Annotated in this window: 74 protein-coding genes, 10 tRNA genes and 4 pseudogenes; 63 read left to right on the forward strand and 25 right to left on the reverse strand. The window is 46.0% G+C overall.

What is annotated here, in order from left to right; translation table 11 throughout:
• The first annotated feature begins 89 nt into the window (after window positions 1-89).
• The 5 genes from QUA57_RS03360 (at window position 90) to QUA57_RS03380 (ending at window position 861) form a co-directional block, all read left to right on the forward strand.
• Window positions 90-164: transfer RNA gene (locus QUA57_RS03360), tRNA-Val, on the forward strand.
• A 6-nt stretch (window positions 165-170) separates the two neighbouring features.
• Window positions 171-243 (forward strand) — tRNA-Arg (locus tag QUA57_RS03365).
• 333 nt (window positions 244-576) lie between these two features.
• A tRNA-Arg gene (locus QUA57_RS03370) sits at window positions 577-650 on the forward strand.
• Window positions 651-657: 7 nt separating this feature from the next.
• Window positions 658-734 (forward strand) — tRNA-Ala (locus tag QUA57_RS03375).
• A gap of 54 nt (window positions 735-788) precedes the next feature.
• Window positions 789-861: transfer RNA gene (locus QUA57_RS03380), tRNA-Ala, on the forward strand.
• Window positions 862-914: 53 nt separating this feature from the next.
• Here QUA57_RS03380 and QUA57_RS03385 read toward each other — a convergent pair.
• Window positions 915-1613 (reverse strand): homing endonuclease associated repeat-containing protein, encoded by a 699-nt coding sequence (locus QUA57_RS03385; RefSeq protein WP_333059558.1) that lies wholly within the window; start codon window positions 1611-1613, stop codon window positions 915-917.
• 92 nt (window positions 1614-1705) lie between these two features.
• Between QUA57_RS03385 and QUA57_RS03390 the strand changes: the two genes are divergently transcribed.
• From QUA57_RS03390 to QUA57_RS03450, 13 genes are all read left to right on the forward strand, one after another.
• Window positions 1706-1791, forward strand: a tRNA-Ser gene (locus QUA57_RS03390).
• Window positions 1792-1802: 11 nt separating this feature from the next.
• A tRNA-Ser gene (locus QUA57_RS03395) sits at window positions 1803-1885 on the forward strand.
• Between the two features lie 461 nt (window positions 1886-2346).
• The gene (locus tag QUA57_RS03400; RefSeq protein WP_333059557.1) at window positions 2347-2919 is read left to right on the forward strand and encodes a dihydrofolate reductase family protein; all 573 of its coding nucleotides are present in this window, start codon (window positions 2347-2349) and stop codon (window positions 2917-2919) included.
• Window positions 2920-3020: 101 nt separating this feature from the next.
• Window positions 3021-3092 (forward strand) — tRNA-Lys (locus QUA57_RS03405).
• Between the two features lie 55 nt (window positions 3093-3147).
• Window positions 3148-3232: transfer RNA gene (locus QUA57_RS03410), tRNA-Ser, on the forward strand.
• A 102-nt stretch (window positions 3233-3334) separates the two neighbouring features.
• A complete protein-coding gene (gene tuf / locus QUA57_RS03415; protein WP_333059556.1) occupies window positions 3335-4564 on the forward strand; it encodes an elongation factor Tu in 1230 nt (409 codons plus the stop codon).
• A gap of 333 nt (window positions 4565-4897) precedes the next feature.
• A tRNA-Lys gene (locus QUA57_RS03420) sits at window positions 4898-4971 on the forward strand.
• 189 nt (window positions 4972-5160) lie between these two features.
• Window positions 5161-6123, forward strand: a complete 963-nt coding sequence (locus QUA57_RS03425; protein ID WP_333059555.1) for a GNAT family N-acetyltransferase — start codon at window positions 5161-5163, stop codon at window positions 6121-6123.
• Between the two features lie 304 nt (window positions 6124-6427).
• A complete protein-coding gene (locus QUA57_RS03430; RefSeq protein WP_333059554.1) occupies window positions 6428-6628 on the forward strand; it encodes a radical SAM protein in 201 nt (66 codons plus the stop codon).
• 123 nt (window positions 6629-6751) lie between these two features.
• Window positions 6752-6952: a hypothetical protein gene (locus QUA57_RS03435; RefSeq protein WP_333039015.1), complete on the forward strand. Its 201-nt coding sequence runs from the start codon at window positions 6752-6754 to the stop codon at window positions 6950-6952.
• Window positions 6953-7549: 597 nt separating this feature from the next.
• On the forward strand, window positions 7550-8011 hold the full coding sequence (locus QUA57_RS03440; protein WP_333059552.1) for a hypothetical protein: 462 nt from the start codon (window positions 7550-7552) through the stop codon (window positions 8009-8011).
• A 205-nt stretch (window positions 8012-8216) separates the two neighbouring features.
• Window positions 8217-9656: a hypothetical protein gene (locus QUA57_RS03445; protein ID WP_333059551.1), complete on the forward strand. Its 1440-nt coding sequence runs from the start codon at window positions 8217-8219 to the stop codon at window positions 9654-9656.
• Between the two features lie 73 nt (window positions 9657-9729).
• The gene (locus tag QUA57_RS03450; protein WP_333059549.1) at window positions 9730-10188 is read left to right on the forward strand and encodes a DIP1984 family protein; all 459 of its coding nucleotides are present in this window, start codon (window positions 9730-9732) and stop codon (window positions 10186-10188) included.
• Between the two features lie 304 nt (window positions 10189-10492).
• Here the strand turns inward: QUA57_RS03450 and QUA57_RS03455 are convergent, their stop codons facing one another.
• The gene (locus tag QUA57_RS03455; protein WP_333059548.1) at window positions 10493-10747 is read right to left on the reverse strand and encodes a DUF433 domain-containing protein; all 255 of its coding nucleotides are present in this window, start codon (window positions 10745-10747) and stop codon (window positions 10493-10495) included.
• 419 nt (window positions 10748-11166) lie between these two features.
• On the opposite strand from QUA57_RS03455, the gene QUA57_RS03460 reads away from it, so the two are divergent.
• Window positions 11167-11508 carry a hypothetical protein gene (locus QUA57_RS03460; protein ID WP_333059547.1) on the forward strand — a complete coding sequence of 114 codons (342 nt, stop codon included), beginning with the start codon at window positions 11167-11169 and terminating at the stop codon, window positions 11506-11508.
• 143 nt (window positions 11509-11651) lie between these two features.
• Here the strand turns inward: QUA57_RS03460 and QUA57_RS03465 are convergent, their stop codons facing one another.
• Window positions 11652-12044 carry a DUF4189 domain-containing protein gene (locus tag QUA57_RS03465; RefSeq protein ID WP_333059546.1) on the reverse strand — a complete coding sequence of 131 codons (393 nt, stop codon included), beginning with the start codon at window positions 12042-12044 and terminating at the stop codon, window positions 11652-11654.
• Between the two features lie 135 nt (window positions 12045-12179).
• On the opposite strand from QUA57_RS03465, the gene QUA57_RS03470 reads away from it, so the two are divergent.
• The 4 genes from QUA57_RS03470 (at window position 12180) to QUA57_RS03485 (ending at window position 14872) form a co-directional block, all read left to right on the forward strand.
• On the forward strand, window positions 12180-13025 hold the full coding sequence (locus tag QUA57_RS03470; protein WP_333059545.1) for a hypothetical protein: 846 nt from the start codon (window positions 12180-12182) through the stop codon (window positions 13023-13025).
• A 12-nt stretch (window positions 13026-13037) separates the two neighbouring features.
• Window positions 13038-13676 (forward strand): ThiF family adenylyltransferase, encoded by a 639-nt coding sequence (locus QUA57_RS03475; RefSeq protein WP_333059543.1) that lies wholly within the window; start codon window positions 13038-13040, stop codon window positions 13674-13676.
• A 129-nt stretch (window positions 13677-13805) separates the two neighbouring features.
• Window positions 13806-14162 carry a peptidoglycan-binding domain-containing protein gene (locus QUA57_RS03480; protein WP_333059542.1) on the forward strand — a complete coding sequence of 119 codons (357 nt, stop codon included), beginning with the start codon at window positions 13806-13808 and terminating at the stop codon, window positions 14160-14162.
• A gap of 143 nt (window positions 14163-14305) precedes the next feature.
• The gene (locus tag QUA57_RS03485) at window positions 14306-14872 is read left to right on the forward strand and encodes a DUF924 family protein (protein ID WP_333059541.1); all 567 of its coding nucleotides are present in this window, start codon (window positions 14306-14308) and stop codon (window positions 14870-14872) included.
• A 210-nt stretch (window positions 14873-15082) separates the two neighbouring features.
• Here QUA57_RS03485 and QUA57_RS03490 read toward each other — a convergent pair whose 3' ends face one another.
• Together QUA57_RS03490 and QUA57_RS03495 are read right to left on the reverse strand one after the other, a co-directional pair.
• Window positions 15083-16429, reverse strand: coding sequence for a sorbosone dehydrogenase family protein (locus tag QUA57_RS03490; RefSeq protein WP_333059540.1), 1347 nt, complete (start codon window positions 16427-16429; stop codon window positions 15083-15085).
• A gap of 356 nt (window positions 16430-16785) precedes the next feature.
• Entirely contained in the window at window positions 16786-17286 is a 501-nt protein-coding gene (locus QUA57_RS03495) for an autotransporter (RefSeq protein ID WP_333039046.1), read from the reverse strand.
• A gap of 673 nt (window positions 17287-17959) precedes the next feature.
• Here QUA57_RS03495 and QUA57_RS03500 point away from each other — a divergent pair.
• Window positions 17960-18595: a L,D-transpeptidase gene (locus QUA57_RS03500; protein ID WP_333059539.1), complete on the forward strand. Its 636-nt coding sequence runs from the start codon at window positions 17960-17962 to the stop codon at window positions 18593-18595.
• A gap of 197 nt (window positions 18596-18792) precedes the next feature.
• On the opposite strand, the gene QUA57_RS03505 is transcribed toward QUA57_RS03500, so the two are convergent.
• Window positions 18793-20661: a tetratricopeptide repeat protein gene (locus tag QUA57_RS03505; protein WP_333059538.1), complete on the reverse strand. Its 1869-nt coding sequence runs from the start codon at window positions 20659-20661 to the stop codon at window positions 18793-18795.
• A 1360-nt stretch (window positions 20662-22021) separates the two neighbouring features.
• Here QUA57_RS03505 and QUA57_RS03510 point away from each other — a divergent pair.
• On the forward strand, window positions 22022-22945 hold the full coding sequence (locus tag QUA57_RS03510) for a hypothetical protein (protein ID WP_333059537.1): 924 nt from the start codon (window positions 22022-22024) through the stop codon (window positions 22943-22945).
• A gap of 232 nt (window positions 22946-23177) precedes the next feature.
• On the opposite strand, the gene QUA57_RS03515 is transcribed toward QUA57_RS03510, so the two are convergent.
• From QUA57_RS03515 to QUA57_RS03535, 5 genes are all read right to left on the reverse strand, one after another.
• Window positions 23178-23369 (reverse strand): PAN domain-containing protein, encoded by a 192-nt coding sequence (locus QUA57_RS03515; RefSeq protein WP_333059596.1) that lies wholly within the window; start codon window positions 23367-23369, stop codon window positions 23178-23180.
• Between the two features lie 160 nt (window positions 23370-23529).
• A complete protein-coding gene (locus tag QUA57_RS03520; RefSeq protein WP_333059536.1) occupies window positions 23530-24396 on the reverse strand; it encodes a HEAT repeat domain-containing protein in 867 nt (288 codons plus the stop codon).
• Window positions 24397-24587: 191 nt separating this feature from the next.
• Window positions 24588-24836 (reverse strand): type II toxin-antitoxin system MqsA family antitoxin, encoded by a 249-nt coding sequence (locus QUA57_RS03525; RefSeq protein ID WP_333059535.1) that lies wholly within the window; start codon window positions 24834-24836, stop codon window positions 24588-24590.
• 13 nt (window positions 24837-24849) lie between these two features.
• Window positions 24850-25200, reverse strand: coding sequence for a DUF5615 family PIN-like protein (locus tag QUA57_RS03530; protein WP_333059534.1), 351 nt, complete (start codon window positions 25198-25200; stop codon window positions 24850-24852).
• Window positions 25197-25460: a DUF433 domain-containing protein gene (locus tag QUA57_RS03535; RefSeq protein WP_333039059.1), complete on the reverse strand. Its 264-nt coding sequence runs from the start codon at window positions 25458-25460 to the stop codon at window positions 25197-25199. The genes QUA57_RS03530 and QUA57_RS03535 overlap by 4 nt, the downstream gene beginning before the upstream one ends.
• A 30-nt stretch (window positions 25461-25490) precedes the next feature.
• On the opposite strand from QUA57_RS03535, the gene QUA57_RS03540 reads away from it, so the two are divergent.
• From QUA57_RS03540 to QUA57_RS03610, 15 genes are all read left to right on the forward strand, one after another.
• A complete protein-coding gene (locus QUA57_RS03540) occupies window positions 25491-26303 on the forward strand; it encodes an ABC transporter ATP-binding protein (RefSeq protein WP_333059533.1) in 813 nt (270 codons plus the stop codon).
• Window positions 26304-26584: 281 nt separating this feature from the next.
• Window positions 26585-27322 (forward strand): ABC transporter ATP-binding protein, encoded by a 738-nt coding sequence (locus tag QUA57_RS03545; protein WP_333059532.1) that lies wholly within the window; start codon window positions 26585-26587, stop codon window positions 27320-27322.
• Entirely contained in the window at window positions 27319-28179 is an 861-nt protein-coding gene (locus tag QUA57_RS03550; protein WP_333059531.1) for an EamA family transporter, read from the forward strand. Before QUA57_RS03545 ends, QUA57_RS03550 begins: the two co-directional genes overlap by 4 nt.
• A gap of 191 nt (window positions 28180-28370) precedes the next feature.
• Window positions 28371-32192: a cobaltochelatase subunit CobN gene (gene cobN, locus QUA57_RS03555; RefSeq protein ID WP_333059530.1), complete on the forward strand. Its 3822-nt coding sequence runs from the start codon at window positions 28371-28373 to the stop codon at window positions 32190-32192.
• 45 nt (window positions 32193-32237) lie between these two features.
• Window positions 32238-33344: an AAA family ATPase gene (locus QUA57_RS03560; RefSeq protein ID WP_333059529.1), complete on the forward strand. Its 1107-nt coding sequence runs from the start codon at window positions 32238-32240 to the stop codon at window positions 33342-33344.
• Window positions 33344-34027 (forward strand): DUF3226 domain-containing protein, encoded by a 684-nt coding sequence (locus QUA57_RS03565; RefSeq protein WP_333059528.1) that lies wholly within the window; start codon window positions 33344-33346, stop codon window positions 34025-34027. The genes QUA57_RS03560 and QUA57_RS03565 overlap by 1 nt, the downstream gene beginning before the upstream one ends.
• 41 nt (window positions 34028-34068) lie before the next feature.
• The gene (locus QUA57_RS03570) at window positions 34069-35670 is read left to right on the forward strand and encodes a hypothetical protein (RefSeq protein ID WP_333059527.1); all 1602 of its coding nucleotides are present in this window, start codon (window positions 34069-34071) and stop codon (window positions 35668-35670) included.
• Window positions 35671-36093: 423 nt separating this feature from the next.
• Complete coding sequence (locus QUA57_RS03575; RefSeq protein WP_333059526.1) at window positions 36094-37014, forward strand: NAD(+) kinase; 921 nt, start codon at window positions 36094-36096, stop codon at window positions 37012-37014.
• Between the two features lie 161 nt (window positions 37015-37175).
• A complete protein-coding gene (locus tag QUA57_RS03580) occupies window positions 37176-37661 on the forward strand; it encodes a hypothetical protein (RefSeq protein ID WP_333059525.1) in 486 nt (161 codons plus the stop codon).
• Between the two features lie 169 nt (window positions 37662-37830).
• Window positions 37831-39807 (forward strand): carbamoyltransferase, encoded by a 1977-nt coding sequence (locus QUA57_RS03585; protein ID WP_333059524.1) that lies wholly within the window; start codon window positions 37831-37833, stop codon window positions 39805-39807.
• Between the two features lie 79 nt (window positions 39808-39886).
• Window positions 39887-40294 carry an SxtJ family membrane protein gene (locus tag QUA57_RS03590; protein ID WP_333059523.1) on the forward strand — a complete coding sequence of 136 codons (408 nt, stop codon included), beginning with the start codon at window positions 39887-39889 and terminating at the stop codon, window positions 40292-40294.
• Complete coding sequence (locus QUA57_RS03595) at window positions 40295-40459, forward strand: DUF5989 family protein (protein ID WP_006634651.1); 165 nt, start codon at window positions 40295-40297, stop codon at window positions 40457-40459. It begins immediately after the preceding gene.
• Window positions 40460-40463: 4 nt separating this feature from the next.
• Complete coding sequence (locus QUA57_RS03600) at window positions 40464-41696, forward strand: SGNH/GDSL hydrolase family protein (RefSeq protein ID WP_333059522.1); 1233 nt, start codon at window positions 40464-40466, stop codon at window positions 41694-41696.
• Between the two features lie 13 nt (window positions 41697-41709).
• Window positions 41710-43035 carry a hypothetical protein gene (locus tag QUA57_RS03605; RefSeq protein ID WP_333059521.1) on the forward strand — a complete coding sequence of 442 codons (1326 nt, stop codon included), beginning with the start codon at window positions 41710-41712 and terminating at the stop codon, window positions 43033-43035.
• A gap of 6 nt (window positions 43036-43041) precedes the next feature.
• Window positions 43042-44376, forward strand: a complete 1335-nt coding sequence (locus tag QUA57_RS03610) for a hypothetical protein (RefSeq protein ID WP_333059519.1) — start codon at window positions 43042-43044, stop codon at window positions 44374-44376.
• Between the two features lie 67 nt (window positions 44377-44443).
• Here the strand turns inward: QUA57_RS03610 and QUA57_RS03615 are convergent, their stop codons facing one another.
• Window positions 44444-45775, reverse strand: coding sequence for a hemolysin family protein (locus QUA57_RS03615; RefSeq protein ID WP_333059518.1), 1332 nt, complete (start codon window positions 45773-45775; stop codon window positions 44444-44446).
• Window positions 45776-46064: 289 nt separating this feature from the next.
• Here QUA57_RS03615 and mfd point away from each other — a divergent pair, with 289 nt between their 5' ends.
• The 3 genes from mfd (at window position 46065) to QUA57_RS03630 (ending at window position 50593) form a co-directional block, all read left to right on the forward strand.
• Window positions 46065-49637 carry a transcription-repair coupling factor gene (gene mfd, locus QUA57_RS03620; protein ID WP_333059517.1) on the forward strand — a complete coding sequence of 1191 codons (3573 nt, stop codon included), beginning with the start codon at window positions 46065-46067 and terminating at the stop codon, window positions 49635-49637.
• Window positions 49638-49757: 120 nt separating this feature from the next.
• On the forward strand, window positions 49758-50423 hold the full coding sequence (locus QUA57_RS03625; protein WP_333059516.1) for an S-layer homology domain-containing protein: 666 nt from the start codon (window positions 49758-49760) through the stop codon (window positions 50421-50423).
• A 5-nt stretch (window positions 50424-50428) separates the two neighbouring features.
• Window positions 50429-50593: a hypothetical protein gene (locus tag QUA57_RS03630; RefSeq protein WP_333059515.1), complete on the forward strand. Its 165-nt coding sequence runs from the start codon at window positions 50429-50431 to the stop codon at window positions 50591-50593.
• Here the strand turns inward: QUA57_RS03630 and QUA57_RS03635 are convergent.
• Complete coding sequence (locus QUA57_RS03635) at window positions 50580-51296, reverse strand: heme oxygenase (biliverdin-producing) (protein ID WP_333059514.1); 717 nt, start codon at window positions 51294-51296, stop codon at window positions 50580-50582. The two genes, QUA57_RS03630 and QUA57_RS03635, sit on opposite strands and share 14 nt — an antisense overlap.
• 234 nt (window positions 51297-51530) lie before the next feature.
• Complete coding sequence (gene gyrB / locus QUA57_RS03640; RefSeq protein ID WP_333059513.1) at window positions 51531-53471, reverse strand: DNA topoisomerase (ATP-hydrolyzing) subunit B; 1941 nt, start codon at window positions 53469-53471, stop codon at window positions 51531-51533.
• Between the two features lie 258 nt (window positions 53472-53729).
• Here gyrB and miaA point away from each other — a divergent pair, with 258 nt between their 5' ends.
• The gene (miaA, locus tag QUA57_RS03645; RefSeq protein ID WP_333059511.1) at window positions 53730-54650 is read left to right on the forward strand and encodes a tRNA (adenosine(37)-N6)-dimethylallyltransferase MiaA; all 921 of its coding nucleotides are present in this window, start codon (window positions 53730-53732) and stop codon (window positions 54648-54650) included.
• Between the two features lie 131 nt (window positions 54651-54781).
• Here miaA and msrP read toward each other — a convergent pair whose 3' ends face one another.
• Window positions 54782-55765 (reverse strand): protein-methionine-sulfoxide reductase catalytic subunit MsrP, encoded by a 984-nt coding sequence (msrP, locus tag QUA57_RS03650; protein ID WP_333059510.1) that lies wholly within the window; start codon window positions 55763-55765, stop codon window positions 54782-54784.
• Window positions 55766-56209: 444 nt separating this feature from the next.
• On the opposite strand from msrP, the gene QUA57_RS03655 reads away from it, so the two are divergent.
• Window positions 56210-58264, forward strand: coding sequence for a serine/threonine-protein kinase (locus QUA57_RS03655; protein ID WP_333059509.1), 2055 nt, complete (start codon window positions 56210-56212; stop codon window positions 58262-58264).
• A 138-nt stretch (window positions 58265-58402) separates the two neighbouring features.
• Here QUA57_RS03655 and QUA57_RS03660 read toward each other — a convergent pair.
• Window positions 58403-59017, reverse strand: a pseudogene (locus tag QUA57_RS03660) (SDR family oxidoreductase); the annotation flags it as partial.
• 22 nt (window positions 59018-59039) lie between these two features.
• On the opposite strand from QUA57_RS03660, the gene QUA57_RS03665 reads away from it, so the two are divergent.
• The 4 genes from QUA57_RS03665 (at window position 59040) to QUA57_RS03680 (ending at window position 61228) form a co-directional block, all read left to right on the forward strand.
• Window positions 59040-59228, forward strand: a complete 189-nt coding sequence (locus QUA57_RS03665; protein ID WP_333059508.1) for a hypothetical protein — start codon at window positions 59040-59042, stop codon at window positions 59226-59228.
• 87 nt (window positions 59229-59315) lie between these two features.
• Window positions 59316-59885 (forward strand): tetratricopeptide repeat protein, encoded by a 570-nt coding sequence (locus tag QUA57_RS03670; RefSeq protein WP_333059507.1) that lies wholly within the window; start codon window positions 59316-59318, stop codon window positions 59883-59885.
• Between the two features lie 55 nt (window positions 59886-59940).
• Window positions 59941-60849, forward strand: a complete 909-nt coding sequence (locus tag QUA57_RS03675; RefSeq protein ID WP_333059506.1) for a hypothetical protein — start codon at window positions 59941-59943, stop codon at window positions 60847-60849.
• An 85-nt stretch (window positions 60850-60934) separates the two neighbouring features.
• Window positions 60935-61228 (forward strand): DUF3288 family protein, encoded by a 294-nt coding sequence (locus QUA57_RS03680; RefSeq protein ID WP_333059504.1) that lies wholly within the window; start codon window positions 60935-60937, stop codon window positions 61226-61228.
• A gap of 66 nt (window positions 61229-61294) precedes the next feature.
• Here the strand turns inward: QUA57_RS03680 and secA are convergent, their stop codons facing one another.
• Together secA and QUA57_RS03690 are read right to left on the reverse strand one after the other, a co-directional pair.
• Complete coding sequence (gene secA, locus QUA57_RS03685; protein WP_333059503.1) at window positions 61295-64111, reverse strand: preprotein translocase subunit SecA; 2817 nt, start codon at window positions 64109-64111, stop codon at window positions 61295-61297.
• A gap of 404 nt (window positions 64112-64515) precedes the next feature.
• Window positions 64516-65448 carry a ribonuclease Z gene (locus tag QUA57_RS03690; protein WP_333039106.1) on the reverse strand — a complete coding sequence of 311 codons (933 nt, stop codon included), beginning with the start codon at window positions 65446-65448 and terminating at the stop codon, window positions 64516-64518.
• Window positions 65449-65712: 264 nt separating this feature from the next.
• Between QUA57_RS03690 and QUA57_RS03695 the strand changes: the two genes are divergently transcribed.
• Window positions 65713-66888 carry a SpoIID/LytB domain-containing protein gene (locus tag QUA57_RS03695; protein WP_333059502.1) on the forward strand — a complete coding sequence of 392 codons (1176 nt, stop codon included), beginning with the start codon at window positions 65713-65715 and terminating at the stop codon, window positions 66886-66888.
• 309 nt (window positions 66889-67197) lie between these two features.
• Window positions 67198-67422, forward strand: a complete 225-nt coding sequence (locus tag QUA57_RS03700) for a hypothetical protein (protein WP_015174403.1) — start codon at window positions 67198-67200, stop codon at window positions 67420-67422.
• A 194-nt stretch (window positions 67423-67616) separates the two neighbouring features.
• On the opposite strand, the gene QUA57_RS03705 is transcribed toward QUA57_RS03700, so the two are convergent.
• On the reverse strand, window positions 67617-68930 hold the full coding sequence (locus tag QUA57_RS03705) for a hypothetical protein (RefSeq protein WP_333059501.1): 1314 nt from the start codon (window positions 68928-68930) through the stop codon (window positions 67617-67619).
• Window positions 68931-69561: 631 nt separating this feature from the next.
• Here QUA57_RS03705 and QUA57_RS03710 point away from each other — a divergent pair.
• From QUA57_RS03710 to QUA57_RS03720, 3 genes are all read left to right on the forward strand, one after another.
• Entirely contained in the window at window positions 69562-70083 is a 522-nt protein-coding gene (locus tag QUA57_RS03710; protein WP_333039118.1) for a photosystem I assembly protein Ycf3, read from the forward strand.
• Between the two features lie 148 nt (window positions 70084-70231).
• Entirely contained in the window at window positions 70232-70513 is a 282-nt protein-coding gene (gene gatC, locus QUA57_RS03715) for an Asp-tRNA(Asn)/Glu-tRNA(Gln) amidotransferase subunit GatC (RefSeq protein ID WP_006635952.1), read from the forward strand.
• A gap of 208 nt (window positions 70514-70721) precedes the next feature.
• Window positions 70722-71438, forward strand: coding sequence for a TrkA family potassium uptake protein (locus tag QUA57_RS03720; protein WP_333059500.1), 717 nt, complete (start codon window positions 70722-70724; stop codon window positions 71436-71438).
• Here QUA57_RS03720 and QUA57_RS03725 read toward each other — a convergent pair.
• The 3 genes from QUA57_RS03725 to QUA57_RS03735 all read right to left on the reverse strand — a co-directional run bounded on the left by QUA57_RS03725 (window position 71395) and on the right by QUA57_RS03735 (window position 76802).
• Entirely contained in the window at window positions 71395-73026 is a 1632-nt protein-coding gene (locus QUA57_RS03725; protein WP_333059499.1) for a sodium:proton antiporter, read from the reverse strand. The two genes, QUA57_RS03720 and QUA57_RS03725, sit on opposite strands and share 44 nt — an antisense overlap.
• 452 nt (window positions 73027-73478) lie before the next feature.
• Window positions 73479-74006 carry a hypothetical protein gene (locus QUA57_RS03730; RefSeq protein ID WP_333059498.1) on the reverse strand — a complete coding sequence of 176 codons (528 nt, stop codon included), beginning with the start codon at window positions 74004-74006 and terminating at the stop codon, window positions 73479-73481.
• A gap of 81 nt (window positions 74007-74087) precedes the next feature.
• A complete protein-coding gene (locus QUA57_RS03735; RefSeq protein ID WP_333059497.1) occupies window positions 74088-76802 on the reverse strand; it encodes a cation-transporting P-type ATPase in 2715 nt (904 codons plus the stop codon).
• Window positions 76803-76963: 161 nt separating this feature from the next.
• On the opposite strand from QUA57_RS03735, the pseudogene QUA57_RS28600 reads away from it, so the two are divergent.
• Window positions 76964-77152: pseudogene (locus tag QUA57_RS28600) on the forward strand (IS1 family transposase); the annotation flags it as partial.
• 54 nt (window positions 77153-77206) lie between these two features.
• Window positions 77207-78100 (forward strand): DUF4214 domain-containing protein, encoded by an 894-nt coding sequence (locus tag QUA57_RS03740; RefSeq protein WP_333059496.1) that lies wholly within the window; start codon window positions 77207-77209, stop codon window positions 78098-78100.
• 9 nt (window positions 78101-78109) lie between these two features.
• On the opposite strand, the pseudogene QUA57_RS03745 reads toward QUA57_RS03740, so the two are convergent.
• A pseudogene (locus QUA57_RS03745) lies at window positions 78110-78873 on the reverse strand (IS5 family transposase).
• 245 nt (window positions 78874-79118) lie between these two features.
• Here QUA57_RS03745 and QUA57_RS03750 point away from each other — a divergent pair.
• Complete coding sequence (locus tag QUA57_RS03750; protein ID WP_333059494.1) at window positions 79119-79523, forward strand: BON domain-containing protein; 405 nt, start codon at window positions 79119-79121, stop codon at window positions 79521-79523.
• Between the two features lie 132 nt (window positions 79524-79655).
• Here QUA57_RS03750 and QUA57_RS03755 read toward each other — a convergent pair whose 3' ends face one another.
• Both QUA57_RS03755 and QUA57_RS03760 read right to left on the reverse strand, forming a co-directional pair.
• Complete coding sequence (locus tag QUA57_RS03755; protein WP_333059493.1) at window positions 79656-80042, reverse strand: hypothetical protein; 387 nt, start codon at window positions 80040-80042, stop codon at window positions 79656-79658.
• Window positions 80043-80165: 123 nt separating this feature from the next.
• Window positions 80166-80489: a YnfA family protein gene (locus QUA57_RS03760; protein ID WP_333059492.1), complete on the reverse strand. Its 324-nt coding sequence runs from the start codon at window positions 80487-80489 to the stop codon at window positions 80166-80168.
• Between the two features lie 185 nt (window positions 80490-80674).
• Here QUA57_RS03760 and QUA57_RS03765 point away from each other — a divergent pair, with 185 nt between their 5' ends.
• The 6 genes and pseudogenes from QUA57_RS03765 to QUA57_RS03785 form a co-directional block, all read left to right on the forward strand.
• Window positions 80675-81115: a nuclear transport factor 2 family protein gene (locus QUA57_RS03765; protein WP_333059491.1), complete on the forward strand. Its 441-nt coding sequence runs from the start codon at window positions 80675-80677 to the stop codon at window positions 81113-81115.
• Window positions 81116-81171: 56 nt separating this feature from the next.
• Window positions 81172-81849, forward strand: coding sequence for a two-component system response regulator RppA (rppA, locus tag QUA57_RS03770; RefSeq protein WP_333059490.1), 678 nt, complete (start codon window positions 81172-81174; stop codon window positions 81847-81849).
• Between the two features lie 18 nt (window positions 81850-81867).
• A complete protein-coding gene (locus QUA57_RS03775) occupies window positions 81868-83148 on the forward strand; it encodes a HAMP domain-containing sensor histidine kinase (protein ID WP_333059489.1) in 1281 nt (426 codons plus the stop codon).
• 342 nt (window positions 83149-83490) lie between these two features.
• Window positions 83491-84042, forward strand: coding sequence for a DUF3124 domain-containing protein (locus tag QUA57_RS03780; protein WP_333059488.1), 552 nt, complete (start codon window positions 83491-83493; stop codon window positions 84040-84042).
• 253 nt (window positions 84043-84295) lie between these two features.
• Window positions 84296-84436 carry an IS1/IS1595 family N-terminal zinc-binding domain-containing protein gene (locus tag QUA57_RS28605; RefSeq protein WP_445304452.1) on the forward strand — a complete coding sequence of 47 codons (141 nt, stop codon included), beginning with the start codon at window positions 84296-84298 and terminating at the stop codon, window positions 84434-84436.
• A gap of 174 nt (window positions 84437-84610) precedes the next feature.
• Window positions 84611-84850 (forward strand): annotated as a pseudogene (locus tag QUA57_RS03785) (hypothetical protein); the annotation flags it as partial.

Genomic DNA, 84850 nt, shown 5'->3' on the forward strand with positions numbered 1-84850 from the left:
TAAAATCGGTTTGCGGGTGTGATGTAAAGGCTAGCATCTGAGTATGCCATTCTCAGCGCATGGGTTCGAGTCCCATCATCCGCTTTTGTAGTCCTGTAGCTCAACGGTAGAGCGTTTGCCTTACAAGCAAGATGTTGCAGGTTCAAATCCTGCCAGGACTACCAATTTATGGGAGTGTAGCTCAATGGATAGAGCGCCGCGCTTCGGACGCGGATGTTGTGGGTTCAAGTCCTACCACTCTCGTTGTTTTTGCTTTAATTTAAGGAGGTTGATTCCATTGAATGGATAATTTTTTATATTAAGAGCGATCGCCCTTTGCGTGTCCCAATCTTTAGAGCCTACATACTTTAGTACGAGAGGAAAGGTAACGCTGTCAAAATCAGCGGGCGTTTGAGAACGAGGAGTGCGATGAACCCGGCAGGTTGGCTTAAAGGTAGCCATCCTTTAAAGAGTGTGTAGTAACTCATCGGCGGAGTCCCTCTAGTAACTGAGAAAACGCAATGCTCTGATAACTTGCACGTCAAAGTGCGTGAAGCGCCGCTATCCCATAGGGAATCGCACATTAACAAAAAACATGGGAGCGTAACTCAACTGGATAGAGTGTCGAGCTTCTACCTCGAATGTTGTGGGTTCAAGTCCTACCGCTCCTGCTGTCTGGGGTTCGTAGCTTAATTGGTAAAGCATCTAACTGGCTGTTAGAAAGATATCGGTTCAAATCCGATCGCAATCCACCACACCAATTTTAGATTTTAGATTTTAGATTTACTCCACAGGTGAATCTTTTACGCGGGGTCATAGCTCAATTGGTAGAGCGCTTGCTTTGCACGCAAGAGGCCAGGAGTTCGATTCTCCTTGACTCCACTTCCGGTGTCTGAAGTCGAAGCGGTCGAGACGCTAGCCCGTGAAGCTAGTTATTAGCGGGTTCGAGGCCCGTCGGACACCTTTGAATTGATAATGGAGGTTATGATATTAAGGTATTTTTGAGAGGTGGATTTCTGAAACTTTTTTTGTTGAGAGCAGTTAATAAAGGCTAATTCAATTCCCTTTTCTAAACAGGCTTGAAACTTGCGACTATCATTATTTTGAATAGACGCTAGTTTTTCGATCCCATAAATTGGCTCGTAATGGAAAATGCCATTTAACTCAAAAGCTAAATTTAGAGAGGGAATGTATATATCAAGCTCTGCATTTATGGCATCTTTGCGATTGAAATAAATTTCTATCTTTGGATAAAGGTTTAAAAGCTGCTCTTCAATCCAATTTTCAAGCTTAGATCGTCTATTTCCATAATTTTTATGGCAATTTGTGTAAGTGGCTGCACATGAATTTGAACAAAAATCTGGTTTGCCCTCTTGTAGTCGGTGTCTTTGTTTATAAAAAACCTTATCACAGGTAAAACAAACTACTTCCTTCGCTAGGATTGGTTTGAAAAATAACGGTAAGCCTGCTGCTTTCAAAGCATTATTCCAACTTCCAAATTTTCTGACAACTGTATTGTGTGTTACTGGGCAAGGAATACTTTTATCTCTAACTTTATTTAAGGCAGGAACTTCACCGTGAGACTGATAGTATTCTTGGAACCATTTTATTAGTTGATCTTGAGTGACTTGCATGACAAGCTTTTAAAGGTATTGCCATCTTACTCTTAAATGGGGTGTGTATTAATAATAAAAAATTTTAAGAGTCGTTATACACCCAAAATTTGGGAAGCTGCTGCCGAGAGGACGGCAACCTGTCTCGAACACAGGAGTGCAGTTAACAACTGTAGGGGTTCGACTCCTCCAGCTTCCGTTATTCAACTTGGAAGATGCCGCCGAGGGGACGGCAACCAGTCTTGAAAACTGGGGTACAGGTAACTGTAAGGGTTCGATTCCTTCATCTTCCTTTTAACCACCGGGAGCCAGAAAGTACGGCGCTGTGCTGATAACGCAGAGATAGGAGGGGCAGTACCTCTCCGGTGGATTGCTTAGGATTTTATATATAAATAATGGAGGATGATGGTTAATTCTTTTTCACAAGATTTGCTATTATAGACTGAGAAAAATTGCGGGGAGGTCGCCTAATTGGAATGGCACCGTAAAAACTTTGGAAAAGCGGCTCCCAAAAGGACGATCGGGTTTGTTGAGTAGGGTAAAAAGTTGCTTCGCGACGTTCCCTAAAAACGCAAACTGGCAGCGGGTTGCGGAGGCACTGAAAGGAATTAACAGTCCGAGATGGGGGCAGTTCTCATCTGCTTGCGGGCAGTAAGGAAGCGCGTTTCCTGAAAGTTGCTGTCGATCGATGCGGGTTCGAGTCCCGTCCTCTCCATTTATTGTTTTTAAGATTTTAACAAAACAAAGGTTAAATATGAGAAAACTAAAATATTACGTTGCTTGCACCGTTGACGGGTTTATTGCTCGCGAAGATGGCTCATTTGATTGTTTTCCGATGGAAGGAGAGCATTTCGCTGATTTGTTCGATTCCTTTCCTGAAACTTTTCCGGCTCACTTTCAGGAAGCACAAGGCATTCCTGCAGAGAACAAGCAGTTTGATGCGGTTTTGATGGGACGGAAAACCTATGAGGTAGGGCTAAATGTTGGTGTAACTAATCCTTATCCCCGCTTGAAGCAGTATGTTTTTTCTCGCACTATGAAAGCCAGTCCCGATGAGAATATTGAACTTGTTTCGGACAATCCTGTTGCATTGGTTAAGGAATTGAAAAAAGAAACGGGTAAAGACATCTGGCTCTGCGGTGGTGGCGGTTTAGCGGCAACTCTTTTTTCTGAGATTGACGAGATGATTGTGAAGTTGAATCCGGTAGTTATCGGAGCGGGAATTCCTCTTTTTTCCGGTGCAATCAATCCGACAAATTTGGAACTTGCCGATCGCAAAATCTATAGCAACGGTTTCATGTTACTTCATTATCGAGTGAAGCATTAGCAATCGGGACTGTAGGCGTTGCAATTGCTGGGGGTAAAAAAGGACTGAAGTGTTTACTACACAATAATTTTTTAGGAATTACACAAACGCTGAATTTTTAAGGGTGGTTAGCAAAGCGGTTATGCACCCGGCTTTTAACCGGTACCAGATAGGTTCAACTCCTATACCACCCACTTTCAATCTATCTGCCTTAATCAGCGTTTATCTGCGGTTAAAAATCAAAAACTTGGAAAGTGCGGCTGTGTGGACGGCAACTGGTTTGGAATACCAGAGTGCAGCGAAAGCTGTAGAGGTTCGACTCCTCCACTTTCCTTTTTAATCATTAGTCATCAGTCATTAGTCATCAATAATAGGCTAAGGACTCAAAACTCATGATTAGAAACCCAAAACAACTCTTAGAGGAGAATTAAATGTAATGTCACGCACCAAATTTGAGCGGAACAAACCCCACGTTAATGTCGGTACGATCGGTCACGTTGACCACGGCAAAACAACCCTAACAGCGGCGATTACAATGACGCTAGCTGCACAGGGTCGTGCCAAGGCTAAAAAGTACGATGAAATCGATGCTGCACCGGAAGAAAAACAGCGGGGAATCACGATTAATACGGCTCACGTTGAGTATGAAACTGGCGATCGCCATTACGCTCACGTTGATTGTCCGGGTCACGCTGATTACGTGAAAAACATGATCGTGGGTGCCGCTCAAATGGATGGTGCAATTCTCGTCGTGTCGGCTGCAGATGGTTCGATGCCTCAAACTCGCGAACATATCTTGTTAGCGCGGCAAGTGGGAGTGCCGAAGTTGGTTGTCTTTTTGAATAAGAAAGATATGGTGGACGATGCGGAAATTTTGGAGTTGGTCGAGTTAGAAATTCGCGAACTTCTCAGTTCTTACGGTTTCCCGGGCGATGATATTCCAATTGTCGCAGGTTCGGCACTGAAAGCGCTGGAAAAGATGACTGCTAATCCGAAAATTCAGCGCGGCGAGGATGAGTGGGTCGATGGCATTTACGATTTGATGGATGCGGTAGATGACTGGATTTCTACGCCCGATCGCGATATTGACAAACCTTTTCTGATGGCTGTTGAAGATGTGTTCTCGATCAAAGGTCGGGGAACTGTCGCAACTGGCAAAATCGAGCGGGGTAAAATCAAAGTCGGCGATACTGTGGAATTGGTGGGAATCCAAAACACTCGCACGATAACTGTTATCGGTGTTGAAATGTTCCAGCAACTTCTGGATGAAGGAATGGCTGGAGATAATGTCGGTTTGTTGCTTCGCGGCATCCAAAAAAACGAAATTGAGCGGGGTATGGTGCTTGCTAAACCCGGTTCAATTAAACCTCACACTGAATTCGATTCTGAGGTTTACGTGCTGTCGGAAAAAGAAGGCGGCCGCCGAACTCCTTTCTTTGCGGGATATCGCCCTCAATTCTACGTGCGGACAACGGATGTTACAGGTACGATCGCATCTTTTACGGCTGATGACGGAAGCGCGATCAACATGGTAATTCCGGGCGATTGGGTTAATATGACTGTGAAGTTGTTGCAGCCGATCGCGATCGAACCAAATATGCGTTTTGCCATCCGCGAAGGTAATCGCACTGTGGGCGCGGGTGTCGTCTCCCACATTCTCAAGTAGACGCTTTCGGAACCAATTAGAATGAGTAAGGTGGGCAAAAGTCCAGCTTACTCATTCATTCACAGCAAATTTTTCTGTGTGGATGCAATAGAGCGCCAAGATGGAGTCAAGCGAATTGTCTAGATTGGAGATGGCCAAGTACCAGATTTGGTTGGATGGTCTGCCGCACGTTTTGCACAACTCTGGGGAGGTGCTTGAGGTCGATCGCGCTTGCATTCAAGTCAGAATCAGAGGGCTCGCTTTTTAATTAGGTATTGAATAAGGGCGATCGCCACAAATTTTTTCACAAATAGTTGAGTTTTCCGAAGGGTTGTGTTATACTAGCTTAGATGCGGGAGTATAGCTCAGTTGGTTAGAGCAGGTGACTCTTAATCTCAAGGTCGAAGGTTCAAGTCCTTCTACTCCCATCCCAAATCCTGAACCTAAATTTATCGAAACTCACGAGTGCAGTCAACTGCTGTAGCGGTTCGATGCGTCGGGGTGTTTGCGTTGTCGGATTTTGAATGCCGATCGACCGCTCAGCTCATCCGATCGATAAAAGTGCGATCGCCCAAGCTATTTTTAAACTGGATAACAACAGGGAATGGTGATTAGCTATGATGGCAAATCTCTCGGGGCGCTGCTATGCGGGCGATCGCGATTTAGATGCGATCGCCCATTTAATCAATATTTGCGAAGAAGTCGATCGGCTCGATGAAGGCACTTCCATCTCGGAACTACAACAAGAATTTAACGCACCGTCCCTAGATTTAGCACGCGATATCCGCCTTTGGGAAGATGCGGAGGGAAAATTAATCGGTTTTGCTCAGTTGTCGGTTTCTGAACCTGGGGAAGTAATTGACGGTTGGCTGTGGTTTCGCGTCCACCCCGACGCGCGCGGAGGTGATGTGGAAGCAGCCGCGATCGCCTGGGGTGAAGTGCGGATGCGCGAAGTGTCTGCGATGCGGGGCGCGCGCGTGAAACTGCGAACCTACGCGCGCGCTGAGGATGGCGATCGCATTTCTGTGCTGGCTAGTTGCGGTTTTAAGGTCGATCGCTATTTTTACCGAATGGCGCGATCGCTCTCTGAACCGATCCCAGAACCCCAATTCCCCGAAGGTTTTGCGCTGCGTCAGTTCCCCGGCGAACAGGATGCGGCAGCTTGGGTAGAAATGTTCAACCAGTCGTTTATCGATCACTGGAATCATCACGATTTAACGGTGGATAAATTTAAGCACGAGTTAGCTAAACCCGATTACAGAAATGATTTAGACTTGATTGCTGTTGCTGATGACGGCACATTTGTCAGTTTTTGTTACTGCGAGATTAGTGTGGAAGAGTGCGATCGTACCGGGCGCAATGAAGGCTGGATTGCTTGTCTCGGCACTAGGCGCGGCTTCCGCAAAATGGGATTGGGACGAGCGATGTTGCTCGCTGGTTTGCATCGACTCAAAGCTGCCGGTGTGGCTACTGCTATTCTCGGCGTCGATGCTGAAAATTCCTCAGGTGCATTGCATCTTTACGAGTCTGCTGGCTTCCACAATATTCGCGACAGCATTTCTTATGTTAAGGACGTTTGAGCGATGTTACAGTTCGCGATCGCGCTTTGACCAAAGAAACCGGGTTTTTTACTGAATCTGCGGGTTGCAACGAAGTATTTTCGTGAAAAAACCCGGTTTCTCGCCCCTCGTGTAAGTTTTATCTAAAAAACTTTTGCTACCCCCTTGACACCTGTGTAGTATGTATGTAGTATACAAGTATGGAAAGCGCAGGACAAGCAAAAACCTGTATTTTTCGTGCAACTTCTGAACCTTGACAACTAAATATAGCTCACAATTTCAAGGAACATCAATTTGAAAGTCTTGCAAGACAGACTCGATTGTCATGTTGTTACTTTATACGAGACTGTTTGGTTACAAACTGACTCGAACCGAGTCAGATGTTGTACGAAATCAGTCTAGTTTTACTGAATTTCATGCGGATTCAGAACAGACAAGTTCGGTCAGATTTCAAGCACCAAAAAATGCTGAGGAAATCCGCACAATCCAACAAGCTTATCATTTAGAACGGCGCTTCTTTCAGTAAAGGTTATCAGATTTCGTGAATCTTTACCGATACTGGCAATTTGCTAAGTCTCACAAAAAGCCAAAGTCGAGAGCAGATAAGCTACCAATCCCAAATCCAAAATTGCTCTAGGAGGTATCGGTAATGGTTCACATTCGTTTTGAAGGACGTTCCTATGACTTGGCGGAAAACCAACTGGGTATCGCGGCAGGAATGAGCGACAAGGCTATTAAGGAACGTCTGGCAAAGCATTTTGATGTCAAGGGCGAGCGCTTCGAGTCTTACGTGCTCGATCGCCGTCCCAGCGGCGATTTAATTGTTCGCCCAGAAGCTGTTTACGGCTAGAAATTAACTTAAAGCAGGTATTAGGCAGCGCACCCCAACTAAAGAAGCTTACAAACTGGAAACGTTCAACTTAAAATCCAATTGTAGGTTCAATTCCTATCGGCCCCTAGGCTGAAAAAAAGCTTCTCTGACTTGTGCGCTGCCTTTTATAGCTGAATTTTTTATATCTTTCAGGCGCTTAAAAGTTCCACTTCGCGCCCCTACAAAGGAAGCTTACATACTAGCTCATTGGTAGAGCATTTCTCTTTAAAAGAAAAGGTCGCGGGTTCAACTCCTGCGTATGTGCCAACGGCTTTCTTAACTTGCGCGAAGTGAATTTTAATGCTATAAAGAGCAAAAATAATTGAGCAATTTAGAAGAATCACAAGTCAAAACTTTCTAGTTTAGAGATTAGAAAAATTTTGTTCCGCACCCTAACGAGTGAAGCGAATACACACATTCTAATCGATTTGTCGCAGGTTCAAATCCTGCCAGCCCCGTTTAAGGGGCTGTAGCTCAGGGGTAGAGCGATCGGACAGTCAAAACGCTTTGCTAACTTGTGCGGAACATCTCATATTTATAAATATTAGATATAAAAGTGGTGAGGATAATTAAATTATGAAAAATACAACTCTAATTTACCGATCGCCCTGCGAAATAGACAATCTGATTCACGCTTTCCAAGAATGCAGCCTGCCGCGAAGTCAATGGACTCACGAAGCGCATTTAACCGTTGCCCTTTGGTATCTGTTTTATGATTCGGAACAAGAAGCGATAAATGCGGTGCGGCATGGCATTAAACGTTACAACTCGGTTCAGGGAATTGAGACTACAAAAGATAGCGGATATCACGAAACCCTAACGCTGTTTTGGGTGCGAACTATTCGCCGGTATCTCGCCGATGAAAGCCGGAATCGATCGATGGTAAATCTTGCTAACGGTTTGATTGCAAAATATGCCGATCGCACTTTACCTTTTACCTACTACACGCGCGATCGGTTGATGTCTTCGGAAGCTCGAATTAACTGGGTTGAACCCGATTTGAGATCCCTTGAACTAGAAACAGTTTCCCTCAAATAATTTTCAATAGCAGTTTTTGCCGCGCCCTCATCGCGAGAGCTTACATACAGACCCTATTAGGTTTAGCCATAGGTTTACTAAAAAAAGCTCCCCAAACTTGCGCGGTGATTTTTAAATTTTACTCGCTAGCGTGCAACAACTGCCAACCGCCGATTTGGAATACTTCTCAAGTCCAAAATCCAAAATCAATAGGAAGGTAAAAACAATGAATATGAATACAGCAGAACGCGATTTGCGTTTGGAAATGCTCAACAGTCTGCTCACCACTCCTCACCGTGTATTAGAAAAAGTAGCAGAAATTCACAAGTTAATTATCGAATTAGACCCCATTTTTTACGGTCATTTAGCAGTGTGGTATCAACGCCACGGCGACGTGCGCGATCACAAGGAAGTTTTTGCCGGAAATTTGCTGACTTCGGCGCTGACGGAACACCGAGATGCCGGGTTTATGATGCTGCAAGAGTTCCCTCCCTACGAGGTTTCGCGGATTGTGGACTTTATGAAGCGGCATCAGAATAAGGTGCCCCGCAGCGCGCGCACTGCTGTCACTCGCTATCTGAAATCGCGGGAAAAGAATGCACAGTTTTTCGATCGCGCTGCCCTCCGCAACCGCAAGGCGATGAAGCATTTGTACGCAACGCTGCACGTCAAGCCGAGCGATCGCGCTAACGCTATTCTCTTCAAAGACAATCCGCCGGAAGACTCTCTGGCATTCGTTTTGAAGCAGTTGGCCAAGGCGGCGACACCTGCGGAACAGGCGAATTTGATTGTTGAGTACAAGATTCCGTATACGATCGCAGTTGGTGCAATCAGACAGCTAACGCCAACGGTTTTAGCGGCGCTGATTAACTCGATGTCGCCGCAGGAAGTTATCAACAATTTGAAATCGATGCAGTCGCGGGGCGCGATGGATCACCCGGAAGTCAAGCAGTTGATTGACTCGAAGCTGGATGAAGCGGCAAAGTGCGATCGGGTTTCTGCTTACAAAGCGAGTGTTGCGGGTGCGGGCGCGAACTTCGACGCAGCAACGGCGGCGAAGCTGGAAGCGGTTACAAACGAACAGGTGAAGAAGCGCGGCAAGATTGCGAAAGCAACCGGTTTGTTGATTGACAAGTCTGGTTCAATGGAAAGTGCGATCGAAGTCGGCAAGCGTCTCGCTGCTTTGATTTCCGGCATTTCCGAGGCTGCACTGTTCGTTTATGCCTTTGACACGATGCCGTATCCAGTGCAAGCAAACGGCAGCGAATTGACAGACTGGGAACGCGCTTTCAAGCACATTCGCGCTGGCGGCGGCACAAGTTGCGGTTGCGCGGTGGAAGCAATGCGAATTAAAAAGCAGGTTGTCGAGCAATTCATTATCGTAACAGATGAAGGCGAAAACACTGCACCTTATTTTGCAGATGCTTATCAGAATTACTGCCGCAGTTTAGGGGTAATTCCTGATGTTGTGATTGTGCGAGTTGGTTCTTGGTGCGAATATGTCGAGAAGCAATTAAAGGGCAAACAAGTATCGGTGGAAACCTTTACGTTTGCGGGTGATTATTACTCCTTGCCGAATTTAGTGCCGATGTTGAGCCGTCCTTCCCGACTAGAATTGTTGATGGAAATTCTGGATACGTTGCTGCCTGTGAGGGATGACAAGTAAATTGTAGGGTGCGCCGTAGCGCACCCTACTTATAATATAGCTACAATTAGCACGGAGCTGAAGGACACACACTATGAAACTAGCTGAAGCTTTAATTTTAAGAGCTGACTGTCAAAAAAGAATGGAACAACTGCGCTCCCGATTGACAAAAAGTGCTAAAGTACAGGAAGGAGAAGAACCTCCAGAAAATCCCCAAGCACTGATTAGCGAAGTAGATGCAGGGGTGCAAGAACTGGAAGACTTAATTAAGAAAATTAACAAGACTAATTCGCTGACAACTCTGGAAGATGGAGTGACTTTATCGGATGCTTTAGCCAAGAGAGATGTTCTCGCCCTCAAGCGCGGCATCTACAAGTCTTTAGTTGACGAAACCGCTGTTAGGCAAGACCGCTATACTCGATCGGAAGTCAAATTTTTCAGTACGATCAACGTTGGTGAAGTGCAAACGCAAATGGATCGAATGTCTAGACAGTATCGGGAGTTAGATACTAAAATACAGGAAGCAAACTGGAATACTGAACTTATCGATTGAGCAAATTGGTAGCCAATGCCATAGAAGCGAGCACAACCCCCCAACAGGATTAAGTTGGGACCAGCCTGTTAAGCTGCTGTCATGAGGGGTCATGCTAAAACCTCACAAATTAAGCCCAGTATTGTTACAAGGGTACAGGGCATTGTTAAAGTTACTACCGCGTGCTGGTCTATTGATATTGGTGAGGGTGGGTTAGGGGTTTCTTGCTCAATTGTAAAAAATATTTGGAATTCCAGAAGGTTCTGAGGCTGTAAAAATTTCGATTTTTTTCATCCTCAACCGAAAGCGTTTTCCCTATTTTAAATTATTCTCTAGTTTCAGCGATAATTGCTTGTAATTCTGGATTAGCGATGGATGACACTAACTGGGAATCCGCACCAGCCAAAGCAGCGCGCAACTTTTCCGCAGTGAGTGCAGGATATTTCTCTAACACCTGCTGTTGAGTCCATCCCGCAGCAAAGAGCCCCAGCAAAAATTCTACAGACAATCGATTTTCTGGCGCTGCTGGTTGACTTGTTGAAGCTTTCGGGTTTGGATGAATGAGCTTTCGCCAGTCCATTGTTTTACTTAAACGATTTGGGAAGATTCCGCCGATTATACTGCATTTGGGCACAGTAGAAACACGGGTCTCGTTGACTGATTGTGTAACATGATACGGCAGGTAATACCATTTTAGATTTTAGATTGGGAATCACTGATGCCAATCAGGGTTTGGAGTTTGGCGACAGTGGCATTTTTTTTTGAGCGGGTGTCATTTCCCCATTTTGCGATTAAATTGTTATTACGATCGCAGTACAGCGCTTTCTTATAGACTAGAGTGATGGGGTAGCAACGGGGCGATCTACCTTTTTGCTTCAGTCCGTTTCTATACCAAACTGCGATTGCGCTAAATCTCAACCCACTGTGCAACGAACTGTGCAACGAACTGTGCAGCGAACTGTGCAACCCACAATACAACTACTTTAACTTCTTAAAACTATGGGAAAAAAGTCGAAAGCCAAAAAATCCCAGCTCAAAAAATCCAGTTTGCTCTGCCAGCGGCTCCAAGAAGCTGTCGATCGAGGCAGTAAAGTTTGGATTAAAACAAATAATAGTAGTTTCGGCGGCATCCCGACTAATTTGTTCGGGGAGTTTGTGGAACTTTTGGTGATAGTTCCCCCTAACGAACAGGCGGAACATATCGATGCTTACGGGCAAGTTACGTGGCTGATTCGACTCTCTGATATTATTGCACTTGCTTACCCTACTGAATATTGGTCTAAAGATAGATTAGAAAGTTTGCTGCCACCAGATGCAGTTACCTCCGAAGTAGGAGATTAACTGCGTCGAGTGTGCATTGCGTACCCTAATTTTAGCTGAGTTGTATTTGGTATGGTGTGCATTGCACACCATACATTTACTATTTTTTAAGCTGTTTTAGCAGCCAACATATACACCTCTTCCACCGATTTTTATCAGTTTAATTAGTTGTTGCAAGCTGAAAGCTGTACTTTACAACTGCCGCCCTCTAGTTCGCTGCAACCTGCGAGAGCTTGAGCTTCTGCTGCTTCTTTATCGTCGCCCCAGCCCGCACCAGCTCCTCCTTTGCCTACTGCGATCGCTCCACAATTATTGCTATTAGATGTCAGCGCTTCGCAATCGTTCGCACCTCCGCTTTGTTCATTGCAGACGGCTACTGCTGCGTTTAGTGCTTCTTTCTCCGTCGCATGATCCCAACTAATACCAGTGGCGTCAGAAGTCGGAGAATAAGCAGTAGCTCCATAGGTGTCCTGAGCTTTAGCTACCTGGACTGAGCCAAAAAGAGGAAGTGTCAAAGCTGTGACTACAACCCACTTAGAAAAAAGCTTTTGCAGCATATTTACTTAAGATATTTACAAGGTTAAGTTGCGAGGTTCGCTCAATATTAGATTAGGATATTAATTACTGTCAATAGTGTTGAGTAATCTTTATGTTTTCTTAAACAAAAAGTGTTTTCGGTAACAAAAAGTAAGATGACGGAGGTCAATTCAGTGGCAGATATCCGCAAAATCCTCAGCCAACTCGCTGCCCAAGAAGCGCACCTACTTGATACCCAATTCCTGGCTCCTTGCGTACCCGGGGGAAGCGTGCGGACACGAATTAGCTCAATGGTTTATACTTTTCAACCGCAGCCACGCAACTTTGAAGGATGGGCTATTTTTGGGCCAGTTAATGAGAAAATTGCTGCGGTGATTGAGGAGCCGAGTTGGCCACAAATAGCCGAGTATTTGCAACTGCTCGTACCCGTTCGCTTGCAGTTGGCTTGCGTGCTGCAAGGGCAAACTTGGCTGGCTTATCCTGTTAACGAATCTGATGCTAAACAGCGCACTGGTCTTGCCAAACCAGTACCAGTTCATTTAGTAACTGAAGGTTCGCAGTTTGAGCCAATCGTTGCGCGCTGGGACGGTCATTGTTTGTGGTTTGAAGAGATTGACAGACGCGCCGATCCGCTGCCCTCTGAGGAATTGAAAGCAGCTTTGAAAAAGTTGATTTTGCCTCAAGAAGTTCGCTTTAAAGGGATGACACCGGAAATGCGAACAGTTTATGAGTTGGTGTCCCGAAATATTAAAGGTTTCGATCCGAAAGTGCGGGAAGAAAAGCGCTTGCAGGGGGCTTTGAAAATGGGCGGCGGTGAATTGCGAGATTTTTTAGATCGCGAAAATTATTGGCTGGTTGAATGGACTAGCGGAACGGGAGAACACCACACTTCTGCGATCGCAAAAAATGACTTGACAGTTATGAGTGCGGGGATTTGTCTCAGCGGATTGGACAAAGACTTCGACTTGCATTCATTGGTTGGAGTGGTCGAAAATCGCTAATTCTTGATTACCATGAGCATATTTTTTCACGAACAACTTTACAGAAGTGCCGGAGTGATGTCGCAGATCAAAAATTTCCCGGTAACGGTGTGCGGGGCGGGCGCTTTGGGTGCGAATATTACAGAAAGTCTGGCGCGATCGGGCTTTTGTCAGTTAAAAGTCATCGATCGCGATCGCATTGAGGAACGCAACCTTTCCACTCAACCCTATTATCGATCGGACATCGGCGCATTCAAAGCCAAAATTCTCGCCAACAACCTCTACCGCGCTTTGGGAGTCAGCATTGACGCGCACTCAAAAGAATTGACGCCCGCAAATGCCGATCGACTGCTTGCCAACAGCGCCACAGTCATCGATACTTTTGATAACAGTGTCGAGCGGCAAGCAGTCAAGGATTACTGTGCGAGTGCCTCCCTTCCATGCGTGCACGTCGGATTAGCTACCGATTACTCCGAAATAATTTGGAACGAACACTATCGGGTTCCTTCAGCGGCGAATGATGACGTTTGCGATTACCCGCTGGCGCGAAACTTGGTAATCCTGACAGTTGCAGTTGCCTGCGAAGTTATTGTTACCTTTGCTGCTACCAAAGAGCAACAAAATTTAACTTGCACGATCGGAGATTTTGCAGTAAAGCCACTTATATTGTAGAATGTCGGTTGACTGTTGCCAGAAACCTGGTCAATCAAGATTGGATGCCCCCATCCTATAAACCCGGTTTCTCACCCTCAAACAATCGTCCAACTTGCAAAAAACGCTTGAAAAATTAACAGGGAAAGTATGGCCGGATCGCAGACTTTTTATTATTTACTAGCAATTCTCGCACTATTAGTTTTGACGGGTACAAGTAGAGCAAACTATGCAGCGGGCTCCGCAGTTTGCTACACTGATGATTGCCATCGACCAGCAGTGAGACACCATAAAAGGATTTTAAAATGCGGCTCGAAAGGGCACGATGTGAAGAAACTGCAAAAGTTGTTGAACGCGCGGGGCTTGTCCCCACACCCGATCGTAATTGATGGCGTGTTCGGTCCGACAACCGAAGCTGCAGTGAAAAGATTTCAGCGGCAAGCTCATATTCCTGTAGACGGAGTGGTGGGAGGCAAAACTTGGGACAGACTGTTTGCTAGTTCCTAACTTTAAGCACTGCACAACAAAGGTTCCTAAATCATTATTTCTAATCATTAATCGCTGTGGTTGGTAGTTGCACAGATAGCACGTTTTGTGCAACTACAGACACAGAAGCTTTAATCAACAATCAATCGCATACTAGATTGCTAATGAATGAAGTTTTAGATTTTTGGTTTGGTCGATCGCACTCTCCAGAGTTTGGCAAAGCCCAAAAGAAATGGTTTGAAAAAGATGCGGATTTTGATGCAGAAGTGCGATCGCGCTTTCTCCCAAAATACGAATTAGCCGCCTCCGGTAAACTCGACTCATGGCAAGATTCCCCCGAAAACTGCCTAGCATTAATAATACTGCTCGATCAATTTCCGCGTAATATGTTTCGGGGAACGCCCCAAGCATTCGCCACAGACAGCAAAGCTTTAGCCACCGCCGAATACGCTGTTAATCATAACTTCGATCGCGAATTGCTGACTGTACAAAAATTATTTGTTTATCTGCCTTTTCAACACAGCGAAAACTTAGAAAACCAGCAAAAATCTGTCGAACTATTTAGCCAACTCAGCGGCGAACCTGACAGTGATTCATTCATTGAATACGCGATGCAGCATTTGGAAATAATCGAGCGTTTTGGGAGATTTCCTCACCGCAATGAAATTCTCGGACGCGAAACAACCCCCGAAGAAGCCGAGTTTCTGAGACAACCCGGTTCTGGATTTTAAAGCGCGATCGCAAAATCTCGATCGTTCTGATATATTCGAGGTTGTAGAGGCGGTTTGAGCGCGCAATCAGAAGCAACAGCAGGCAATCTGTCTACAAAACCCGCCCCCACCCAGTGACTCTCAAATTAAATAGTGAAATTATAAAAGAAGATCCATTGTTGATTCAACAAAAAGTAGACGCTGGTGAAGAATTTATTAATCCCCCCATCGTCACCCGCGATACTGCACCCGATAAATCCGGTTATTCGCTTCCTCAGTAAACAGCAAACTCCCGTCAGGTAAAACCAGCAAACCAACCGGCCTCCCCCAAGTTTTCGGGCCAGACGGATCTGTCAGAAAACCAGTCAGAAAATCCTCATAATAACCTTGAGGGCGTCCGTTCGCCGCATTAAAAGGTACAAACACGATTTTATAACCAGTTCCAGCGTTCCGATTCCAACTGCCGCGAAACGCCACAAACGCCCCGTTCAGGAATCTTTTGGGAAACGTTTTGCCGTCGTAAAACTGAAGCCCCAAAGCGGCCGAGTGCGCCTGAAACAGCACGTCCGGCGTTAATGTTTTAGACACTAAATCAGGTCGATCGCTATTGCCATTTCTGGAGTGGCGCGGGTCGAGCAAATTCGGCTTAAAATAAGCGTAAGGCCAGCCGTAAAACTCGCCTTGACGAATCCTTGTCAAGTAATCCGGCACCAAATCATCTCCCAAACCGTCGCGTTCGTTGACCGTCGTGTAGAGTTGATTGGTTTTTGGGTGAAAATCCAATCCCACCGGATTTCGCAAACCGGAAGCGAAAATTTGCTGGTTCTTGCCGTCCAAATTCATCACTTGAACAGAAGCCCTTGGCAGCGGCTCGACATCGGCATTAGATTGCGATCCAACTGATACGAAGAGCTTGCTATTGTCGGGAGAAACGACAACATTTCGCGTCCAGTGTTGGTTGTAGCCGCCGCCCGGTAAATCGGCAATTTTTTGACCAGTACCTGTCAATTGTTCCTGCCCTTTTGTGTAGGGAAATCGGCGGACTTCAGCAGTATTTCCGAGGAAAAAATAGCGATCGGCAAAAGCCATGCCAAAAGGAATATTTAACCCGTTTTGGGTACTTGCAAAAGTTTTGCGAACCTCAGCAACCCCGTCGCGGTTGGCATCTCGCAACAGCGTAATCCGATTCTGCCGGGTTTCTGTTACCAAAACATCGCCTGTCGGCGTCAAAGCCAGCCATCGCGGAGCGTCTAAATTGTCAGCAAAAACGTTGACGACAAAGCCAGGAGGGACTTGCAGCACTGGCGATGCGGGAATCGGTACTACTTGAGGAGGTTTTGAGGCGCTATCGCTGGCTCCTGGCCGCGGCAAAGTAGTTGCAACAATACGGATTGGCTGCGGCGAAAGCGGTTTGGTCGGTACAATTTGATTTGTCCCAACATTTGCCAGCGGTGCACGGGAGGGAATTTGCGACAGGGGGCCGTTGTCGCCCACAGCAGGGGCGATCGCATCTGTAGCTCGATCGCACGCAATCATCGGCAACAGCAGAATTAGCAGCAAGAAACGCAGGTAATACATAGCAGCGGTTTCTCCACAATTGCTGGACAATTCTATTATTCTAACTGCTATTAAATAGCTAAGCCACCGCCGGCGCGGTGACTTAATTCCATTTACTGATACCAGTTGCAAAAAAGAATCCAACTGTAGGCCGGTGCTCCAAAGTTTGAGCTCGATCAGTCAATCGATTTTAGGTTTTAGATTTTAGATTTTAGATTGAAGAAAGCGACCCCACTGATAACTCCGAGGGCTTGCGATCCGGATTCGAGCTTTTTTCTCGCTCCGCGAATGAATCACGGGGCTTGTGACCACATTGCTTTTGGTCATTCGCAATTCTCTAATCGAAAATCGAAAATCTAAAATGGTATAACCTAGCTCTACCAAAGTCCTCTCACAGGAGCCGGACGGGGAGCAGGAGCCGGAATCGGACGGGGAGCCGGAACCGGAGCAGGAGCCGGAGCCGGACGAGGAGCCGGACGCGGTGGCGGTTCTGGAGCCGGACGCGGTGCCGGTGCTGGGGTTGCGGGACGAGCAACCGTTGTGGCTACCACTTTATAATCGGGGATCACCGCGATATTTTGTATCTGAGATCCGGCGACGGTGGCTCTGACTTTCATTCCCGGTACTAGACCAATAATTCTCAGGACGCATCTTTGAACCCTGAGAGTCCTGTACGGCGCGCTTTCTTCGCGAATAGTTACTACATCGCCGACAATACTTTTGACAAAACCGACAATGGTTCTAGCGTTTGCTGTTGTGGTGGTTTGCGTTTGGGCTATTTGAGTTGCAGGGTTAGCCATCGCAGGATGTACTGAGACCGCCGAAATTACCACCGACAGTGTTGCACCTGTCAATAATTTGATGTTCTGAAGACGCATTGAAACCTCACATTAACTGCTATTCAGGGTCGGGTTTGCTTCCGCTGCGCGAAAGTCCCAACCTCTATACCTAATCCAGTTTAATCCCCAGAGTAGGAAATTTATGACAATCTCAAAAAAAGATTATCGAACAAGTATTGAAAGACTAAATTTTACATCATAAGTTCCCGATTAACAACAAGTTCAGCGGTTTGCATCTCTAGAGTGTTGCCGTGATATATTGAGTTTATTCGATCGACCGTAGCAGTTTTTTTCCGCCAACCTAACTGTTGCTGGGGCCAACTCTACCCAAAGACAGATTGTGCTTGCCGGATACAGCAGCGCCATAGTTTGAATACTCGATCCCCAGTCGGTCATGGCTAAAAAATCAAATTAGTCGGAGGTATAATTTAATCATTTTCTGGCAATATTTACGCATAAACCGGGTTTTATCACGACATTCTCTTGCGTAAGTCCACTGAGCCGCTTATAAAAACATTGTTTTTTTCGTACTATTATTGCCTAAGCTTTGTGTTGAGTTACAAATTATCAGTGGTGGAATTTCAACTAAAAACTGTGCAGCGCAGTTGCCGTCAGAAAGGCATCTCAAAATTTTTATGATCGGGTGCGGTTGGCGGATAATTAGATAGGAACTTTGTAGGAACTGCTGGTGAGGAGTTTAGCGAACAAAACAATGGTCAAGAGCAAATTTTTGTTTGACAAGTTAATTGTACTGAGCTTGAGTGCAGCGGCGCTGTCGGTCGGGCTACAGCAGCAGGCGACTGCCGAAGTGGTGGCTAATTCAAGTAATAGTGCGATCGCGGCGCAGCGGCCCGCATCCGAGACAAAATTGCCGAATCTCGGAACCCCAGAACTGCCGCCCCTGGGAGAACCATTTCGTTATATTCCCCAGGAACCAAAGCCTGCGGTAAATCCTATTGAGGAAGTGCGTTTAGTCCTGAAATTGCGAGAACGCCGCGTCTATGTTTACCGACAAAATAAGGTGCAAGCCAGTTTCCCGGTTGCTGTGGGAAAAGGCGGGTGGGAAACTCCTACAGGCAATTTTAAAGTTATGCAAATGATCAAAGATCCTGTTTGGCAAAATCCTTGGACGGGAGAACTAATTCCTGCTGGGCCAGACAATCCATTAGGGAGTAGGTGGATGGGGTTTTGGACGGATGGCAAGAATGTGATTGGTTTTCACGGTACTCCGAATCCAGAGTCGATCGGGGGGGCGGCTTCTCACGGCTGCGTCAGAATGTTTGATAAAGACGCACAGGCTTTATTTGAGAAAGTCGCAGTTGGCACACCGGTGATAGTTGAGCATTAATTATTTCGAGGTTGGGGTGCATAAAAACACATGAACAGGCTTTCCCGCCTGTTCCACAAAGACCTTAAATTTGGTTGTGGGGTGGGCAGGAGATCCCGCCCATGAAAGACTTATTGATAATGCAGCTATTGGGTGAGTTAAAACTTACATTTTGCACCCCTCTCAGCAACAGGCTTGCCGGCCTGTTCCACAAAGAGTTAAATAGATTGCTGATATTTTTCCAGCAACTCCGGGATGTAATCGTAGCCATCAACACCGATCGCCGGAATGATATTCGCTCGACTTTTAGCCAAAGATAGTTTAAAAGATTCCGCCCCCATTTGACCCCGCAAAATAGTCAACAAACCAGCCGATTGACGCCACTCCATCGCACCAATTTGCTCCAAAGTATACATCCCCAAACTGCCCGCAAATATCGCTTTTTCTAGTGAGTTGATTCTGTAATAAGCTTGAGCCAGGTAAGCCAAATTCAGACCTTGCAAATATAAATCCCCTGAGAATTGAGCCGCTTGCCAACCTTTGAGCAAATATTCGATCGCAGCTTCAGCATTTTCCAGGGCGATTTTAGCGATACCGAGACTGCTGGAACAAAAAGCTTGACTTTGGCGATCGCCCAATTTTTCCGATAGCAACAAACCTTGTTCCAAATAACCGATCGCACTCTCGTAAACCTCCGGTTCCACCTCCTCCAACTGCCGCGCTTGAAACACTTCACTGTAACCCAAATTAGCCAGAGCATTTGCCTCGCCTTGTCGCTCTCCGGCTTGTCGTGCCATAATTAAAGCCCGCTGGCTGTAATTAATCGCTTCCTGATAATTTTTTTGAGCAACATAGTTGCGGCTGATGTGATTGAGATTGGCAACTTCGCAAGCTTTGTCTCCTTCGGTACGGGCAATTTCCAGCGCTTGCTTGTGCAGCAAGAGCGATCGCTCATAGGCCCCAGCCGCCTGCATCGAATAACCCAAAAGCGTCAGAATCCGAGCTTTTGCTTGAGTGCCTTCAACTCGCCGCAGCGGTTCGTCTAAATAATCCAAAGTATGCCGCAGGGCTTTACCATCAAACGAAGCAAAAATTCCCCCGTAAAGGGGAAAGTATTCTCGCTGAGAAAAAGCGCGCAAAATTTGCAAAGTTACTTGAAAACAAGCATTTGCCAACTGCTCGCCGCTCTTGGTAGAATTATTAAACCCACTAGCTAGCTGACTCCAAATTACCGCAAAAGTAATGTAAGTAGAAATTGAAGCTTTTGTTGACACTTTGGAATCGTAAACTTGCTTATCAAACCATGTTGCCAACGCCCGCTGCAAGCACTGCAAAATAATCGCCGCTTCCACCAAGATGCCTAAATCTAAACTCGATTGTTGGGCTGCGAATTGAACTACAGATTCACCGAGCGCAATAGTATTCAAAAGAGCCTGGGGAAAGGGACTGTTAACTTTTTTTGCCCAAAAAGCCCAAGGCCCATTTTGTTCGGGACTACCGGCAAATCCTAGCTGCTGCGGCTGATAAATCCAGCCCACGAGTTCCGGTTCCAACCGCTGCCAAGATTCTAAACCTTTAGCGATGCCGGCGGTGATTTGCTGCAAATCTTGTTCGGTTTCGGGATTGGCAGTTTGCAGCATTTGTTGGTGCAGAGATTTTGCCAATTGCTGCAATTGAGCAAGAGTCAGCGGATGTTCTTTATTCGGATCGATTACTTGCAATAATGCCAGGAGACGGGCGTTAGATTCGGCAGTAACGATTTGTTGGATTGAGGATGCAATTGCGCGATCGACGCGGTTATCTTTCTGCCAGCGTTCCCATTCTCCTTGGATGGTTTTGAGAACTCGGAGGGTGCGATTTGCCTTTGCTTGTTTGATTTCGTCTTTTTCATTTCTGACTTGATTTTCGGCGGCATCAAGGCGTTCGCCGAAACAGCGTTCAAAGATTTCGCCAGTACCCGTACTAATGTCTTGCACCAGCATTTGATAAACTTGTTCTTTGGAGCGAATTTGACCTTTGAGGGTGATTTCGACAATTTTGTCGATTAGGGCTAGGTAGCGATCGCGCAATGAGGTAGATTCAGGCATAAGTTATTTTTAGTTAATAAATTTTTATGGACAGCGCTTGCAGCTTGCACCATTTCATGCTGCTACTTAATTTTACAGCTCATCTGGATTAATGCCCATTGCTCGCAGTTGATCGGCTAATGGATTTGCCCGCTGCCTTTCCAATTGAGCTCGCTGTCTTGGAAATGCTTCTGCAGTCCGAGCTAAATTGCCATTAACATCATACTAGCGCAGCCACAACCTCTGATGTTCCAAGAAAGAACCTTACCACAAACCAAAACTCAACTTTATTTCCAGTATCCAGAATCGAACACCTGTTAACACTTGTTCGCGGTAAAGGTTGCCAACTCAGCGAAATACTCTCAATTAGTTGTTGTATTTGCTAAAAACCAAGTAATAACGAATCTTCAAAATTATCTCGTAAATCTGCCACTTAGTCTGCGGTTTGTTTGGTTCCGATTCTGTCAGCCCCAAATCTGCATCTTCCCTACCTAGTAACAGAAATTAGATGGCGATTAAAGGAGTTACGGCTTCGTCCCCAATGGCGTAACTTTGGCGCAAGTCTCTGTCTCGGCAAACTCTCAAAACATGGACAACTAAATACCAATCGGGTCTTTTGTACCAATTGGGAGGATTGGAGTCGTAGTAGAGATTTATATCGCTGACAGAGAATACGCGATCGGCTAGATAATTAGGGAGAAAGCAACTATATCAAAAATTTTGTGATTGCCAAGGTGATATTCGTCAGGCAAGCCTGGGAGATTCGAGCCTTCACTTGGTAGAGCGTACATCGTCAGCAGCACTTTTGTTTGCGTTGGGCGAATCTGTTATGTACATTGTTATACAATTATCCCTGCGAGATGTTAAGGAGATTCAGGCGGTATGGTAATTCTTACCATTATAACGCGATGTGATTTGTCGTGGCAGAACGTCGCTATCCTTTGCACCGGAAATTTTTGCTAAATAACGATGCTCGCCCACACCTTTTCTTAATAAATATTCTCATTTTGCTCTGACGGTCGGTTTGAGATTTTTTTGGAGAGCCATAACGTATTTTAGTATGTAATGCAGGTAACATTTTTAAGTGCAATCGCTCAATTTTTTGAGTTTGATGCTGCGCCGAATTCTAGCGACCAAAAAAGATGACGACTGGGAATAACAACAGGTTGACATAGATGAGGTATTTGTAGTATGGTAGGTGGGATCATTTATTGCACATCTGCCACCCAATATCTGCGACACAATTAGTTGTGGCTCTGCCGACTTTTTTGTGAGTACAGAAGCCGTTTTCGGTCAACGCTTAGACGGCTACACCAAAACTCAATTAAGACTCTGTTAGTATATTTACTGTTTACATCTACTGATTTTGAGGTAACAAACAATGAAAGACTTAATAATGGGTTATGCAACCAACTGCAAATTCGATGATTTCTACAGGTTCGTTGTATCCACTCGTCAGCATTGTGATCCAGAAAAAGTTGATATTGTTGTGTTTATTAATGCTTTAGGAGATGAGTTTGCAAAGGTAGCTCTAGAAAAAAATATCACCCTTATACCAATTGAAAATGTGTGGAAGTGGGTTACTAGCTCAAAGCTCCTAAATCTCATCTATCACGCAAAGATGGTGGGACTGCAAGCTTTAATTCGACTAAGTTCAGGGTCTAACCGTACCTACTTAGAGGAGGATTATAGGAGTACGGTTGCCAATTGGATTCATCCACTAGCAGGTCGGTGGATTACTTACCATACATTCCTTAAGGTTAACTCCAGTTATCGAATGGTTATGACTTCAGATGTGCGTGATGTTGTTTTCCAAGCTTCTCCCTTCGATGACTTAGACTCTAGTAAGCTTCACGTTTTTGAAGAAGCAGGTATTTATTTTGGGCCGCCCACTCCAGAAAATGTAGATAGTGAATGGGTGAATGCTGTTTATGGAAAAACAACTCTTGAAAAACTGTTGGGAAAACCTATACTCTGTGCAGGGACAGTATTAGGAGGAAACCATCTCATGATGCAATTAATTGAATTAATGGTGGTGGAGGCTGAACGCCATCGTCGTAAGCCTCTAGATCAAGCAATGTTTAATAAGGTGATTAACTATGAATTTCCCAGTAACCAAACGGTCAAACATAATTTGAAGAGTGGTGCCGTCCTCACACTGTGTGGAGATCATGAGAAATGTTGGGATATTCAGGATGACAAAGTGATGGTTGACGATCGCCTTGTTCCTGTTATACATATGTACGATCGCGATTCTCGGACTAAGGAATTATTTCTCAGCAAGATTCCAAGTCCGCAGAAGTAACCTGTAACCGGATTTGCTTAGGAATTATGTAACTGGCTTACCTTAATCGGACTCTGCGATTTTCTCACGTCTGGCTTTAAACCCCGTGAACGGTTACATCCGTGGTGTTCTAGTCGATGAAAGTCTGTAATCGCTTCGGAATTTGAGTTAAACTTCTCCCTAGGGGGAAGTTTAGCTTAAAAAGGGAAACGTTAAGAACATTCCGCTTCCGTTTTTCTTTAACGCCTTGGTTTTACACTAGAAATCTGCATTCTCTCCGACTTGGCGACGGCACACCATTCTTGAAATAACACCGATCGCGATCGCCCTCCACTCCCGGCATCACAAAAGTAAAAGCCTGACATTGTTCATCAAACACACGGATTTGTTTGCAAAGATCCGGGTCTGGTTGGCTAATGTACATATTCCTATAATCAGCGCCGATTCTGTCAGAATTTCACTCTAAATTCCACCTTGTCAACAGCCACTAGCTGCGGCACAACAGTTTTAGCCTTTGCACGGATTTTATTCAAAGCAGAGGCTGCACTACTACGCACATTTAGATTGGAGTCTTTCAGCAAGACAATTAGCTGCAGCAGTGCAGTTTAAGCTTTTGCACGGATTTTATTCAAAGCAGAGGCTGTACTACTACGCACATTTGGATTGGAGTCTTTCAGCAAGACAATTAGCTGCGGCAGTGCAGTTTTAGCTTCTGCACCGAAACTTCCCAAAGCATTGGCTGCACTACTACGCACAGTTACATCTGAGTCTTGAAGCAGGGAAATTAGCTGTGGCACAGCAGTTTTAGCTTCTGCACGCATCCTTGCCAAAGCATAGTCTGCACGGCTACGCACCTTTGCATCGGAGTCTTTCAGCAACAGAATTAGCTGCGGCACAGCAATTTTAGCTTCTGCACCCATCCTTCCCAAAGCATTGGCTGCACGGCTACGCACAGTTGGATCGGAGTCTTTCAGCAACAGAATTATGTGTGGCACAGCAGTTTTAGCTTCTGCACCCATCCTTCCCAAAGCATAGTCAGCACGGCTACGCACAGTTGCATCGGAGTCTTTCAGCAAGAGAATTACCTGCGGCAGTGCAGTTTTAGCTTCTGTACCAACCGACACATCTGAGTCTTTCAAGATTTTGACAAAGGCAGGAATAGCAGGAAGAGCAATTTGTCTTAGAACCTCAGCAGCACTCTGGGGGACTGACAAATTCTTATCCTGCAAAGCTTCCATCCAATCAGGGATGGCTGCTTCACCTATTTTTCGTAACAGCTTAATAGCTGGATCAAGTGCCGTTTCATCGTTACTCTTTAACTTCTCGGTGAGGGAGGCAATCTGTTTGGGATTAGCTGTGGGTTCGTCCCCAATTCCAGCCGCAGCATTGCGAGTCAACAGCAAAGGGGATGTGAAAGATAGAAACGAGAGGGCAATTACGGCAACTAATCTTTGTCGGTAGTGCTTCGTCATGGGCCAGAATCCTTGTATTTGATGAGCCGTCTCAGCCATTTGAATAATTGTGTATACATTCTCATCAAACTGTTTCAGGACTCCGGGCGATCTAAATTTGTGCTTGTCTGTGGTGAAATCGATCGCCCTAAATACTGCTTAAAAAGCGCCACTTTAAGAAGATTCTGGTTCTTTCCTTGAAAAACCCTTCTTTACGTGTAACTCTTGCTGGGAATTTGAATATACGAATCCGGCATTTCATTCTGCTGGTGAATCGCAAAGAAACGGCGCTCAATTTCTTTAAGAACTGCTGCATCATAATAAATCATGCCACAATCAACACAAATCTCTACAGGCGTGTTAGGAACTAGCAAGTATTTACCTTGATGGCTGTAAAGGTAATTGATTCTACGTTCCTCATAGCGGTTGCTACCGCAGGTATTGCATCGAATTTCTCGCATGGGTTTATCCTCATTATCCCGGATTTCGGATTCTCAATCGACCTAATTCCGCAGTGATAATAGCACCTGACTGGAGTTCTTGTCCGTGAAGTGCGATCGCCTGCAAGCAAACTTCTGCTTGCTGTCTCGCCGCTAGATTAACTAAACGGATAATCCCGCAGTGAGGTACGCCTCGGACTATTGCAAGTTCGCCAAAATCTTTGTCTAAGGTTACTAGAATACGACCCTCATTATATGCACGAGAAAGAATCTCTTCGTCGCCCGGATCTTCTGGCAAATCTCCCGTCCATATTGCATCATGTCCCGCGATTTCGAGTTGTTGGCGGGAGCCGCCCCAAACACAAGTATCCAAAAGAATTTTCATTTGCCAGCTTCGGCCAAGAGAGGTTCGATACGCTCGTGACTAACCAGTCGGTGAGCATAAACTAGACAAGCCTGAATATCTTCTCTTTCTAGCCAGGGATAGCCTTCTAGAATCGTTTCAGGAGTGTCGCCTGCAGCTAACATTCCTAGAATATGCTCAACTGCAAGACGGCGACCCCGAATAATGGGTTTTCCGTTAAATATCTTGGGATTTACTGTGATTCGTTCTAAGAGTTTTTGAGCATCCATAATTTGAGGCATAATTAGATAATCACTATTTTATCATATTTGATGATTTCCGCACCCCTTACCCTCTCAACAAGCAATCCGGTTTTAGCAGCCAAAGGATTAACTCGTCGTTTTGGTGGTTTAATTGCTGTAAACAACGTATCTTTTACAGTTGAACAACACGAAATCTTTGGATTAATCGGCCCTAACGGCGCGGGCAAAACCACTCTATTTAATCTAATGACTGGACTGATACCTGCTTCTAGCGGCAACCTGATTTATCAAAATGAAAATATTTCCCAATTGAAGCCTTATCAAATTGCTAATAAAGGTATTGCCAGAACTTTTCAAAATATCCGGTTGTTTGGGGAACTTTCTGCCCTAGAAAATGTCGCGATCGCCCGACACATCCACAGTCGATCGGGCAATCCAGTTTTATCGGTGCTGGCGGGGATTTTCGGCTTGCCAGCATCTAACGCAATGGAACGCAAAACCCAGCGTAAAGCCTTAGAATTGTTGGATTTAGTCGGATTGGGCGATCGCGCGAGCGAACAAGCCAAAAACTTGGCCTACGGCGACCAGAGGCGCTTAGAAATTGCCCGCGCTTTAGCCTTAGAACCGCAAATACTTTTGTTAGATGAACCTGCAGCAGGGATGAATCCCAGTGAAAAGCACAAATTAAGCGAATTTATCCGAGAAGTACGCCAACAATTCAATTTAACTGTAATATTGATCGAGCATCATGTACCGCTAGTTATGGGGTTGTGCGATCGAATTGCCGTCTTGCATTTCGGTCAGCTTATTGCTTTGGGAGAACCTGCTGTTGTGAGGAATGATCCGGCGGTGATTGAGGCTTATTTGGGAGATGAAACGTAGAACTTGTAAATGTTTCCCCGGCTCTGGCGGGGAAGCGACATCTACAGGCTCGGCCTCGTTTGGTAACAGGAAAAATCGAGGCCGAGCCTCTGGTTCTGCGTTACCAGACAGAGCGGGAGAACGAGTAAGATTAATAGTTATTGTTAAATGTATCTCCCAGCCCTATTAAGAGGACTTCAGCTATGAAGCCGGAGTTGAAACCTCTGGCGGACTCGCGAACTAACCGACTAGCGAACTGCGGGAAAAGAGAGAAAATTTTATCAACAATCAAGTCACACAAAATGCAACACAGCTCACCCAAAACCACCCAAAACATCCTCTTAGAACTCAAAAATGTTTCTGTAAGTTATGGGGGAATTCAAGCCATACAAAATATTAATCTCACGATTAATGCAGGCGAGGTTGTCAGTCTCATCGGTGCCAACGGTGCGGGCAAAAGTACCACACTCAGGGCTATTTCTAAAATAGTTAATATACAGCAGGGACAAATTATTTATAACGGGCGCGACATTAGCCGCCGTCAAGCTCACGAAGTTGTGAAACTGGGAATCGCCCACAGTCCAGAAGGGAGGCGCGTTTTGGCGCAGCAAACGGTGTTGAGTAACTTGGAATTGGGGGCCTATATTCGATCGGACTCGGCGGCTGTAAAAGCCGATTTAGAGCGCCAATTTGAGGTATTTCCGCGCCTAGCAGAAAGGCGCCGCCAGCTAGCAGGAACTCTCAGCGGCGGGGAACAGCAAATGCTGGCGATCGCCCGTGCTCTGATGTCGCGCCCGAAACTGCTATTATTAGACGAACCCAGTTTAGGCTTAGCACCCGCGATCGTCAAAGAAATTTTTGCAATTATTCAAAACCTCCGCTCTACAGGCGTTACAATTCTCTTAGTCGAACAAAACGCCAGTTTAGCACTGCAAATTGCCGATCGGGGTTACGTGCTAGAAGCTGGTAATATTACTCTCACAGGTATTGGAGCGGATTTGCTAAACGACGAGCGAGTCAGGAGCGCATATTTAGGTTGACTTGGTTAATTTTTGGAATTTTGAGCGCTTTCTTTGAAGCCGTCAAAGACGTTTTTGGCAAACAAAACCTCAAAAAAAGTGACGAATATGTCGTCGCTTGGTCTTTCTCATTTTTTTCAGTCATCTTTTTGATTCCCTGGGTACTTTATACAGGAATTCCGGCATTAAACTCTCAATTTTGGCTCGCCCTCTTAATCGGAGGTAGCATCAACGCTGTCACAGCCCTCCTCTACATCAAAGCCATCAAAGTATCAGATTTATCCCTGACACTACCGATGGTAGCTTTGACACCTTTATTTATGTTGGTAACTTCACCGTTAATTGTCGGTGAATATCCCAAATTATTTGATTATATTGGCATTTTACTAATCGTAGCAGGCTCTTATTTATTAAATATCAAAGAGAAATCTAAAGGATATTTAGCCCCATTCAAAGCACTGCTGGATGAACCCGGGCCAAAATTGATGTTAATCGTTGCATTACTATGGAGTATTGCCGCAAATTGTGACAAAATAGGAGTTACCAATTCCTACCCTATTTTTTGGGTATTTTCTTTGTTTGGTACAATGAGTGTTTTGCTACTGCCAGTTTTATTGCACAAAACCCCAAATCCAGGGCGACAAATTCTCAAACAATTACCAATGCTGGCTGCTATGGGGTTTATCAATGCTACTGGAATAATTTTTCAAATGCAAGCTTTGACATTAACTTTCGTAGTGCGAGTGATCGCGATTAAGCGTACTAGCGTGTTAATGGGTGTATTGTTCGGTCATTTCATTTTTAAGGAAAAAGATATTCAAGAAAGATTACTAGGGGCCGGAATCATGATTTTGGGAGTTTTATTTATCAGTTTATAGGTTGAGGTTTCCCGGACTTTGACGCTCATTCTCCCCCCGAATGTAGGGGCGGTGCCCCGTGCCCGCCCTCTCTCGGTTCAGCGGGAATGTCCGGGTTGGGAAACACGCCCTAGCCTTTATTTATGTATAAGTCATGTTATAGTAAAGGCGATCGCACTTCCTCTCACTATTTATTAACATAAAAAAAATTAATGCACAAAATAGCCGCCACACCCGGAGGTTGGAACCCTCAAGCAGAAGGAGTAATTTTTATTCAGCAAACCCCAGCACCAATAGTATTTATTAGTGCTGCTGACACCGACATTCAAACTATCGCAGCCGCCGCATCCAAAATGCCGGCAAAATTTCCCAAAGTGCGGGCAGTAAACCTGCTTCAGTTGCAGCAACAACTAACAATTGATACTTATGCCGAGGAAGTTTTAGAACGCGCAGAGGTGATAATCTTAAGACTGTTAGGAGGGCGTTCTTATTGGTCTTACGGGTTAGAAATTCTGCGGGAAACTGTGCAGAAAACTAAGGCATCACTGATTGTAATGCCGGGAGAAGATAGTCCCGATCCAGATTTAATCAGCCATTCAAATGTATCGCTATCAGCAGTCAATAAACTGTGGCGCTACTTTACAGAAGGCGGAGTCCAAAACTTTGTTAATGCACTCCTATTTGCAGCCGATACTTGCCTGAAAACTGCTTACCATCCACCGCTACCTCAAACAGTTTCCCGCGTCGGAATTTACGATTGGAAAAAGCAAATTGAATCGTCCCCAACTTGCGGACACGGGGACATTACTTCTACATCTAAAGTCGGAATTTTATTTTATCGCGCTCATTATTTATCAGGAAACTTAGCACCAGTTGATGCACTTTGTCAAGCTCTAGCAGAGCGAAACTTAGTACCGATCCCCGTCTTTGTGTCTTCTCTGCGGGAACCAGATTTGCAAATAGAATTGCTGGAATATTTCCAGCCAAAAGAATCAGAACCAATTCAATTATTGCTCAACACCACAAGTTTTGCAGTCTCCGGTTTTAGCAGTCAAGAACCGGAACAAAACAGCTTAAAATCCTTAGACGTTCCCGTATTGCAAGCAATCTTCAGCGGTGGCGGTTTGGAACAGTGGGAAACGGAACTTCAGGGACTTTCGCCCCGGGATGTGGCGATGAATGTAGCATTGCCGGAAGTAGACGGAAAAATCATTACTAGGGCTGTTTCTTTTAAAGCGGTACAGACTTGGAACAGCGAATTAGAAACAGATGTAGTAGGCTATGCAGCAGCGGGCGATCGCATTCAATTTGTAGCAGATTTAACCGCGAATTGGGTGAAAATGAAACAAACCCCAGCCGCCAACAGACGCATCGCCATAATTCTGGCAAATTACCCCACTCGCAACGCCCGCTTAGCCAACGGTGTCGGCTTAGATACGCCCGCTAGCTGTGTCGAAATCCTCAAAGCTATGCAGGAAGCTGGGTATCAAATTGAAAACCTACCCGCTAGCGGCAACGAGTTAATTGAACTCCTGACTTCTGGTGTGACAAATGACCCGGAAGGACGCGAATTACGGCCTGTTCAGCAATCTTTGGATTTGGCAGAATATGAAGAATATTTTGCTACTTTGCCGCAGGAAGTGCAAGATGGGATCTGTAAAAGATGGGGGCTTCCGGGAAGCTATGCACAAGATTTTATAAGTAACAATACGTCTTTTCCGATTCCGGGGATTCAGTTCGGTAATGTATTTGTAGGAATTCAACCATCGCGGGGATACGAACTTGACCCCGCGTTAAATTATCACGCACCGGATTTAGAACCAACTCACAATTATCTAGCTTACTATTACTGGCTGCGAGAAAAGTTTGGAATTGACGCTATAATTCATGCCGGAAAACACGGCAATTTAGAATGGCTTCCCGGTAAAAGTATAGCATTGTCTAAAAAATGTTATCCAGAAGTAGCATTAGGCGCGATGCCGAATTTTTATCCCTTCATTGTCAACGATCCGGGGGAAGGTTCCCAAGCAAAAAGACGATCGCAAGCCGTGATAATCGACCACCTGACACCGCCGATGACTCGCGCCGAACTCTACGGGCCTTTGCAGCAGTTGGAAACCTTAATCGACGAATATTGCGAAGCCCAAAGTTTAGATCCGTCTCGATTGCCCATGATTCGCGATCGCATTCTCGCCCTCACCAACAAAGAAAACTTAGATAAAGACTTAGGAATACAACTAAATAAATCGGAATTTACAGAATTTATCACCCGCACAGACGGCTATCTTTGCGAACTCAAAGAATCCCAAATTCGCGACGGATTGCACATTTTCGGTCAGTGTCCCGAAGGTAGACAGTTGAGAGATTTGATAATTGCGATCGCCCGCCATCCCACCAACGGGCGATCGGGCTTAACCCGCGCCCTAGCAGAAGACTCAGGCTACGATTTCGACCCCTTAACCTGCGATCCAACCTCGATAATTCAGCACCGCACAGCAGGCCATTTAACAGCAGAACTCGAAGAAAAAGCCGCTGACTTAGTAGATAATTTAATCGAAAACATCCGCATTAATCCGCGTTCATCTGCGGTTATAAGTTCCCAAACAGGAGAAGCAACCAAACACGAATTAGACTGGATAAATAACTATCTTTTACCTTCACTGCTCCAAACAAACCAAGAAATTACCAACCTTTTGCGCGGACTAGATGGGCGGCACATACCAAGCGGCGCATCGGGCGCGCCCACTCGCGGCAGACCCGATGTATTGCCCACCGGTCGGAATTTTTACTCAGTAGATATCCGCGCCATTCCCACAGAAACTGCCTGGAGAGTTGGCAGAGTGGCCGCCGAAACTTTAATCGAAAGATACACCCAAGAAAACGGCGAATATCCGAAAACTTTGGGTTTGTCAGTGTGGGGAACATCCACCATGCGGACGGGGGGAGACGACATAGCCGAAGCCTTGGCGCTAATAGGAGTTCAACCAGTTTGGGATGGCCCTTCGCGCCGGGTTGTAGATTTTGAGATCTTGCCAGTTTCTGTTTTGGGACGGCCGCGCGTTGATGTTACTTTGCGAATTTCTGGCTTTTTCCGCGATGCTTTTTTTAATTTAATTGATTTGTTTGACAGTGCGGTAAAAGCTGTGGCAAATTTAGACGAATCGGCAGAAAACAACCCTTTAGCCGCACAAGTTAAGGAAGAGATTCAGTATTGGGAATCTACAGGTTTGAGTCAGGAAGAGGCCCAAGGGCGATCGCAATTTCGAGTCTTTGGCTCAAAACCGGGTGCTTACGGCGCAGGACTTCAAGGCATAATAGAAGCTCAAAACTGGACAAACGACAGCGATTTAGCAAAAGCTTACATTAATTGGAGCAGTTACGCCTATACCTCCTCTAGTTCCTCAAATTTGCCGGGAGATGTAGCAGGAGTTAAACAGAGTGAATGGGGATGTTCTGCACCCGAAGCATTTGAACAACGCCTCGGCCAAATGCAAATAGTTCTGCAAAACCAAGACAACCGCGAACACGACATCCTAGACTCCGACGATTATTATCAATTCCAAGGCGGAATGACTGCCGCAATTCGCAATTTGCAAGGCAAAAATCCTGAAACCTATTTCGGAGATAATTCGATTCCTGAAAATCCGAAAGTGCGGCAACTGCGGGAGGAAATTGCGCGGGTTTATCGCAGTAGGGCTGTGAATCCCAAATGGATAGAAGGTGCAATGCGGCACGGTTATAAAGGTGCTTTTGAAATTGCAGCAACTGTTGATTTTTTGTTTGCTTACGATGCTACGGCAAATTGTGTAGAGGATTTTATGTATGAAGGAATCGCAGAGGCTTACATTTTTGATGAGAAAGTGCAGACATTTATTCAAGAAAACAATCCTTGGGCACTGCGAGATATGGCGGAAAGATTGCTAGAAGCTCGTCAGCGGGGGTTGTGGCAGAGTGCGAACCAGGATACACTGGATAAATTGAGGTCGATCGCCCTGCAAGCCGAAGCAGTCATCGAATCCCATACTGGTTTTTAGTGTGAACGGAGAAATGATAGAATATAGTTAATATGCGAGGAATCCATGTTGCGCGATCTCACCATCCAAAATTATCGCTGTTTTAAAGATTTTCCTATCGACGAGCTAGCTAGGGTTAATCTGATAGTCGGTCAGAACAATAGCGGTAAAACTACTTTTTTGGAAGCCATTTATTTATTAGTTAATGAAGGAAACATTCAGTTTCTACTTGAGGTGCTAAAAAGCAGAGGTGAACTAACAGTCGATCCTTCTAGACAAAGAAATGGCGAAGTCGTTTCTCAGCGTCATTATCAGATTTTACATATTTTTTACGGTCATCAACTTAATAACTTCGATGGGGCTATTAATATCCGCTCTACAAAAGAGCATCCGCTCTCATTAAAAATTCAGCCTAATATTGTCCAGCAACTTGCACTTCCTGGATTCGAGGATTTAGTTTTAGGTGGAGATATATTCGGGGAGCTAGTTGTTTCATACGGAAAGTATAGCCCAATAAGAATTCCTATCCGTACTGATGGAACTATAGGCGATTCGCGTTACTTGCGGTTGGGCAACACATCTCAGTTAGTTTTTCCTATAGGGAGCAGCAATCAAAATTATTTTCTGACAACCACTAATATAAGCTTTGCGCGACTGTCTGTACTGTGGGATAGAATAACACTCACACCGAAAGAACAAAGTGTAGTAGAAGCATTGCAAATTCTGGAGCCGGATGTGGAACGGATTAGTTTCACCAGTCGCCAGACTTCTAATAGTGGTATTTTGCTTAAACTTCGGGGCCAGCCTCACCCAGTTCCTCTTGGCAGTATGGGAGATGGTATGCGACGAATTCTTAGTATAGCAATGGCAGCCGTATCATCAGAAAATGGTTTTTTGCTAGTCGATGAAATTGATACAGGTCTTTACTATAAAACCCAAACTGATATGTGGCGATTGATATTTGAAACAGCACAGCGATTGAACGTTCAAGTCTTTGCAACTACCCACAGTTGGGACTGCATAGCCGCATTTCAAGAAGCCTTAGAACAGTCAGAAGATAGTTCGGTTGGCAAATTATTTCGCTTGAGCCGACGCGGCGAGGATATTCGTGCAGTTGAATACACTCCCGATGCTTTGTCGGTTGCAATGCGCCAAAGTATCGAGGTGCGCTGATGCCAAAAGCACAAAAACCTCATCCACCCAAACCTCAACAGTTATTGGTAGAAGGTAAGAATGACCAACACGTAATCTGGGCTTTGTGCAAGCAATATCAACTGCTAGAAACATTTTCCGTCGTAGTACCGCAAGAAGAAGGTACAGAAGGAGTTGAAGCGCTGCTAAATGGCTTGCCAGAAAGATTGAAAGCAGAGAATTTACGCACGTTGGGAATTGTGGTAGATGCCGATCGCAATTTAAGTGGGCGGTGGCAATCTCTTAAAGATAAACTGAGTTCGATCGGCTATCGAGATATCCCCCAATCTCCCCCTCCCGAAGGCTGGGTTTGCACACCTTCAGATCCATACTTGCCTCGCGTCGGAGTTTGGTTGATGCCAAACAATCAACTTCCTGGAATGTTAGAAGATTTTGTCGCCTATCTTATCCCCCCTGGCGACACCCTGCATCCGAAAGCCGAAGCAATTTTACAAGAGATCGAACAAGCCGGACTTCACCGCTACACTTTAATTCATCATCCCAAAGCGCTAATCCACACTTGGCTGGCATGGCAGAAAACGCCTGCAATGCCGATGGGACAAGCAATAACAGCGCAGGTGCTTAGCTGCGATTCCCCGATCGCCTTAATTTTTATTGAATGGTTAAAACATCTGTTTGAGCTAACTGCTCGATCCGCTGGATAATTAGTAAGATCTAGTAATATTTCGCGATCGCTGAAAGCTTTATGATTCGCCGCTACATTGCTAGCATCAGCACCAGCATCTTAAAACGTACCTGTGCCGCAACCGCCTTGCTAGCCTTAACTTTGGGATGTTCGTCTACCAAGCCGCCCAACACCCCAGCGCCATCGGGTTCGCTCGAATCCGCAGTCTTAGCGCAGTCCCCAACGTCTCTGTTAGCTCGAAACCCCAACAAATCCAAAAAATCCGTCAGCGTTTCTTCATGCCCTCAAAACGATGGCTTCACCGACGCAGTTAAGTTTGCCACCCAAGCTTCTAATTTGGCTCAATCAGCCAATTCAAAACAAGACTGGGACGAAGTAGCCGGCCTGTGGGTGCAGGCCGTCGCCTGGATGCAAGCCGTTCCCGCCGGCAGTTCCAGACGGGCGTTTGCTGAGAAAAAAGTAATCGAGTACATGAGAAACCTGGTTTATTCGCAGCAGCAAGCGAGCGCAACCCGATCGCAAGCCAGTACAGTCAGCTTCAGCAGCGATTTGCTCAACGAACAACTAGAACTTTACCTATCCTACGTTGCTGCGGTCGGGCCGCCAGATGTTTTGATTGTCGGTAGTTCCCGCGCATTGCAGGGCGTCGATCCCAAACAGCTAAAACAATCTTTGGCCCAAAGGGGCAGTCCGAGCTTAAAAGTATTTAACTTTTCAGTCAACGGCGCAACTGCACAAGTAGTTGACTTTCAACTGCGGCGGCTTTTGAAGCCGGAGCATTTGCCTCAAATGATTGTCTGGGCGGATGGTGTGCGGGCATTTAACAGCGGCCGGGACGATCGCACTTTTAATTCGATCGTCGATTCTGAAGGCAGCCAACTTTTAGCAGCAGGCATTCGCCCCGAACTGCCGTCCGATGAACCCAACGAGATTCCCCAGTGTTACAGATTCCCGCAGCCCTGCGCTAACAACACTTTCCGCAAAGCATTGGCATCTGTCGATCAACCTTTCAGGGGCGGGCAAGATGCCCAACCCCTACTCCCCACACTCAAATTCCTGTCCCGTGGAACGGGCAAGATGCCCGTTGCTGAGAATGCTGCAAGATATGATTTAAAACCGATCGCAGCGAATGCAGCAACCCAAAAAGCACAATTGATTCCAGTCTCGCGACGCACAACAGTAGCCATCAGACAACTCAACCAATTGGCAGATTCGATCGACTCCAACGGATTCATGGCTATGTCGGGCAGGTACAATCCCAACACTTATTATCGAGAACGCGCTTACGTTTCAGGCCAGTACGATCGCGACTACGAAAACTTCAATCTCGGAGGCAAACAAGCAACAGCCTTTAATTCAGTTGTAGCATTTACCAAAGCTCGAAAAATTCCCCTTATTTTCGTCAATTTGCCCCTCACAGACGACTACTTAGACGGGACTCGCCTGTGGGCAGAACAGCAGTTTCGGCAGCGAATGCTGCAACTCTCGCGGCAAAAAGGCTTCGCTTTCCGCGACTTGTCGCAGCGGTGGCCGGGCCGTAACGACTATTTTGTTGACCCCAGCCACCTCAACCGCTTTGGGGCGATCGCAGTTTCTCGCATACTCGCGGCCGATTCCAGCATTATCTGGCCGCGGCCCAAATCCAGCCGCAGCGAGGGATAATACCATTTTCGATTTTCGATTTGCGATTAAAGAATTGGGAATGACAGATGATATCAAATCCGCCCTTCATCGGAATTATTCATCTCTGTTCCCTTCCTCTGTATCCTCTGCGTCCTCTGCGGTTTAATCATTCCGATCTAACCAGAATTGATATGAGATAAGGGTTTGCAGCTTGCCAAAAATTGGATTACTTTTTGGAATTGCTATAAACCAGAGGCAGAATCTCCGAGGGGAGATGCCCTGCGGCATCGGAATAATATTTTTCCGAGTACAGTGCGATCGTCCCGGTCGCGGCACTTCCGTCTAAAATCTCATCATCTAAAATCTAAAATCGATGTGCAGTGCGATCGTCCCGCTCGCGGCAATTCAGTCTAAAATCTAATCATCTAAAATCCAAAATCTAAAATCTAAAATCGATAGGTTGTGCAACTAAAACAAGTAATTATCGCCCACAAAGCCAGAGATACCCTCAGCCAGCGGTGGGCAGAACAGTGTGCCCGCCAATTAGAAAGTCGCGGGTGTCACGTTTTAATGGGGCCCAGCGGCCCGAAAGATAACCCGTATCCGGTGTTTTTAGCTTCTAGTAACAGCCCAATTGATTTAGCGGTAGTGCTGGGGGGCGACGGTACGGCCCTAGCTGCCGCGCGGAATTTGGCGGCTGACGGCATCCCGATTTTGGCAGCGAATGTGGGGGGACATCTGGGCTTTTTAACCGAGTCTTTTGAGGATTTCCAAAATACTGAGGAGATTTGGGACAGACTTTCGGAAGATAGGTATGCTGTGCAGAAGCGGATGATGTTGCAGGCAACAGTTTTTGAGGGAAACAGAAGCAATCTCGAACCCCAAAGCGATCGATTTTTGGCACTAAATGAAATGTGTGTCAAACCTGCTTCAGCCGATCGAATGCCGAGCTGTATTCTAGAAATGGAAGTTGACGGCGAAGTAGTCGATCAGTATCAAGGCGACGGTTTAATTGTGGCAACTCCCACCGGTTCGACTTGCTACACCGCATCTGCCAACGGGCCGATTATGCACTCGGGAATGGAGGCGATCGCAGTTACTCCGATTTGCCCTTTGAGTTTATCCAGTCGGGCGATCGTCCTCCCGCCTGGTTCAGTCGTCAGCATTTGGCCTTTAGCAGATTACGAACTCAGTACCAAACTCTGGACAGACGGCATTTTAGGTACTGCAATTTGGCCGGGACAGCGCGTAGACGTGCGGAGGGCAGACTGCGAAGCCCAGTTTATTATTTTGCGGGAAAACTATTCTTATTACAATACTTTGAGGGAAAAACTTCACTGGGCAGGAGCCAGAATTCGCTACAGCAACAATCACCGCAATTAATCCGAATCATCCACCATGAAACTGCCTTAACCCCTAGGACACGTAAGCGTGAAAAAACCTGTTAAATCACCAACAATCTAGATACAAAAACCGCCCTCAGCCAACCCATAATCTCTGTACTTTGTTAAGATCGCTCAATATCTTGACAAACAGCCTGATCCATGCAGATTTCCCAAAAATCAACCAGACCTTTCAACCCTCAAGATACATATCCCTGTCCCGTGTGCCGCACCGGTCAAATTTCTACCATGCCGATGATGGACGCCCTAGCTTGCAACTTCTGCCAGCACATTTATACCGCAAGCATTGAAAGACAATCGCTCCAAATGGCCGATCGCCAACCGCCCGTAACTTGGCACTGGAACGGCAAACAGTGGATAGGATCCCACCTCGAGGGCGTAGAATTCGGATGGCCCTACTTTGCAGCGGCTATTGGTCTAATTTTCCTTCCCACTACCTTGCTGGGACTTTCAGCTTACTATTTTCCCCCGGTTCCCGGCAGCCGCTTGTCGTGGCTGCCCGTAGCTTGGACAGGCTTAGCTTTTTTGTCGCATTTAGGCATTGTGCTGTGGTTGGTAGGTGAATTTTATCAATTCCCGGTGGTCACTTACTTCAGAGCTTGGGGGCGCAGGATAAGCCGGCGCTAGCTTAAATGCTCTCTAACAGCCGATCGTCCGAGGGCGGCCCACCGACATCGATCCAGGTAAAATTAGAGGCGATCGCAAAATTCAATTCCCAATCAGCACTGAAACAGCTATAATCGTTAGCTATTCTAAATAGTCAAAAGCAAACGCATTGCGATTTGTGAGGAGAGCGATGAACATACTTGGAATCTCGGCGTACTATCACGACAGCGCCGCAGCCTTAATTCGCGACGGAGAAATTATAGCAGCAGCGCAAGAAGAAAGATTTTCCCGCAAAAAGCATGACGCCAGATTCCCTAAGAATGCGATCGCTTATTGCTTGAAAGAAGCGCAAATAGATTTGCGGGAAGTCGATCACATAGTCTTTTACGACAAACCTTTAGTCAAATTCGAGCGCCTTCTCGAAACCTATTTAGCCTACGCACCCCAAGGTTTTCGCTCTTTCCTAGCCGCCATGCCGATATGGCTCAAAGAAAAGCTTTACCTCAAAACCATGCTCAAAAGAGATTTGGCAGCAATAGCAAACTGCAAAACGAATAAACTGCCATCTCTGCTATTTACCGAACACCACCAATCCCACGCAGCATCGGCATTTTTCCCCAGCCCCTTTCAAAAAGCAGCCGTTTTGTGCCTCGACGGCGTGGGCGAGTGGGCAACAACCTCGGTTTGGTTGGGAGACGGGAACCAACTTACACCTCAGTGGGAAATCGATTTTCCCCACTCCTTGGGTTTGCTTTATTCAGCTTTCACCTATTACACCGGCTTCAAAGTTAACTCTGGTGAATACAAACTCATGGGTTTAGCTCCTTATGGCGAACCCAAGTATGTAGACAAAATTCTCAACTATTTAATCGACCTCAAAGATGACGGAACTTTTCGTTTGAACATGGATTATTTCAACTATACAGTTGGCTTAACCATGACAAACAAGAAGTTTGACGAACTGTTTGAAGGGCCGCCGCGTCAAGCTGAAGGAAAATTGACTCAGCGAGAAATGGACATTGCAGCTTCCATTCAAGTTGTTACCGAAGAAGTTGTTTTGCGGCTGTGCAGAACAGTTAAAAAAGAATTGGATGTCGATTATCTTTGTATGGCCGGCGGCGTTGCTCTCAACTGTGTTGCTAACGGCAGACTCTTGCGGGAAGGTATTTTCAAAGATATTTGGATTCAGCCGGCGGCGGGAGATGCTGGCGGTGCTTTGGGCGCGGCTTTGGCGATTTGGTATCAGTATTGCGAACAAACTCGCACTGTGAGCGCCAACACGACAGCAAATAGTATAGAATCCCTCAAAATTGAACTTGTCACCACAAACTCAGCGGTTGAGGAGAGGACTGAAGTTCTCACTGCCAACCCAGCGGTGGCAACTGTGGCGAAGTCGGTTGCTCATTTAACTTGTCACGATCAAATGCGCGGCTCATATTTGGGCCCAAGGTTTACTGACGCAGAAATTCTCGAATACTTGGATGCTGTCAAAGCTAGCTATCACCGATTGGACGATGCCGAATTAATGCCGCAGTTGGCGGAAATTTTGGAACAGGGAAATGTGGTGGGATGGTTCCAAGGGCGGATGGAATTTGGGCCGCGGGCTCTGGGCGGTCGATCGATCATTGGCGATCCCCGCAGTGCTAAAATGCAGTCCGTGATGAACCTGAAAATTAAATATCGGGAATCATTTCGACCTTTTGCGCCGTCAATCTTAGCCGAGCGAGTTGCGGATTATTTCGAGATTGACCATTCTAGCCCTTATATGCTATTAGTAGCACCTGTCAAGTCCAGTCTCCGTATTCCGATGACTCCCGAACAAGAGCAGTTGTTTGGCATTGAAAAGCTCAACATTCCGCGCTCGGAGATTCCGGCTGTCACCCACGTAGATTACTCGGCTCGCATTCAAACTGTTCACAAAGAAACCAATCCTCGGTACTATGACTTGATCAGCCATTTTGAAGAGCGATCGGGCTGTTCTATTGTGGTAAATACTTCTTTCAACGTCCGAGGCGAACCCATTGTTTGCACTCCAGAGGATGCTTACCGCTGTTTCATGCGAACCGAAATGGACTATCTGGTTTTGGAAAATTACTTGCTTCCAAAGTCCGAACAAATTCCTTGGAAACAAGATGATGCTTGGAAAAATGAATTTGAACTAGATTAGTCATTAGTTATTAGTTATTAGTTGGAACGAATAACTAATAACTAATTCCCAATTCCCAATTCCCAATTCCCCATTTCTAATGAGCGACGAAATTAAAAAACTCGACAAAAAAGGCTTGCGCGATTTCGGGCTGCTAATTGGTGGCTTGATTGCAGTAATCTTCGGTTTAGCAGTACCTTTACTGCGGCGGCATTCTCTACCTTGGGTTCCCTGGGCCATCGGCGCCGTGCTAATCGTGCTAGGATTGGTTGCGCCGAAATCGCTGAATCCCGTTTATCACGCATGGATGCGGTTTGGACTTCTCCTCCACAAGATCCAAACGCCGCTCATCCTAGGGATAGTTTTTTACCTGATAGTTTGGCCGATGGGAGTAATCAAAAATATTTTCGGCGAAGATGCAATGCGGCGAAAACTAAATCCGAAAATGGATAGTTACCGCGTCCCAAGTAAAGCAAGAACAAAAGTTAGTATGGAGCGTCCTTTTTAAGTGTTTGAAGCAACTTTAGATTTTCTCAAAGATTTGTGGGCGTTTATGAAAGAACGCCAAAAGTATTGGATGTTGCCGTTAATTGTGACTTTAGTCTTTTTAGGAGCTTTGATTGTATTGAGTCAGGGTTCTGTGATTGCTCCATTTATTTACACGCTGTTTTGAAATAATGAGCAAGTTGAAAAATTTGGGTGTCAATTTGGGTTTGACACTCGGCGGTTTATTGATGGGGGTGGTAATTGGTGAAGTTGGGTTGCGAGTTGCTAGAGTTGAGGGCTATCAAAAAATAGGAGATTTCGTAGACTCGGCGCCAACTCGTTTCCACACTTCCGATCCGAATTTGGGCTGGAAGCTGAAACCGGGTGCGTCGGGGGAGTGGAATGGGGAAGGTGCGAGTTTTGTGCAGGTGAATAGCGAGGGTTTGCGCGATCGTGAACATACAAAAACAAAACCTCCAAATACTTTGCGCGTGGCGGTTTTGGGCGATTCTTTCACCGAAGCAATTCACGTACCTGTCGAACAAACTTTCTGGTCGAAATTGGAACGAAAGTTAGGCAACTGCGAAGCTGTTAAGGGACGCAAAAATGTTGAGGTCATGAATTTCGGGGTGCAGGGCTACGGTACTGCTCAACAATTGATAATGCTGCGAAAAAAAGTGTGGGATTACAGTCCTGATATTGTAATTCTTGCTTTTTTTATTGGCAATGATATAATTAACAACTCGCCGAAATTGGAATACGATCGCTACCGACCATTTTTTGCTTATGATGCTAGCGGTAAGTTAGTACCGGATATGTCTTTTCGCAATCTGACGCCGATCGACCGCAACGAAAGAGCAGTTTCATTTGTAGACAGGATGCCCAGTTCTATCGTCAACAATTCGCGCATTCTGCAGGTCATTAAAAAAGTAGACTTAGAGCGGAAAAAGCGGGAGTTATCGGGACACTTTACCACTTTAAGTACCCTGAACCTCAAGGAACCTCAGGATGCAGCTTGGCAAGAGGCTTGGAGGGTGACAGAGGGTTTGATTGTGACTATGCGGAATGAAGTCGTGCAGAAAAATGCTGATTTCTTGGTTGTGACGATCGGCGATCCGATGCAAGTTATACCGGATGCCGAGAGGCGAAAAAATTTTATGAGAAAGAACAACATTCAGGATTTGTTTTATCCCGATAGGCGGCTGGAAAAGTTGGGCGCGCGCGAGGGTTTTCGGGTACTGAATTTATCCGAACAGATCCAAGGTTACACTGAAAAATATCAAGTTTGCGCCCACGGTTTTGATAATTCTGTACCCTGTGGGGGTCACTGGAATGAACTCGGACACAGGCTGGCTAGTATCCTGATTAACCGAAATTTGTGCGAAAATTTGAAGCAGTCTCAAGTCCCCAAAAAACAACCGTAAGCAGTCAAATTTCATGAAAGATTCAACGGCGCTGAAAAAAAGCCAAAATATATTAATTATAATCGCAGTTAATTTGGCGATCGCCTTTATTTGTCTGGAAGCTTTATCGCTAGCTTTTTATTTTATAAACCAAAAGCAGTTTTTTTATACTAGAACTAAAGCCAAAGAAAAAGTAGTAGAAGATATTGAAAGGATCGGCATTAGACTTGATGAATCTATCGTAGAAAGACTGCACCCACTTTTTGGCTATGTACTCAAACAAGGTGCTTTCACTAATGAAAAATTAAAGTTAAAAGTTAATAAACACGGCTTTTTTTCTCTCTACGAATATCCGTTTATTAAAACAAATAAAAATCAAGTTATTATCGGAGTTTTTGGGGGTTCAGTTGCCAATAATTTTGCAGTTGATGAATACGTAGATCGCAGATTGTCTAACAAATTGAAGGCTTATCCAGAATTTGCAAACAAGGAAATTATTGTTTTAAATTTTGGGAATGGCGGCTACAAACAGCCCCAACAATTATTGGTTTTAAATTACTTTTTGGCCTTGGGTCAACAATTAGATTTAGTCATCAATATAGACGGTTTTAACGAAGTAGCACTGTCAAATTTAAACAACAAAGCCCAAGTAGAAATAGGAATGCCCAGCGTTCAGCACATACAGCCTCTGACGGGTTTAGCCAACAACAACTTGTCACCGGAAGCGATGAGTTCGATCGTTAAAATTAACGAAAACAAAAAACAATTGAAAGCAGGTATTGACAAATTGCAAAATTGTCAACTTGCTTTGTGTCACGCTGTCACCTCACTACAGGTGAAACAATTAGTCAACAATTACCAGCAAGCAGTTGTCAAGTACGATCGACAAATCAAACAATCCAACCCAGACACGGCAAATAGCGGTATAGTATACATTCCCAAAGCTGACTTTGTTTTGCAGGATGCCGCTGCTTTTGACAAAATGGCATCGATGTGGTATGAATCGTCGATCGGCATGAATCAAGTTTTATCAAGTAGAAAGATTAAGTATTTTCACTTTATCCAGCCCAACCAGTATTATCCCACTAAGCGAGTGTTTACCGCCAAGGAAAACGAAATCGCGATCGACCAGAAGAGTCCTTACATTGAAGGTGTGAAAAAAGGTTATCCAGTATTGTTGTCCAAAGTCGATGATTTGCAAAAAGCTGGGGTTAATGTGTTTAGCGCAGTGAATATTTTAGACAATACAAAAGAGACGGTTTACAAAGATGCCTGCTGCCACTATAATTCAGTCGGAGAGGAAGTATTGGCAAACTATGTTTCTAGTTCCATTATTAAAGTAGTAAGAGAGTCGAAATAGAGGTTTATGAAAGATTTAAAATCCATCAAAAAAGGACAAGAATTTATCAAGATTGCTTTTATTAATTTAGTGATGTTACTGTTTTTTCTGGAACTTGGCTCTTTGGCATGGTATTTTGTCAAGCACAAGCAATTTTTCTATACGAGAGAAAAAATGCAAGATAAGTCGGCTTTAGGAATTAATTTAGAAGGAGTGCGGCTGAATCAGTCTATTGTTGAAAGGTTTCATCCTTTTTTGGGATTTATCCAACAACCTGGCCCCGATTTTCGCCCTGGTTTTAAGGTTAACAACTACGGATTTATCTCTCCTTACGATTACCCTTTGAAGAAAACCAAGAAAAATCAATTTATTATCGGAGTTTTTGGCGGTTCTGTGGCTTCTAATTATGGAGTATTTGAAGTTCAAAACAAAATTTTATCTCAATACCTTAAGCAGATTCCGGGTTGGAAGGATAAAGAATTTGTAATTTTGTCTTTTGCTACCGGAGGCTACAAACAACCCCAGCAATTATTAATTCTAAACTATTTTTTGGCTTTAGGGCAAGAACTAGATCTGGTCGTCAATATAGATGGTTTTAATGAAGTAGCACTTTCTAACTTAAACAATAAAAATCAAGTCGATTTGGCGATGCCAAGCATTCAGCATATTTTGCCGCTGACTAACTTGGCGAATAATAGCCTTTCTACAAAAGCGATGAAAGCAACTATCAGAATCCAAGAAAATAAAGCTAGGATTAATCAGGGTTTGGAACGTTTGCAAAACTGTTCTTTCGCTGCCTGCGATGCTTTGACTTCTGTTTACGTTCAAAATCTAGTTAATAACTATAAAACCGATGTTATTAAGTTTGAAAAAGAACGGACCAAACAAAAAAAAGATGACAGTGGAAGCGTTATTTATATCAATACTAATAAGTCGGTTTTACAGGATTCAGTAGCTTTTCAAGAAATGGCACTAAATTGGGCAAAAAGTTCAATTTTTATGCACAAAGTTCTGTCTGCTAGTAAGGTGCCTTATTTTCATGTTCTTCAGCCTAATCAATACTATCAGACGAAAAGAGTGTTTGGTGAAGCCGAAAAGCAGATTGCTTTTAACAAAGATACTCCTTATGCTAAAGCTGTGGAAATTGGATATCCGGCTCTTTTCAAAAAGTTTCCTAATTTGGAAAAAAATAATATCAATTTAGTGAATGCTGTTAATGTTTTTGACAAGACTAAAGAGGCTGTTTATGTAGATAGCTGCTGCCACTACAATCAAGCTGGAGAGGTAGTTTTTAGCAATTATGTGGGCCGTTCTATTCTGGAATCTTTGCGGAAAGATGAGGCTAGAAGCAAAAAGAAGTAGGTTTGAAATATCCGCTGAAGGGTTGATGTAGGGTGCGCCTAGCGCACCTTACCGCTGAGTTTAAATTTTAGATTTTTGGTTGGGTTTTAGATCGATCGCCCGCTGAGTCGATCGGCATTACCAATATCTTATCAACTCGGTTCCCGTCCATATCCACTACTTCCACGCGCAAACCGTTCCACTCAAAATGCTCGGCTGCTGTGGGAATTTTGCCCAAATTGGTAATTACAAAACCGCCCATTGTGTGGTAACTTCCTTTGTGTTCTGCTGACAATTCTTCGATTCCAAACAGCTCAAAAAAATCTTCGACTGCTAGCATTCCGTCTAACAGCCAAGAACCATCTTCGCGCTGCACAGCTTCCGGTTCGTCAGCATCTTCTATTGAAGGAAAATCACCAACAAGTTCGACTAAAATGTCGTTGACTGTAACCAATCCTTGAATGACGCCGTATTCGTCTACTACCAAGGCAATTTGATTGCTAGATTGTTTGAAAAGTTCTAATACTTTTAAACCCCGCGTGCTTTCCGGTACAAATAACGGTCGTCGTAAAGAAGCGCTTAAATCTAGGGGTTGACCAGTTAAAGTCCGAGACAGCATATCAGTAACGTGTACTAAACCGACAACGTTGTCGAGCCCTCCCTGACACACGGGAAACCGAGAGTGACCACTGCCGAGCATTTTTTGGCGATTTTCTTCCACGGAGTCGTCGAGGTCGAGCCAGGTAAGATCGGGACGCGGGGTCATTAAGGCGCTGACTCGCCGATCGCCCAAACGAAAGACTCTTTCTACCATGTCTTGTTCGGCTTCTTCAAAGGTTCCGGCTTCGGTTCCTTGCTCGATCAAAACTTTAATTTCCTCTTCTGTAACTTGCGGTTCTGTCGAGGGCGATATCCTCATCAGTCGCATCACTAAGTCAGTCGAATGACTTAACAAATAAACCGCAGGAGCGCCAATTTTTGAGAGCATTCGCATGGGAATTGCTACGCTTGAGGCGATCGGCTCTGGGTTGTTGAGTGCCAGCCGCTTCGGCACGAGTTCGCCGATAATTAAGGTCAGATAAGTGATGGTTAAAACTGCTACTACTGAGGCGATCGTCTGAGAATAGGGCGCGAGGGCAGGAATCAGCCGCAACAAAGGCTCTACTCTTCTAGAAATCGTCGTTTCTCCGAAAGCGCCCGACAGAATGGCCAGCATCGTAATCCCGATTTGAACTGTCGGCAAGAACTGATTGGGGGCATTAGCCAGATCCAAGGCTACGCGGGCATTGGCTGAACCTTGGTTGGCCATCTGTTGCAGTCTCACCTTCCGTACAGAGATGATGGCCATCTCTGACATCACAAACAAGCCATTGAGGAAAATTAGCAGGAGAACAATCAGAATATCGGTACTTGGGGACATTTCTAAAATTTTCGGTAGTAACGGCGAAGCGCTCTGCCCGGTTAAAGGAGAGGTCTGGAAGCTGCTAATCTCGATCGCAAAATCGAAATTTTTTCTAAACCTGTCACTAGATTAACGGAACTGGCTCAATCGCGATCGCAGGATCGACATATTAAAGCAGAAATCTATCTCCAGTTAAGTTCCCAGGCGTCAACAGCAGAGCGGCACAATCATGGATGTTTGTCGTACAATCTCCTTAACAGGCAAAGGGAAAGAGCCTTCGCCGATCAGGGATTAAAATTAAAAGCGCATGACTTTCTCTTCAATAATTCGTACCCTGGGGCGATCGCCCCTAGCCACAGAACTCCTCAACAAGCTCAAGCGCCATCGCTACGTGCAACTCAACGGCGTAGCCCGTTTGCCTAAAGGTTTAGTAGCTTCCGCCCTCGCACAGCAAGAAGGGCGGAGTTTACTGGTAGTGACGGCAACTCTAGAAGAAGCCGGTCGTTGGGTGGCAGGGCTGGAGGCTATGGGCTGGCAAACCGTACATTTTTACCCGACTTCGGAGGCTTCGCCCTACGAGCTATCTTACTCCGACGAGAATGAAATGACGTGGGGGCAAATGCAGGTGCTGGCGGATTTGGTGGATAAGGAAGAAAAAACCGCCAATCAGTCGAAGCCAATCGCGATTGTAGCTACCGAAAGAGCTCTCCAGTCTCACTTGCCGCCGCCTGATGCTTTTGAACCCTACTGTCTGACGCTGAAGCGAGGTGCGGTTCAAGACTCGAAGATACTTGACCGCCAACTGGTGTCGATGGGGTACGATCGGGTGGCTCTGGTGGAAATGGAGGGTCAATGGAGCCGTCGGGGTGATATTGTCGATGTATTTCCGGTGGCGGCTGAGTTGCCGGTGCGGCTGGAGTGGTTTGGGGATGATTTGGAGCAAATTCGGGAGTTCGATCCGTCTTCCCAGCGATCGCTCGATAAGGTCGATCGCTTAGTTTTAACTCCTACTAATTTTAACACAATTATTAAAGCAGTTTTATCGGAAAAAAAGCTTGACGCAATAAACCACATAGGCTCTTTTGATCCCGAAAATGAAGCGGAAAATGAAGCGGAAAAATTTGTCCGCAGGCTGTTGGGTTTAGCGTTCGAGCAACCTGCATCTTTGTTGGATTATTTGACTGAAAATACTTTAGTTGTTATTGACGAACCGCAAGGGTGCGAAGCTCACAGCGACCGCTGGTTTGAGAATGCCCAGGAACAGTGGAATAGTTGCAATCGGGAATCGGAAGTTGCTGGTGAGGTTACAGAAAAATTGCCAATTGCTAATTTGAAAGTTCCGAAAATTCACCGCACTTTTGCTGAATCTATGGCAGAGGTCGCAGCTTTCGAGAGGCTAGAACTTTCTGAATTGTCCGAAGATTCTACGGCTAAAAAATTTCAAAGCTCTGCAGAGGGCGACCAGCTACCATCTGCGATTAATTTGGCTTCTCGGCCTGTGCCGGTGATGCCTCACCAATTTGCGAAGCTGTCTCAAATGCTCAGGGAAGAGCGCGATCGGGGTTTTACCATTTTTCTGGTTTCTGCTCAACCGAGCCGATCGGTTTCTCTGCTGTCGGAACACGACTGTCCGGCTCAGTTTGTGGTGAATCCGCGCGATTTTTTGGCGATCGATAAGTTGCAATTGCAGCACGTTCCGGTAGCTTTGAAGTACAGCGGGCTGGCAGAATTGGAAGGTTTTATTCTGCCGACTTTTCGGATTGTTTTAATTACCGATCGGGAATTTTACGGTCAGCATTCTCTTGCTACTTTTAGCTACGTCCGCAAGCGCCGCCGTGCTGCTTCTAAGCAAGTAGACCCGAATAAATTAAGCCCTGGTGATTATGTGGTTCACCGCCAGCACGGAGTGGGTAAATTTCTCAAGTTGGAACGTTTGACGATCGATCGGGAAACTCGCGAATATTTGCTGATTCAATACGCTGACGGTACTCTGAGAGTGGCGGCAGATCAGTTGGGGGCTTTGTCGAGGTTTCGGACTGTAGGCGATAAAGTACCGGATCTCAACAAGCTGACAGGCCAAACTTGGGAAAAAACTAAAACAAAGGTTCGCAAAGCTGTTAAGAAATTAGCGGTAGATTTGCTGAATCTTTATGCTAAAAGAGCTAAACAAACAGGTTACGCTTTTCCTCCTGATATGCCTTGGCAACAAGAATTAGAGGATTCTTTTCCTTACCAGCCAACGCCGGATCAGTTGAAGGCAACTCAGGATGTGAAACGCGACATGGAGGGCGATCGACCGATGGATCGCTTGGTCTGCGGCGATGTCGGTTTTGGTAAGACAGAAGTTGCTCTGAGAGCAATTTTTAAGGCGGTCACGGCGGGCAAGCAGGTGGCTTTGCTCGCGCCGACGACGATTTTGACCCAACAGCACTATCACACGCTCTCAGAGCGTTTTTCCCCTTATCCGATCGAAGTTGGTTTGCTCAATCGCTTTCGCACTGAAACCGAGCGCCGGGAGATTCATAAGCGTTTGGCGACTGGGGAATTAGATGTGATTGTCGGTACTCAAGCTGTTTTGAGCAAGGCGATTAAATTTCGGGATTTGGGCTTGTTGGTGGTCGATGAAGAACAGCGGTTTGGAGTTAAGCAAAAGGAAGCAATTAAATCTCTCAAAACAGAGGTAGATGTTCTGACTTTGACAGCAACGCCGATTCCCCGGACTTTGTATATGTCGCTGTCGGGGATTCGCGAGATGAGTTTGATTTCGACTCCGCCTCCCAGCAGGCGCCCGATTCAGACGCATTTGGCTCCCTATAACCCGGAAGTGGTGCGATCGGCAATTCGTCAAGAATTGGACAGGGGCGGTCAGGTTTTTTACGTGGTGCCGCGGATTGATGGGATTGATGAGTTGGCCGCTCAGTTGCAGGAGATGGTTCCGCCTGCCAGAATTGCGATCGCCCACGGTCAAATGGAGGCTTCGGAACTAGAATCAATCATGCTGACTTTCAGCGCGGCGGAGTTTGATATTTTGGTGTGCACGACGATTATTGAGTCGGGTTTGGATATTCCGCGAGTCAATACCATTTTAATTGAAGACGCGCAGAAGTTTGGTTTGGGTCAGCTTTACCAGTTGCGGGGACGGGTGGGACGCGCGGGGATTCAAGCTCATGCTTGGCTGTTTTATCCGAAGCAGAACAAGCTGTCTGATGCTGCAAGGCAGAGGCTGCGGGCAATTCAAGAGTTCGCGCAGTTGGGTTCAGGCTATCAGTTGGCTGTCCGAGATATGGAAATTCGCGGTTCGGGTGATGTTTTGGGTACTGAACAATCTGGTCAAATGGAGGCGATCGGTTTTGATTTGTATGCGGAAATGTTAGAGGAGGCTATTCGGGAAATTAAGGGTCAGGAAATTCCGAAAGTTGAGGACGCGCAAATCGACCTCACTTTGACGGCGTTTATTCCTGCCGATTACATCGCAGATTTGGATCAAAAGATGAGCGCTTACCGGTCTGTGGCTTCTGCTAATACCCCTGAAGAATTACAGCAGATTCAGGCTGATTGGTGCGATCGTTACGGGCCAATTCCTCTTCCAGCCCAGCAACTTATCCGTGTGGTCGAACTCAAACAAATTGCTAAAAAAATCGGTTTTTCTCGGATTAAACCGGAGAATAAGCAGAACATTGTTTTGGAAACGGCGATGGAAGAGCCTGCTTGGAATTTGCTCAAGGGTAATTTGCCGGAACATTTGCGCTCTCGTTTTGTCTACAGCAAGGGGAAGGTTACTATTCGAGGTATGGCGGTTTTGACGGCCCAAAAGCAATTGGATAATTTGATTGATTGGCTGGGTAAAATGCAGGGCGCTTTGCCGGAAGCAAATGTTTGATTTTAATATATAATCCCCAAATCTCGCGCACCGCCGAAACCACAGAATAATACCGATGGAACCATAAAAAATATTACTGCTGTTTTCATGATGGTTTTAGCGACAGAAAGGATTAAAATCGTGAAAAAGTTAGTGAGTATTTTTTTGGCGATCTCGCTAGTGCAAGGAGTCCCAATGGCGGTTCAATCTCAACAAATAATTGACCCGATCGATCGGGTTGTGAGTGCAGGATTGATGAATAAAGATGCTAGTGGTAATTTTAATGCTGAGGGCCTTGTAAGTCGCGCCGATTTGGCGATGATTTTAGTGAAAACTTTTGGTTTGGAACGGCGGAAAACTGCTCAGAAACCGGATAGGGAAGTGCCGGACGTACCGAAGAGTTACTGGGCTTACAGTGCGGTTCAAACTGCTTTGAAAACGGGAACGATGAGTGGATATCGCGACGGAATGTTTTTCCCAAATCAAAGGGTGACTCGCGCTGAAGCTTTGGCGATTTTTGCTCAAGCTTACGGGGTTTTTCAGTTTCCCGATCCCAGCATTTCCGAGATTTTAGCTAAGTATCCAGATGCAGGCGAAATTCCTAGTTGGGCTAGAAAGTCTATAGCTACTGCACTTTATGAAGGGTTTGTTAATGTTGATATCGCAACTAATAAGATTAATCCTTTGAAACCGATGACTCGTGGGGATATCGCTTACGCTTTGAGCAAGTATTTGGAGCGGCAGGTAAGACCGAGTTCTTTGCCTGTCCCGGACGAGGAGCCTCCTAATCGCGGCGTGGGAAGGTGATAGTTTTGAGTTGTGATTTGAGTTGTGAGTTAAAAAGTCGATCGCCCGCCATGCAAAATCCCGGAGATTTGGTGACTGTAAAAGCAGCCATCAAACCCCCAGGATTTAAGTTTTTCCTCTTAAACGAGGCTCAATTTATTGCCAATGCGTGTTGGCTCAATCAGCAGTAGCCAATTCGGTACTGGCGCCACCGCGCTTCCGCGTCAGGGTATTGAAAAGCATCTGACCGACAGCTTTAATCAAATTGCCTTCTAACTCCATGAACATCTTCATGTTCATGCCAAAAGCTGCATTAGCTTCGTCAACAATTCGCTCTGCTGTGGCTTCGTCAATCGGCAGTTCATTCATTGCCTGACGGTAGTTAGCTTTGAATTCTTTTTCATCAGGAATATCCTGGAATTCATAGAAAGCAGTGCCTTCTCCCTCGGAAAGATTCATCCCGCGCTGGGCAATTCCCTTCAGGATTTGTCCGCCAGATAAATCGCCAAGGTAGCGAGTGTAAGAGTGAGCTACTAACAGTTCCGGTGCGGTCGCCGAAATTTCGTGAATGCGCTGCACATAAGCTTTAGCTGCGGCTGACGGAGCTACTTGTTCGCGCCAATTCGCACCGTAGTAGTAAAATAAATCTTGCTCTAAGCTTTGTTTGCGATTCAACTCAGAAAAGTAAATTTTTGAAACAACCGGATGCTGCTTTTGGCGTTCCATTTCCTCTTCGATTGCCGAGTAGACAAAGTAGAGGTTTCCTACTAACTTCCGGTAAGAAGTTTTTTCTACAACGCCTTTTAAAAAACACTTGACAAAACCGACGTTTTCTGCCATTGTGTGGGACTTTTTGGTTCCCTCACGCAATTTGGTCGCTAAATTGATGCTCATGCTATACTGTCCAACCTTCTATTTTTGTGGTAGCTGATGGATGCGCCAAAAATCTAAAATTTACCTAAGCATTTACCTTAGATCGATTTGATGAGAGATTGTATTAATTTTTATAACAAAATCTACCTACCTCAAACAGCAGAAACCCTTGTGCCTCGGAAGGCACAAGGGTTCAAACTGCTGAAAAAGTTTAGTCGTTAGTCGTTCCTCATCGACAGTTAGCTAATGATTAATTTAGATGTCCAAGTCGAGGAGGTTGAGTTTGGGGCCGTAGGTTTCAATGAATTCGCGGCGGGGGGCGACACGATCGCCCATTAAGATCGTAAAGATGCGATCGGCCTCAGCAGCGTCTTCAATCTCCACCCGTTTCAGCGTCCGAGTTTCTGGGTTCATCGTCGTATCCCACAACTGTGTCGGCATCATTTCACCCAAACCTTTGAACCGTTGAATGGTGTAATTAGCATTCGCCGGAAATTCATTGCGGATGAGATTGTTCATTTCGCGATCGCTGTAACAGTAGTAATGATTGCGTCCCCGTTCCACTTTATAGAGAGGAGGACAAGCAATATAGATGTAACCTTGGTCTACAAGTGCGCGCTGATAGCGGTAGAAGAAAGTCAGCAACAGCGTGCGGATGTGAGCACCATCTACGTCAGCGTCAGTCATAATTACGATGTGGTGATACCGCAATTGACCCGGATCGAATTCTTCGCCTTTGATGCCCAAACCTAGGGCTGTAATTAACGATTGAATTTCGTTATTTTTGTAGATTTTGGCGTCGTCGGTTTTCTCAATATTGAGAATTTTACCGCGCAAAGGCAGGATTGCTTGGAATTGGCGATCGCGCCCTTGTTTTGCCGAGCCGCCTGCAGAATCCCCTTCCACCAGGTATATCTCAGACAGGGCAGGGTCTCTGGAACTACAGTCCGCTAATTTTCCAGGCAAAGGAGACGATTCTAAGACAGATTTTCGGCGCACTAAATCGCGGGCACGGCGGGCGGCTTCAGCGGCCTTAAATGCCTGAATTGCTTTTTCCAAAATAGCGTCAGCTACTTGGGGGCGAAACTCCAAATATTCTGTTAATACTTCGCCTACCAAGGAATCAACAATTCCCCGAACTTCTGTATTTCCCAACTTAGTTTTAGTTTGACCTTCAAATTCCGGGTCTGGGACTTTGACCGAAATTACTGCTGTCAAACCTTCGCGCACGTTTTCGCCGGCGAGGTTGGGCTCATTTTCTTTAATTTTGTTGCGCTTGCGGGCGATCGAATTCATCGTCCGCGTCAAAACAGCCTTCAAACCTTCTAAGTGCGTGCCACCGTCGATCGTCCGAATGTTGTTAGCAAAACCTAGAACGTTGTCACTAAAAGCATCAACGCACCACTGCAAAGCCACTTCTATCTGCACGTTGTTGCGTTCTCCTTGCACGTAGATCACTTCTTCGTGCAGAGGCTGCTTTTCGCGGTTCATGTAGGCGATATATTCCTTGATTCCGCCCTCATAACAGTATGTTTCGATGCGAGGTTCGCTACTTTTAAGCAGTTCCAAACGGTGGTCGCTAAACGTAATTCTCACGCCCGCATTCAAGTAGCCCAATTCTCGCAAGCGCCCGGCGAGTATAGTGTAATCAAATTCAATGCCAGTGCTAAATATTTGAGTATCTGGCAAGAAAGAAACTGAAGTGCCGGTGCGAGTACCTTTGTTGGGCTTGGCAGTAAGTTCAGTAACTGGATTGCCTCTTTCGTAGCGCTGTAAATGTTCTTTTTGGTCGCGCCAAACTGTCACTTCTACCCACTCGGACAGCGCGTTAACAACAGAAATACCTACACCGTGCAATCCTCCAGAAACCTTGTAGCCACCACCGCCAAATTTACCCCCGGCGTGAAGTACAGTCATTACTGTTTCTATTCCTGATTTGCCAGTCTTGGCAACGATGCCGGTGGGAATGCCCCGGCCGTCGTCTGTCACGGTAACGGAACCGTCGGCGTTGATGTCAATCTCGATGTGAGTGCAGTGGCCAGCCAGCGCCTCATCTATGGAATTGTCCACAACCTCGTAAACTAGATGGTGGAGTCCTCGCGGCCCGGTGGTACCGATGTACATCCCCGGTCGTTTACGGACTGCTTCGAGACCTTCGAGAACTTGAATCTGGTCGGCGCTGTAGCTGCTGGTCATACAAAAATAGCTCCAATAATGAGGCCTAAAGCCCCGAAAGCTTCTAAAATGGGAAAACTCCTAAAATTATAGCACAAAACCGTTAAAGGCGATGCTAGGGCTTTCTGAAGGGAAATTTATTGGGGGGACGGAGGGGAATAGTTTTGAGATTGCTGGAGGAGTGCCCTGGTTGATCGCCGTGAATCAGTGTAGGGAGAGAGGGGAAAGCATGGAGAGGAGAGGATTTGAGAGTTTTTATAGGGAAATGTGCGACACCTTATGCCTAAATTAATTACGATTTGCGGGGCGACGGCGACGGGGAAGTCGGGAGTGGCTTTGGCTTTGGCTTCGCGACTGCAATCCTCGATCCTGAGTGCGGACTCGCGTCAAGTGTACCGCGAATTTGACATCGGAACCGCAAAACCGACGGCGGTCGATCGCACTTCTGTACCGCATCACTTAATTGACATCTGCGAGCCGACAGAAACTCTGACACTAGCAGATTACCAGCAACAAGCTCAAAATTTAATTGCTGATGTCGATTTTCCCCTGTCTCCCCCCCTGTTGTTGGTGGGAGGGACGGGCTTATATATTAAATCGATTGTCAGGGGTTTAAAAATTCCGAGGGTAGCACCGATGCCCGAATTACGATCGCAACTTGCAGAACTCGGACAATCTCTATGTTACGCGATGTTGCAGCAGGTCGATCGCTCTGCGGCTGAGAAAATTCACCTTAATGACTCAGTAAGAACTTTAAGGGCACTGGAAGTATTTTATGCGACCGGTCGCCCTATTTCCGATCAGCAGGGCGAAAATCCTCCCAATTATCCTATTTTACAAATTGGGTTGGATTGCGCGATCGATGTTTTGGTCGAGCGGATCAAACAGCGCACCGAACAAATGCTAGAACGCGGTTGGATTGTTGAAGTAGAATATTTGTGTAAAAAATACGGCTGCGACTTACCACTGTTGAACACGCTGGGCTATCAGGAAATCAAACAATATTTGGCTGGCGACATTAAGCTTGAAGAAGCCAAAGAATTAACAATTTTACACACGCGGCAATTTGCGAAGAGACAGCGGACTTGGTTTCGAGCGTATCCTGAAATTGAATGGTTTGATGTTAGCACGCCAGATTTGCTAGAAAGAGTTTGGCAGAGAGTTGAAGAGTTTGAGGGACGCAGATCAAGACTGATGTAATTTCAATTTTTCCTTCGCAGGCTCTGCCTGGGAATGCCTGAATCCGAGGCTCTGCCTCGCAGAAATAGGGAAGCCTAGCCTCCGGTTCTGCGTTCCTAGGCAGAGCCTATCAACGAGGGGAAATCCGTCAATTAACTGTACAAACCCGCCACATATTCGCCGTAACCGTTATAGGGCAAAGTTGGGCGAGTTTCCCACGACCAACTGTTACCGGGACCGACTATCCGTTCACTGGCCTGCGACCATCTGGGGTGCGGCTTGTCGGGTTCGACATTTGCTTCAAAAGCGTATTCGTTGGGGCCAATTGTATTCCAAAAAGTGGCGGGCTGTTGTTCGAGAAATTCAATTTTTACTATCGACTTTGCGCCCTTAAAACCGTATTTCCAAGGAATCACTTGCCGCAGCGGCGCACCATTTTGCTTAGGTAGCCTTCGGCCATACAAGCCTGTGGCAAAAAATGCTAAATCGTTCGCCATTTCTTCAATTCGCAGACCTTCGGTATAAGGCCAAGGATAAAATTGCGACATCAAACCGGGACCGGGAGTAATTTTGGGGTCGTAAAATGAGGTGAAGCGAACGAATTTAGCCTTCGATTGCGGTTCGACATCAGCCATCAGTAATTTCATGGGAAATCCGACCCAAGGAACTACCATCGCCCACGCTTCTACGCAGCGAAATCGATAAACTCGTTCTTCGATAGGAAATTTTTTGTAGAGGTCGTCGATATCATAAGTGCGGGGATTTTTTACTAAACCGCTTACTTCTACTTTCCAGTTTTCTGTTGGCAAAGCTTGAGCGGCTTGCCAAATAGATTTTGTGCCGCCGTATTCGTAAAAATTGTTGTATTTTGTAGCTAAGCCTTCGTCGGTAATTGCTCGATCGACTTTTGCAAAGGCGGGATTCCGGCTCAATTCCGAATAGGCTTGGGTTGAGCTTTGATCCAGAGCAGTTTTTGAGCTAGCATTGCTTTGGCAGCCGGTCAGCGGCAGCAGCGAAGCAGTCACGCCGGCGCCAATTAAATTTGTCATGAAGCGGCGGCGGTTGATAAAGGCTGTTTCTGAGGTAATTTGTGGGTTGAGAATTTCCCAAGATTGGGGTACGCGAATTAAGGGCATAAGTAATAGTTAAAAGTTAGTAGTTAGTTGGGAAAATTTTGCCTAATTTTTAATCGGTTAGTCGATTTGAGGTGGGAAATGGGAAATTTTAGATTCACTCCATAGAACAAAGAATCGCCGATATTTGGCAAGGCCTCGCGATTGCTTAGGTGCGATCGCACTGAAAGTATTCGCAATGACAGTATAACGTAATTCGGTAACAGCAAATCCCGCCGATCGCTCGAATGAGCTCGGTACGATCAACCTATTAAACCTCCCTCGCAGGAAAGTCAGCAATAATTTACGCGCGATCGACGGCAGCAATTGTGGCGAAAATCTGGGAAACAATTATGATCAAGCAAAGATTCCAATTATTTAATTTGTCCACAGGAAGCGGCACGCACCGCCCCGCTTTCCTCCCCCACCAGCAATAATGTCGGACGGGGGTCTCCAGCGGAAAGACAAATGAGTTACTGTACCAATCCCCATTGCCAGAATCCCCAAAATCTTGATCGCGCGACAATCTGCAAAAGTTGCGAGTCGAACTTGTTGCTAAAAGGCCGCTACCGAGTCTTTCACACCCTCGGTCAAAGTCTCACTTGCCGCACCTTCTTAGCAGTCGATGAAGACCAACCTTCGCAACCCCGCTGCGTCATTCAACAGTTCTGCGCGCCCGCGACCGTCGCCGACGGTCGCACACAGCAAAACCGGACATTTCGTGGCTCAGCCTCAGTTCTCGACGAGTTGGGGAAACATCCGCAAATACCGAAATTGCTGGCATCTTTTGAACTCGAAGGCTGCCAGTATTTAGTGCAAGAATACATCGAAGGCCGTAATTTAGCCGATCGGCTTTCAGAAAAAGGTGTTGTTAAAGAAATTCAAATTTGGTATCTGCTGAGCGAATTGTTGCCAGTCCTGCAATTTGTTCACGAACATCAACTGATTCACCGAGATATCAAACCGTCGAATATTATTCACCGCAAAACTCCCCAAGCATCCCCAGCTTTGGCAGGGAAAGAGGATTTACATTCCGTGGCCCAAGAAAGTGCCTCTGGGCTAGTTTTAGTCGATTTCGGCGCGGCAATTCCGGCTAATAGCGGGCCTCTCAAAACAGAAACGGTCACAGGTTCTGCGGAATACGCGGCCCCGGAACAAATTAAAGGTCAAGCGATTAAGAGCAGCGACATCTACAGTTTGGGCGTCACTTGCATTCACTTGTTAACGGGAATGTCGCCCTTTGATTTGTTTGACATCAAAGCCGAAAGTTGGACCTGGAGACATTATTTGAAAGTACCAGTTTCGGCGCGACTCGGCCGCATTCTGGATAAAATGGTGCAGCGAGAACCATCAAAACGCTATCGCTCGATCGAGGCAATTCTCACAGACATGAAATACGGCCCGGCACCGGTAGACGTGATTCTCAGCAAACCCAAGTGGACTTTGGCCATGTGGGGAGCAAGTACGGTTGCCCTGCTGTCCGTATTGCTGGGTGTTCGCTTGCCCTCTCCTGCACCGCAGGCTTTCACTTCTGGTGAGCCTGTTTCTAGCATTCCCGAAATTCGGTTCAATCCGCCCCCGATGCAGGATTTTAACGGTGAGGCATCGCAGTCGCGGCCAGCAGTGCGGACTCTGGCGGATCAAGACAAAAACCCGGTTTGGGCGGTAGCAGTTGCTCCCCAAGGCCGCGTGATCGTCAGCGGGAATAACGACGGCACAATTCACCTGCTGCACAAGCGTCACGGCAAGCTGCTCAAGGTTTTAGCAGGACATTTGGGGCCGGTGTGGTCGGTGGCCGTCAGTCCCGACGGCAGGAAGATCGCCAGCGGTGGCGTTGACGGTACGATTAAATTGTGGAATTTCTATTCGGGCAAGTTAATTCAGACTTTGGACGGACACCAAAACGGCGTGTTCTCGGTAGTTTTCAGTCCCGACGGCCAGACCCTGGCCAGTGTCGGTAAGGACAAAACTTTGAAGTTGTGGCAAGTCGAAGGCGGCGCCGAGTTGGAAACTCTCAACCGGGTGTTTGACGAGGTGCAGTCGGTGGCTTTCAGTGCCGATCGAGAAACTTTGGCGATCGGCAGCAGCGACGGTAAGATCAGCCTGTGGAACTGGCAGACTGGGGAATTGAAAGAAACTCTTTGGGGTCATTCCGAGGCGGTTTGGTCTTTGGCCATCAGCCCGGACGGTCAAACTCTCGCCAGCGGCAGTTGGGACAAGACGGTGAAGTTGTGGGATATCAGCGCAAATAATCAGTCCCAGCAACCCAGCGGTTCTCTGCTGCGGACTTTGATCGGCCATTCCGACAAGGTTAAGTCCTTGGCTTTCACTCCCGACGGAGACAAACTCGCCAGCGCCGATTTGAGCGGGACTATCAAGCTGTGGCGGATGAGTTCCGGCGAAATGGCGGGCACGCTGAAGGGTCATTCTACCTGGGTGGATTTGGCTTTTAATCCTCAAGACAAAACTCTGATCAGTGGCAGTTTTGACGACACGATTAAGGTGTGGCGACTGTCTCCTTAATTTGTTGGATTGTCCGCGCGATCGAAGTTTAAGAGTCTCCAACCACAATCAAAGATTGTGGTTGGAGATTCTTATACTCGGCGATTAAAATCGCTGGTATACAAACGAAGTCCCCTTCAAGCGGACTAAAGTATATATTTACGCAGTCCCGCCGTTAACGCGAATATTTTGTCCGGTAATCCACCGGGCTTGGTCGCTGCACAAAAAAGCCACTACATCGGCAATATCTTCAACTTTTCCGAGTCTTCCCAAAGCAGTCATTTGGGTAAATCTTTGTATTTGTTCGACGGTTTTGCCGACAGTGAAGAGTTCTGTATCCGTGGGACCCGGAGAAATTACATTGACTGTAATTTGGCGATCACCCAATTCCTTAGCTAGCGATCGAGTTAGCTGTTCTACCGCGCCTTTTGTCGCCACCTAAACTCCGTAAGTTGGCATCATTACCGCCGTTGTCGAACTGGAAAAATTAACAATTCTTCCTCCCTCCGCCATGCGTTTAGCAGCTTCTTGACAAGCAAAAAACGTGCCTTTGACGTTAATTGCAAAAAGATTATCAAACTCTGCTTCGGTAACTTCCGCTACAGGTTTGTAAAGAATTACTCCCGCATTATTGACTAAAATATCGACTTGTGAATAGGTTTCCTGAGTGCGATCGAACAAATGGCGAATTTCTGAGGTTTTGCTGACATCGGCTTGCACCGCTAATGCTTTGCCGCCTGCTGCTTCAATCGCTGACACAACATCTTTAGCCTGCTGTGCACCTCTGGCTTAGTTGATGACAACTTATGCGCCTTCTTGGGATAATCGCAGGGCGATCGCGCGTCTAATTCCTCGCGATGCACCAGTCACAATTGCCACTTTTCCTGCTAGTGATGCCATGACATTTTCTCTGCAATTAGCGTTGATGCTGGTTCAGAATAATCATACTATTTTTTTCCGCATTCCGGTACAGAAACAAATTTAAAATCTCAAATAGCCATAATTTTTCTAGAAATCGCGGTTGTTAACTAACACTTGTGGTAAAGTAGTGTCGGCTGTTAAAGTAAAATCTATGAGCGTAAATTTCGAGTTAGCAGAGCAGTATTTGTCTGCAGGCGATAGCCTCCAGAAATCAGGCAAACTTGAGGAGGCGATGGCTCAATATCAAAAAATCTTAGCCATTCAAGCGGATAGTCCGATCGCACTCAACAAGATAGCAGAAATTTATTATACGCAACAGAAATATGTAGAGGCGATCGCATCCTGTTACCAAGCACTTCGCCAGCAACCCAATTTCGCCCCCGCGTACAAAACCCTAGGCAATATCCTGCAAGCCCAAGGCAAAATAGATGCGGCAATTCGCGCCTACTCCAAGGCGATCGAATTTGATCCTAATTTTGTCGAAGCCTATGTTAACTTGGGCAGTATGTTTTACAAACAAGGCCAGCTTGATGACGCCATAACTTACTATCAAAAATCTATTGTTATTCAACCAGATTTAGCCGTCGCTTATTGGAATTTAGGCAAAAGTTTGGAAGAGCAAGGTCGAATCAATGAAGGTTTATTTTATCAAAAAAAAGCTCTAAATTTACAGCCGGAGTTAGAAGGTAGAAGCAATTCAGTAAAAAATCACACTTACTGAAGAGGAATGTTATAGTCAAAATAATTCAATCCTTAACGATGCAAGCTGGATCAACATGGAAATTAGCCAGAATCCGCTCGAATTCTTAACGGCTAAAGTACAAGAAACTGTTGCCGATACCCAAAACTTAGCCAACCAAATCGCTGCTAAAGTTGAGGAAAATGCAACTGTATTAACGGCGTGGGTACAATCAGCGCCAAGTTCAATGGTTAGTGCTGGGGCGATCGCCACTCAAGAAGCTTTTAAAATAGCACACAACATCCGTTTTGAGAACCTGCCAACTAATCTGCAAATCAAATTTGCGAGGGCTGGTATGCGTGACGGCATCAGAAATGTTCAAGAAGCAGCAAAAGTATTTGAATCCATACCCGCCCAAATTCGTGCCCAAGGCCCAGAAGCAATTCCCAACTTCTGTCAAGATCAAGATTGGAGTCACATCCAAGCGCACGTCAATGGAGGCGGAAGCGAAGCTGCTAACGGGATTTTTGAACATTTTTGGGTGAATCGTGCTCGCGGTGGTGTAGACATGACTGCCGCAGAATTAGCAGTCGCTAAGCAAGTTTTAGCCGATGCAGCGTTTAAAGCAGCAGTTGCCGAAATCGTTGGGGCTGCAATGAAAGGGGCGATCGCCGCAGCAGTAATTGAGTTAATATTTTCTATCTTAGAAAACTCGCTATTGTGCGTTGAAGGCAAAATTACGCAGTCAGAGTTAGTCGAAAAAGTCGCCACCGCCACCGCCAAAGCTGGCATTGCTGGCGGTGTTATTACTGGCATTCTGTTAACACTGTGCATGATATTTCCCCCCATTGCGGCGCTTTTAGGTGCCGCAGCGATGCCCTTGGCGGTTGCAGGTATTGGCTTTATGGGAATTCGCGCCTGGGAAATCTTTTGTCACGGCGATCGACTATTTGGTATTACTGAACAAACACAAAAATTTCTGGGAATGACTGAAGCGAAAACATAGTAAAACTTTAAGTTTCATTAAATACCCGACTTCTTGAAGAAGTCGAGCATCTAGGTATTCTAAATGATTGAGAAACGTAAATAGTATGGATTCAGTAGAAAAAACTCAAGATCAGCAGCATCCGCAATACAAGCGCGATCGAGCCAGTGTCGATACTTTATTAGCAGGAGAAGCAACCGACTACAATTTATCGGAATTAGCAAGATTGATAATTCGCTACCGAGGCTTTCCCGGTGCTAGAGATATTCAATCGGACTTAAAAAAAGTCTTGCAAAAATGGAATCATACCGAAGAAAGTCTTTACGAACAAACCCGTAAAATTCACTCCACAGGTGAAGTTTACAGGAAACAAAAAAGCGATCAAGAAGATTGGGTCTAATTTCAAATCTGCCACTGGTTCCCAGGAAGAGCCTGGGAACCAGTGGCAGTCAACTGTTAACTATTTTCAAACCATCTCTGGTGAAACTTGCATTGCCGGCTGTGGCTGGAACTGGAACAGCGAATAAACCACATTGCGGCGGATATCCGTCATCATGTCCAAAAACAGCTCGTAACCTTCAGTTTTGTACTCGATTAACGGGTCTTTTTGACCGTAACCGCGCAGCCCTACAGACTCGCGCAAAGCATCCATTTGTTGCAAGTGTTCCCGCCACAAAGTATCAATTTGCTGCAAAATAAAGAACCGTTCCGCATCTCGCATCAATTCAGCTCGGATTGCATTAACTTCCGCTTCTTTAATGTCGTAAGCGTTGCGGACTTGTTCGTGCAGGAATGTTTTAATTTCCTCAACGGACAAATCTTCTAGCTGATCCGGTGTCATGTCAGCAAGCAAATAAACAAATTCCTTCACTTTGCTGACGAGTTTGTCGAGTTCCCATTCTTCCGAAGGTAAATCGGGATTGATGTATGCTCCCACGATGTCGTCCATCGTCTGTTCGGCATACTTAATTACCTGTTCTTTGGAGTCCAAACCTTCCAATACTCGGCGACGTTCCGCATAGATTGCTCGACGCTGATTGTTCATCACTTCGTCGTATTCAAATACCTGCTTGCGGATATCGTAATAGTAGGTTTCGACTTTTTTCTGAGCGCCTTCGAGGGAACGAGTCAGCATTCCCGATTCGATCGGCATATCTTCCTCCACACCGAAAGCCTTCATCAAACCGGCCACCCGTTCGCCGCCGAAAATCCTGAGCAAATTGTCTTCCAAACTCAAGAAAAACCGCGTAGAACCCGGGTCTCCTTGGCGTCCCGCCCGGCCGCGCAACTGATTGTCTATCCGGCGCGATTCGTGGCGTTCGGTACCGATGACGTGGAGCCCTCCCAACTTCACGACTTCATCGTGTTCAGTGCTGGTAAAAGCATCGTATTCGCTGCGAGTTAGATTGTAAGCTTCCCGCAATTTTTGAATTACCGGGTCTTTTGTCGGCGCTTTTTCCGAAGCTATAGCCACGATATCATCGGCTTGCAATTCCGTGAGTGATCGCTCCCCGTACTGCTTCACCGCCAATTCCACCGCCGCTTTGAGCATTTGCTCGGCATCTTTCGATAGCTGCGTCGGGAAAATCTGCGCCGAAGCTTTCCAAGACTTTACCTTTTTCGTAGTCGGAGCAAAACCTTGAGGTGCGGGGCGGCCACTAATACCAGGCACTTGCACCACAGAAAACCCGTCGTCATCTTCGGGTTGCACGATCCGGGGCATAAAATACTCCCGCAACTTCAGGCGCGCCATGTACTCAGAATTACCGCCCAAAATAATATCAGTACCGCGTCCCGCCATGTTGGTCGCGATCGTCACAGCGCCTTTGCGTCCGGCTTGAGCAATAATTTCTGATTCCCGCTCCACATTTTCCGGTTTAGCATTAAGCAAATTGTGAGGAATTTTCCTCTCCAGCAGCAGCCGCGACAGCAACTCTGACTTTTCCACACTCGTAGTGCCCACCAACACCGGCCGACCGATATCGTGCATTTCCGCGCATTCTTGGGAGATGGCATTCCACTTCCCAGCCTCCGCCTTGTACACCATATCCGAAAGGTCACTACGGCTGGTAATCCGGTTAGTGGGAATCAGTGTTACTTCCAGATTGTAAATCTTCTCAAACTCTGTCTCTTCAGTCTTTGCCGTCCCAGTCATCCCCGACAGCTTCGGATAAAGCAAAAAGAAATTCTGATAGGTAATCGTCGCCAGCGTCTGAGTTTCCGGCTGAATTTCCGCCCGTTCCTTGGCTTCGATCGCCTGGTGCAAACCGTCACTCCAACGCCGTCCAGGCATCACCCGGCCCGTAAACTCATCCACAATCACGACTTCGCGATCGGGAGTGACGATGTAGTTAATATCCTTAATAAACAATTCCTTGGCCTTAATCGCATTAAAAATGTAATGCGCCCAAGGGTCAGCCGGGTCGTACAAATCCGTAACACCCAATAACTTCTCAGCTTCACCAAAGCCTTCATCGGTCAATAGCACATTCCGAGCCTTTTCGTCAACCTCGTAATGTTCTTCATTTTCCTTTCTCAGAGCAGCAGCTACCTCAGCCGCCCGTATATACTTCTCACTGGGGCGTTCCACCTGGCCGGAAATAATTAAAGGCGTCCGTGCTTCATCAATCAGCACCGAGTCAACCTCGTCAATCACGCAGAAATTAAAAGGACGCTGCACGACATCTTCCATGACGGTAGCCATGTTGTCGCGCAAATAATCGAAGCCGACTTCGCTGTTAGTGGCGTAGGTAATATCGCAGCTATAATTTTTCTTTCGTTCCACCTGATCCATGCCCTGCTGAATCAGTCCCACAGTCAACCCCAGGAAGCGGTGTACCTGTCCCATCCATTCCGCGTCCCGCCTTGCGAGATAATCGTTGACGGTGATGATGTGTACGCCTTTGCCGTTGAGGGCGTTAAGGTAAGCTGGCAGCGTCGCCACCAAAGTTTTGCCTTCACCGGTTTTCATTTCGGCAATTTGGCCTTTGTGCAGGATAATGCCCCCGAGGAGTTGGACATCAAAGTGGCGCATTCCTAAAACCCGTTGTCCTGCTTCCCGGACGACTGCAAAAGCCTCCGGCAAGATTTCGTCTAGAATCTCTTTCTCCTCGTTGAGAGATTTAGCTTTGGCCAGACGTTCTTGAAACTCCGCCGTTTTGCCTCTGAGGCCGTCGTCTGAGAGTGCGCGGATGTCTTCTTCCAAAATATTGATATCAGCTACCCAAGGCTGAAATTTTCTCAGTTTGCGCGCGTTGGGATCGCCTAGCAGATTTTTAAACATGGCAGGAGAGGCAGATTTTTAATAATTTAGCTATTAGCTTTCAGGGTTAGGGGCTGTAGTGTTAGCCACAACATATACCCTCCCCGATTGTAGCAACCATTGGCTCTCCTGGGCCGTCGCTGGGGGCGATCGCTCGATTTGGGATTTTAGATTTTAGATTGAAGTTGGTGAAGGTGGGTAGCGATCGCAGCTCAGGTATACGTGCTTATTGACAATTCCAGGGCGTAACAGACTTTCCGGCCTGTTCCACAATAGATTAATGTTTTTGTTGGATTAATTTCAGCAACAGGCTTTCCGGCCTGTTCCACAATAGATTAATGTTTTTGTGGGGTGGGCCCTCCTAGCCCGCCCCGATCGCCCTTATTGAAAATGCCTTCACATCTCAGGTCAGATTAACCCTAGTTTTAAACAGGCCGCGGCACTTCATAAGTCAAAAAGTCATAGGCCATTTTCGTATTCGGAAAAATAGCCTGCGCTTCCTTGAGCAAATCATCCAGGACGATCGCATTCCCCGGAGCATAACGCGGACTAAAATGCGTCATAATTAACTGTTTCGCCCCAGCGATCAAAGCCACTTGAGCCGCCATTGTTGAAGTTGAATGCAGGCGATCGAAGGCCATTTGAGCATCTTGATGAGCAAAAGTAGCTTCATGAACCAACAAATCAGCATCCTTCGCTAATTCCACGGCCCCCTCACAAAAAACCGTGTCAGTACAATAAACAAACTTGCGCCCGATTTGATCCGGGCCACAAAAATCCGTACCTTTAAACTGTCGCCCATCCTCTAACTTTACCGTCTTTCCTTGTTTTAATTGACCGTAAATCGGCCCGGAAGGAATACCCACAGCCTTCGCTTTTTCTACATCAAAATGTCCCGGACGATCTTTCTCAGTTACTCGATAACCAAAAGCAGTAACTCGGTGCTTCAAAGGGCCGCAGCTAACAATATATTCGTCATCTTCATAGATGACTCCCTCGTGAATTTTGTGTACCTTAACCGGGTAAGAAAAATGAGTTTGAGAATACCGAACACCAGCTTGCAAATATTCTTCAAGTCCCGGAGGCCCGTAAAGATCGATGCGCTTGACATTCCCCGCCAAACCGCAGCTAGCCAGCAAACCCATTAAGCCGAAAATATGGTCGCCGTGCAGGTGAGTGATGAAAATGCGGCTTAGTTGGCTGACTTTGAGATCGCTGCGGAGAAACTGGTGCTGAGTTCCTTCGCCGCAGTCAAACAGCCAGAGTTCCGCTCGCTGGGGCAAGCGGAGGGCGATGCTGGAAACGTTGCGCGATCGCGTGGGGACGCCGGAGCTAGTTCCGAGAAATGTAATCTGCAAGAGTCAAATCACCTCAATTAAGTCTTTAAAAATATGTTACATATATCCAGAGTGCGGCAAATCCGACATACAGGAAATAGTCGCAGCCAGGAACCGGGATAAATCGCTGTTCCTGCGAACATCTCTTCGCTAAAATCATTTTTGACAAGCGTACAGAGCGATCCACCCAATTCTAACGTTTTGTTTCTTCCGTTCCCCTTCCTTTTTCCCTTGCCTTCTCTTAAAAATTGTTAAACTCATACAGCACAGGAGGAAAATTTTCAAATGCCGTCAGGAGTATTTTTTGGTTCCGTTTTTTCGACATTAAAAAAACGCTACTTTTGGATTTCGCTGTTGTTTTCGCTGGCAATGGTAGCCCCAGCACAGGCCGCGCTGATCTTGCGAGTGGCGGTACAAGACGGGGCAAGTCAGGTAAAAGTCGGCAGTTCTACTAAGGCTGCAATCCGCGACGGTAGCGGGCGCAATTTGGGCGAACTGTCGGCAAACAGTTCTCAGTCAGCTCAATTTCGATCGGGAACAGTGGCAATTGGTCGCTGGGCGGCCAACCAAGTTTGGATCGAGCCGACGGGGAACGGTTATGTCTGGATTGGCGATCGTTGGTATCGGGGACGCACGCTTCTGGTTCCCCAAAAAGGAGGCTTGACTGCCATCAACTACGTCGATATCGAAAAATATCTCTACAGCGTTCTCGGCGCCGAAATGAGTGGCAATTGGCCTCAAGAGGCTTTGAAAGCCCAAGCAGTCGCCGCCCGTTCCTACGCTATCCACCAGCGCCTCAAAAGCGAAACCGAGCTTTACGACGTAGACAGCACTCAGTCTTCGCAGGTTTACAAAGGACTGCAAACAGAATCTTCTGGCACTTATTCGGCAGTCGATGCAACCGCCGGTCAAGTTCTGGCCTACAACGGTCAGATTATTTTAGCCGCTTTCCACTCTGCCTCTGGGGGACATACTGAAAATGTCGAGGATGTTTGGACAGAACCTCTGCCTTACCTGCGTGCTGTTCCTGACTTCGACCAAGGGGCGCCGGTTTACCAATGGAAAGAAAGTTTTTCCCGGGCTCAAATCAGCAATAGGATTTCTGGCGTGGGCAATGTGATCTCGATGAAGCCAGAACGCACTACCGCTTACGGCAGCGTTTTGAGGATGAAAGTAGTTGGAGATGGCGGTTCTAGGGTCATGACTGGCGCAGATTTACGCCGGGTTTTAAATTTGAGGAGTACGCGGTTTACCGTGATTCCTCAGTATGGGGGCGGTGGGAACCCAAGGAACAGCGGCCAAGCTCCTACGGGTTTTCAAGTTGCTGGCAAAGGTTTCGGTCATGCTGTAGGAATGAGCCAGTGGGGGGCATACAATTTGGCCAGACAGGGATACGGCTACCAGCAGATTTTGTTGCACTATTACCGAGGTGCTACTTTGGCTAGAATTGCAGTCCAGTAACTGCTGGGAATGGGCAAGGAAGAAGTTCGGCAACAAATTCGCTTTCTTCGGATGTAACGGATCTCAGGAAGAAGGAAGAAGGAAGAAGGGAAAAACAGCTATTCCTGTATTCGTGACTTCCGTGTCCTGAATACAGGGAATTGGGAATTGGGAATTGGGAATTGGGAACTTGTACGGCCCTTCGACTACGCTCAGGAACCGCGTAGTGGCAGGGCAGGAACCGTGTAGCCGAAGAATTAGAAATTAGAAATTGGGAATGACTAATGACTAACGACTACTGACTGATCACTAACTACATTAAGGATTGCTATGCAAAAGTGGGAGTATTTATTTGTGGATGCGAATATGTATCCTTTTGGAAACAAGCTGATTAGTTTATATGTAAACGGTGAAGAACAGCGAGATTGGAAACAAGGTTCGCTTCATCTATTTGTCAATCATTTGGGCGAGGAGGGATGGGAACTTGTGGCTCTGGATCACGACTCGAAGTATGACCAAAATTGTTTAATTTTTAAACGCCCTAAGCTTATTTAATAAACCTCGGAGTATAAAAAATTATGACATCAATAAAAATTGATATTTTCCACAATTCTTAGCAACGAGCTAAAAACCCGTTCCCCAACAAAGATATTTTTTTGTGGAACAGGCATCCTGCCTCTTCTTGAAAAGAGTGCAAGATTTTAGTGCAAGCTAATTTAACAACAAACAACTGTTTTTTTTTCTTAGTATTACAAGTTGTCGGAGCGCTCGATCCGGCGCTGCCATTCGGCATCTATTTTGGCTGACTGTTCTAGTTCTTGTTGGGTTAATTCTGTTTCTGTGGTATAAGCTAAGTCTTCTCCGGTCAGAACGTTTTCTGCTGCAAATTCCTGCGCGTAGGCCAGTTTTTTGAGCAAGTTTGCATCTGGTTCGTTTAATAACATTGCTCGCTGCTGACGCTCTTGATTGCGGGATTCTATCCGGCTATTTTTCCACTGAATCCAGAAGTAGCGAATTAAAGGAATTGCGAGAAATCCGACGCCGTAAATCAGGATCATGGGATAAACAGCGCTGACGAAACCGATAAACCCACCGGCGATCAAATTATTAGTTAATAGATTCCCCAAAACTAACGCACCGACAAGATTGACGGCTCCTAACCCTGCCGCGAGCATGATTTGGCCGGAGCTGGCGTTGCTGAAACGCCACAGCATTTCTCGCAAATAAGCTGCTACTGGTTCAGAATTTCTCTCGGTGGCTGTGGTTTGTAATTGCGGGAAGTGGTAGACTATTTGCCCTTCGGGACTGACTTCGGGGCGGCCGTCAAAACGAGCGAGAGCGGGTAGCATATATTCTTCGTATTCTCGGGTGTATCCTTGTCCGAGATTGTCGAGATATGGGGCAATTTGTTCGGCGACGACGGCGCCTCGGTTGTTGCGAATTGCAGTCGCAATATCACTCCACTTGCGCTCTTCTAGATTGTGATTTGGATTCCCGTCTCCAAATAGAAAGGAGAAAACTGCTTCTAGAAAACTCATCTGGGGTTTTTGGTCAGTTAAGCGCGATCGCTGCTGGTAGTATGGTTGGTCATGGTTCCAGTAAAATATCCAGATTAAGTCGTTCCAGAAGTAGGGAAAAAAGGAAAAGCCGCCGCCTCTGCCGCCCCCGCTACCACCGTCTCCTCCGCTGCCGCTGTTATTGCTATCGCCGCTGGAGAGTAAAATCGTGATAGCAACAAAAATTAAGAGGATAGAAGCTACCAGCACTATGCCGAAAGATATCCGAATCAGATAAAATAAAATGCGCCAGATTTTTTGCCACCATTCCTGCAACTGCAAGCGCAAGAATTTGTTTCGCAAAATATCTCGAAAGTTCTTGGGAAATAGGTAGGCAATGTCGCCGGATTCTGCTACTTGCAGGTTGCCGCCTGCTTCGGAGGCGAGGGTTAACAGTTCTCGCTGGGCAAAATTGACATCTAATCCAGCTTTTGCCGCCACGTCTCCAACCGTAACGCGGTAGCCAAGTTGTTCGACGGCTTGCATAATGGTGGGATTCGGAGCCATAGGTTTCTCTCTGTGAAAATTACCCGGTTATTTTTATTATATATTGTGGGAATTCGAGGTGGTTTTGGCGATCGGGTTTCTGATTTTTTTTGAGGCTGCTCTTGACTTTGGGGCAAAATATTGCTAGTGTTTTGCCGAATAACTTTTAAGTATGGGCTGAACTCGGATAGCTTAATAAAACTTTGTGATTGAATTTCTCCTCGGCAGGCTATTTGCTTGTTTGCTCTGAGAGTCAACGACGGGGATGGTGAGTACAGTTAGTAGGGTACGGTGCGCGATCGTCGCCCGTTGGTGTTAGCTTTCGCGATCCGAAGGAAAGCCATCGAAGAGGATTGTCCCTGCACCCTCCAGCAGAACTTTTTCCACCGTTGCGGGTTTTTGTAAGTTTTGTGTAGAGTACGAGAGAGGTTAAAGAAATCTGGTTTTTTTGCAAGTCTTGCAAGACTTATATAAAATAGATAGAACTTGCGAGAGTGTTAAACCCAAGGGCGTGTTTGAAGGTTCGCAGTTGCGATCGACTAAACCTTTTAGCGCCCTCAACACAACGGCCCACTACAACAGTGGCGCAATTATTAATAGGAAAACTTTACAGGCTAATTTTTCTGATTAGCCACTAACCAAAGAATCGCATATGCCAAGAACTCAACGCAACGATAACTTTATTGACAAAAGTTTCACGGTAATGGCTGATATCATCCTGAAGATTATGCCGGCCAAAAAGCAGGCGAAGGAAGCTTTTGCTTATTACCGGGATGGTATGTCAGCTCAAGCAGATGGCGAATATGCTGAAGCGTTGGATAATTACCATGAAGCGCTGAAGCTGGAGGAAGATCCTTACGATCGCAGTTATGTCTTGTACAATATGGGGCTGATCCATACTAGCAACGGCGAACATGATAAAGCTTTGGAATATTACAGCGAGGCTTTGGATCTCAATCCGAGAATGCCACAAGCACTGAATAATATTGCTGTGATTTACCACTATCAAGGGGAAAAGGAAAAGGAAGCTGGCAATATTGAAGGGGCGGAAGGGCTGTTTGATAAAGCTGCCGATTATTGGAAAGAGGCTATTCGCTTGGCCCCAAACAATTACATTGAAGTGCAAAATTGGCTTAAGACGACAGGTCGATCGCAAATTGATGTGTATTTTTAACTAGGATGGGCATGGGGCATGGGGCATAGTTAGTAGTTCGTCGTTTCTCTAGTAACAAATAACCAATTTCCAATTGCCAATTCCCAATGCCCAATTCCCAATGCCCAATTCCCAATGCCCAATTCCCAATTCCCCATTCCCGATTTTTATGATTGACAGAGAAGAAGTTCGGAAAGTAGCGAATTTAGCGAGATTGGAATTAACGCCGGAGGAAGAAGAGCAGTTTACTGGTCAACTTAACGGTATTTTAGATTATTTCGAGCAGTTGAGTGAACTAGATACGAGTAAGGTGCAGCCGACAACGCGGGCGATCGATGTTAGTAACGTAATGCGATCGGACGATTTGCAACCTTTTGCTAAGGGAGAAAGTATTTTGGAGGGAGCTCCCGATCGCGATGGGGAGTTTTTTAAAGTGCCTAAGATTATGTAGGGTTCCCGCTGCGTACATAACTGAGGAAAATCACTTGAGGGGCTGGCTCCCATGCCAACCCCTCAAGCAGATTAAACTAAGTGTGGAACAAGTAATAAGTAAGCCCGGTAAAAGCCACCCCACAAGCAGATTAAACTGATAGAAACTCAAAACAATCTCACTAATAGGGATAAATCTCTAAAGTTCATTCTTGGGGTGACAAATAGTCATGTACATATTAATTGGTGGAGCAGGAATGATGGGGCTGGGTTTAGCCCAGCAGCTATTAAAACTCGGTCATACGGTTGCAATCATCGATGCCGACCCGCTTGCGTGTCGCTTTGCTCGTGAAAAAATCGGAGTGATGGCATTTGAAGGCAGTGCGGTGAGTACAACGGTTCTTCTGGAAGCGGGAATTAAACAAGCAAACGCAGTCGTTGCAGCACTCAGCGATGATGCACTGAATTTAGCGCTGATCACCCTATCCAGGAGCTATGGCATTTCCCATATTGTAGTGCGAATGCGCGATCGCGAATTCATGGAAGCCTATCGCCTTGCCGGAGCCAGTCACATCATCAGCACGATTGATTTGGCAGTCGCAACAATGGCAAATGCGATTGAATACCCTCAAATCGAATCGATGATGCACTTTGAACAAGGACAAGTTGAGGTGCTAAAGCTGCCAGTTCCCGGCGATTGCAATGTGGCAGGTCGCACCGTTGCTCAAATTGCTCAAGACCCTGGTTTTCCAACAGGTTCGCTGATTATTGGTTATCAATGCCATGCCTGCGCCAATCTGGAGATTCCGAACGGCAATACTGTTCTTGAAGCAGGCTCTACCATCTTGGTAGTCACCCGTCCAGAGCTAGTTCACCAGATGATTGATTACCTCGGCATTCGCGCTAGTCATCTGCCAACTTTAGAAGTTTCTCATCCAAATCTTTGATGTAAGGCTCAACCAGATCCTCTGGGACAATTCGCTTGCGGAGGGCATCGCTAACTGCTCCTTTTTCTGCTAGAAGCAATCGCCGTCGAATCGTATCTAGCCCGCTGCGATCGCCCTGGACTTGCCCGGCCCGATGTTGATTGTAGAGATCGCGCAGCACTCGCTCAGAGTGTGCTACTCGTGCTTGATATGATGCCCATAACTCTTCGTAAACTGCCTTCGGCAACACGCCAGATTTCAGCAAACTATCTAGCTCATCTTGAGCCGCTTTGGAAGCGATCAACTGAATCTGTAACTGCCCAGCTTCCTGCATTACATCAGAAACACGGCTAATTTTTAGTCGTTTTACTATCCACGGTAAACTTAATCCCTGTCCGACCAAAGAGAATAAAACTGCACCGAACACCAGGGCAATGATGTTATCCCGTCCTGGTAGGGTCAAGGGAATGGCAACAGCTAAGGCCATTGAGAGAGACCCTTTAATATTCCCTAAAACCAAAATGTGCTGCCAGCGTAGCGGAATAGGACGATCGAACCAGCGCAGCCCCGCTAATAACAAATAGACCGAGAGAATCCGTCCCAGTTGATAGGCCAGAATGACCAATAAAATCGATGGCAAAATTCTCCACAGCGTCAGCGGATTAATTTCAATTCCAATCAGCAGGAAAATAAACGTATTGACGCCAAAACCAGCGTATTCCCAGAAACTCAGCAAGGTAATCCGATCCGAGGCAGACGAACTGCGAGGCAGCCCGAGGTTGCCAAAAACAAGTCCGGCGATGACCACCGCCACCGCGCCCGATACGCCTAAAAATTGTCCGATTTGGAAGGTTCCCAATGCGAGAGCGACGGTTAGCAAAAGGCTACTCAACGGATCGTTTAAGCGAACAAATATCGGCACGCTCAAGTAACCTAAAACACCCCCAACCAGTGCCCCACCTAAGGCAACCACGAGCAGTTCCTTCACGCCTTGTATAGCGGTGAGAGAGCCTGTCGCATAAATGACCAAAACCAAATTAAATGAAATTAGAGCAGCCGCATCATTGAACAGAGTTTCTCCCTCAACAATTGTGGACAATCGAGAAGGCACGCGGATCTCTTTAAAAACCGCGATCATCGAGACTGTATCAGTGTTTGCCAGAATGACTCCGATCAGCAACGCAGGAATCCAGTCTAGCCCCAGCCCAAATTTAACCAGAACAGCGATAATTCCTGAAGAAAAGATAGAGCCGGGACCCGCCAGCAGGGCGATCGGCTTAAAGGTACTGCGGAGACGGCTGATATCCGTATTGATAGATGCTTCAAAAATAAGAATGGGTAGAAAAAGATTTAATACTAAAGATGGGTCTAAACCAATTCGACGCGACAATAGCTCTGTAATGGGCAAGCCTGCTAACACTAAGCCCGTCACGTAGGGAATTCGCAACCGTTGGGTTACGAGTGCAACAAAAGTTGCAATCAGCAGCAGAATGATCAAGATGATTACCAATTCAGGAATGGCTCCTGCAGTTTGGCTATTTGTAGCAGGATCGCTGCCCAAGGGAGGTGCTTGCGCTACAATCCACTCGATCGCCGATACTCCTCTCATAAACTCGTTTTCCTCAAATAAATTGACAGATTAACTACCGTTTTAGTCTACAGGAAACGGTTCACTCTGCTGTAGACGTAACTGCAATTTATGTGGTCTATTTGGATGAATGCCGATGAAGCTGAAATAGGATTTCTGGGTTTGTTGGGCGATCGCGTCGTTTTTAGAGTGCAATTTTTTTGGTAGATCTGGATGATTTTCCAACCCTTACAGGATGCTAATTGCTCTTAATTGTGCTGGGTTTTATTTTTTTTTTAACAGTCTCTTCTGAAGTGTTGCCGACCCGATCACGGTTGCCGCTAAGGCGAGTAATGGAAGTTGTCGATCCGTATGTCAGGAATAGGAGAGCGATCGCCCAAAATCATCGACAGTCAAATTTTTGAGTGGGTTTTGGACGTTCTGATTGGCGGGAATAAATTCCTCAAACGTAATCGTCTTTTCTGACCTTGAATTTAGGTAGCATCACAGACACGCCACGTCAGAATCTCCCAACGTTTAAGGACAGGTTCAGCAATCACGATCTCATTTTCTCTTGCCTCCATGACGATCAAATAATCTCCCTGGTTAAATCTGTTATTGTACATTCTTGCTTGTTCTTCTGGCACCAACCATCCTTGAAGTGCGCCATACAAACCGCCAGCAGTTGCAGCAATCCCACTTCCAAAGAAAGTTGCTAAAATGCTTTCCACCGCTACTGCCTGACCAATACCGGGAATTAGCAGGCTGCTGAGTCCAACAATTAAGGCTAGTGAACCTAGTCGTATGCTGCCTAAGATCGCGCCTACTTGTGCGCCTGCTGCTCTTGTGATTAAAATTTGCTGCACGCCCAGAGACTCCAAATTATCATTGTCAGAAGGTTTAGCAATCACTGAAATCTTGTGCATCGGGAAGCCCCTGCTTTTTAGCTCCACTAGCGCCTGCTTTGCGTTTCGATGATTAGTAAATAGGCCGCTAGCACGTTTGAGGTTTTGGTAATTCATGAGAAATATGCAATATTAAACGCTACAAAATTGATAAATAGTGTGTAAAGCTGCTTACAATGGTTGCATCACAAAAACTACTTAGTTTAGAGGTGCAAAACGCTTTAGCAAAGCTGACAAAGGAATCATTGGCAGTCCGAATCCGATACAAATTAAGCCTTGGATTGTGCTCAAAGCTTCAGTGTCGAATAACTGATTCATCATGCCCCATTGGCTAAACAGGAATTGGAGAATGAAAATAGCCGCAATGCCGATCGCTACCGCGTAGCCAACTGATTCATCTTTACCGCGCAGTTTGGCGACGATCGCCGGAACGAAGCGACTGATACTTAACAGGTAAAAAGCTTCGGCCGCCACCAATGTTTGAATTGCCATCGTCCGGGCTAGAGCTTCATTGCCTGTGGTTTGGACGATCCATTCAAACATCCCAAAGATCGCAATCCAGTTAAATACCGAAACTGTCAGAATCCGAGCCGTCAGCCTGCGAGACAGAAGCGGTTCATTGGCAGGTCGAGGCGGCTGTTGCATGACATCGGGAGAGGGCGGCTCAAATGCTAACGGTAAGCTCAACGCAACTGAACTGACCATATTCAGCCAGAGAATTTGTACTGGCAAAATGGGTAGTGGGGTTGCCAGAAGTACGGCAATCAAAATGGTCATGGACTCTCCACCATTCACGGGCAGAATGAAGGCGATCGCCCGCAGCAGATTCTTATAAACCGTGCGTCCTTCCTCAACTGCTTTCTCGATCGAAGCAAAGTTGTCATCCGTCAGAATCATATCTGCGGCTTCTTTTGTCACTTCAGTGCCCGTGATGCCCATCGCTACCCCAATATCAGCTTGCTTCAGGGCGGGAGCATCATTAACTCCATCTCCAGTCATTGCCACAATCTCGCCCTTAGACTGAAGTGCTTCGACAATGCGGAGCTTTTGTTCTGGTGCGACACGAGCAAATACACAGCATTGTTCAACAGTATTGGCTAATTGCTGCTGATTCATTTGAGCGAGTTCTTGACCCGTAAAAACGGGAGCTTCTTGGGTTTGATTTAGTCCCATTTGGTGGGCGATCGCTGCTGCTGTTTTGGCATGGTCGCCCGTAATCATCTTGACCTGAATTCCCGCAGACCGACAGGCTTGAATCGCTTGAATTGCTTCGGGGCGAGGCGGGTCGATCATGCCTTGCAGACCCAGAAAAGTTAACCCTTGCTCAATATCAGAATGCTCTATTGAAGATTGAGAAGCGGGTACAACTTTCTTGGCAAGTGCCAGAACTCGCAACCCTTTTTTCGCCATTCTCTCCACGGTTTGCTCGATCGGCGCGGGGTTGAGGGATCTCGCCTCTCCCTGTTCATCGAGCATCTGGCCACACCGCTTGAGAATTGCCTCAATTGAACCCTTGACATAAATCAACCGTTGTGGGCGATCGTCATGTAAGGTTGCCATGTATTGAAACTGAGATTCAAACGGCAGTGTATCGAGCCGGGAAAGCGCTTCCTCGAGTTTCTCAGTAATTAACCCCGCTTTTTGGGCTACCGCAACCAGGGCCCCTTCGGTTGGACTACCGACTACAGTCCAGTTTCCATCTTGCACTTCTAGATGCGAATCGTTGCACAACAGTCCTGCTTGCAGGCATTCATATAAAGCAGGTGCGTTCGCCAGGTCAACGGAGTGTCCATTTACAGAAATTTTCCCGTCTGGTGCATATCCTCCACCGCTAACCCGATAACGCTTTCCACCGGCATCTATCTCTTGAACCGTCATTTGATTCTGTGTCAAGGTTCCGGTTTTGTCGGAACAAATCACGGTGGTGCTACCCAACGTCTCAATTGCCGGAAGTTTGCGAATAATGGCGTGCTGCTTTGCCATTTGGGAAACCCCGATCGCCAGTGTCACCGTTAAAATCGCGGGTAAGCCTTCAGGAATTGCGCTGACTGCAAGCGCCACAGATGCCTTGAACACCTCAACCCAAGAAAATCTCTGGGCAATGCCTGCTGCAAAGGTGAAGGCAGCCAAACCTAAAATGACATAGAGCAAGGTTGTGTTAAATTTGTCAATTTTGCGACTCAGTGGGGTTTCCAGTGTGGTACTTTGCTGCATCAGTTGGGAGATGTGTCCGGTCTCGGTCATGTCACCAATGCTGACGACGAGTCCGCGTCCCTGTCCAAACGTTACCAGGCTTCCGGTATAGGCCATGTTGGTGCGATCGGCCAGTGGAACGTCTGCCTCTAGCGCCTGGGATTGCTTCTGAACCGGGACAGATTCTCCCGTTAACGCTGACTCATCGACCTGTAAGTCACGGACTTCGATCAGCCGTAGATCCGCAGACACTTTATCCCCAGAAGACAGCAAGACGACATCGCCAGGAACGAGTTCGCTGGATGAAACCACTTGCTTTTGACCGTGGCGGAGAATGGTTGCCTCAGTTGCAACAGATTTTGCTAAAGCGGCGATCGCATTTTCGGCCTTTGATTCTTGAACAAAACCGATGGTAGCATTCGTCAGAGCAACCCCAAAAATTACCCCTGAATCAATCCACTCTTTCAGAAATGCTGTCACTATGCCAGAGGCTAATAAAATGTAGATTAGCGGCTGATTCAGTTGCTGAAAAAATCGCAACCAGGCACTTTTCTGCTTCTGAGCCGTTAGTTGATTGGGACCGAGGATCTCGCGCCGTTGGGCTGACACGTCGGAAGATAGACCTATTTCCAAGTCAGTCTCTAAAAGCCGAGCCACTTTCTCGACAGAGAGGTGATGCCAAGAGTGTTCTACTAATTTTTCTACATTTGTTGCAGTCATAACGTTTGTTGTCAAGCCAAGTGCTTCTCTGTTGTTTCGTCTTGTTTCTAGCGTCATTCATGAATGTGAGGGAAAAGTGACCGACTGATTTCTGTTAGTCACATTTGGATCACATTTGCTCAATATACTGATGCAGAGAACGGATTGAGATAGCTTATGGACTTGCAAACCTTACATATATGACAGGGGTAGAACGAGAAATACCAGATTAAGACATTACCTAGCTCGAAGGCAATTGAAAAACTTTATGTTACTCCAAATCAGTAGAAATGTTAAACCTATCGGTGAGGTTGGTTGTTTACTATCTCAAACATAAAACTGTACCTCTACCTCCCTGTATCATACCATAAATGTGCAACGCCGATTTTTTGACCCTACTATCTATAGTTTATAACGATTTAACAATGAACGAAAAATATTTTTTGCAAAGAACTGAGCCACTTGATAATGAAGCTTTTGTGGAAGAAGTTTACCGCGCTTATTTGAAACGCGATTCTGACGCTGATGGTAAAAGCTTATTTCTCCATAAATTGCAAAACGGCGAACTTACACGACCGGAAATCCTCAGCTCATTTTTGCAGTCACCGGAATTTAATTTTATAAGTGAATGGCAAAAAAGTATTTTAGGATTGCCGGGTTTGGAAATCATGTCATACCATCTACCAAAAACGGCAGGAACAAGTTTTTTCATAGCTTTAACACAGGTTTACGGTGTAGATAAAATCGCTGGTTATTTGCAGGAAGCGGTAGTATTAAGTGAAGGTGTAGAGTCCCCAACAATAAAAGTAATACACGGTCATGTTCCTTCGAGAAAATATTTACGTCCGGCTAATGTAAAAGAAATAATCTGGTTGAGGAATCCTGTCCTTCGTCTAATTTCCTTGTATTTTTTTTGGAAAACTATCCCTCGTACTGAAGATAAGTGTTGGCATAATTATCTGCAAATAAAAAACTTAGATATTGTGGAATTTGCCAATATTCCAGATGTCCGCAATGAAATGTCTCTCTACATTGGCGGACGAAATCTAAAAAATTTTTACTTTGTTGGCATCCAAGAATATTTTAAAGATGATTTAAGAGACCTTGGCAAAATGTTAAATTGGCCAGAAATCCAAATAACTTATGAAAATAAAAACCAGTATGATGGCTATAATCATTTGGTAAAAAGTCTCCTGAATGACAGCGATATTATGAATTATCTAATAACTCTCTATCGCGAAGACATAGAGCTTTATCAAGCAGCATTAGATCTGAGAGTTAAGCGGAAACAATTATTAAATTCATTAGCACAATACTAGGGCGTGTCATCAATTGAGCCAGATGACTGAAGTTGCCAAATAAATCGCCCCCAAAAAGTTGACCCCTCGCTTGTCGTATCGAGTGGCAATCGCGCGATACTGCTTGAGCAAGGCGTTGAAGTTCTCAATCAAATGCCGCGCTTTGTACAACTCTTCGTCATACTGCCGCTGCTGCTTGCGGTTGCGTTTTGGCGGAATCACAGCGGTCTTGCCTTGCGCTTCGAGCAGCTCAATCACTCGCTCATCTGCATCATAGGCCTTGTCCGCCAGCACGGTATCAGCGGCTAAGTCCGGCAACAGCTTCTCGGCTCCATCCAGCTCACACGCTTGTCCCGGCGTGAGATTAAAGCTCAACGGATTGCCAACGCATCCACGGTGGCATGAATCTTTGTACTTAATCCGCCCTTGCTGCGACCAATCGCTTCGGCTTCTGGCTCCCCCCGTTTGCGCCCGCACTGTGTTGGTGGGCACGCACAATAGTCGCATCAATCATGGCGTATTCGTTATCCGCATCCTCGGCTAAGTGCTGGAATACCCGCTCCGATACCCCCGTTTTCGACCACCGACTCCAGCGCGTATGCACGACCCGGAAATCGCCAAACCGCTGTGGCAGGTCGCGCCAGGGCATCCCGGCACTCCGGGCGACATAGCACCGCTTCCACAAACAAGCGATTGTCTTGTGCCGTCACGCCCACCGTGCCTTCTAGTCCTGGCAAGAGGTCTTTGATCCGTTCCCATGGGTCATCGCGTAGCGCATAGCGTCGAGTCGTCATCTCGGTTTACTGTCGTGTTTGGCAGGGTCTATACTCTCTACTTTATCGAATTCCGCTAATTGATGACACGCCCTAGTTCACTGGATTTGATTTATTGTTGCCTTTTATTAATAGGGTTGTCAAAAGCATTACTTTTGATAGATGAACTATCCTACATTCACTTGTTAATTTGGAATGCTCCAAGACTTCATGCTGAGGTTGAGCGGCAAAATTGCGTTTCACAACAAACAAAACAAACAAAAAATATGCAATTATTAAAGCTATTTGTGCAAGCAATCAGCGTCAGCACTGTTGCAATTTTGGGTTTAGGTGCTTGCACTTCCCCCAATACTTCACAGACAACTGTCCCATCTACTTCTGCTCCCACAACTGCCACTGGAAATACGACTGCTCCAACCGCTTCTGCGCCTGCAACCACGACCGCACAGACGCCTCAGAATCAAGACATTGACGATATTGCCGATCGCGTAGAAGACGCTTTAGACTCCGATGCCACCCTCAAGCCATTCGATTTGGACGCAGACGATCGGGATAATTCGATTGTGTTAACAGGGCGCGTTCAAACGGCAGAACAAAAAGCAATGGCAGAACAAATTGCTCGGCAAGCTGCAGCAAATGTTTCCATCAATAACGAAATCGTCACTCAGTAGTTCTTAATCCTCAAGTGGCAAGAGTATTTGGCGCTTTTTGCCGCTTGAGGAATTGCTCGATCGCAGCCAGGAAACCTATGGATTTGCCAACCTTATTTGACTGGATGCGATCGCAATATTGAAACAATAAACTTATTCAACGATCTCGTAACGGACTAACTGGCGAACATTTTGACGCGATAACTGTAGTTCTTGCGCGATCGCTGTCTCTATCTGGGTTGCGTCAGTCATTGGCAATTCTAATTGCAATCGCTTCAAAATTGGTTCTGCTGTTTCTACCGCAACTAGGGTCGTTCTTTGTTTTCGGTTAATCACCGCGTTGATGAGCAATATATTGACAGAAACTGTTGCTTTAAGCTGGGTATCTGCCTGAAGTTTATTCTTTGCGATCTGGGGTTGTTGTAATTCTTGAGCCATTAGGAAACTCGAACCAACCCAAAACGCGATCGCCACAAACGGCAATGGCAACCAAAACTCTGCGCCTGATGCTTTTAGCCAACGTTTAGTAACCTGCCACATACTACACCTATCTGTTTTAAACGCTTGCCCGGCGATCTATTTGCACTTTAGTGGAGCGATCGGTCTGCTGAAATCCTACTCAAGGGAGATGCGTCAACTATTCCAGTTCTATACCAACAGCAATCAGCTATGTGGGCTGAACAAAATTACAGCAGTTCCAATCAGGGAAATTGTAACACCAAGCAAGTCCCACTTATCTGGCTTAACTCCTTCAATGAGCCACAACCAAACCAGAGATGTAAGAATGTAAATACCTCCATAAGCAGCATATACTCTTCCAGCATTTGAAGCATTGACTTGAGTTAGAGAAAGCGCAAAACTGATTAAAGCTAAAATGCCTGGAAAAATCCACAAAATACTCTTTTCAAGTCTCACCCATGCCCAGAAAGCGTAACATCCAGAGATTTCTCCTATAGCTGCAAGTAGAAAAAAAGTAAGTGTTGGCATTTTTAGATTAATACTTTAAATAGGTAAATTTCATCAGCATATCAACAGCAATTATCGTTTTGAAACCCTTGCACTATAAATTGAGCTTTCAAGGCTAGATTGCTAAAGAGGGAATAAGGGTTTCAGATACCGAAATTCTTCAAAATAGCGAGTTTGGATGGGAATCACTCTCATAATCTTGCATAATGAAACCTGCTGTCACCATACCTCTTATGTCAGATCTACCTGCACCAGAAATCGAACTGCTCCATGCGGCGTACGCAGCCTTCAACGCGCGAGACATTGACGCTGCCCTTGCCCTCATGACTCCGGACGTGGCTTGGCCGAAAGCGTTCAAAGGCGGTTTTGTCCGCGGACCTGAAGAAGTTCGCGCTTACTGGACGGAGCAATGGAGCGAGATCGATCCGCACGTCGAGCCGGTTTCCTTTTACTCGGAGGAGATCGGGCGCATTTTGGTCGATGTCCATCAGGTCGTGCGTGACTTGGCTGGAGCAGTTCTTGTCGACGAGCACGTGGGTCATCGATTCACCCTCGAGCACGGCTTGATTCAAGCCATGGAAGTCTGTCCATCTCCATCGTCCACCCCAGAGTCCTCACCAGTTCAAACTTCTCTGCCAAAGTCATAATGAGAATTGCTGGCCTATCAATATATCAATGTTTATAAGCCAAATTAAAGAAATATATGAGAATCCTACTTGTGGAGGACGACCCAAAGCAACTGATGCCGCTGCAAACGGTACTAGCTCAAGCAGGACATAGCGTGGATGGGGTAAAAGATGGAGAGACGGCACAGTGGCTGTTATCAGAAAAAGATTATGATTTGTTGATTTTAGACTGGATGTTGCCACATATCAGCGGGGTAAATCTCTGTCGTCAATATCGAGCCGCAGGGAAAACAGCGCCGATTTTGATGATCACCGCAAGAGACACCACCCCTGAAAAAGTGACCGGGTTAGACGCAGGTGCAGATGACTACCTGGTGAAACCGATCGATTTGGTTGAATTCATGGCACGAGTCCGGGCATTAAGACGGCGATCGCCCCTTTGGCAAGGAGATACGCTCAGCCTTGAGGATCTGCACCTCCACCTAGATACTCTTACTGTTGAGCGACAAGGTGCAACCGTTTCCCTCTCCAGTCGCGAGTTTCAGTTGTTGGAGTATTTTATGCGTCATCCTCGACAGGTTTTGAGCCGGAATCAGATTGAACAAGCGGTGTGGGAATGGGGGACTCAACTAGAGAGCAATGCGATCACCGTTCTAGTTCGCAAACTCCGCCAACGCTTGCAGGCTGTAGGATCGGCAGACTGGATTGAGAGCATTTACGGTATGGGTTATCGCCTCACTTCCCCTGAACAGTAACGATCGTAAAGGCAAGCCGTGTTCAATCAAAGTCGTCGCAATCTGGCTCGTTGGTTCACCCTCTCAATGGGAAGCATTCTCGTGCTGTTTGCTGGGGCGATCTATCAGATTGAGGTGAAAGATAAACTAGAGGCGCTCGATCGACTGCTATATGACAAAAGCAGAATCATGGCTGCCAGCGTGCATTATGAAGTTCGCCAAAACCAGAACCAGGTCGATCTGAGCCATGTTTCCTTGTTAGGAAGTGGTTCGCATCCCCTTGCTGAAGATCTGATTTACGTGCGCTGGTATAACGCACAAGGGCTGCTAATTCGTTTTTTTGGGAATTCTCCTCCCGAGCAGTTAAATACGTCCTTTGGTTATCTCACACTTCGATCGACCGATCCACTTTTGGGAAAAGGAATCTGGCTGCGTCAGGTGACATTACCCGTTGAAGGTAGAACAGGGGTACTCGGTTATCTTCAGGTTGCAACTCCCCTGACAGAAACTCAAAACAGGCTCACTGAGCTTCAGATCGTGCTAACTCTCGCTGTCCCGCTGACACTGGGCTTAATTGCCCTCACAGGTTGGTTTCTCAGCGGGTTGGCCATGCAACCGATTCGGCAAGCCTATCAGCAGCTTCAGCGCTTTACAGCCGATGCCTCTCACGAGTTGCGATCCCCCCTGTCTGCCATTCTCACTAATGCCCAGCTTGGGTTGCTCATCGCGGGTGATGATTCACGTTACCATCCTCCCTTAGAAAACATTGTAGATAGCGCAAAATCAATGGGAGCGCTCGTGAATAATTTACTGCTGTTGGCTCGTCATCAGGGGCGACTTGCGCCGGAATCGCTCAGGTTAATTAATCTCAACGAGCTCCTCAGCAATTTAGCAACCCAGTTTCAGGCACTTGCAGAAGCCCACAATATCAAACTGACCTGCGAATTACCGGAACAACAGATTGAATTGTTGGCTGACCCTGATTTGCTGCGGCAAGTAGTGGAAAACTTGCTTTACAACGCCTGTAAATATACTCCCGCTGGCGGAACTGTAAAGATACGGCTAGTTCTTCATTCCAATTTGGCAGTCATTCAGATAATCGATACGGGAATCGGTATTCCAGAAGCGGACTTACCCTATATTTTCGATCGCTTCTATCGAGTAGACACCGAGCGATCGCAGGACAGCGGAGGCTTTGGGCTGGGGTTGGCGATCGTCCAACAAATTGTCAAGGCACACAGCGGACAAATACAGGTGAGAAGTGCAGTGGGCAAAGGCTCAACGTTCCAGGTTGAACTACCGCTCAAACCTTATCACTAAGCTGCCTCAAGAAAGAGAGATGCTTGTAGTATGTAGTTCTATAATGTTTGTTTTTGAGGTGACAATAAATTCTGTAGGTATTAATTGGTGGAGCCGGAATGATGCGGCTGGGGTTAGCCCAACAGTTATTAAAATTCGATAACACCATTGCGATCGTTGACAAAGACCAGCTTGCCTATGGCTTGGCCGGTTAAAAAATAGAGTTCTCAACGGGTCATTTAACCGATAAACTTGCTTTCCTCAAATAAATTGACAGATTAACTACCGTTTTAGTCTGCAGGAGACGGTTGATTGTGCTGTAGACGTAACTGCAATGTATGTGGTGTATTTGGATGAATGCCGATGAAGCTGAAACAGCATTTCTGGGTTGGTTGGGCGATCGCCGCGATCGTCCTGAACTCTTGTTCAGACCAAACTATTTCACAAAGGCAACAACCTGATACAAAACGTGAAACCTCACTCAGACCAGTCACGTTAGATAAAACAAAAGTTGTGATGGGACAAACCGTATATGTCCCTATTTACTCGCATATTTATCACTACAATAGCCAGGACAATGTGATGAATTTGTCAGCGACGCTCAGTATCCGAAATACGGATCTGACAAATTCGATTATTATTACTTCGGTGCGTTACTACGACAGTGATGGGAAATTGATTAGGCAGGACATTAAGAGTCCAGTAGAACTCAAGCCGCTTGCTTCCACAGACTTTTTTATTGCAGCCGATGATACAAGTGGAGGCTCAGGTGCAAACTTTATTGTGGAGTGGGTTGCAGAAAAAACGGTTTATGAGCCTGTCATTGAAGCTGTCATGATTAGTACCTCTTCTTCTCAGGGCATTTCATTTATCAGTCCCGCTAAAGTTCTCAAACAACACAAGATGCAAAAGTGATTTTAGAGGATTAAATTATTGCTTTACAAGGTAGTTTGGGGCTAGCCTAGAAAGGATTGAGGTATTGCTATCCAAAATTCTATTTTGCAACTAAAATGTCCCGATGTTTACATAAAATAAGTAAGCTTTTTAAGTAGGTTGGTGGGGAAATTTATAAGTATGCCACAAAATATTAAGTAGGGTGATGAGACTTAGGTAGTGATGCACAGTAAGAGTTTAATATTAAATCAACATAATTTTCCGAGGAAAAAGTATGGAATGTCCTAATTGTCCAAGCAAATTTTTTATTAAAAATGGAAATATTCATTACGGTAAACAGCGATTTAAATGTAAAACTTGTAGTCGTCAGTTTAGGGAAAATTATCAATATAGGCGGATTTCACTCCTATACTAAAGCCTTAATTGAGCGACTGATTTTAGAAAAAATTTTTTGAGCCGGAATTGCTAGAGCTACGGGGTATCTATTCCATGGCTTCAGAATTATGTAAATAAAAAGTATGCCAAATTTTTTTGGGAAATTTTGGTGATTAAAAAACCGAAAAGTTAGTGGATTTTACAGCTAGATGAAATGTGGTCATTTGTCAAAAACCAGCGAAAAAAGCAAGGGCTCTGGATAGTTTTAGATCAAAATACCCGTGAAATTGTTGGACTTTATATTGAAACCGCTAAAAAAAAATGGCGTCCAAGTTCTGGGAATCTTTACCTTCTGTCTATAGACCAATACGGTTCAGTTAAGAGCTATGCAGTGCTTAAAACAATAAATACAGGAGGATTCATTATTATTCCAGTACCTCTGTGTTTAACTTGT

This window comes from Microcoleus sp. Pol7_B2 (genome assembly GCF_036701035.1).
Lineage (GTDB): Bacteria > Cyanobacteriota > Cyanobacteriia > Cyanobacteriales > Microcoleaceae > Microcoleus.

What these genes read in the sequence shown, in the direction of transcription:
- miaA (WP_333059511.1), top strand. Translation starts at nt 53,730, where the DNA reads ATGCCTAAATTAATTACGATTTGCGGGGCGACGGCGACGGGGAAGTCG.
- QUA57_RS03605 (WP_333059521.1), top strand. Translation starts at nt 41,710, where the DNA reads ATGAAAGATTCAACGGCGCTGAAAAAAAGCCAAAATATATTAATTATA.
- QUA57_RS03655 (WP_333059509.1), top strand. Translation starts at nt 56,210, where the DNA reads ATGAGTTACTGTACCAATCCCCATTGCCAGAATCCCCAAAATCTTGAT.
- QUA57_RS03615 (WP_333059518.1), bottom strand. Translation starts at nt 45,775, where the DNA reads ATGTCCCCAAGTACCGATATTCTGATTGTTCTCCTGCTAATTTTCCTC.
- QUA57_RS03545 (WP_333059532.1), top strand. Translation starts at nt 26,585, where the DNA reads ATGCAACACAGCTCACCCAAAACCACCCAAAACATCCTCTTAGAACTC.
- QUA57_RS03725 (WP_333059499.1), bottom strand. Translation starts at nt 73,026, where the DNA reads ATGAGAGGAGTATCGGCGATCGAGTGGATTGTAGCGCAAGCACCTCCC.
- QUA57_RS03495 (WP_333039046.1), bottom strand. Translation starts at nt 17,286, where the DNA reads ATGCGTCTTCAGAACATCAAATTATTGACAGGTGCAACACTGTCGGTG.
- QUA57_RS03465 (WP_333059546.1), bottom strand. Translation starts at nt 12,044, where the DNA reads ATGCTGCAAAAGCTTTTTTCTAAGTGGGTTGTAGTCACAGCTTTGACA.
- mfd (WP_333059517.1), top strand. Translation starts at nt 46,065, where the DNA reads ATGACTTTCTCTTCAATAATTCGTACCCTGGGGCGATCGCCCCTAGCC.
- QUA57_RS03610 (WP_333059519.1), top strand. Translation starts at nt 43,042, where the DNA reads ATGAAAGATTTAAAATCCATCAAAAAAGGACAAGAATTTATCAAGATT.
- QUA57_RS03460 (WP_333059547.1), top strand. Translation starts at nt 11,167, where the DNA reads ATGGGAAAAAAGTCGAAAGCCAAAAAATCCCAGCTCAAAAAATCCAGT.
- gyrB (WP_333059513.1), bottom strand. Translation starts at nt 53,471, where the DNA reads ATGACCAGCAGCTACAGCGCCGACCAGATTCAAGTTCTCGAAGGTCTC.
- QUA57_RS03755 (WP_333059493.1), bottom strand. Translation starts at nt 80,042, where the DNA reads ATGTGGCAGGTTACTAAACGTTGGCTAAAAGCATCAGGCGCAGAGTTT.
- QUA57_RS03780 (WP_333059488.1), top strand. Translation starts at nt 83,491, where the DNA reads ATGAAGCTGAAACAGCATTTCTGGGTTGGTTGGGCGATCGCCGCGATC.
- QUA57_RS03500 (WP_333059539.1), top strand. Translation starts at nt 17,960, where the DNA reads ATGGTCAAGAGCAAATTTTTGTTTGACAAGTTAATTGTACTGAGCTTG.
- QUA57_RS03580 (WP_333059525.1), top strand. Translation starts at nt 37,176, where the DNA reads ATGCAGATTTCCCAAAAATCAACCAGACCTTTCAACCCTCAAGATACA.
- QUA57_RS03430 (WP_333059554.1), top strand. Translation starts at nt 6,428, where the DNA reads ATGTTGTTACTTTATACGAGACTGTTTGGTTACAAACTGACTCGAACC.
- QUA57_RS03490 (WP_333059540.1), bottom strand. Translation starts at nt 16,429, where the DNA reads ATGTATTACCTGCGTTTCTTGCTGCTAATTCTGCTGTTGCCGATGATT.
- QUA57_RS03440 (WP_333059552.1), top strand. Translation starts at nt 7,550, where the DNA reads ATGAAAAATACAACTCTAATTTACCGATCGCCCTGCGAAATAGACAAT.
- QUA57_RS03705 (WP_333059501.1), bottom strand. Translation starts at nt 68,930, where the DNA reads ATGGCTCCGAATCCCACCATTATGCAAGCCGTCGAACAACTTGGCTAC.
- QUA57_RS03425 (WP_333059555.1), top strand. Translation starts at nt 5,161, where the DNA reads ATGATGGCAAATCTCTCGGGGCGCTGCTATGCGGGCGATCGCGATTTA.
- QUA57_RS03700 (WP_015174403.1), top strand. Translation starts at nt 67,198, where the DNA reads ATGCAAAAGTGGGAGTATTTATTTGTGGATGCGAATATGTATCCTTTT.
- gatC (WP_006635952.1), top strand. Translation starts at nt 70,232, where the DNA reads ATGATTGACAGAGAAGAAGTTCGGAAAGTAGCGAATTTAGCGAGATTG.
- msrP (WP_333059510.1), bottom strand. Translation starts at nt 55,765, where the DNA reads ATGCCCTTAATTCGCGTACCCCAATCTTGGGAAATTCTCAACCCACAA.
- QUA57_RS03540 (WP_333059533.1), top strand. Translation starts at nt 25,491, where the DNA reads ATGATTTCCGCACCCCTTACCCTCTCAACAAGCAATCCGGTTTTAGCA.
- QUA57_RS03670 (WP_333059507.1), top strand. Translation starts at nt 59,316, where the DNA reads ATGAGCGTAAATTTCGAGTTAGCAGAGCAGTATTTGTCTGCAGGCGAT.
- QUA57_RS03740 (WP_333059496.1), top strand. Translation starts at nt 77,207, where the DNA reads ATGAACGAAAAATATTTTTTGCAAAGAACTGAGCCACTTGATAATGAA.
- QUA57_RS03760 (WP_333059492.1), bottom strand. Translation starts at nt 80,489, where the DNA reads ATGCCAACACTTACTTTTTTTCTACTTGCAGCTATAGGAGAAATCTCT.
- QUA57_RS03600 (WP_333059522.1), top strand. Translation starts at nt 40,464, where the DNA reads ATGAGCAAGTTGAAAAATTTGGGTGTCAATTTGGGTTTGACACTCGGC.
- secA (WP_333059503.1), bottom strand. Translation starts at nt 64,111, where the DNA reads ATGTTTAAAAATCTGCTAGGCGATCCCAACGCGCGCAAACTGAGAAAA.
- QUA57_RS03480 (WP_333059542.1), top strand. Translation starts at nt 13,806, where the DNA reads ATGGCCGGATCGCAGACTTTTTATTATTTACTAGCAATTCTCGCACTA.
- QUA57_RS03525 (WP_333059535.1), bottom strand. Translation starts at nt 24,836, where the DNA reads ATGCGAGAAATTCGATGCAATACCTGCGGTAGCAACCGCTATGAGGAA.
- QUA57_RS03445 (WP_333059551.1), top strand. Translation starts at nt 8,217, where the DNA reads ATGAATATGAATACAGCAGAACGCGATTTGCGTTTGGAAATGCTCAAC.
- QUA57_RS03695 (WP_333059502.1), top strand. Translation starts at nt 65,713, where the DNA reads ATGCCGTCAGGAGTATTTTTTGGTTCCGTTTTTTCGACATTAAAAAAA.
- QUA57_RS03665 (WP_333059508.1), top strand. Translation starts at nt 59,040, where the DNA reads ATGACAACTTATGCGCCTTCTTGGGATAATCGCAGGGCGATCGCGCGT.
- QUA57_RS03635 (WP_333059514.1), bottom strand. Translation starts at nt 51,296, where the DNA reads ATGAGCATCAATTTAGCGACCAAATTGCGTGAGGGAACCAAAAAGTCC.
- QUA57_RS03590 (WP_333059523.1), top strand. Translation starts at nt 39,887, where the DNA reads ATGAGCGACGAAATTAAAAAACTCGACAAAAAAGGCTTGCGCGATTTC.
- rppA (WP_333059490.1), top strand. Translation starts at nt 81,172, where the DNA reads ATGAGAATCCTACTTGTGGAGGACGACCCAAAGCAACTGATGCCGCTG.
- QUA57_RS03710 (WP_333039118.1), top strand. Translation starts at nt 69,562, where the DNA reads ATGCCAAGAACTCAACGCAACGATAACTTTATTGACAAAAGTTTCACG.
- QUA57_RS03435 (WP_333039015.1), top strand. Translation starts at nt 6,752, where the DNA reads ATGGTTCACATTCGTTTTGAAGGACGTTCCTATGACTTGGCGGAAAAC.
- QUA57_RS03535 (WP_333039059.1), bottom strand. Translation starts at nt 25,460, where the DNA reads ATGCCTCAAATTATGGATGCTCAAAAACTCTTAGAACGAATCACAGTA.
- QUA57_RS03675 (WP_333059506.1), top strand. Translation starts at nt 59,941, where the DNA reads ATGGAAATTAGCCAGAATCCGCTCGAATTCTTAACGGCTAAAGTACAA.
- cobN (WP_333059530.1), top strand. Translation starts at nt 28,371, where the DNA reads ATGCACAAAATAGCCGCCACACCCGGAGGTTGGAACCCTCAAGCAGAA.
- QUA57_RS03730 (WP_333059498.1), bottom strand. Translation starts at nt 74,006, where the DNA reads ATGAATTACCAAAACCTCAAACGTGCTAGCGGCCTATTTACTAATCAT.
- QUA57_RS03400 (WP_333059557.1), top strand. Translation starts at nt 2,347, where the DNA reads ATGAGAAAACTAAAATATTACGTTGCTTGCACCGTTGACGGGTTTATT.
- QUA57_RS03765 (WP_333059491.1), top strand. Translation starts at nt 80,675, where the DNA reads ATGAAACCTGCTGTCACCATACCTCTTATGTCAGATCTACCTGCACCA.
- QUA57_RS03680 (WP_333059504.1), top strand. Translation starts at nt 60,935, where the DNA reads ATGGATTCAGTAGAAAAAACTCAAGATCAGCAGCATCCGCAATACAAG.
- QUA57_RS03385 (WP_333059558.1), bottom strand. Translation starts at nt 1,613, where the DNA reads ATGCAAGTCACTCAAGATCAACTAATAAAATGGTTCCAAGAATACTAT.
- QUA57_RS03485 (WP_333059541.1), top strand. Translation starts at nt 14,306, where the DNA reads ATGAATGAAGTTTTAGATTTTTGGTTTGGTCGATCGCACTCTCCAGAG.
- QUA57_RS03720 (WP_333059500.1), top strand. Translation starts at nt 70,722, where the DNA reads ATGTACATATTAATTGGTGGAGCAGGAATGATGGGGCTGGGTTTAGCC.
- QUA57_RS03750 (WP_333059494.1), top strand. Translation starts at nt 79,119, where the DNA reads ATGCAATTATTAAAGCTATTTGTGCAAGCAATCAGCGTCAGCACTGTT.
- QUA57_RS03735 (WP_333059497.1), bottom strand. Translation starts at nt 76,802, where the DNA reads ATGACTGCAACAAATGTAGAAAAATTAGTAGAACACTCTTGGCATCAC.
- QUA57_RS03450 (WP_333059549.1), top strand. Translation starts at nt 9,730, where the DNA reads ATGAAACTAGCTGAAGCTTTAATTTTAAGAGCTGACTGTCAAAAAAGA.
- QUA57_RS03570 (WP_333059527.1), top strand. Translation starts at nt 34,069, where the DNA reads ATGATTCGCCGCTACATTGCTAGCATCAGCACCAGCATCTTAAAACGT.
- QUA57_RS03520 (WP_333059536.1), bottom strand. Translation starts at nt 24,396, where the DNA reads ATGACGAAGCACTACCGACAAAGATTAGTTGCCGTAATTGCCCTCTCG.
- QUA57_RS03470 (WP_333059545.1), top strand. Translation starts at nt 12,180, where the DNA reads ATGACGGAGGTCAATTCAGTGGCAGATATCCGCAAAATCCTCAGCCAA.
- QUA57_RS03475 (WP_333059543.1), top strand. Translation starts at nt 13,038, where the DNA reads ATGAGCATATTTTTTCACGAACAACTTTACAGAAGTGCCGGAGTGATG.
- QUA57_RS03510 (WP_333059537.1), top strand. Translation starts at nt 22,022, where the DNA reads ATGAAAGACTTAATAATGGGTTATGCAACCAACTGCAAATTCGATGAT.
- QUA57_RS03455 (WP_333059548.1), bottom strand. Translation starts at nt 10,747, where the DNA reads ATGGACTGGCGAAAGCTCATTCATCCAAACCCGAAAGCTTCAACAAGT.
- QUA57_RS03530 (WP_333059534.1), bottom strand. Translation starts at nt 25,200, where the DNA reads ATGAAAATTCTTTTGGATACTTGTGTTTGGGGCGGCTCCCGCCAACAA.
- tuf (WP_333059556.1), top strand. Translation starts at nt 3,335, where the DNA reads ATGTCACGCACCAAATTTGAGCGGAACAAACCCCACGTTAATGTCGGT.
- QUA57_RS03585 (WP_333059524.1), top strand. Translation starts at nt 37,831, where the DNA reads ATGAACATACTTGGAATCTCGGCGTACTATCACGACAGCGCCGCAGCC.
- QUA57_RS03565 (WP_333059528.1), top strand. Translation starts at nt 33,344, where the DNA reads ATGCCAAAAGCACAAAAACCTCATCCACCCAAACCTCAACAGTTATTG.
- QUA57_RS28605 (WP_445304452.1), top strand. Translation starts at nt 84,296, where the DNA reads ATGGAATGTCCTAATTGTCCAAGCAAATTTTTTATTAAAAATGGAAAT.
- QUA57_RS03505 (WP_333059538.1), bottom strand. Translation starts at nt 20,661, where the DNA reads ATGCCTGAATCTACCTCATTGCGCGATCGCTACCTAGCCCTAATCGAC.
- QUA57_RS03560 (WP_333059529.1), top strand. Translation starts at nt 32,238, where the DNA reads ATGTTGCGCGATCTCACCATCCAAAATTATCGCTGTTTTAAAGATTTT.